General features: G+C 33.9%; 110 protein-coding genes, 1 tRNA gene and 2 riboswitches (1 of these 113 running past the window's edge). Of the genes, 21 read left to right on the forward strand and 90 right to left on the reverse strand.

The genetic code is table 11. The features are described from left to right. Positions 1-535: 535 nt before the first annotated feature. The 11 genes from AB9Q04_RS03145 to AB9Q04_RS03195 all read right to left on the reverse strand — a co-directional run bounded on the left by AB9Q04_RS03145 (position 536) and on the right by AB9Q04_RS03195 (position 11,348). Complete coding sequence (locus AB9Q04_RS03145) at positions 536-763, reverse strand: DUF951 domain-containing protein (RefSeq protein WP_394019055.1); 228 nt, start codon at positions 761-763, stop codon at positions 536-538. Then, the gene (locus tag AB9Q04_RS03150; protein WP_410023927.1) at positions 750-1,601 is read right to left on the reverse strand and encodes a mechanosensitive ion channel family protein; all 852 of its coding nucleotides are present in this window, start codon (positions 1,599-1,601) and stop codon (positions 750-752) included. The genes AB9Q04_RS03145 and AB9Q04_RS03150 overlap by 14 nt, the downstream gene beginning before the upstream one ends. A 90-nt stretch (positions 1,602-1,691) precedes the next feature. After that, positions 1,692-2,174: an SGNH/GDSL hydrolase family protein gene (locus AB9Q04_RS03155; RefSeq protein WP_410023928.1), complete on the reverse strand. Its 483-nt coding sequence runs from the start codon at positions 2,172-2,174 to the stop codon at positions 1,692-1,694. After that, complete coding sequence (locus AB9Q04_RS03160; protein WP_410023929.1) at positions 2,171-4,165, reverse strand: alpha-amylase family glycosyl hydrolase; 1,995 nt, start codon at positions 4,163-4,165, stop codon at positions 2,171-2,173. Before AB9Q04_RS03160 ends, AB9Q04_RS03155 begins: the two co-directional genes overlap by 4 nt. Before the next feature lie 17 nt (positions 4,166-4,182). After that, positions 4,183-6,240 (reverse strand): elongation factor G, encoded by a 2,058-nt coding sequence (fusA, locus tag AB9Q04_RS03165; RefSeq protein WP_410023930.1) that lies wholly within the window; start codon positions 6,238-6,240, stop codon positions 4,183-4,185. Between the two features lie 181 nt (positions 6,241-6,421). After that, entirely contained in the window at positions 6,422-6,778 is a 357-nt protein-coding gene (locus AB9Q04_RS03170; RefSeq protein ID WP_410023931.1) for a DUF956 family protein, read from the reverse strand. After that, a complete protein-coding gene (locus AB9Q04_RS03175) occupies positions 6,778-7,851 on the reverse strand; it encodes a PTS system mannose/fructose/sorbose family transporter subunit IID (protein WP_410023932.1) in 1,074 nt (357 codons plus the stop codon). Before AB9Q04_RS03175 ends, AB9Q04_RS03170 begins: the two co-directional genes overlap by 1 nt. Before the next feature lie 11 nt (positions 7,852-7,862). Further along, positions 7,863-8,678: a PTS mannose/fructose/sorbose transporter subunit IIC gene (locus AB9Q04_RS03180; protein WP_410023933.1), complete on the reverse strand. Its 816-nt coding sequence runs from the start codon at positions 8,676-8,678 to the stop codon at positions 7,863-7,865. An 8-nt stretch (positions 8,679-8,686) separates the two neighbouring features. Further along, the gene (locus tag AB9Q04_RS03185) at positions 8,687-9,703 is read right to left on the reverse strand and encodes a PTS sugar transporter subunit IIB (RefSeq protein ID WP_410023934.1); all 1,017 of its coding nucleotides are present in this window, start codon (positions 9,701-9,703) and stop codon (positions 8,687-8,689) included. Between the two features lie 76 nt (positions 9,704-9,779). Next, a complete protein-coding gene (locus AB9Q04_RS03190; RefSeq protein WP_410023935.1) occupies positions 9,780-10,772 on the reverse strand; it encodes a Gfo/Idh/MocA family protein in 993 nt (330 codons plus the stop codon). A 3-nt stretch (positions 10,773-10,775) separates the two neighbouring features. Further along, positions 10,776-11,348 (reverse strand): hypothetical protein, encoded by a 573-nt coding sequence (locus AB9Q04_RS03195; protein ID WP_410023936.1) that lies wholly within the window; start codon positions 11,346-11,348, stop codon positions 10,776-10,778. An 85-nt stretch (positions 11,349-11,433) separates the two neighbouring features. Here AB9Q04_RS03195 and AB9Q04_RS03200 point away from each other — a divergent pair, with 85 nt between their 5' ends. The 6 genes from AB9Q04_RS03200 (at position 11,434) to AB9Q04_RS03225 (ending at position 18,933) form a co-directional block, all read left to right on the forward strand. Then, positions 11,434-14,283, forward strand: a complete 2,850-nt coding sequence (locus AB9Q04_RS03200) for an insulinase family protein (RefSeq protein WP_410023937.1) — start codon at positions 11,434-11,436, stop codon at positions 14,281-14,283. Between the two features lie 73 nt (positions 14,284-14,356). Further along, positions 14,357-15,448 (forward strand): 5-bromo-4-chloroindolyl phosphate hydrolysis family protein, encoded by a 1,092-nt coding sequence (locus AB9Q04_RS03205; RefSeq protein ID WP_410023938.1) that lies wholly within the window; start codon positions 14,357-14,359, stop codon positions 15,446-15,448. Further along, on the forward strand, positions 15,445-16,563 hold the full coding sequence (locus AB9Q04_RS03210; RefSeq protein ID WP_410023939.1) for a toxic anion resistance protein: 1,119 nt from the start codon (positions 15,445-15,447) through the stop codon (positions 16,561-16,563). Before AB9Q04_RS03205 ends, AB9Q04_RS03210 begins: the two co-directional genes overlap by 4 nt. 8 nt (positions 16,564-16,571) lie before the next feature. After that, positions 16,572-16,832, forward strand: a complete 261-nt coding sequence (locus AB9Q04_RS03215; RefSeq protein ID WP_394011023.1) for a kinase to dihydroxyacetone kinase — start codon at positions 16,572-16,574, stop codon at positions 16,830-16,832. Between the two features lie 98 nt (positions 16,833-16,930). Beyond that, positions 16,931-18,355, forward strand: a complete 1,425-nt coding sequence (locus tag AB9Q04_RS03220) for a hypothetical protein (RefSeq protein ID WP_410023940.1) — start codon at positions 16,931-16,933, stop codon at positions 18,353-18,355. Positions 18,356-18,645: 290 nt separating this feature from the next. After that, a complete protein-coding gene (locus tag AB9Q04_RS03225; RefSeq protein ID WP_410023941.1) occupies positions 18,646-18,933 on the forward strand; it encodes a hypothetical protein in 288 nt (95 codons plus the stop codon). Positions 18,934-19,024: 91 nt separating this feature from the next. Here AB9Q04_RS03225 and AB9Q04_RS03230 read toward each other — a convergent pair whose 3' ends face one another. The 22 genes from AB9Q04_RS03230 to AB9Q04_RS03335 form a co-directional block, all read right to left on the reverse strand. Continuing rightward, on the reverse strand, positions 19,025-20,428 hold the full coding sequence (locus AB9Q04_RS03230) for a S41 family peptidase (RefSeq protein WP_410023942.1): 1,404 nt from the start codon (positions 20,426-20,428) through the stop codon (positions 19,025-19,027). After that, positions 20,412-20,771 (reverse strand): hypothetical protein, encoded by a 360-nt coding sequence (locus AB9Q04_RS03235; RefSeq protein WP_410023943.1) that lies wholly within the window; start codon positions 20,769-20,771, stop codon positions 20,412-20,414. Before AB9Q04_RS03235 ends, AB9Q04_RS03230 begins: the two co-directional genes overlap by 17 nt. A 15-nt stretch (positions 20,772-20,786) precedes the next feature. Then, positions 20,787-21,797 carry a tRNA (adenosine(37)-N6)-threonylcarbamoyltransferase complex transferase subunit TsaD gene (tsaD, locus tag AB9Q04_RS03240; RefSeq protein WP_394019089.1) on the reverse strand — a complete coding sequence of 337 codons (1,011 nt, stop codon included), beginning with the start codon at positions 21,795-21,797 and terminating at the stop codon, positions 20,787-20,789. Continuing rightward, complete coding sequence (gene rimI, locus AB9Q04_RS03245; protein WP_394011016.1) at positions 21,797-22,231, reverse strand: ribosomal protein S18-alanine N-acetyltransferase; 435 nt, start codon at positions 22,229-22,231, stop codon at positions 21,797-21,799. Before rimI ends, tsaD begins: the two co-directional genes overlap by 1 nt. Position 22,232: 1 nt before the next feature. Beyond that, a complete protein-coding gene (gene tsaB, locus AB9Q04_RS03250) occupies positions 22,233-22,904 on the reverse strand; it encodes a tRNA (adenosine(37)-N6)-threonylcarbamoyltransferase complex dimerization subunit type 1 TsaB (RefSeq protein ID WP_410023944.1) in 672 nt (223 codons plus the stop codon). Further along, the gene (gene tsaE, locus AB9Q04_RS03255) at positions 22,885-23,331 is read right to left on the reverse strand and encodes a tRNA (adenosine(37)-N6)-threonylcarbamoyltransferase complex ATPase subunit type 1 TsaE (RefSeq protein WP_410023945.1); all 447 of its coding nucleotides are present in this window, start codon (positions 23,329-23,331) and stop codon (positions 22,885-22,887) included. The genes tsaB and tsaE overlap by 20 nt, the downstream gene beginning before the upstream one ends. Positions 23,332-23,405: 74 nt before the next feature. Continuing rightward, the gene (locus AB9Q04_RS03260; RefSeq protein ID WP_410023946.1) at positions 23,406-24,002 is read right to left on the reverse strand and encodes an ECF transporter S component; all 597 of its coding nucleotides are present in this window, start codon (positions 24,000-24,002) and stop codon (positions 23,406-23,408) included. Positions 24,003-24,065: 63 nt separating this feature from the next. Further along, positions 24,066-24,186, reverse strand: a riboswitch (FMN riboswitch). 288 nt (positions 24,187-24,474) lie between these two features. Continuing rightward, a complete protein-coding gene (locus AB9Q04_RS03265) occupies positions 24,475-25,137 on the reverse strand; it encodes a winged helix-turn-helix domain-containing protein (RefSeq protein WP_410023947.1) in 663 nt (220 codons plus the stop codon). 154 nt (positions 25,138-25,291) lie between these two features. Continuing rightward, positions 25,292-25,981, reverse strand: a complete 690-nt coding sequence (gene gpmA / locus AB9Q04_RS03270; protein ID WP_410023948.1) for a 2,3-diphosphoglycerate-dependent phosphoglycerate mutase — start codon at positions 25,979-25,981, stop codon at positions 25,292-25,294. Beyond that, the gene (gene mreB, locus AB9Q04_RS03275; protein ID WP_410023949.1) at positions 25,981-27,030 is read right to left on the reverse strand and encodes a rod shape-determining protein; all 1,050 of its coding nucleotides are present in this window, start codon (positions 27,028-27,030) and stop codon (positions 25,981-25,983) included. The genes gpmA and mreB overlap by 1 nt, the downstream gene beginning before the upstream one ends. 8 nt (positions 27,031-27,038) lie before the next feature. Further along, the gene (metK, locus tag AB9Q04_RS03280; RefSeq protein ID WP_410023950.1) at positions 27,039-28,208 is read right to left on the reverse strand and encodes a methionine adenosyltransferase; all 1,170 of its coding nucleotides are present in this window, start codon (positions 28,206-28,208) and stop codon (positions 27,039-27,041) included. Beyond that, positions 28,201-28,683, reverse strand: a complete 483-nt coding sequence (ispF, locus tag AB9Q04_RS03285; protein ID WP_410023951.1) for a 2-C-methyl-D-erythritol 2,4-cyclodiphosphate synthase — start codon at positions 28,681-28,683, stop codon at positions 28,201-28,203. The genes metK and ispF overlap by 8 nt, the downstream gene beginning before the upstream one ends. Then, positions 28,680-29,402, reverse strand: a complete 723-nt coding sequence (gene ispD, locus AB9Q04_RS03290; RefSeq protein WP_410023952.1) for a 2-C-methyl-D-erythritol 4-phosphate cytidylyltransferase — start codon at positions 29,400-29,402, stop codon at positions 28,680-28,682. The genes ispF and ispD overlap by 4 nt, the downstream gene beginning before the upstream one ends. After that, positions 29,403-30,503, reverse strand: coding sequence for a PIN/TRAM domain-containing protein (locus AB9Q04_RS03295; protein ID WP_410023953.1), 1,101 nt, complete (start codon positions 30,501-30,503; stop codon positions 29,403-29,405). Positions 30,504-30,519: 16 nt separating this feature from the next. After that, positions 30,520-30,999, reverse strand: coding sequence for a CarD family transcriptional regulator (locus AB9Q04_RS03300; protein ID WP_410023954.1), 480 nt, complete (start codon positions 30,997-30,999; stop codon positions 30,520-30,522). A gap of 79 nt (positions 31,000-31,078) precedes the next feature. Further along, entirely contained in the window at positions 31,079-31,984 is a 906-nt protein-coding gene (locus AB9Q04_RS03305) for a diacylglycerol/lipid kinase family protein (RefSeq protein WP_410023955.1), read from the reverse strand. Positions 31,985-32,077: 93 nt separating this feature from the next. Beyond that, a complete protein-coding gene (locus AB9Q04_RS03310; protein ID WP_410023956.1) occupies positions 32,078-32,866 on the reverse strand; it encodes a hypothetical protein in 789 nt (262 codons plus the stop codon). Further along, positions 32,866-33,549 (reverse strand): ABC transporter ATP-binding protein, encoded by a 684-nt coding sequence (locus tag AB9Q04_RS03315; RefSeq protein WP_410023957.1) that lies wholly within the window; start codon positions 33,547-33,549, stop codon positions 32,866-32,868. Before AB9Q04_RS03315 ends, AB9Q04_RS03310 begins: the two co-directional genes overlap by 1 nt. Next, positions 33,542-33,907, reverse strand: coding sequence for a GntR family transcriptional regulator (locus AB9Q04_RS03320; RefSeq protein ID WP_410023958.1), 366 nt, complete (start codon positions 33,905-33,907; stop codon positions 33,542-33,544). The genes AB9Q04_RS03315 and AB9Q04_RS03320 overlap by 8 nt, the downstream gene beginning before the upstream one ends. Positions 33,908-34,063: 156 nt before the next feature. Next, positions 34,064-34,624, reverse strand: coding sequence for an energy-coupled thiamine transporter ThiT (thiT, locus tag AB9Q04_RS03325; protein ID WP_410023959.1), 561 nt, complete (start codon positions 34,622-34,624; stop codon positions 34,064-34,066). Positions 34,625-34,652: 28 nt separating this feature from the next. Further along, positions 34,653-34,740, reverse strand: a riboswitch (TPP riboswitch). Between the two features lie 359 nt (positions 34,741-35,099). Beyond that, on the reverse strand, positions 35,100-36,119 hold the full coding sequence (locus AB9Q04_RS03330; RefSeq protein WP_410023960.1) for a YveK family protein: 1,020 nt from the start codon (positions 36,117-36,119) through the stop codon (positions 35,100-35,102). Between the two features lie 8 nt (positions 36,120-36,127). Beyond that, positions 36,128-37,246, reverse strand: a complete 1,119-nt coding sequence (locus AB9Q04_RS03335; RefSeq protein WP_410023961.1) for an EpsG family protein — start codon at positions 37,244-37,246, stop codon at positions 36,128-36,130. A 496-nt stretch (positions 37,247-37,742) separates the two neighbouring features. On the opposite strand from AB9Q04_RS03335, the gene AB9Q04_RS03340 reads away from it, so the two are divergent. Beyond that, the gene (locus AB9Q04_RS03340) at positions 37,743-38,159 is read left to right on the forward strand and encodes a DUF1893 domain-containing protein (RefSeq protein ID WP_410023962.1); all 417 of its coding nucleotides are present in this window, start codon (positions 37,743-37,745) and stop codon (positions 38,157-38,159) included. Next, positions 38,156-38,668, forward strand: coding sequence for an ECF transporter S component (locus AB9Q04_RS03345; RefSeq protein WP_410023963.1), 513 nt, complete (start codon positions 38,156-38,158; stop codon positions 38,666-38,668). Before AB9Q04_RS03340 ends, AB9Q04_RS03345 begins: the two co-directional genes overlap by 4 nt. A gap of 51 nt (positions 38,669-38,719) precedes the next feature. On the opposite strand, the gene AB9Q04_RS03350 is transcribed toward AB9Q04_RS03345, so the two are convergent. The 5 genes from AB9Q04_RS03350 to AB9Q04_RS03370 form a co-directional block, all read right to left on the reverse strand. Further along, positions 38,720-39,781, reverse strand: a complete 1,062-nt coding sequence (locus tag AB9Q04_RS03350) for a DUF4097 family beta strand repeat-containing protein (RefSeq protein ID WP_410023964.1) — start codon at positions 39,779-39,781, stop codon at positions 38,720-38,722. Next, on the reverse strand, positions 39,774-40,130 hold the full coding sequence (locus AB9Q04_RS03355; RefSeq protein ID WP_410023965.1) for a DUF2089 domain-containing protein: 357 nt from the start codon (positions 40,128-40,130) through the stop codon (positions 39,774-39,776). Before AB9Q04_RS03355 ends, AB9Q04_RS03350 begins: the two co-directional genes overlap by 8 nt. Positions 40,131-40,286: 156 nt before the next feature. Next, positions 40,287-40,979, reverse strand: coding sequence for a hypothetical protein (locus AB9Q04_RS03360; protein WP_410023966.1), 693 nt, complete (start codon positions 40,977-40,979; stop codon positions 40,287-40,289). Continuing rightward, positions 40,976-41,977 carry an LTA glycolipid anchor biosynthesis glycosyltransferase, IagA/BgsA family gene (locus tag AB9Q04_RS03365; RefSeq protein ID WP_410023967.1) on the reverse strand — a complete coding sequence of 334 codons (1,002 nt, stop codon included), beginning with the start codon at positions 41,975-41,977 and terminating at the stop codon, positions 40,976-40,978. The genes AB9Q04_RS03360 and AB9Q04_RS03365 overlap by 4 nt, the downstream gene beginning before the upstream one ends. After that, positions 41,946-43,106 (reverse strand): glycosyltransferase, encoded by a 1,161-nt coding sequence (locus AB9Q04_RS03370; protein WP_410023968.1) that lies wholly within the window; start codon positions 43,104-43,106, stop codon positions 41,946-41,948. The genes AB9Q04_RS03365 and AB9Q04_RS03370 overlap by 32 nt, the downstream gene beginning before the upstream one ends. A 102-nt stretch (positions 43,107-43,208) precedes the next feature. Here AB9Q04_RS03370 and AB9Q04_RS03375 point away from each other — a divergent pair, with 102 nt between their 5' ends. Next, on the forward strand, positions 43,209-43,559 hold the full coding sequence (locus tag AB9Q04_RS03375) for an SdpI family protein (protein ID WP_410023969.1): 351 nt from the start codon (positions 43,209-43,211) through the stop codon (positions 43,557-43,559). Between the two features lie 26 nt (positions 43,560-43,585). On the opposite strand, the gene AB9Q04_RS03380 is transcribed toward AB9Q04_RS03375, so the two are convergent. The 3 genes from AB9Q04_RS03380 to AB9Q04_RS03390 all read right to left on the reverse strand — a co-directional run bounded on the left by AB9Q04_RS03380 (position 43,586) and on the right by AB9Q04_RS03390 (position 46,655). Next, positions 43,586-45,184, reverse strand: a complete 1,599-nt coding sequence (locus tag AB9Q04_RS03380; RefSeq protein WP_410023970.1) for a hypothetical protein — start codon at positions 45,182-45,184, stop codon at positions 43,586-43,588. Between the two features lies 1 nt (position 45,185). Beyond that, entirely contained in the window at positions 45,186-45,887 is a 702-nt protein-coding gene (locus tag AB9Q04_RS03385) for an ABC transporter ATP-binding protein (protein WP_410023971.1), read from the reverse strand. A gap of 117 nt (positions 45,888-46,004) precedes the next feature. Further along, complete coding sequence (locus tag AB9Q04_RS03390; protein WP_410023972.1) at positions 46,005-46,655, reverse strand: HAD family hydrolase; 651 nt, start codon at positions 46,653-46,655, stop codon at positions 46,005-46,007. A 183-nt stretch (positions 46,656-46,838) separates the two neighbouring features. Here AB9Q04_RS03390 and AB9Q04_RS03395 point away from each other — a divergent pair, with 183 nt between their 5' ends. Continuing rightward, the gene (locus AB9Q04_RS03395; protein ID WP_410023973.1) at positions 46,839-48,284 is read left to right on the forward strand and encodes a nicotinate phosphoribosyltransferase; all 1,446 of its coding nucleotides are present in this window, start codon (positions 46,839-46,841) and stop codon (positions 48,282-48,284) included. Beyond that, entirely contained in the window at positions 48,281-49,021 is a 741-nt protein-coding gene (locus AB9Q04_RS03400) for an SDR family NAD(P)-dependent oxidoreductase (protein WP_410023974.1), read from the forward strand. Before AB9Q04_RS03395 ends, AB9Q04_RS03400 begins: the two co-directional genes overlap by 4 nt. 30 nt (positions 49,022-49,051) lie before the next feature. On the opposite strand, the gene manA is transcribed toward AB9Q04_RS03400, so the two are convergent. From manA to AB9Q04_RS03430, 6 genes are all read right to left on the reverse strand, one after another. Then, the gene (gene manA / locus AB9Q04_RS03405) at positions 49,052-50,002 is read right to left on the reverse strand and encodes a mannose-6-phosphate isomerase, class I (RefSeq protein WP_410023975.1); all 951 of its coding nucleotides are present in this window, start codon (positions 50,000-50,002) and stop codon (positions 49,052-49,054) included. 9 nt (positions 50,003-50,011) lie between these two features. Beyond that, positions 50,012-50,872, reverse strand: a complete 861-nt coding sequence (locus AB9Q04_RS03410; RefSeq protein ID WP_410023976.1) for a D-alanyl-D-alanine carboxypeptidase family protein — start codon at positions 50,870-50,872, stop codon at positions 50,012-50,014. A gap of 96 nt (positions 50,873-50,968) precedes the next feature. Further along, positions 50,969-51,349, reverse strand: coding sequence for an FMN-binding protein (locus tag AB9Q04_RS03415; RefSeq protein ID WP_410023977.1), 381 nt, complete (start codon positions 51,347-51,349; stop codon positions 50,969-50,971). A gap of 119 nt (positions 51,350-51,468) precedes the next feature. After that, positions 51,469-51,942: a hypothetical protein gene (locus AB9Q04_RS03420; protein WP_410023978.1), complete on the reverse strand. Its 474-nt coding sequence runs from the start codon at positions 51,940-51,942 to the stop codon at positions 51,469-51,471. A 17-nt stretch (positions 51,943-51,959) separates the two neighbouring features. Beyond that, a complete protein-coding gene (gene radA, locus AB9Q04_RS03425; protein ID WP_410023979.1) occupies positions 51,960-53,324 on the reverse strand; it encodes a DNA repair protein RadA in 1,365 nt (454 codons plus the stop codon). Continuing rightward, complete coding sequence (locus AB9Q04_RS03430) at positions 53,324-54,613, reverse strand: glutamate-cysteine ligase family protein (RefSeq protein WP_410023980.1); 1,290 nt, start codon at positions 54,611-54,613, stop codon at positions 53,324-53,326. Before AB9Q04_RS03430 ends, radA begins: the two co-directional genes overlap by 1 nt. Positions 54,614-54,725: 112 nt before the next feature. Here AB9Q04_RS03430 and AB9Q04_RS03435 point away from each other — a divergent pair, with 112 nt between their 5' ends. Continuing rightward, positions 54,726-55,181 (forward strand): methylated-DNA--[protein]-cysteine S-methyltransferase, encoded by a 456-nt coding sequence (locus AB9Q04_RS03435; RefSeq protein WP_410023981.1) that lies wholly within the window; start codon positions 54,726-54,728, stop codon positions 55,179-55,181. A 37-nt stretch (positions 55,182-55,218) separates the two neighbouring features. On the opposite strand, the gene AB9Q04_RS03440 is transcribed toward AB9Q04_RS03435, so the two are convergent. From AB9Q04_RS03440 to AB9Q04_RS03495, 12 genes are all read right to left on the reverse strand, one after another. Beyond that, on the reverse strand, positions 55,219-55,836 hold the full coding sequence (locus tag AB9Q04_RS03440; protein WP_410023982.1) for a Type 1 glutamine amidotransferase-like domain-containing protein: 618 nt from the start codon (positions 55,834-55,836) through the stop codon (positions 55,219-55,221). Between the two features lie 525 nt (positions 55,837-56,361). After that, positions 56,362-58,794 (reverse strand): ATP-dependent Clp protease ATP-binding subunit, encoded by a 2,433-nt coding sequence (locus tag AB9Q04_RS03445; RefSeq protein ID WP_410023983.1) that lies wholly within the window; start codon positions 58,792-58,794, stop codon positions 56,362-56,364. After that, a complete protein-coding gene (locus AB9Q04_RS03450) occupies positions 58,776-59,762 on the reverse strand; it encodes an ATP--guanido phosphotransferase (RefSeq protein ID WP_410023984.1) in 987 nt (328 codons plus the stop codon). The genes AB9Q04_RS03445 and AB9Q04_RS03450 overlap by 19 nt, the downstream gene beginning before the upstream one ends. Next, positions 59,759-60,346 (reverse strand): UvrB/UvrC motif-containing protein, encoded by a 588-nt coding sequence (locus AB9Q04_RS03455; protein ID WP_410023985.1) that lies wholly within the window; start codon positions 60,344-60,346, stop codon positions 59,759-59,761. The genes AB9Q04_RS03450 and AB9Q04_RS03455 overlap by 4 nt, the downstream gene beginning before the upstream one ends. Before the next feature lie 2 nt (positions 60,347-60,348). Then, positions 60,349-60,810 (reverse strand): CtsR family transcriptional regulator, encoded by a 462-nt coding sequence (locus AB9Q04_RS03460; RefSeq protein ID WP_394010970.1) that lies wholly within the window; start codon positions 60,808-60,810, stop codon positions 60,349-60,351. Between the two features lie 558 nt (positions 60,811-61,368). Further along, positions 61,369-62,739, reverse strand: a complete 1,371-nt coding sequence (locus AB9Q04_RS03465) for an ABC transporter substrate-binding protein (RefSeq protein WP_410023986.1) — start codon at positions 62,737-62,739, stop codon at positions 61,369-61,371. A gap of 67 nt (positions 62,740-62,806) precedes the next feature. Next, entirely contained in the window at positions 62,807-63,625 is an 819-nt protein-coding gene (locus tag AB9Q04_RS03470; RefSeq protein ID WP_410023987.1) for a carbohydrate ABC transporter permease, read from the reverse strand. Between the two features lie 9 nt (positions 63,626-63,634). After that, positions 63,635-64,519 carry a carbohydrate ABC transporter permease gene (locus tag AB9Q04_RS03475; RefSeq protein WP_410023988.1) on the reverse strand — a complete coding sequence of 295 codons (885 nt, stop codon included), beginning with the start codon at positions 64,517-64,519 and terminating at the stop codon, positions 63,635-63,637. Continuing rightward, a complete protein-coding gene (locus AB9Q04_RS03480; RefSeq protein ID WP_410023989.1) occupies positions 64,519-65,586 on the reverse strand; it encodes an ABC transporter ATP-binding protein in 1,068 nt (355 codons plus the stop codon). Before AB9Q04_RS03480 ends, AB9Q04_RS03475 begins: the two co-directional genes overlap by 1 nt. 153 nt (positions 65,587-65,739) lie before the next feature. Then, positions 65,740-66,435, reverse strand: a complete 696-nt coding sequence (locus AB9Q04_RS03485) for a zinc metallopeptidase (protein ID WP_410023990.1) — start codon at positions 66,433-66,435, stop codon at positions 65,740-65,742. Positions 66,436-66,753: 318 nt separating this feature from the next. Next, the gene (locus tag AB9Q04_RS03490) at positions 66,754-67,401 is read right to left on the reverse strand and encodes a potassium channel family protein (protein WP_410023991.1); all 648 of its coding nucleotides are present in this window, start codon (positions 67,399-67,401) and stop codon (positions 66,754-66,756) included. A 9-nt stretch (positions 67,402-67,410) separates the two neighbouring features. After that, positions 67,411-68,754: a TrkH family potassium uptake protein gene (locus tag AB9Q04_RS03495; protein WP_410023992.1), complete on the reverse strand. Its 1,344-nt coding sequence runs from the start codon at positions 68,752-68,754 to the stop codon at positions 67,411-67,413. Between the two features lie 143 nt (positions 68,755-68,897). Here AB9Q04_RS03495 and AB9Q04_RS03500 point away from each other — a divergent pair, with 143 nt between their 5' ends. Beyond that, positions 68,898-70,610 carry a DUF2207 family protein gene (locus AB9Q04_RS03500; protein ID WP_410023993.1) on the forward strand — a complete coding sequence of 571 codons (1,713 nt, stop codon included), beginning with the start codon at positions 68,898-68,900 and terminating at the stop codon, positions 70,608-70,610. A gap of 58 nt (positions 70,611-70,668) precedes the next feature. Here the strand turns inward: AB9Q04_RS03500 and AB9Q04_RS03505 are convergent, their stop codons facing one another. Continuing rightward, positions 70,669-71,124: a hypothetical protein gene (locus AB9Q04_RS03505; RefSeq protein WP_410023994.1), complete on the reverse strand. Its 456-nt coding sequence runs from the start codon at positions 71,122-71,124 to the stop codon at positions 70,669-70,671. Positions 71,125-71,199: 75 nt separating this feature from the next. Between AB9Q04_RS03505 and AB9Q04_RS03510 the strand changes: the two genes are divergently transcribed. Then, complete coding sequence (locus AB9Q04_RS03510; protein ID WP_410023995.1) at positions 71,200-71,706, forward strand: LURP-one-related/scramblase family protein; 507 nt, start codon at positions 71,200-71,202, stop codon at positions 71,704-71,706. Positions 71,707-71,715: 9 nt separating this feature from the next. Then, positions 71,716-72,738: a M42 family metallopeptidase gene (locus tag AB9Q04_RS03515; protein WP_410023996.1), complete on the forward strand. Its 1,023-nt coding sequence runs from the start codon at positions 71,716-71,718 to the stop codon at positions 72,736-72,738. 781 nt (positions 72,739-73,519) lie between these two features. Here AB9Q04_RS03515 and AB9Q04_RS03520 read toward each other — a convergent pair. The 4 genes from AB9Q04_RS03520 to AB9Q04_RS03535 form a co-directional block, all read right to left on the reverse strand. Next, entirely contained in the window at positions 73,520-74,533 is a 1,014-nt protein-coding gene (locus AB9Q04_RS03520; protein WP_410023997.1) for an NAD-dependent epimerase/dehydratase family protein, read from the reverse strand. Beyond that, positions 74,517-75,140 carry a DJ-1 family glyoxalase III gene (locus tag AB9Q04_RS03525; protein ID WP_410023998.1) on the reverse strand — a complete coding sequence of 208 codons (624 nt, stop codon included), beginning with the start codon at positions 75,138-75,140 and terminating at the stop codon, positions 74,517-74,519. Before AB9Q04_RS03525 ends, AB9Q04_RS03520 begins: the two co-directional genes overlap by 17 nt. Before the next feature lie 1,570 nt (positions 75,141-76,710). Next, on the reverse strand, positions 76,711-78,327 hold the full coding sequence (locus tag AB9Q04_RS03530) for a hypothetical protein (RefSeq protein WP_410023999.1): 1,617 nt from the start codon (positions 78,325-78,327) through the stop codon (positions 76,711-76,713). Positions 78,328-78,713: 386 nt separating this feature from the next. Next, the gene (locus tag AB9Q04_RS03535; protein ID WP_410024000.1) at positions 78,714-79,250 is read right to left on the reverse strand and encodes a hypothetical protein; all 537 of its coding nucleotides are present in this window, start codon (positions 79,248-79,250) and stop codon (positions 78,714-78,716) included. Between the two features lie 1,422 nt (positions 79,251-80,672). On the opposite strand from AB9Q04_RS03535, the gene AB9Q04_RS03540 reads away from it, so the two are divergent. Continuing rightward, complete coding sequence (locus tag AB9Q04_RS03540; RefSeq protein ID WP_410024001.1) at positions 80,673-81,503, forward strand: hypothetical protein; 831 nt, start codon at positions 80,673-80,675, stop codon at positions 81,501-81,503. Positions 81,504-83,028: 1,525 nt separating this feature from the next. On the opposite strand, the gene AB9Q04_RS03545 is transcribed toward AB9Q04_RS03540, so the two are convergent. The 4 genes from AB9Q04_RS03545 to AB9Q04_RS03560 all read right to left on the reverse strand — a co-directional run bounded on the left by AB9Q04_RS03545 (position 83,029) and on the right by AB9Q04_RS03560 (position 86,575). Beyond that, positions 83,029-83,700, reverse strand: coding sequence for a hypothetical protein (locus tag AB9Q04_RS03545; protein WP_410024002.1), 672 nt, complete (start codon positions 83,698-83,700; stop codon positions 83,029-83,031). An 81-nt stretch (positions 83,701-83,781) separates the two neighbouring features. Beyond that, on the reverse strand, positions 83,782-85,602 hold the full coding sequence (locus tag AB9Q04_RS03550; protein WP_410024003.1) for a hypothetical protein: 1,821 nt from the start codon (positions 85,600-85,602) through the stop codon (positions 83,782-83,784). A 151-nt stretch (positions 85,603-85,753) separates the two neighbouring features. Then, complete coding sequence (locus AB9Q04_RS03555; RefSeq protein ID WP_410024004.1) at positions 85,754-86,437, reverse strand: peptidoglycan amidohydrolase family protein; 684 nt, start codon at positions 86,435-86,437, stop codon at positions 85,754-85,756. 9 nt (positions 86,438-86,446) lie between these two features. After that, positions 86,447-86,575 carry a YvrJ family protein gene (locus AB9Q04_RS03560; protein WP_410024005.1) on the reverse strand — a complete coding sequence of 43 codons (129 nt, stop codon included), beginning with the start codon at positions 86,573-86,575 and terminating at the stop codon, positions 86,447-86,449. Between the two features lie 1,213 nt (positions 86,576-87,788). On the opposite strand from AB9Q04_RS03560, the gene AB9Q04_RS03565 reads away from it, so the two are divergent. Continuing rightward, positions 87,789-87,883 (forward strand) — tRNA-Sec (locus AB9Q04_RS03565). Here AB9Q04_RS03565 and selB read toward each other — a convergent pair. The 17 genes from selB to prdC all read right to left on the reverse strand — a co-directional run bounded on the left by selB (position 87,884) and on the right by prdC (position 107,113). Continuing rightward, on the reverse strand, positions 87,884-89,743 hold the full coding sequence (selB, locus tag AB9Q04_RS03570) for a selenocysteine-specific translation elongation factor (RefSeq protein WP_410024006.1): 1,860 nt from the start codon (positions 89,741-89,743) through the stop codon (positions 87,884-87,886). Then, a complete protein-coding gene (gene selA / locus AB9Q04_RS03575) occupies positions 89,733-91,085 on the reverse strand; it encodes an L-seryl-tRNA(Sec) selenium transferase (protein WP_410024007.1) in 1,353 nt (450 codons plus the stop codon). The genes selB and selA overlap by 11 nt, the downstream gene beginning before the upstream one ends. A 1,029-nt stretch (positions 91,086-92,114) precedes the next feature. Beyond that, on the reverse strand, positions 92,115-93,362 hold the full coding sequence (locus AB9Q04_RS03580) for a glycine/sarcosine/betaine reductase component B subunit (RefSeq protein WP_410024008.1): 1,248 nt from the start codon (positions 93,360-93,362) through the stop codon (positions 92,115-92,117). 134 nt (positions 93,363-93,496) lie between these two features. Then, on the reverse strand, positions 93,497-94,639 hold the full coding sequence (locus AB9Q04_RS03585; RefSeq protein ID WP_410024009.1) for an aminotransferase class V-fold PLP-dependent enzyme: 1,143 nt from the start codon (positions 94,637-94,639) through the stop codon (positions 93,497-93,499). Further along, entirely contained in the window at positions 94,629-94,904 is a 276-nt protein-coding gene (locus tag AB9Q04_RS03590) for a putative Se/S carrier protein (protein ID WP_410024010.1), read from the reverse strand. Before AB9Q04_RS03590 ends, AB9Q04_RS03585 begins: the two co-directional genes overlap by 11 nt. Beyond that, positions 94,885-95,493: a sulfurtransferase-like selenium metabolism protein YedF gene (yedF, locus tag AB9Q04_RS03595; RefSeq protein ID WP_410024011.1), complete on the reverse strand. Its 609-nt coding sequence runs from the start codon at positions 95,491-95,493 to the stop codon at positions 94,885-94,887. The genes AB9Q04_RS03590 and yedF overlap by 20 nt, the downstream gene beginning before the upstream one ends. Positions 95,494-95,505: 12 nt before the next feature. Next, positions 95,506-96,519 carry a selenide, water dikinase SelD gene (gene selD, locus AB9Q04_RS03600; RefSeq protein ID WP_410024012.1) on the reverse strand — a complete coding sequence of 338 codons (1,014 nt, stop codon included), beginning with the start codon at positions 96,517-96,519 and terminating at the stop codon, positions 95,506-95,508. Between the two features lie 21 nt (positions 96,520-96,540). Beyond that, positions 96,541-97,692, reverse strand: a complete 1,152-nt coding sequence (locus AB9Q04_RS03605) for a double-cubane-cluster-containing anaerobic reductase (protein WP_410024013.1) — start codon at positions 97,690-97,692, stop codon at positions 96,541-96,543. Next, on the reverse strand, positions 97,689-98,462 hold the full coding sequence (locus tag AB9Q04_RS03610; protein ID WP_410024014.1) for an acyl-CoA dehydratase activase: 774 nt from the start codon (positions 98,460-98,462) through the stop codon (positions 97,689-97,691). The genes AB9Q04_RS03605 and AB9Q04_RS03610 overlap by 4 nt, the downstream gene beginning before the upstream one ends. Positions 98,463-98,690: 228 nt before the next feature. Then, complete coding sequence (locus AB9Q04_RS03615) at positions 98,691-99,626, reverse strand: sulfite exporter TauE/SafE family protein (RefSeq protein ID WP_410024015.1); 936 nt, start codon at positions 99,624-99,626, stop codon at positions 98,691-98,693. A gap of 499 nt (positions 99,627-100,125) precedes the next feature. Then, the gene (locus AB9Q04_RS03620) at positions 100,126-101,076 is read right to left on the reverse strand and encodes a sulfite exporter TauE/SafE family protein (RefSeq protein WP_410024016.1); all 951 of its coding nucleotides are present in this window, start codon (positions 101,074-101,076) and stop codon (positions 100,126-100,128) included. A 12-nt stretch (positions 101,077-101,088) separates the two neighbouring features. Then, complete coding sequence (locus AB9Q04_RS03625) at positions 101,089-102,096, reverse strand: proline racemase (RefSeq protein WP_410024017.1); 1,008 nt, start codon at positions 102,094-102,096, stop codon at positions 101,089-101,091. A gap of 269 nt (positions 102,097-102,365) precedes the next feature. Next, on the reverse strand, positions 102,366-103,082 hold the full coding sequence (gene prdB / locus AB9Q04_RS03630) for a D-proline reductase (dithiol) protein PrdB (protein ID WP_410024018.1): 717 nt from the start codon (positions 103,080-103,082) through the stop codon (positions 102,366-102,368). Then, positions 103,082-103,318, reverse strand: a complete 237-nt coding sequence (locus AB9Q04_RS03635; protein WP_394010930.1) for a CBO2463/CBO2479 domain-containing protein — start codon at positions 103,316-103,318, stop codon at positions 103,082-103,084. The genes prdB and AB9Q04_RS03635 overlap by 1 nt, the downstream gene beginning before the upstream one ends. Further along, the gene (gene prdA / locus AB9Q04_RS03640; protein ID WP_410024019.1) at positions 103,311-105,248 is read right to left on the reverse strand and encodes a D-proline reductase (dithiol) proprotein PrdA; all 1,938 of its coding nucleotides are present in this window, start codon (positions 105,246-105,248) and stop codon (positions 103,311-103,313) included. The genes AB9Q04_RS03635 and prdA overlap by 8 nt, the downstream gene beginning before the upstream one ends. 127 nt (positions 105,249-105,375) lie before the next feature. Continuing rightward, positions 105,376-105,798 carry a hypothetical protein gene (locus AB9Q04_RS03645; RefSeq protein WP_410024020.1) on the reverse strand — a complete coding sequence of 141 codons (423 nt, stop codon included), beginning with the start codon at positions 105,796-105,798 and terminating at the stop codon, positions 105,376-105,378. A 10-nt stretch (positions 105,799-105,808) separates the two neighbouring features. Next, on the reverse strand, positions 105,809-107,113 hold the full coding sequence (prdC, locus tag AB9Q04_RS03650) for a proline reductase-associated electron transfer protein PrdC (protein WP_410024021.1): 1,305 nt from the start codon (positions 107,111-107,113) through the stop codon (positions 105,809-105,811). Between the two features lie 473 nt (positions 107,114-107,586). On the opposite strand from prdC, the gene AB9Q04_RS03655 reads away from it, so the two are divergent. Then, a complete protein-coding gene (locus AB9Q04_RS03655; protein ID WP_410024022.1) occupies positions 107,587-110,256 on the forward strand; it encodes a cation-translocating P-type ATPase in 2,670 nt (889 codons plus the stop codon). Positions 110,257-110,298: 42 nt separating this feature from the next. Here AB9Q04_RS03655 and AB9Q04_RS03660 read toward each other — a convergent pair whose 3' ends face one another. From AB9Q04_RS03660 to AB9Q04_RS03680, 5 genes are all read right to left on the reverse strand, one after another. Then, entirely contained in the window at positions 110,299-110,481 is a 183-nt protein-coding gene (locus AB9Q04_RS03660; protein ID WP_410024023.1) for a hypothetical protein, read from the reverse strand. 10 nt (positions 110,482-110,491) lie between these two features. Continuing rightward, complete coding sequence (locus tag AB9Q04_RS03665) at positions 110,492-111,415, reverse strand: nucleoside hydrolase (protein WP_410024024.1); 924 nt, start codon at positions 111,413-111,415, stop codon at positions 110,492-110,494. Between the two features lie 76 nt (positions 111,416-111,491). Beyond that, the gene (locus tag AB9Q04_RS03670; RefSeq protein WP_410024025.1) at positions 111,492-112,244 is read right to left on the reverse strand and encodes a hypothetical protein; all 753 of its coding nucleotides are present in this window, start codon (positions 112,242-112,244) and stop codon (positions 111,492-111,494) included. Positions 112,245-112,293: 49 nt separating this feature from the next. Beyond that, positions 112,294-112,854, reverse strand: a complete 561-nt coding sequence (locus AB9Q04_RS03675; protein ID WP_410024026.1) for a chromate transporter — start codon at positions 112,852-112,854, stop codon at positions 112,294-112,296. Then, the gene (locus tag AB9Q04_RS03680; RefSeq protein ID WP_410024027.1) at positions 112,847-113,386 is read right to left on the reverse strand and encodes a chromate transporter; all 540 of its coding nucleotides are present in this window, start codon (positions 113,384-113,386) and stop codon (positions 112,847-112,849) included. The genes AB9Q04_RS03675 and AB9Q04_RS03680 overlap by 8 nt, the downstream gene beginning before the upstream one ends. Before the next feature lie 138 nt (positions 113,387-113,524). On the opposite strand from AB9Q04_RS03680, the gene AB9Q04_RS03685 reads away from it, so the two are divergent. The 3 genes in view from AB9Q04_RS03685 to AB9Q04_RS03695 are tightly spaced (at most 10 nt apart) and all read left to right on the forward strand, a layout consistent with a single transcriptional unit that may run on beyond the window. Further along, the gene (locus AB9Q04_RS03685) at positions 113,525-113,977 is read left to right on the forward strand and encodes a hypothetical protein (protein ID WP_410024028.1); all 453 of its coding nucleotides are present in this window, start codon (positions 113,525-113,527) and stop codon (positions 113,975-113,977) included. Next, positions 113,970-114,944 carry a CehA/McbA family metallohydrolase gene (locus tag AB9Q04_RS03690; RefSeq protein WP_410024029.1) on the forward strand — a complete coding sequence of 325 codons (975 nt, stop codon included), beginning with the start codon at positions 113,970-113,972 and terminating at the stop codon, positions 114,942-114,944. Before AB9Q04_RS03685 ends, AB9Q04_RS03690 begins: the two co-directional genes overlap by 8 nt. Positions 114,945-114,954: 10 nt before the next feature. Further along, on the forward strand, positions 114,955-115,343 hold the 5' portion of the coding sequence (locus AB9Q04_RS03695; RefSeq protein ID WP_410024030.1) for an HAD family hydrolase. It continues 271 nt past the right edge of the window; the window shows 389 of its 660 coding nt (coding positions 1-389); it begins with the start codon at positions 114,955-114,957; the stop codon falls past the right edge of the window.

Consider the following 115,343-nt stretch of genomic DNA (forward strand, 5'->3'; position numbering starts at 1 on the left):
TTTTAAGTTTAGTTCATAAAAGCTTTTTTGATTCAAGCTCTTTTTCATTTACACTGATCTTTTAATCAATGCGTGATTTATTTCTCGGCCGTTCCGTCCTGCGACCACTCCGTGGAGGGTCCTCTTCTGGCCGGACTGGCCTATTAATCATCCTTAAAGAAATCAACTTGGTTAAAGTTGTCAATAACTTATTTGTTATTTATTGATAGGTTGATTATGTTTTGTTTTACATAATCATTGATATTAAATTTCATTTTAGATGTTATCTTTAACATCTGGTTCATGTTGTCGTTTGTTTGTAACGACTTTATTAGTCTACCACTTAATTTTTATCTTGTCAACACTTTTTATAAGTTCTTTACAAAAAGTTTACTGAACATTTACAAATTAACTGTATCGACTTTATATAGTCTATCACCTTTTCATTTGCTTGTCAAGAGTTTTTTTAATTATTTTAAATCACTCTTTTAAGCTTTTTGGTGTCGACTTTTTCTATTATACAGAACTTAAAATTTATGTCAATAATTTTTTTAAATTAATTTTCTTCTGGCTCATAGTTTACTATTGAAACCATCTTGCCATTCTTATCTTCTATTTTTCTAATTTTTTTATCAAAGTCTATACGTTTTAGCCAAATAGATTTATCGCATCCTAGACACTTTATCTTCATGTCTGCGCCCATGCGTTCTATTTCCCACTTGTTTTCACCGCATGGGTGGCCCTTTTTTAATGTTATGATATCTCCTTGTTTATATTTTTTCATTGGCGTCCTTTCCATTTGCTATTGCTACTACTTGGATGCTTGGGTTTAAATCTCTATGATAAATTTCATCTATGATTAGTTTTCTTTCTCTTCTTGCAAGTACCCATTGGTAGCCTGGCACTGCTACCGCTGTTGTTTTTGCTACATAGGATGATTCTCGTATTTCCATTATTCCAAATAGGCTTACATCTTCTACAATGTATTCGCTTAAGTCTTCTTCCTCTTTTAGTTTTTTTGAAACTGAATTTACTATGTCTAGGGCTTCTTCATAGGGTACATCGTAGGATAGGTAAATATTGCATTCAAATTTGATTGGTCCACTATTTAGATTTTGGACGTTGGTAATTTGGGAGTTTGGTATGGTGTGGAGGGACCCGTCATAATCTCTTATTTTTGTATGGCGCATACCTAATGTTTCTACAGTCCCTTCTACTCCTCCTGCTATTATCCAGTCTCCTACTCTAAAGGTGTCATCGACTATGATAATTACTCCGGTAACTATATCTTTTACAAGAGTTTGGGCACCAAATGCTATGGCTACCCCACCTATCCCTGCTGTTGCTATAATGGATCTTGTGTTTATTCCTAGCATATCCATTACTATCATTACTATTATAAAACCTACTATAAAGCGGATAACTGTGTATAGGTTTTTGCTTAGGGTTTCTATTCTTACTTTTCTGTAGCCATCTTCATCCACTTTGTTAGAAAAAGCTTTGTTTATAAAATGCGACATGGCTTCTAGTAAAATTTTACTTAAAACCAAAATTATTAATATAATTATAATATCTTTAAATATATTAGCTTTGGTTATTTGGTTTATATTAACGTCTGGCATTATTCCTCCTTATTTACATGTGTACTATATACTTTATAAGGAATTTAAAATTTTTCCATAAAAAAGCACAAGAAATTTTATTCTTGTGCTTTAAATAACTTTTAATATTTGCTCCGCTAGATTTTTATGAAAATCTTCTCTCATATGAAGTCCATCTATATAGGATGGTTTTATTTTTCTAGCATCTACTACTATTACATCTAATGAATCGGCTAATACTCCATAATCGTTTATAGTTTGATTTATTTCCTTATATCTAGGATAGGATTCATCCGCTTCCATTAGTGGAGGGATGATTACTATATTTTTATCTGCCAATGATTTGTCTAAAATCTGTTTTATATTGGAAAAAATTTTATCAGGACTTACCCTATCAAAGGTGTCGTTAGTTCCACCAAAAGTGATTTGAATGTCACAAGCGATAGGCTTAAACCTTTCTAGCATACCACTAGTTCTATCTCCACTTATCCCTAAATTTATAATTTCAAGGCCCTCATCTTTCAGATAATCCGTATAATTTTTATCTACCAGATAACCTTCTGTAAAAGAATCTCCTAGGCAAAGTATTTTCATTCATCAATCCTTTGTAAGGCTAGGGCTGTTCTTGCTGGGATATAAATTTTTATTCCATCATAGTCAGTGCCAGCTAATCTTTCTGTGTGGTAAATATAATCGTGGGATATGCGGCCCTTGCCCCCAAATTTTACTTGGTCGGTATCCATAGAAACTTTAAACTTTCCTGTGTCATGGATTGGTACAGCAAAGGAATCGTAGGAATTTGTTGGATGAAAGTTAAAGATATAAACTATATCTTTATTTCTATAGGCTATTACTTTTCTATCATTGTCTATCCATAGCCTAAAAATTCTATTTCCTAGTTGGTTATTATCTTTACTAAATTCCAGCATTTTTTTATCAAACTTTGCTAGGTGCTGGTATTTTAAATTGTCATTTTCTAATAAAGACCATTGGCGTCTGGCATAGTCAAAGGAATATCCATTGCCCTCTCTTGGAAAATCTATCCATTCTGGGTGGCCAAATTCATTGCCCATAAAATTTAAATAACCATCTGAGCCCATAGAAATAGTAATCCACCTTATCATTTTGTGAAGGGCGATTGCTCTTTCTACTATATAATTGTCATCATCCTTATTCATATGCCAATACATTTCTTGGTCAGCTAGAGTAAAGATTGTAGTTTTTGATCCAACCAAGGCCTGGTCGTGACTTTCTACATAAGCGATGCGTTTTTCTTCTGGACGGTGGGTGGATAATTCGTACCACATATTGGATAAATCCCAATCTTCATCTCTTTTTTCTAAAGTTCTTTCCCAAAAATCTGGCATGCCCATGGCTAGCCTATAATCAAAGCCAATCCCACCTTGAGAAACTGGCAGGCACATACCAGGCATGGCTGACATGTCTTCTGCAATAGTAATTACATCTTCTTTTACTTCACGAGCTAGTTCATTGGCCATTTGCAAATAATTTATTGCTTCTATATCTGTATTCATAGAAAAATATTTGTCATAGTGGTCAAAACTTACCCCACGACCGTGGTTTTTATAGATCATTGATGTAACCCCATCAAATCTAAAACCATCAAAGTGAAATTCTTCTAGCCAATATTTAACATTTGAAAGTAAGAAATGGGCAACTCCTGGTTTGGCATAATCAAATAATTTGCTATCCCAATCTGGGTGCTCTCCCTTGTTTCCTGTATGGAAAAATTGATAGTCAGTTCCATCAAATTCATTAATTCCTTCTATAGTATTTTTTACCGCGTGAGAGTGGACCAAGTCCATAATTACATTTAGTCCCAGCTTATGGGCAGTATTTACAAGAGATTTTAAATCATTAATTTCCCCATACCAAGAACTAGGTGCATAAAAATTACTTACTTGGTAGCCAAAAGACCCATAGTAGGGGTGCTCGGCTATGGCCATTAATTGGACAGTATTATATCCTGCTTTTTTTATCCTTGGCAAAATATTTTTTTCAAACTCTTTGTAGGTAGAAACCTCACCTTCTTCTCCTGCCATGCCTATGTGAGCTTCATATATTAGCAAATCTTCATTTTTTATTTTAAAGTCACTATCACTCCATTTAAATTTGGAGCGAGGATTGTACATAATGGCTGCAAAGTCTCCATTTTCATCTCTTTCTACTCTTTTAGCAAAAAGAGGGATCCTGTCAGAAATCTTGCCATTAGCATCTACCAAAACTTTTAGGCGAGAGTCATGGGGAATGGTTTTTATACCTTTTATAGAAATCTCCCAATCTTCGTCATTTATTTTTTTCATAGGATGAGCATGCCTATCCCAGTCATTAAAGTCACCGATTAGGTAAAGGCCATCTGCATTTGGAGCCCATTCTCTATAAATCCAGCCCGTTTTAGTTTTATGAAATCCATAATAATGGTGGGCATTGGCAAAGTCAGAGAGGGTTTGACCATCTCCTATGAGTCTATTTTTCGCTTTTTCGTATTCGCTCATTCTTAGATTTATATCATCTTCATAATCCTTTATCCAAGGGTCAATATTTAATATCTCCCACTTTGCCATACCTGCCTCCTAATAACTTATTCTTTATGTGCTTCTATAACTTTTTGTGTAATTTCTTTTGGTACTTCTTCGTATCTTTCAAAATCCATAGAAAATGATCCCCTTGCTGAAGTTTGACTTCTTAAGTCAATGGCATAGGTTAAAACTTCAGAAAGTGGTGCTTCGGCGATAATTATTTGGCTACCATCTGCTTGTGGATCCATACCTAAAATTCTACCGCGACGCTTATTCATATCACCCATGATATCACCCATGTGTGTTTCTGGAACTCTTATTTCAAGTTTCATAACTGGTTCTAAAAGTATTGGATCTGCTTCTTCTATACCCTTTTTAAAGGCAATTCTTGCAGCAGATTTGAAGGCTTGTTCGTTACTATCAACTGGGTGATAAGACCCATCATATAAGGTTGCCTTGATGCCTGTTACTTTAAATCCTGCTAGAGGCCCTTCTAATAGGGATTCTTCTAGCCCTTTTTCTACTGCTGGGAAGTAGTTTTTAGGAACTGCACCACCAAATACTTCTTCATCAAATATAAAATCTTCATCAGTAGGCTCAAATCTGATAAATACATCCCCATATTGGCCAGCACCACCAGATTGTTTTTTATGCTTACCTTGGACATCAGAACTACCTTTTATAGTTTCCCTATAAGGAATTTTGTAATCTACAACTTCTGTATTTACTCCGTAGTTGTCGCGAAGCTTATCCATGATTACTTCTAGTTGAACATTTCCAAGTCCAGATAATATTTGTTGGTGAGTTTCTATATTTCTGTCGTCCTTAAAGGTTGGGTCTTCTTCAATTAATCTTTGTAAGGCTTCAGAAATCTTATCTTCATCGTTTTTGCTAACTGCATTTATAGCATAGAATAAAACTGGTTTTGGATATTTGATTTGCTTATATTCTATTTTATTAGCAGCTGTTGCAAGGGTGTCGCCTGTTGATAATTCATCAAGTTTTGTAAAGGCTCCAATGTCTCCTGCTACTACTTTCTCAGCTTTAATTTGTTCTTTGCCTCTTAGGAAAAATAGGTTAGATGCTTTTACTTCTTTATTTTTTGTAACATCTAAAATTTTATCATCTTTAGAAACTGAGCCTGATAAAACTTTAAACATGGAAATTTTTCCTACAAATGGGTCAGCTAGAGTTTTAAATACCACTGCAGAGAATGGTGCATCTTCTTTTGGTTCAAAGGCTTCATAACCATCTTTTACTCTAAAACCAATATTTGCAACCTCATCATCGATTGAAGGCATATATCTCGTAATTACTTCTAAAAGCTGGGTAAGACCTATTTCTTTTTCGCTAGATCCTGCAATTAGTGGAACTACAGTTCCTTCTAGGATAGCTTCTGTAAGACCCTTTCTAAATTCACTTTCGGAAAATTCTTCACCTTCAAAGAATTTTTCCATTAGAGAATCATCTGTTTCTGCTACAGCTTCTATAATTTCTTCATAAACTGCATCTACCTCTGCTAGGCGGATTTCTGGGATTTCTACTTCTTTTTCCTCGCCATTTTCATAAGTGTAGGCTTTTTTATCTAGAACATCGATTATCCCTTCAAACTCATCCCCTTCTCCAAGCATAAGGGTAAGCGGAATTACTTTTTTACCAAACTCAATATGAAGGTCTGATACAACTTTATTAAAGTGAGCATTTTCTTTATCAAGCTTATTTACAAAAATAATTGATGGTAGGTTTATCTCTTGGGTATAATTCCAGTATTTTTCTGTACCAACTTCTATGCCATTTTCCCCATCTATTACAAAAAGTGCTGCCTCACTTGCTCTTAGAGCTTGTAAAACTTCACCCTCAAAATCAAAAAATCCAGGAGAATCTATAAAGTTTATCTTGTAGCCCTCAAACTCTACAGGAATAATTGAAGTTTGAATTGAGATTCCTCTTTTTTTCTCTTGAGCTTCATAGTCTGAAACTGTAGATCCTTCTTCAACTCTTCCTTTTTTGTCAATGGCACCTGTTTTATATAAAAGTGCTTCAGCAAGGCTTGTTTTACCACTTGCTGAGTGACCGACTAAAGCTAAATTTCTTATTTTAGATGTAGTGTAATTTTTCATCGTTATCTCCTTTGTGAAAACATTTATATTTTCCTATAAAAATATGCCTTCTAAATGCTTATATGTTAATTATATAGCAAATTAATTTATTTTTCCATATTTTAGAAAATGTTTTCCAGTTAATCACTTGTTAAAATATATACCCATTTTAAAATAAAAAAAGAGTACCCTTCTTGGTACTCTATTTTTTAAAGGCACGCTTAATGTAATCTATTAAAGATAATGATTTTCTAAGCCTATCGCCTGGTATATATTTATTTATAGCTTGTAAAGTCTTTTTATTATCCATAGTGGTAAAGATGAAATCTCCATTTTGCTTAGTATGGATAGCAAATCTTGGGATTTTTTTCTTAAATATAACTTCTGCTGTGATAAGGTCTACTTCATCCCATGGGATTTGGATATAGTCCCTAGGATTTCTTTCGTTATAATATTCGAAAGCTTGATCACCAATCATCACCTGACCAGAGCTGGTAAAGCCCTGGAGATGTTTTGCTTTAATAGTTAAATCAATATTTTTATTTTGTGAGTTAACCATTACATTATATTAAAGTATCTAGCAATAATACCAATGATAAATAGGGCGATGATGATTGTGATTGGAGAAACATCTTTTTTAAGAAGTTTTGATATACCAAGGGTTAGTAATAATGGAACTAAACCTGGGATTAGCATATCTATATTATCTTGTAAGGTTGTAACTTTTTCTGGACTAAAGGCAGTTGCTCCATATGTTTCATACATTTCCAGCGCATGTTTGATTCCTTCAGATCCTGCTGGTAGGTTTGCCCAATCTATAAATGTTTTACTATCTTGGGCAACTCTAGTAATTTCTACAGGGAAGTCTACACTTACCCATCTTTGTACTAGGGCGCCTATTACAAACATACCAAGGATTGAAGCTGTTAGGGTTACCCTACCTAAAAGTCCACCTGATAAGTCTTTAGTAATTTCATTTCCTGCTTTGTATCCTGCTTCTTGACTTTTCCATAGGAATAAATATCTAATTATATTCCAAGCAACGAAAAATAATATAGGTCCTAGGGGATTTCCACTTAAGGCTAAGGATGCTCCAAGAGCTCCTAGGATTGGTCTAATAGTAAACCAGAAAACCGGATCTCCTACACCTGCTAGAGGGCCCATCATACCAACTTTAACCCCGTTGATTGCTGCATCATCTATAGCTGTACCATTTGCTCTTTCTTCTTCCATGGCAAGGGTAACTCCCATAACTGGTGCAGAAACGTATGGGTGGGTGTTGTAAAACTCTAAGTGACGTTTTAAAGCTGCAGCTTGGCTAGCTTCATCATGGTATAAGGATTTGATAGCTGGAATCATAGAATAAGCCCAGCCACCATTTTGCATTCTTTCAAAGTTCCATGTTCCTTGTAAGAATTGGTGTCTGTTGCAAACTTTCCTTCTTACATTTTCGGATAGCTCGATTCTATCATGGTTATCATCAAGAACTTCTTGGTTTTCATTAGTTTCTGTAACTTCTGTTTGTTTAGATTCTTTTTTAATTACTTCTTTTTGATTAGCAGGGTCTTCATTTATAACTTCTTTGCTAGAGTCTGCTTCAAAAACTTCTTTTTCTTTTTTATTATCAGTCATAAGATCCCTCCTTAATAATCATTTATAATATCGCCAAGTGGGTCGCCAGAATTAGAACCAGATCCTCCACTACTTTGGGCAATACCTTTAAGTTTCATATAGATAAGAGCAAGGGCCATACCTATAACTCCAAGACCTATTAGGGTTATTTCATTAAGGGCAGCTATGACAAAACCAAGGGCAAAAAATGGCCAAGTTTCTTTGGTACTCATCATATTTAAAACCATGGCATAACCTACAGCTGCAACCATTCCCCCACCTACTTGCATACCACCTTTTAACCATTCTGGCATAGCATTTAGGGCATCAGTTACTACTTTTGCAGGTATAAAACATAAAATAAGAGCTGGAATTGCAATTCTAAGTCCCTGCATAGCTACACCTGCCCAGTGGATTCTTTCTATTTTTCTAAAGTTTGCAGTCTCTGCCGCACTATCCATGGCGTGAACCATAGGAATAGCAATAGTTCTTGCAAGCATAGTTAAAAATAAACCAGCTACTGATAGTGGAATTGCAAGAGTGATAGCTGTACTTCTAGCTTCTGCAGCATTAGTAGTTCCACCATTTAGAGCAAGAGCCATAATAATTGCAGATGCAACAGATGCTAAAGCTGCGTCTGGAGCGATTGCTGCTCCAACGTTTGACCAACCTAGGGCCAACATTTGTAGCGCACCACCTAGCATGATACCTTCCTCTAAATGTCCAGTTACTAGACCAATTAGGGTACAAGCAACTAAGGGTTGGTGAAATTGGAATTGGTCTAATACCCCTTCACAACCTGCTAGGAAAGCTACTATAAAGATTAAAATAATATTAATAGCAGTCATTTTTCCTCCTAATTCATATTCAATTCTGTTTTTGCTTTTTTAAGCATGTTTTCAAGATTTTCTTTTTTATCAGAAGGTACTTTTCTTACATCAAAGCTAACACCATTTGCTTTTAATTTTTCTAAGGTTTCTACATCAGATTTACCCATAGAAACTGCTGTTGTAAGGTTTACCTTTCCTTCTGAATAAGCCATTGACCCGATATTTACATGATCAATCGCACCACCTAGTTCGATTAATTCCAGAACATCCTCTGGTTTTTCAAACAAAAGCATAGCACGTGTTGCACCAAATCTTGGGTCATCTAAAATCTCTTTCATCTTCCAAATTGGTACTACGTGAGCCTTTACTCCTGGCGGTTCTGCTTCCATTACCATTGATTTACGTAGTTCATCCTTACTTACTGTATCAGAAACTACTATAATGCGGTCAGGCTTAGTTGCCTTTGTCCAGCTAGTTGCCACTTGACCGTGTAAAAGTCTTGTGTCGATACGAGCTAGGACTATATCAATTTTTCCATCCCCAATTACAGTTCCTTCTGGAATAGAGCCATCGGAAGCTTTCTTTGCATCAACTAGGGCTTGTTTATCATCGCCTTCTGAGCTTAAAGCTTTTTCTGTTACTTCATTTAAGTCCTCAGGCTTTATTTTTACACCCTCTTTAGCAGATCCTACTATGGCTTTGGCAATATCATGGGAAGATTCGCTTGTAAATCTTTCTGATAGAGCTTCTATAACCATAGGAAGGTTCATGCCTGCAACAATAGCCCAGTTTTCTTCATGGCCTTCAAGTAAGTTTGAAGTTTGATTAAAGGGAGTTCCTCCCCAAAGATCAACTAGAAATAAAATCTCTTCGCTATCCACTTTTTCTATACAAGCTTCAAGCTCACTTTTTAAGTCATCTGGCCCCATGCTTGGTAAAAGAATAGCTGTTTCAAATTTTTCTTGTTCACCAAAAATCATTTGGGCAGATTCTTTAATACCTTCTGCAAAGTGGCCGTGACTTGCAAGTATTATCCCTACCATCTTCTCTCCTTTCACTAAAATAAAGTTTATATAAATTCATATGAAAATGATTTTATAAGCTAATTATATCATAGTACTAACGTATTTTATCAGCTGGATAAAAAATATTTGCATCAAATCTAGCCCTAGTTATGACATCCATATAATTTTTGGTTTGCTCTAATAATTCATCAGCTCTTTTTCTATCTCTGTTTCTTAAAATCTCTTCTATAGCAGCAAATTCGTAGTATAACCTAGACCTACCTTCCTCGTTAAATTGAAAGGAAAATTGGCCATCATCACCAACCACTTCCATATTAAATTCTCCAAAGCTATTTAAGGCATCAGGAATTTCTATAGTTGCCTTTGTGCCTTGGATAGTATTTACCATTGGTGCAGCAGAGTCTTTTGAACCTATACATGAAACTTTAAAGTCTTCATAGTCAAGAATGACTATGCCTGATGTATCGATATCTTTCTCGATATTTGCGAAGTATTTTACATCTTTTGGCAGACCAAAAGTATCTACTGCAAAGGCTACATTGTATAAGTTTAAATCTATTAAAGCTCCACCAGAAGCTTCTAGAGAAAATACCGGCTCGATATCTCCCGCTTTAAACTTATCGTATCTAGAAGAATACTGAGAGTAATTAAAGGAAACTATTTTTATCTCGCCTAGATCATTAATCATTTTCTTTGTCTCTATAGCGTTTGGTATAAATCTATGGCTAATAGCTTCCACTATCATAACATCCTTATGCTTAGCTTTTTCTATAATTTGTTTTGTTTCATAAAAATTTGATGTAAATGGCTTTTCACAAATAATATCTTTGCCATAATCTATAGCCTTATCCATAGCATCAAAGTGCAAGTGATTTGGCAAGGCTACATAGACTGTATCAATATCTTGATCTTGTAACAATTCATCTATGCTTAGATAGTATTTTTTAATATCAAATTCTTTAGCTAAATTTTGTAATTTTTCTTCATTACGAGCTGCTATAGCTACTAAATCTATATTTTCAATTTTCTTAAGAACTGGCAAAACTTCTTTTACAATTTTCCCAGAGCCTAGGATACCTAATTTCATTTATTACCTACTTTCATAATTTGCTTTTAAATGCTTATCTTCAAACTTATCTCCTAAAAGAGATCTTTTTTCCATAAGCTTTATAAAATATTTTGATGAAAACATACTAATAAAATAAATCAAAATAGATGCACCAAGAGTTGGTATAAGTGCTGCTTGGGTAAACTTTGAGTCTGGAACAAAATTTAGCACTACATAATATGATGTCCATATTTGAAAAAAGCTGTTTAATGGAACTGTTAAATAAATATCTTTATATGATTTATAATTTCTAATTAGGATAAAGGTTAATATATCAGCTAAAAATGCACTAGCCCATATAGCTAATACACCAAAGATAGAAAATTTTAATATAAAAAATCCAAATATAAATGACATAAGAGATACAATACCAATTCTTTTTGTTCTTAGAATAACTGCAGTAAAAATAAAACTATAGGCAGGTGCCATGGCTAATAATCTGCCTCCTGGAATTGGTAAAGTTCTTCCTACAAAATATAAGATAGTGCCAAGGATAACCATCAGTGCAACTGCTATAGCCACGACTGTAAGTTCCTGGGTTTTTATTTTTTTCATAAATCCTCCTTAATAATTATCTCTATAATTTTTACCCAATATCGATAAAAGTTTCTTGTAGTATAGTTAAGAGAACGGAGGAATTATGACTTACACATTAAAAGAAAAACAAAATTATAAAAAAATGGGTGTGGATGTTTACCTTTATGAACACGATAAAACAAAAGCCCAAGTTGTATATGTAGCAAATGATGATAAAAACAAAACTTTCGGTATAGGGTTTAAAACTCCACCAACTAATTCTAAGGGTATGGCCCACATAATGGAGCACTCAGTTTTAAATGGTTCAAAAAAATATAAAACCCGTGAGCCCTTTATGGATATGGCAAGCTCATCCTTACAAACCTTTTTAAATGCGATGACTTATCCAGATAAAACTGTATATCCAGTATCTAGTGAAAATGACAAAGACTTTTATAATCTAACTGATGTATATCTAGATGCAGTTTTTAATCCAACTGTCCGCCACAAAAGAGAAATCCTAGACCAAGAAGGCTGGCATTATGAAATGGATAATGACAAAATTACTGGCATATCTGGGGTTGTGTATAACGAAATGAAGGGAGCTCTTACAGATCCTGACGAAATAGTTTATGATGATTTTATTTCTTATTTATATAAAAATAGCCCCTACGAATACGAATCTGGTGGAGACCCAGCTGATATTTACAAAATTTCTTATGATGAGTTTGTAGATTTTTATGACAGCCACTACCATCCATCAAATGCCTATATTTATTTTTATGGAGACTTAGATATAGACTTTTATCTAGACCATTTAGATAAAGAATATTTGTCAAATTATGACTATAAAGATTTAGATTTTGATATAAAAGTTCCAGGTAATTATTATAAGGAAGTTATAGAAGCTAGCTACCCTGCCCTAATAGAAGAAGAAGGTACTGATTATTTAGTATATGGTTTTTTAACAAAAGAAAATCAAGATACAAAATACTATTTAACTTTATTAATATTATTAAGTGCCCTCTTTCATATGGACTCATCTAAGATTAAAAACCAGATTAATCAAGAGATTGACCCGGATGACTTTACTGCAAGAGTTGGTTACGGGGTAAGAAATGCAATAATCTTACAAGCTCAAAAAGCAGATGCCAAAAAACTTGATAGGTATGTAGAAATAATCGAAGATGGCTTTAAAGAAGCTAGCCAAGGTATTAATAAAGAAAGTTTAAAGGCTGCTTTTTCCATTTTTGAATACGGGCAAAGAGAACAGCTTATCTCTGTTATGCGCGGATTAACCTACTTTTTAATGTGGCAATTTGACAAGCCAGTTTTTGAGAGCTTTAAAATAATAGACTACCTAGATGAGCTAAGAGATTTAATAGATACGGATTATTATGAAAACTTCATAAAAGAAAACTTTATAGATAATCCAACAAAATTAACCTACTTTGCTAAACCAAGTAGTGCTTATGTAACTAATAAGCAAAAAAACCTAGATAATTATATAGCAAAGTTAAACCAAAATATGACTGATGAGAGCTTGGCTACTATAAAAGAAAACTTAAAAAAACTAGAAGTTCACCAAAATAAAGCAGATACTAAAGAAGAAAAAGCAACTATTCCTGTATTAAATATTAAAGATGTGCCAGTAAATGTAGAAAAAACTCCTAGAGAAGTTATAAAGGATAAATTTACCTATATCTACCATGATATAGATACTGCAGGTCTAATCTACACTTCCCTTTACTTTGACATTGGTCATTTAAATTTAGATGAACTTCGTTATTTAACCTTAATAAATGACTTTATGGGATCTGTTGATACAGAATCTATGCCATATACTGAGATAGATGATGTCCTTTTCCAATATTTAACTAGCCCAAACTTTTCAAATAGTTTTATAAATGTAAATAATGAAAAAATGGCAAGGATTGAAAAAGTTTCCTTTACATCCACTATAGAAACAGCCCAAAAAGGCTTAGATTTAATGGCTGATTTTATGTTTAATTCTAAATTTGATAATCAAAAGAGGATTTTAGAATTGCTAAGGATGAAAAAATCTTACTTTGAATCAGGCATGTATGACCAAGGACATATCCTTGGTATGAACAGAGCAAATAGCCATATAGATAAGGCAACTATGATTAAAGATGAGCTGGGAGGAATTGGTTCCTATTTATTTTTAAAAGATGCTATCAATGAAGTTAAAAGTGATTTTGATAGTTTTGTAGGTAAAATAGAAGCAATTTATAAAAAGATTTTCACCAATAATTTAGAAATCAATATTACTGCTTCCCCTACTGATTTTAAGCAAGTAAAAGAATTCATCAATGGCAAATTTGATAACTTAGCCAGCAATGAAGAAGAAGTTGAGATAGATTTTACTCCTAGATCCTATAAAGAGGCCATCCTCTCAAATGCAAATGTAAACTACATTTCAAAAACAGCAGATATAGAGGAGTTTGGCAAAGAATTTGACGGAAAACTGATAATTGCTACATCTATTCTATCAAATCCATACCTTTATGAGCTAATCCGTGCCAAGGGCGGAGCTTATGGAGCAGGAATTACTGCAAACAGGTCTGGACTTTTATCAACATATTCTTATAGGGACCCAAATATTTTAAAAACTATAGATAGTTTTGATAGTATCGGAGAGCTTACAAAAAATATTGATTTAACTGATAGAGATTTTGAGAACCAACAAATCTCATCTATGGGATCTATCCTTAGACCAAAATCTCCATCAAGTAAGGCTGAAGAAGACTACAGTAGATATAAAAAAGAAAACCCAACCAATCCAGAGGAATTATTGTCTCAAATAAAAGCTGCGAACATTGCTGATATAAAGGCCTATAAGGATTTATTTGAAAAATCTATGCAAAAAGATAATCTAGTAGCATTTGGTAACCGCGATAGCCTAACAGAAGTTAAAGATTACTTTGATAAGATAATTGATTTAGATGAGTAAATTAATATAAATTAAAACGATATTTAATTTTGTTTATGTTTAGGGTATGATAATGTTAAGATAAGGAGTGACTATGACTGATAATAAAAATAATTTTAATTTTACCGATATAGACTTTTATGGGATTGGCGAGTCAATTAAAAATTCTATTAATAATACCCTGAAAAAATTTACTGAAGGCAAGGATAAAGATGAAAACTTACCTCAAACTAGAAATAAAGAAGTGTGCGAGCAAAAACCACCAGAACTTTCCAAGGCCAAAAGTTGGCAGGCCGCATCTATTTTAGCAGGTCTAATCCTAATACCTTCTACAATAGCAACTTTAATTAACTTTTTTACTTTCGGAGGTATGAGAGGTCTTATATTAAGCATCTTTTTAATTTTATTGACCCTATCCTTTCCTTATATTTCTTGGAAAGCTTCAAAAGAATACTTTAGACTTAGCAAAAACTATGTAAGATTTTTAAGGGAGCTTGGCAATAATACAGTAATTTCTATAAGAGATCTAGCAAGTGCAGCTGCTCAAACAGAAGAAAAAACTGTATCAGACCTTACAAAAATGATGAAACGCGGATACTTCCACCAAGCCCGTATAGTAGAGGATGGTTCACTTTTTATCCTAGACATTCCTACCTTTAGACTTTACAAAGAAAAGAAAAAGGAAATCCCAGAAACTAGAGTAAAAACGGAAAGTGAAGATGAAGTTTTAGTAGAAGACTTAAGTTTTGAAAGATCCAAAGAAATTCTAAACGAGGGTAAAAACTCTATTGAGGATATAAAAATTAGCCAAGATAAGATTAAGGATGCTAATTTTAGAGCAAATGTAGAAAAGCTTTTAAAAAATGCAACAGATATCCTAAATATAGTAGAAAAGTATCCAGAAAAATCCTACGCCCTAAATAAATTTTCTGACTACTATTTGCCTACTACAGCAAAGCTTGTAGAAACCTACTATGATTTTGAAATGATGCGTACAGATGATAGTAAAATACTAAACTCTATGAGTCAAATCAACGAATCAATTATTACTATCGGTGAAGCCTTTGATAAAATCAAAGTCGAACTTTTATCAGATAGGGCCATGGATATAAAAACAGATATTGACACTATAAACTTACTTTTAAACCAAGAAGGTTACGCAGAAGATGATTGGAGCAACGAATGAGTGATATAAAACTAACCCTAGATGGCGCTGATGAAAATGACAGCAAATTAGATAATATAACCAATGAAACTCCTGATTTGGTAGAAAATAATGTGAAATTTACACCAGAAGAAGAAAAAATGATAGATGATTTTTCTAAAAAAATTAATCTTGATGATACAAACATCATCCTCCAATACGGATCTGGAGCTCAAAAAAAGATTTCAAACTTTTCAGAAAAAACTTTAGATACTGTTCGTAACAGGGATCTTGGAGAAATCGGCGGCTTGCTTGATTCTGTTGTCATGGATATACGTGATATGGAACGTGAAGAAACTTCTGGTCCCCTAGGATTTTTAAAAAAACAAGTAAATAAGGTTGATGACTTAAAAGTTCGCTACCAATCAGCAGAAAAAAATATAGATGAAGTAGCAAAGACTTTAGAAAATCATCAAATAACTTTGATGAAAGATATCTCTATGCTTGATCAAATGTATGATTTAAACGAAGAATACTACAAAGAAATCACCATGTATATAGAAGCTGGAAATAGAAAGCTACAAGAAACATATGCCACAGAAATACCAGCCTTAGAATCTCAAGCCAAAGAATCAAATTTACCCCTAGATGCTCAAAAAGTAAATGATCTAAAGGCTCAGGCAAATCGTTTTGAGAAAAAGCTCCACGACCTAGACCTAACTCGTATGGTTTCTATCCAAATGGCCCCACAAATTAGGATGGTACAATCATCTAACTCAATCATGGCAGAAAAAATCCAAACTACCATTGTAAATACCATTCCATTATGGAAAAACCAAATGGTTTTAGCCCTAGGGATGAACCATACTAATCAAGCCATTGCCACTCAAAAAAGGGTAACTGACTTAACCAATGAGCTTTTAAGAAAAAATGCAGATACCCTAAAACAAAACACTATAGAAACTGCAAAGGCTACAGAGCGTGGAATTATAGATCTTGATACAATAAAGCACACCAACGATCAATTAATTTCTACAATAGAAGAAGTTAGAAATATCCAAATCGAGGGTAAGAAAAATAGGACCTTGGCCCAAGCAGAAATTGCTAGGCTAGAAGATGAACTTAAGAGAAATTTAACAAGAGGAAATAGTAACTAGGAGGATTTATGGTAGATATAGGAGATTTTAAGTTTGATACTCAAATGTTAATAGCAGGTGAAGATTTAGATGAAGATGAGATATTTGATCACATCACAGAAAACTTTGAAGGGGATAGCCTATTAGCAGTAGGTGATGAAGAACTAATCAAAATACACTTTCATACAAATAAACCTTGGGAAATCTTAGAATATGCAGCAAGTCTTGGAGAAATCCATGATATAGTTGTAGAAAATATGCTAAGACAAGCAGAAGGTCTACAAGGTTAAAGGTAAAGCTAGAACACTTAGTTCTAGCTTTTTTGATTGAAAAATACTTATTTTTTAATATAATAATAGGAAAGAAGTACACAAAGAAAGAGTTTATTATGAAAATTAAAAAATACAGCAAAATACTAGCCCTATCCCTTGCCCTAGGCCTAATAGCCCCAGTAGCTAAGTCCTTTGCAAGTGAAGAGGCTATAAAAATAGAAGAAATAAATACTCTAGAAAATTTCGATAAGGCATCTAAAAGTGAAATATTAGCCTACCAAAATTTATTAGATGAAAAAAATAATAATATAAATGAAAATCCTAACCTAAACCAAGATCTAGAAGATATTGCTAAAAACTTTGGTGAAGAATATAAACTTCGCTATGACCTAAAGGCAAATATCGAACTAATTAAAAAACTTGATAAGCAAAACTTTGCAGAAGTTATCAAAGATAGCGAAAAAATTTTAAACAGTGATGACCTAGAAAAAGTCAAAGCCCAAAGCGATTACTTACAATTATTAATTAGCCAAAAAGAAACAAATAAGCAAGTTAGCTTAACAGATCAAGAAGTTAGAAACATAGAAATAGCTACAACAGATTTTGTTAATAATGGAAAGCTTTTTGCAAACGAATTTGCTGATGATAAGCAAGTAACTGATGATTTTATAAAGGCAATCAAAAACTCAAAAGCTTATTACTTAGCTAAAGACTCTGAAAAAGAAAAATATGATGAGCTTATAAAAAAAGCTAGCACAAATAAAGAAAAGCCAGAAATCATTTTAATCTTAAAAGATTTTATTAATAGTACTAATAAAGAAAACTTTGCAATACCAGAAGATTTAACTAGCGAAGATGAAACAGAAATCGCCAACCAAAAATTTATAGCAGGCAATACTAGCGAATCTTCTGATGACCTAGCGGAAGAAAACCAAACTATAGAAAATCCTAGCCAAACCACAGGCAGTGCAGCCAACCCAAGTGAATCAGCTTTCTTAAAAAATGATAGCACAAGTAGTAAATATAAAGAACTATCAGATGCTCAGAAAAGAGAAGTTGATGCTATAGATACTAATAAAGATGGTAAGATTTCAAGTGATGAGCTAGATCAATCTGCAAACTACACAGCAGATTTAGGATCTGACTCATGGTTATATCCTTTTACCGAAAAAGCTTTAAACGAAACCAGCAGCGATGCTAGTCAAACTGATAATCAAACACAAAATACTAGTAGCGAAACAAGTACAAACTCAGAAAATCCAACTGAAGAAAAAGAAGTACCAAAAACAGTAACTATCGACAATGAAACCAAGTCCCCAGAATTAAATGATAAAGACACAGATACAAACGATGATACTGAGGATGATAAAGAAAAATTTAACGAAACAGAAGCCAACCAAACAGTAGCGCCAAGAGAAAATACCAATGCAGCTAGCATTGTAAAAACAGGTATAAGAGGATTAGGCTATATAGTAGGAATATTAATAATAGCCCTAGGTGCTTATTACTTCTTAAATAAAAATCAAAAAAATAAAAAATAATTTAAAAGCTAGGCATTAGCCTAGCTTTTAAATTGCTAATCTTATTTATAATTAATTAAGTCAACCCTACTCTTATATAATTTTTTCTAATTACTATCTATTTTTTATGTGTGAATTAGCTATCTAATATTTCTTAAATATTCTTATATTTCATGAAATAAATAAATGAATTTTCTGTTTAGTAACTTATATTTGATATGGATTTCTAAGTAAGGTGAAGTAAAATTATCTCAAAGGTGATTAGTTAAAAAAATCATAAAATAAATATAGTACCTTTAAAGGAGAAGTAAATGATGGATGATGACAAAAAAAGCAAGTCAACGCTATTAAAGTTAATGTGGTTAGACTTTATATTTGGGGTAATAGGAATTATTATAGCTCGTAATATAACACCAAGTAATGTTTCAGACCTCATTTTAAGTAGGACTGGAGGAAGTAGTTACACGGTGGATATAAATTATTATACGTATTTCTTAATTAAGCCACCTTTACTTATATACTCTGTTCATAGAATATATACTGGATTTAAAAAACTAGTAATTTATAGTCCAAATTTAGGTAAAAAATCTGACAAATAAATTTAAAATATAAAATTTGTAATAAAAAATATGAGAATGTGATAAATTCTCATATTTTTTTATTTCTCTAGTTATAATATTAAATTTTTTGTTAAAAATTACCAACCTCTATTTCTTCTATTGTCTCTATAGAATTTTTAAATGAAGCTGATTCTATATCTGGTACTGTACGCTTTTCTGCATCTATTGACCCATCCGGTGCATAGCCTAGAGTATTTGTGTAGGTAAATACTAGGCCAGAATTTGGCATTACATCATTTATTACACCAAGAGTGATTCCATCTCCCCCAGTTGTTTCTCCGATCAAGGATGCTGCATCAGAATGTTTCATAAAGCTTGCCATTCCTTCCGCAGCAGAAAATACTGCTTTATCAACCATTAAATAAATATTTCCCTCAAATCCATAGTCTTTTTGACTATCATCTGGATTTACTGTTATCGTATCTCTAATATAGTAGTCAAAATCTTTTAAATCACTGGCATGGCTTAGTTTTACCCCTGATATATCAATGTCTTTTAGATTTTCAATATTTAAGGTATCATCGGCTAGGATTAATTTTGCTCTGGCAGAGTCTTTAAAAAATAAATGGTTGGTTACAGATTTGGGACTAGTTAAAACTTTTGGTAGCAAAAATTTTTGCCAATAGTCCATATTGCCCCCGTAGTTTTCACGGATATCTATTATAAGGGCCTTATAAAGGTGTTTATTTCTTAAAAATTCATTTAAAACTGCTTCATCTTCTGCAAATTTTTCTGGATCTAGCATAGAATTTATCTTTAAAAGGGCTATGCCTTCCGCTGGGCTTTCAAAGCTAAGGTTTGAGTTTTGATCTTTGCTTACAAACGGCAAGGCTCTTTTCTGGTTATTTTGGCCAATATCTGCTGTTTGCTCCCCAGAAAGAGAGTAGCGATTTCTAACTACCTGCTTATTCATTTTTAAAAATTCATAATAAATTGATGGTGTATTCCAATTTTTGGAATAGTACTTTAATGTATTTGCTACATAAGCCTTATCGGCTATGCGGGCGTGATAGTTGTTTAGCTCTCCCATTATCCCAGTCATTTCATCGACAAATTCTTGGTCAGTTTTTGCATTTTCTATGCGTTTTAAATATTTTTTGTAAGAGCCTAGAAAATCTATATTGTAATCTCTTTTTAAAACTTTAAAAAATGGATAATTTGCCTTTAATTCATTAAATACATAATCAAAGTCTTCGACCATTTCTTTATTAGTTAGTTCTTTGGGATTTTCTGGTTTTGGTAATTGTAACTTTGGTGGCTTTTGTAAATCTTTATACCAGCTTAGATAAGTTTCTACATCGTATTTATCAATATTATCTGGATAAAAAATACCATCTGAACCACTAAAACCCCCATCACTTACTATAGTTTGGGTGCGCCTAGCTTCTAATTGATCTAACCTTCTTTGGACACAAGATGTACCTATAAGCATAAAAACGAGGATTAGACAAAAAATTTTACCTTTCTTTTTCATCAAATCCTCCTCTTATTACAAAATCTCTCTTATATAAGTCATAAAGCACAGGGATATTTCCTATGGGATTTACCAATGAAAACACCACAATAGCAAGGATAAGAAAGTTTAATCTACTCATCTCCCTTCGTAGAATTGCATTTAGACTTGTATTACGGATTCTTATCATGGCTATGCCAAAAAGTATAGCAAGAATACCAAAAATAATCTCAAAGATTTCTTTATAATAAACCCCAAATGCTAAAACTCCAATACCTGAAAGAATCCAAATAACAGAGCTTATAGTTTGCATTTTATTATATTTTTTTAATAAGTCTAAGTTTCCACTTCTATTTCTTCTCATAGTTTATATTATATCTTATATTTCTAAATTTGGGTAAACTTTCATATATTTATCACTAACTTCACCAGCTTTGTAGTTTAAGTAACCAGCCATGGCAATCATAGCAGCATTATCTGTACAAAGCTTAATTGGTGGATAGTAAAATTTAATATTTTCTTTTCCACATTCTTCGCGCATTCTTTCTTGCAGTCTGCTATTAGCTGCAACTCCCCCACTTAGGGCAAATTTATCGTAGCCAGTTTCTTTTAAAAGTCTCATAGATTTTTCAACTAAGACATCAACTTCTGCTTCCTGGAAACTTGCAGCAAGATCTGCTTTATTTATTTCATTCCCTTTTTGTTCTTCTTGGTTCATATAATTTAAAACGGCTGTTTTTAAGCCAGAAAAGGAAAAATCATAGGAATCTTTTTCTAATCTTACCCTTGGAAAATCTATAGCATCTTTATTTCCTTCTTTAGCAAGTTTATCTATTTTGGGTCCACCTGGATAACCAAGACCCATTTTTCGAGCTACCTTATCAAAAGATTCACCAGCTGCATCATCACGAGTTTTACCCACCACTTCATAATCTGTATATGAATTTACTTTTACAAGATAAGTATGGCCCCCACTTACAACAAGGGTTATGAAAGGTGGTTCTAAATCTTTATGAGCAATATAATTTGCGCAAATATGACCTTGCATGTGGTTTGCTCCAATCATTGGGGTATTTGTTGCAAGGGAAAGTGCTTTTGCAGCAGAAATTCCTACCAAAAGTGAGCCCATAAGTCCTGGTCCCTTGGTAACTGAAATTAAATCTATATCATCATAACTGAGATTTGCATCATCTAGGGCTTTTTCTATCAAAGGATTTATAGCTTCTAGATGTTTTCTACTGGCAATTTCTGGCACCACTCCCCCAAAAAGAGTGTGGATATCAATTTGAGATGATATTAAATTTACTAAAAGTTCTCTATCATTTTTTAGAATTGCCACACAGCTATCATCACAGCTGGTCTCAATTCCCATAGTATAAAAATCTGTCATTACAATTCCTTTTTCATATTGTAGGCATCTTCTCCAACTTTTTGGTAGTAGTTTTTTCTGATGCCCATTATTTCAAAACCAAATTTTTTGTATAAGTTTATAGCAGCTAGATTTTTTGTAGAAACTTCCAGCCATATTTCTTTCATATTATTTGCTATGCTTGTTGCTACTAGGTGGTTAAGCAGGCTTGTAGCAATGCCCATATTTTTATAATCACAATCTACTGCTATGGTAAATATTTCTACCTCATCTAAAACTTGGCTAGAAATATAAAAGCCTACTATCTTTCCATCTTTTTCTGCTACGTAATGATTTAAAAATGTGTTGGATTCTAAGTCTTTGATAAGATTTTTCTTTGACCAAGGCTCAAAAAAGGCTTGGTTTTCTATATTATAAACCTCATCTGCATCCCTAATTTCCATTTTTCTAATCATCTTATACCTTATTCTTTTTCTCGTATTCTCTTTCCGCTTGGGATTTTCTTAGATAATTTGGACTAATTTCAAAAAGATTTGAATTATCATTTATATGGATAAGTCCTAGTCTTATAAGAGACTTACCTATGCAATTATTAAAATTTATAGGTAGGGTGTGGGCATTTTTAAAATATTCGCAATATTTACCACTTATTTCTCCTATTAGCTCCACTTCTTGATCTAAAGCATCCACAAGCTTAACAAAATCTTCTATTTCATAAAGGTCTTCTTTGATGATTTCTTCCTCATCTTTGTCATAAACTGCAGCATAAACCCTATTGCCCCTGGCATCCATCATCGGTGCTTTTAAATAATTGCTTGATGAGTTGTTAGCCAAGACTTCTAAGGTTGAAATAGGAATTAGTTTTTTATTATTTACTTGAGCTAGGGTTTTAGCAACAGTCATGCCTATTCTAAGACCTGTAAATGATCCTGGTCCCTTAGATATTACAAAAGCATCTATATCTTTGATAGTCATGCCTAAAAGTTCTAGTAAATTTTCTATCATAGGGACTAAGGATTCACTATGAGTTCTCTGCTGGTTTACATTAAAATCACCAATAATTTCGTTATCACTTGCAATAGTTACAGTAGAAATCATGGTTGAGGTGTCAATTGCTAAAATATTCATTTATCTCTTGCCCCCTTTTTGTATCAGCTAGGATATTTATCTCACGAGTATCTGCATCTATTTTTGATATTTCAACATTTATCATATCACTTGGTAAAAATCCAGCTCCATTTTCTGCCCATTCTAAAAATGTGATAGCATTTTGTGGATAAAAATATGTTTCATAATCAAGTTCTAAAAGCTCATCAGGATCTTCTAGCCTATATAAATCTAGGTGGTAGATAGTCTTATCCCCCTCATAGATATTTACAATTGCAAAGGTCGGTGATGAACTATCATTTATACCAAAATACTCAGCAATAAAATTTGTTAGGGTAGTTTTTCCAGCCCCCATGTCTCCTATTAAATTTATAACATCATTGTCTTTTAAAAGGGCTGCCAACATATTTGCAAAATCCCTCATTTCATTTAAATTACTTATAATCATAAATCCTCTTTATCTTATGTATTATACTATTTATAACAAAAAAATCCCTAGACAAGCTAGGGATAAGTTTTTATTTAAAATTTTAATATTGGTGATATACGTTTATATAGTAGCTGAGTTATGATAGCTTCTATTGCTCCTTTTATAAGGTTAAAAGGTGCAATTGAAAATAACATCATAGTTATATAGTTTGAAACCAAATTATTTCCTGGAATCATAGCTGCAAAGGCTTCAAGCTCAATATTCATAACCTTACCATATATAGGGAAAACTACAAAAGCATTTGATAAAGTTGCAACTGCACTCATGGCAACAATACCTAAAACTAAGGCTAAAATTGAATTTTTACGAGTTTTCTTATTTCTATAAATAAAAGATGATACCAAAACAAAGGTAGATCCTACAACAAAGTTTGATAACTCTCCTACCCCACCTGTCATAGTTTTTGATAGGTTAAGGACGTTTTTAATTAATTGAATCAATACTCCATACCAAGGACCCATCGCAAAACCACCGATTAAAGCTGGTACATCAGCTAAGTCTACTTTCATAAAAGGTGGTGCTATTGGAATAGGCATTTGCACAAACATCAATAAATATGAAATACTAGCAAGGATAGCTACTTTTACTAATCTGTCTAAACTAAATGATTTACTTCTTCTTTGAATCATAATAACCTCCTAAAATGGGCAATAAAAAATGCCCTAATGTTGGGGCATGAAAAAAATACAAATATATACTTTCTCCCATCCAGACTGTAACTGTCGGTTTTGGAATTGCACCAAATCAACCAAAAAATTGGCTCGCAGACTATAACTGCCGGTTTAGGAATTTCACCTTACCCCGAAAATAAGCCCGTCCGGCTAATGGAGGACCCTCCACGGAGTGGTCTGAGGACGCAGTCCGAGGAAAGCCCGTCCGGCTAGAGGAGGACCCTCCATGGAATGGCCGCAGGGCGGCACGCCCGAGGAATCCTGTCCGGCGTATAGAGGACCCGTTTTCTATATATAAAAATAATATTTACTAGAAATGTTCCGGACCCATCATCTCCACCGTATGGACTTATAAATTATTTAGTTCTTGACAATATTATATCACAATGAAAATATAATATCAAACATTTTTGAAAACAATTTCACAAAATCACTTTTGAGGTTTACAACTATCTAGCACCCACTTATATCCCTTTCGGTTTATAGTTTCTATTGGGTTTAAATCTGCCTTTTTAAATTCTAGGCGTATTTTTCTAATATGCTCTCTTACAGATCTTTCTGTAGTTTTTAAGCCTTTTTTGCTCATTGCCTTAACTATATCATCCTTACTTAAAATCTGCCCCATATTTGAAATTAAAACTGAACATATACTTATTTCAAATTTTGTAAGGTCTAGGATATTATTGCCTATCCTAAATATCCCATTATCTTCTTCCATAGTACAAAAACCTAGGCGTACGATGTTTGTATCATTAATCTCTTCTACTTTCTCAAAAACAGAATTAATAAACTCCTCACGAGTATTAGAGTGGATTACAAAGTCCTTGTCATCTAACTCTTGTTCGTAAGGATTATCTGCATTTCTTTCTGTAAGATAAATAACTGGGGTAGTTGTTGTTTGTTTTATGTATTGAATTAACTGTAGACACTTATTATAAGTCATATCAACCAAGATTAAATCATATTCACTAAGGTCTAAACCTATAAGGTCTTCCATTTGTTCAAATTTATGTATAACTACTTCATTTTTATCAAACTGGGAATTTAAGAGAGATGAAACGCCGTTTTCATATTCAACTGATGCTATTTTCATTTCTTCTCCTTTTCTTGCTTATATTATAGCCTTTTACCAGGAAAAAGTAAAGATATTTTTATATAAATTTACTTTTTACTTATATAAACCACAAATATTATTGAACTTTGTCAACGAAAAAGAACTTGCCTTATGACAAGTTCCCTAATTTATTTTATAAATAGTATTTTTTAACCATTTTTAAGTCATCATCTAATTCATAAACTAATGGTTGACCTGTAGGAATTTCTAAGTCCATGATATCCTCATCAGAGATATCTTCGATGTGTTTAGCAAGTGCTCTTAGGCTGTTACCATGAGCTGCTACTAAAACTGTCTCATCTTTTAATAATTGCGGTGCAATGTTATCAAAGAAATATGGAAGAGCTCTTTCTAGAGTAATTTTTAAATTTTCTGCTACTGGAATTACATCTTTTGGTAGATTTTTAAACTGTCTCATGTTTAATTGTTTTTCTTGAGCTTCTTCTGATAGGGTTGGAGGAAGAGTATCGTATGATCTTCTCCAAATGTGGACTTGCTCATCACCATATTTTTCTGCAGTTTCTGCTTTATTTAAACCTTGTAAGGCTCCATAGTGACGTTCATTTAGTCTCCATGATTTTTCTACGGGTACAAATAATTGTTCAGAATATTCTAGGACATAGTTACAAGTTTTGATAGCTCTTTTTAAAATTGATGTGTGAGCATGGTCAAAAACTATGCCTGCTTCTTTTATTTTTTTACCAGCTTCTATAGCCTCTTCTATACCTTGGTCTGATAGGTCAACGTCTACCCAGCCTGTGAATTTGTTTGCAAGGTTCCATTCACTTTGGCCGTGTCTAACCATTACTAAAGTTTTTGTCATTATCTTCTCCTTAGTTTTTCACTAGTTTCTAACTCTTTCTGTTTAGCTTTTACAGAGTCATCTGTGTTTTGATCTATTTCATCAAGCCAAGTTAGCGCTCGACCTGTACCTATCACTACACATTGGTCTGCATTTTCTGCAATATTTACATCTATTTGAAATTTTTCTGATAATCTTTGGCGTAGGCCTAGGGTATAGGCACCTCCACCTGTAAGTATCATTTGTTTTTCGTAAATATCTGCAGCAAGCTCTGGAGGAGTTACCTCTAATACTTTTTTTACCCCATCCACAATTAAATCAACATATGGCTTGATTGCAAGCTCTATTTCACCAACTGGTACAAAAACTTTTTGAGGAAGACCTGTTGAGATTTCTCGTCCTATAACTTCAATAGAACCATCAAGCTCTTTATTTCCTGCTGCAATTTTTATCTCTTCTGCCTTATTATCTCCAAGTAGTAGACCATATCTTTTCCTAATATAGTCCTTGATTGCTTTATCAAAGCTAAGGCCTGCTATTGGCACTGATGTGCTTGCTATGATTTGTCCCATAGAAATGACTGCAATATCAGTAGTGCCTCCACCTATATCTATAATTAATTCTCCACCGGCATCTGTTATATCAACTCCAGCACCTATGGCAGCAGCTAATGGTTCTTCGATTAAATATGTTCTGTGGGCACCAGCATTTTCGCTAGCCTGTAAAACTGCTCTTTTTTCTACTTGGGTTGCCCTACTTGGCACACAAATTAGTAAGTCTGGTTTTAATAAGGCTTTATTAATAGATTTATTTAAAAAATATTTTAGCATACGTTCGGTAGAGGGAAAGTCTGCTATGACCCCATCTTTTAGAGGCATTACTGCTTTTACATTCCCAGGAGTCCTACCTACAAGTTTTTTTGCTTCAGATCCTACAGCAAGTATTTCATCTTTTAAGACATCAACGGCAATTACTGATGGCTCACTAAGGACTACTCCCTTGTTATTTACAAAAACTAAGACTTTGGCTGTACCTAGGTCTATAGCTACACTTCTTCTAATCCTTGCCATTTTTTCTCCTAATATTTTTTAAGCTTATCTACCTTATCAAGCGCTTCCCAAGTAAAGTCTGGATTTGTTCTACCAAAGTGACCATAGCTTGATGTGTTTTTATAAATTGGTCTTAGTAAGTCTAGGTTATCGATAATAGCTTGTGGTCTAAAATCAAAGTTTTCTTCAACAATTTCTAGTAGTCTTTCATCATCGTATTTTCCTGTACCAAAACTATCTACATATATTGAAAGTGGGTGAGCCACACCAATTGCATAGGAAATACCAATTTCAAGTCTATCAGCAAGGCCAGCTGCAACCATATTTTTAGCTGCGTATCTTGCCATATAAGCTGCTGACCTATCTACTTTTGTTGGATCTTTACCAGAAAATGCTCCCCCACCTGATTTTGAATAACCACCGTAGGTATCTACAATTATTTTTCTACCAGTTAGCCCACTATCCCCTTTTGGACCACCTATTACAAATTTACCAGTTGGGTTTACATAAATTCTTGTATTTTCATCTATTAAAGATGGGTCTATTACTTTATTTATTACTTCATTTATGATATCTTCTCTGATTTTATCAAGGCTAACTTCTTCTGTGTGTTGGGCAGAAATTACGATATTATCAATACGTACTAATTTATCATCATCATATTCTACAGTCACTTGAGTTTTACCATCTGGTCTTAGGTAGCCTAAGACCTTATTTTTTCTTACTTCTGTAAGTCTTTGGGCAAGTTTGTGGGCGTAGTTGATAGAAACTGGTAAATATTCTTCTGTTTCATTATCAGCATAACCAAAAATAATACCTTGGTCTCCTGCACCTATTTGATCGTATTTATCGTTTGTTGATTTAAACTCTTGGGCGCTATTTACCCCTTGGGCAATGTCTGGTGATTGCTCAATAAGAGATGTAAGGACAGCTACATTTGAATAATCAAAACCAACATTTGGATCTTCATAACCTATTTCTTTGATAGTTTGACGAACTATTTGCTCAACTGGGGCATAGGCAGTTGTAGAAATTTCACCAACAACTAAAACTAAACCTGTTGATGTTACTGTTTCACATGCTACCCTAGAGTTTTTATCTTGTTTTAAACATTCATCTAAAATAGCATCAGAAATCCTATCACATACCTTATCTGGGTGGCCTTCTGTTACTGACTCACTTGTTATAAATTTACGCATTATTTCTCTCCTCTAATATTACAACAGCACGAGCTTCTATTCCTAAACCTTCCCCAGTAAAACCAAGGCCTTCGCTGGTTGATGCCTTGATTGAAACATTTGCTGGATTAGTTTTTAAATGCTCTGCTAATAAATTTTTAATTTCATCTCTTTTTGGATTTATTTTTGGCATTTCACAGATGATAACTGTATCAAGATTGCCTATTTTATAGCCATTTTCTTCCATAAGACCTACCACATGGTCAAGTAGTTTTATGGAAGAAATGCCCTTATACTTTGGATCGGTATCTGGAAATAACTTTCCAATATCAGCTATAGCTAGGGCTCCTAAAATCGCATCCATCACTGCATGGGTTAAAACATCAGCATCAGAATGGCCTAAAAGTCCTTTTTCATAGTCAAATTTAATTCCACCTAGGATTAAATCCCTATTTTCTACTAGTCTATGGACATCATAGCCTATACCTATTTTCATTTATTTTCCTCATTTTCTTCCTTGCTTTTTATATAGGCTCTGGCAAAGAGAATATCCTCATTGGTTGTAATTTTTATATTTGAATAATCTCCTTCAACCACTTTTACAGGGGTTTGCCTATCAAAAAACTCAAATAATTGACTATCATCAGTTATTTTAAATTCACTACTTATATATTTTTCATACATAGTAAAAAGTGTAGCTTTATCAAAGGCCTGAGGAGTTTGGACATTATATACAAAGGCCCTATTTGGTGTAAAGTCTACAACCATATTATCATCTAAAATTTTTACAGTATCCTTTGTTTTTGTAGCAGTTATTACTGCCTTGTAATTTTTAAGTTCTTCTAATGTTTTATAAAAGAGCTTTCTACTTGCAAAAGGTCTTACCCCATCGTGGGTTAAGACCAATTGTGACTTTTTATTTAAGGCTTTTAGGCCTTCAAATGTCGATAGCTCTCTGGTGCTGCTACCAAAAACGTATCTCACTTTTTTAGAAAAATTAGGATTTTTTAAGATAGACCTTATTATATCCTCATCTTCTTTTCTAATTACTAGGATAATTTCATCAAATTCTTCTATACTGGTTACGGTTTCTAAAGTACGCTCGATTATCTTTTTATCATCGATATTTAAAAAAGGTTTGTTAATATCGCTATTCATACGCCTGCCTGAGCCTGCTGATGTGATTATAGCTGATAAAAATTTGCCATCAAACATTTATTCCTCTTCACTTCTTACAAATATCATACGTCCTGCAGAAGTTTGTAAAACACTGGTTACAACAGCATTTATTGTTTGGTCGATAAATTTATCTCCATCTTCCACTACTACCATTGTACCATCGTCAAGATATCCTACACCTTGATTTTTGCCCTTACCCTCTTTTATTACATCTATTCTCATGTGTTCACCCGGAATTACTACAGGTTTTAAGGCATTGACAAGGTCATTTATATTTAAAACTGGGATACCTTGGACATCTGCAACCTTATTTAGGTTATAATCATTTGTAAAAACTTTGCCACCCATATCTAGGGCAAGTTTTAATAACTTGCTATCAACTTCTTTGATATTTGGATAATCTTGATCGGTGATTTTTAGATTTATCTTATCAGATTTTTTAATCTCACTTACTATATCTAGTCCACGACGTCCACGCTCACGTTTTAAATCATCTGGACTATCTGCTATATGTTGGAGCTCTTCTAAGACAAATTCTGAAATAATCAGCTCACCTTCTATAAAATCAGTTTCTATAATATCTACTATCCTGCCATCAATTATTACCGATGTATCTAGGATTTTAGGACTTGCAGGATTTTTGCTCCTATCAAGTCTTAAAGTAGGTTTTAGATCTTTGCCTTCTTTGTTGGGTTTAAACAGATTTACAAAATCATCACTATTTTTAGTTGCCACTCTCCAACCTAAAAAACCTAAACCAAGATATAATAAAATAGATAATAGCACAAAAATTGAATTGCCCACATAAGGTAAATGTAAGCTGGTTAAAGGTCCTGAGATTAAAGTTGCAATTAAAATACCAAGTATTATTCCAACTGTTCCAACAATTAATTTACTAGCCGGTATGGCTGTCATTTGGCCTTCGATTTTTGATATACTGGCCATAAATCTATCTGCAAAGGATGCAAATATCAAATAAAATACTATACCACCAATAAGGCCTGCAATAGCATTAGCAATGATAAATATAATGCCGCTAGTTTCAACAAATGAACTTGCGGCATTGACTACATTTAAAATTACTATGCCAAGCACTACCCCAATTAGTGTTATAAGAATTTCAAAAATTCTTTTCATCAACACTCCTTGATTTTTAAAGTCCTATAGACTCATCTATCATTTCCTCAGCTTCATCTTTATCGAGAGAACCTGCCATAACTAGCTCACTAGCCATGATTCTTCTTGCTCTGTTTAACAATTTCTTTTCTGTGGTTGATAAACCCTTTTCCTTATCCAAAATAGAAAGATTTCTTACCATCTTTGCAATTTCGAATATGTCGCCTGTTTTAATAATTTCTTGATTTTCTCTATATCTCACATTCCAGTTGCTAGACATCTCAGTAGGTTCTTGGTCAAGGATTTTTATTACCTGATTTCCCTCATCTTTACTGATAACATCTCTTATATTCATCTTGTCAATATTTGACATTGGAATAGAAATATCCATAGAACCAATTGGCATTTTTAGGATATAATAATCTTTTTTCTCCCCTAAAAATTCCTTTTTTTCAATAGAATCAATAGTACCCGCCCCATGGTTAGGGTATACGATTTTATCGCCGATTTCAAACATTTATACCTCCTAGGTTCTCACAGTTATTATATCAAATTTGAACATTTTAGTAAATATTATTAAAATTTGGCTTTATTTTTTAAATTTTATCCCTTAAACCTGTTCGCATTTTTATTTTTTCTTTTAAAACTTTGATATCAGCAAGGGTTGTCGAGCCCCCGTACTCACCATCTAGGGACCAGGCTACTTTTTGGTCAGTTTTTACCACAAATTCTCTGCCTTGGCGTAAAATAAGCATATCATTTTCTTTTCTATTTGTTATACCAAATATTATTTTGTTAATATCTGCCAAAGACTGAGGGCGTTTTACCATGGTTAACTCAAATATACCATCAGAAAGACCTACATTTTCTCCAGTAATGCCTACAAAACCTCCCACAGAAACAGAATTGGTTACCATAAAGTGGATAAATTCTCCACCAATAATTTCCCCATCAACCTCAACTTCCATTTTATATGTAGGGATGTTAACTAGGGGTAAAGTTTGCTTTAATCCTTCAAAAATATAGGCAGAACGCCCAAAAATATTTTTAACATCTTGGCCTGTGCTATAAGAAACTTCTGCTATAGTTCCACAGGCTGCAACATAGACAAAATATTTTTCATCAAGCCTACCTATATCTATATGTTTTTGATAGCCACGGTTAGCGACTTTTGTAGCTTTTTCTACATCTTGGGGAATATTTAAAGACCTTGAAAAATCATTGGTGGATCCTGTTGGTATATAACCAATAAGAGGGTCGATATTTGCCTTACAAACTGCAGATATCACTTCATCAAGGGTTCCATCCCCACCACTTACAAATATTTCATCAAAACGGTGGCCCATTTTTTCTACTATGTAACGAGCATCCCCGCGACTTTGAGTAGCATAAACGCTTGTTAAATATTCTCTCTCACTAAGGTAATCTATTATCCACGGCAGGTAGTCATTTATTATCTTTTGCCCACTGTTTGGATTATAGACAAAAAGGGCATCTTTCATAGCATCTCCTTTATCTACTTTGCTTATGAAAAATATACACTTTCTTAAATTTTTGTAAATAAAAAGAGGCTATTTAAAGCCTCTTTACCTTAATTAATCAACTGATAGTTTCTTATCATGGAAGTAGTAAGATAGTCCATAAAAACCTAAAGATATCAGTATATTTGATATAAGGGGAACTAACATAAGTCTAGCTGATGAATTATATTCTACACTAACACTTGTATTTGCAACATCAAAACTATTATATATATAATCACCTAGTGCTGAAGATTGTACCCTAGCTCCTATCATCCCTATACCAAAAAATAAAACTAAGAATATGATAATAGGTGCATATTTTGATTTTTTGCCAAATAAGCTAGATGATCCAGCAGTATTTGCAAGCATTATTGTGCTTACTATAAATACTCCAAACATAAATAGGTTTAGAAGTATCATAGCAAAGTTACCAGCCCCAATCTGATTAATTCCATCACCAATGCTTCTAAATATCTCAGATAAAGTTAGCCCAGGAGCATTAGAAATATTTAAGATAATTAAATTTATAAAGGCTGATAACACTATCAATATACCTTGCAATATATAATTAATTAGTCTAGCACCTGTTATAGCTGATGATGATATTGGTAAAGCTGAGTAAAATCCAGCGCTATTGCCGTAAAATCTCTCCTTATCGTTTTTGGCAGCTATAGCTAGTGAAAGAACCGGTCCTATTATAAGTAGGGTCATTGAAAATCCCATAGCCAGCGATAAAATTGGGCTGCCTTGAAAAACAGATAAAAGCTGCATAAATATTAATGCTGAAGCAAGGGGTACGAATAGCCATAGTATGATAGACTTAAAGTCTTCTTTAAATATTTGTCCAATTAATTTTCCCATTAAATAACCTCCGCAAAATAATCTTCTACACCCATTTTATGGTTAAGTCTTATGTCATCTACTGTTTCATCTACTATAACCTGGCCATTTTTTATAAAAATCGCTCTATCAAGCACTTTCTCAATTTCAGAAATAAGGTGAGTAGAAATCAAAAGTATTCCATTATAATCAAAGTTTTCTATAATTGTATTAATTACCATTTTCCTTGACTTTGGATCAATACCACTAATTGGTTCATCTAAAAGATAAACTTTTGCTTTTCTACTAAGGGTTAGTGAAATTTGAATCTTTTCACGCATACCCTTTGAGCATTCGCCAAGCTTTAGCTGACTTGAAATGTCAAAACCTTTTAGTAAGTCATAAAACTTTTTACTATCAAAATCTTTATAAAATTTTTTATATAAATTCACCACCTCATCAATTTTCATATTTTTATCTAGGGGTAAGTGGTCTGGTTGGTAAGAAACAATATTGTTTGTATGACCACCTGGAATATGTGAATTTATTTTAACATCTCCCATATAATTTCTCTCAAGCCCTGCTAGTATTCTTAGCAAGGTAGTCTTACCAGATCCATTTTCTCCAACGAGTCCTACTATTTGCCCATCACTTATATTTAAATTTACATTATCAAGGGCGGCTTTACCATTATAAACCTTAGTCAAATTTTTTATCTCAATCATTTTTCTCCTCCCAATATATTCTTAATTGGTTAATCGCTTCTTCTTTTTCTAAATTTAAGCTTTCTGCTCCACTTATAAAATCATCTGCGATTTTATAAAAGGAATTATCTTCTAGTTTTGAAATTAAGTTTTTATCATCTGTAACAAATCTACCTGCTGTTCTTCTAGTTTCTGTAAGTCCAACTCTTTCTAGCTCTACTAATGCCTTTTGCACGGTATTTGGATTTACCTCATATAGGCTAGCCAGATTCCTTACCGAATCTATCTTTGCCCCAGGCTCCCACTGGCCAGTTGATATTTTTAGCTTAAATTCTTCTAGAAGTTGCAGATAAATCGGTCTTGATGCATCAAATTCCATCTGCTCCTCCGTAATCTGTATTATTGTATTACTATCTTAGTACAATAATATTATATCACCTACATTTTATTTTGCAAGGATTATTTTAAATTTTTTTAAATACTAATTTTAGGCATAGAAAAACAACCCCTAAGGGTTGCTAAATAGCTTATTCACTTATAATTTTGGCAAATCTCTTGTTAAGAAATTCTTTAATAAGAAAAGTATTACTAGGGCAATGGCGTATTCTACTGCTAGGTATGATGCATTATAAACTAATGAATAAGCTAGCGCCCCTTGTCCTTCTGGAGCGTATGATGAGAAGAATACTACACCTGATAATACGTGGGTTACAAATCTTGCAAGAATTGCAATAAGTGTTCCTTTTAAGATCGGTCCAAATTCGTGAGTTCTTTTAAACTCTTGTGAATAAAGTCCTGATAGACCAATTAGCCCATATGGCATTGGGTAATCTAGGATAGCTTGGATTGGGTGGATTACATATCCTCCAAAGAGCATATCGATGATGCCGTATACTGCACCTATTAAAAATCCTTTACCAGCTCCGTATCTAAGTGAAAATATAATTAGTGGAATCATTTGTCCAGGTGTGATCTCTCCACCTTGTGGCATTTGAAAAAGTCTAAATCTTGCTAGAACAAATGATAGGGCGATCGCTAATGCGCCTTCCACAAGCATCTTGGTTGTCCAAGTTGATCTTGTCTGATTATTTTGCATAAAAAAATACCTCCTGTTGCACATACTTAAAGAGGTTTAGACACTTTCCTCCGCAAGCATTACCTTGACCAGGTTAAGGGTATATTCTCAGCCAAACGGCACCCCTAGTGCATATTTATTATATTACATAAATAAATTTTTGCAAAGAAAAAAGGGCTAGAGGCCCTATACTTCTTTTAAATATGCAGTTTTTATATAAAACGTATCTCCATTATACTCAACCCTTACAAAACCATCTTCACTTTCTCCCATTATTTTTACGGTAGAACCAGTTTCTAAAGTGTCAAAATCACTTTTTTCATCAAGATTAGAATAAATTTTTGCATCAGATTTTAGTTCATAAAGTCCTCCTATTTGAGGACTGAAATCAGTTTTATCTTGCTTTTGGTTTTGGTATATTTCTATATCTTGGGCCTTATATGCTTGCTTATTATTGCAAGAAGTTAAACCTAAAAGGCAAATTATTAGTAAAACTTTATCGATAATAAATCACCCCTAAAACTTTTATTCCTAGCCTTGCTAGTTCATTAATTTCATTTTCTAAGTCTTTTTTAAGAGTATTTTTACCTACCAAAAGGATTTTATAGTCTTCATAGTCGGCAAGTTCTATAGCCAAAGGACTGGTCAAATCTCTTTCATCTACCAATACATATGGGTATTTTTCTTTTAAACCCTTAAGCTCTTTAGCAATATCCATCTCATCTTGGATGTTTAAACTAACTCCTACTAGTAAATTTGCAAGATCCCTAGATATATTTTCTTTTATATTATTAGCTCCTAAATTATTTAATCCGATGATTGCATCTGGGCTATCCATTTTTATTTTTCTCTTAACTTTAGTAAGTTCTGCTTGCTTATCTTCGCTAAGATCTGCTAAGACTTCATAACCTAGCTCACGTACATCATCCGCACCTTGAATCCTATCTGATAAAAGTTCTTTTAGGATAGTAAATAACATTCCTAATAAAGCCCCTACTATTAGGCCAAGGATGGCAAAAATTATCCCGCGCACTTTAGAAGCTTTGCTTACAACTACATTTTGCAAATAATCTATATTCTCCATATGAAGGTAGTTACGAGCATAGGATCTAAATTCTTCTGCAATAAATTTTAAAGTATCCCCAGCACGATCTTCATTAGAATCTTTGTAAGTTAGGCTAATCACCCCACCTTGTGGATTTACCTCATAGGCAAAGTTTTTAGCAACTGTCTTACTATCCCAGTCTGAATCTATTTTCTCACTTACAGTTTCAAATAGGTCTTCAGATTCTAAAAACTCTGAGTAAACATTGGCTAATTTTTCATTTAAAATTAATTTATTGTAGGTAATAGGCTCATCATCGTTGCTGGTTACAATAAGTACAGCTTCGGCTTCATAGTTACCCGGCAAAACATTTTGGGTTAAAAAAGCTAAAAAGCCAAGCAAAAGAGCTGGCAAGATTATTAGCCACCTATTTCTTTTTGCTGCTTGTCTAATTTGTTGTGTTGTTAACATAAAATCTCCTATTTTAATGAATGAATGGCATTTAAATTTGTAAAGAAAAAGTCATAGCTAGGGGCCTTGGCCATCAAAAATATGGCATAGGGCAATAGAAAAACTACAACCGAAAGGCCTATTAAAAAACCACCTAGCTTATCAATATTTTTTATCTTATCTAACACTAACGGTATGTAAATAATTTCTAAAATTGTAAAAAACGTTGAAAATCTAAAGGCTATAGCTGTAGAAGATCTAAAAACTAAAAGCACTACTAGGCTAAACCATATAGCCTTGATACTGGCTTCTTCAATAGAAAATTTATCAAATTCTTTTTTCTTAAAATACATAAGGCTGGTTATAAATAAAGCTAGGGCAAATATTATTCTAGGATCATAAAACTTCATAGCTCCTGCAAATTGGCCAGTAAAGGTATAATTTAAAACCTTAGTTGCCATACGCCCAAGCCCTATAGCTGATAATATTTGGGCAAGGATTCTAAACATCAGGCTTGAAAAAACTGATGCTACTAAGGCAGCTCCCGCAGTTAAAATTTTAAAAATCCTACCCATATCAAAGACCATAAAAACTAAAAATGGCAAAAGTATCACACTTGCCCTATGAAAGGTCATGGCAAAAATAAAAAACAAAAGGCTTTTAAAAAACTTTTTTTCACTAAAGCTATCTATTGCTATAAGACCTAGGCCCACTGCCGTTGCCGTCCTTGCCGTTTGCATATCAAACTGGATAAATATTGGCAAAAATATAAGGGCAGATAAAAAAGGATTTTCACTTTTTTTAATACTAATATAGGTTACGGGTATGATGGATAAGGCATTCATAATAACTATTATCCACTGCCTTGATAGGCCAAAAATATTTATAATATATGAAAATAACCTAAAAGCAAATTCCACCGGATATGAAAAGTTCAAAACTTTTGTAAAATCTGTACCAATATCTTTAGCAAACCACAGATAATTATAATAATCAGCATCCCCTGATCCACGAAAGGCTGCAAAGGCAAACATAATAAAAAACATAAGCCCTGCAGCTAGATTTTTACTTTTATTATCCTTAAATTTTATAAAATTGTTGATTAAAAATAAACTTAGCTGGCTAAGTGTAAATAAAGCAAAACCCATATCTTCCCCTTAATTTTCTAGGTTTATTATAGCAGATTTTTAAAGTTTGTATAATTAATTTTATGAAAATTTTCGGTATATGATTTATAAATAATTAAAATAATTTATAAAAACTCATAAAATTTAACATCAATTTTACAATTCCCTTATAATAACTAAACAATCATGCCTTAATATATAAAGCAAGGAAACAGTTTTAGCTGACAGATTAATTTTCATCGCAATATGCGTACTCTTCCTTAATAATATAAATTTGTGTCAACTGTTTACCTGCTAGTACAAAAGTCCTAACCCTCAAACTTTTGTACTTCTCTCACAAAACTCTTCTTAGCATAAACTTTGCAAACCATCAGTGAGAGCCTTGAACAGTCAACCCACCCAGTTGGCTGTTTATTTATGTATAACTAGTAAGCACCCTAGGGTGCTTTTTTATTTAAAAATTTTTAGTTAAACTCTTTATTAGCTTTTACTTAGTTTTTTATGTTAGAATAAATATATGAATAATTTAGATTTAGCAAAAACTACACTTTTAGAAAATGATTATTCTATAGTGGTAGTTAAGAAAGATAAAGTTGTAAATACATCTAATAAAAATGGTTTGATGCCTATATTAGATTTATATAATGATGACAAAAGCCTCCTAAACGGGGCTAGCGTTGCAGATAAAGTTATAGGCAAGGCTGCCGCTCTTTTACTTATAGATGCTGGTATAAAAGAATTTTATACTGATCTTATATCAGAAAATGCTATTAGCATCCTTGATGATACAAACATCAAGTATATTTATAAGACTAAGGTAAAAGAAATAAGAAATAGGGACAATACTGGTAGGTGTCCTATGGAAGAGCTTGCCCTAACTAGTGCAAATGCTGATGAATTGTTAGCAAAAATTAAGGAGAAATTTAATAAATGAATACAAAAAAATTAGTATATACAGCTGTCTTTTTGGCCCTAGGAATAATATTCCCAGGTATATTTCACCTTTTAGGCCTACCAGGTCAGGTGCTTTTACCAATGCATGTACCAATTTTTCTAGCAGCTTTAACCCTAGGTCCACTTTCTGGTTTGATAGTTGGAGTTTTAACCCCAATCTTATCTAGCCTTTTAACAGGCATGCCACCAATGGTTCCTATGGTACCAATCATGGTATTTGAGCTTGCAGCTTATGGATTTTTTGCTGGATTTTTATACGAAAAATATCCTAAAAATATTTTTATTCCTATACTAGGGGCTATGGTTATTGGTAGAATTGTAGCGGGTATAGCTGCCTATGTAGTATTTAATATGTTTAATATGGAACAAATAAATATCCTAACCTTTATAGGAACTTCTTTTGCAAAAAGTATTCCAGGTATAATAATGATCCTTGTTTTAGTACCATTATTATACAAATGGATGCCAAGAGAGGTTAAAAACAGTTAATTTTTAAAAATAAAAAGCACCCTAGGGTGCTTTTTTTTAATTACTAAATTATTATCTAAGGTTGATTCTACCAAAGTCTGCTGCTGCAAAGATTTCTATATCTTCATTATCTAGGCTAGTAGAAACTTCGTAACCTTTTTCTTTTTGCATTTTATTTTTGTATTTATCACTTAAGTTTAAATTTTGGCTTAAAACTTCTGCCTTGATATTTCCCTTATATGATTCGCTATCTATTACTATATTTCCATAACCTGTGTTAAGATTGATTTTTTCTGCATCTTTGATGTTATAAATCCTGATGTTTCCAGAATGAGTATCTGCATCTAAATTTTTAGAATCTAGGCCATCCACTCTGATATTACCACTTACTACATCAATTTCTGCCCTATCGCCACTGATGTTTGCAAGATATACTGATCCATTTACATTATCTACTACTAAATCACCGTGGGTATTTTTGATATCTACCTTTCCGTTGGTATTTTGGATATCGATATTACCTTGGGAGTTGATTACATTTATTTTAGCATTTACAGAGTCGATTGTATTTTCACTAAAGTCTACATCTTCTATTTCAATGTTTCCATTTACTAGGTTGATATTTAAACTTTCATATATATTTTTGCCTAGGGCAAGATTTATAATTGATGTTGCTTCTATATTTTGGTAGGCTTCATCAACAGAAATATTTAAGCTATCTCCGATTATTTCTACATTGATATAATCATTTAATTCACCTTTTTTAGCCCAAATATCTTGCTTAAGGGTAATAGCAGAATCACTTGCTCTTTCAATCAAAACTTTACCACTTGGTATATCAATATTGACTGCATTTATTTCATCATCAATTCTCATTTCCCTATGGGTGTTGACTTGACCTTTGATATTGTATTGGTTAATATCTATATTATCCAAGTCGATATTAGAAATTGATTCAAAGGCATCTGTTGTTTTTTTGATGACACTTTCAATAGATTGGTTGATTTTTGCCATAAAGTCATTGTCATTGCGGCTTTTTTTATTGCCGATAGCATTTAATAAGTCATTTGCTTCATCAACGGTTATTTTGCCTTCTTTAAGCATTTCTAAAATAAATTGTTTTTCATCATTCATCTTTTAATTCCTCCAATAATTCACGGGCTTGATCAGCTGTAATTTCACCGTTATCAAGCATATTAAGGATATCTAGACGGCTTTCTTTCTTATCAATCTTGCCACCTAGTTTTGCTACTAACTTATCTATTCTATTTCTAACAGTTGGATAGGAAATGCCTATTTCTTCTCCTACATCCTTGATAGACCCTCTTTTTTGTAAAAATAATTCTATAAATTCTTTATCTTCTCTATCTAATCTGGCAAAGTTATCTATTTCAAACTCACCACTTACTTCTGTATAACAGCTATTGCATCTATATGATGTGATAATCATCTCATCACCACAGTTTGGACATTTATTAATCATTGCTAGCCTCCTTTTGATTATAGTATACTACGTTTTTAATTTTTGTAAAGTTGATTTTAATAAATTTAATATTTCTATTTGATTTTATCAATTTATTGATTTTATTTTATGCTATCAATAATTTTCGACAATAAAAAAGACCTGTATAAACAAGTCTTATAAGTAATCCTTAATCCAGTAAGATTTTAAGGTGCGGACTATCCATAGTATGGTATTTACCATTACTACAGCTAGAAAAAGCATACCTAAAAGCAAAAATGCTGCCATACTTGCATCATTTTTTATTAGCCTAGCTGGGAGAAAATTATATAAAAAAGCTGCTATAAAGAAAAAAACCATCCACTTTAAGGCAGTTTTTAAATTTCCATCAAAATCCGGAAAGATTAATTTCTTTTTGCCGTAGCGATTTTCAAAATTATCACGTTTTTCCCTTAAAATTTGTCTATCATTTTTATCTGCTTGGTCAATAAGAGCTGCATAATAATGGTCCATGTCTTCATTTGTAGTGGCATATTTTAATAGGTTTTTTATTTCATCATCACTGTAATCTTGATTTAAAATCTTACTGGTAATGGCAGCCTTTGATTTGTAGGTCCTGCGTTTTTCCCTTAGGAGTTTTAGTTTTTCAATGTCTTTAGTACTAGCTAAAAGATTTTCAGTTTCTGCTTCATATTTTCTTTGGTATTTTAAAAGATTTGTAAAAATAAAGACAAATACCAAAATCACAAACATTTGCGCAATCATAACTCCCATTTCGCTAAAGTTTAATAGGGTAGCAAGTCCCATAAATAAGGCTGGTATTAGGATTGTAATTATTGTTAATCCTAAAAATTTTAAAATAGATCTCATAGTTTCATTACCTTTTCATAACATTTCACTAGGCGCTTGCCAGTATTCATTATCGATTTTTCACTGGCCTTTTTGTAACCATTTTCTTTTAAAGAAGGCAGATCACCTTCTAAAATACCCTTTATTTTGTTTTCAAATTCATCATTAGTCTTGCCCTTATAAATATTTACTCCATCAATATAATCATCTTCAAAAATTTCTATGTCTCGAATTAAAATATCTGCCTTGGTGGCTAGGGCTTCTAAAAGGACAATGCCCTCAGTTTCTTCACGGGTTAAAAAAACATATAAATCTGACCCGCTATAGGCTTCTCTTACATCTTCACTTGAAATGTATCCTGGAAAATGTAAATTTTGAGGGGCCTTATCAATTAATTTTTTGATTTCAGCTGGCATAACTGCAGTATTTAACTTGCCAAACCAAACAAATTCGTATTCGGGCATTTTTTCTGCTAGATAAATAAAATTATCTATACCCTTTCTTTTTATGGGCAATCCTACTGAAATTATTGACTTTTTATTTTTATCTAAGCCGTATTTTTCATAAAAATTTGTCCTATCATGGGGTTTTTCTTGCCAAAAATCTAGGTCAATTCCATTTGAAACTACTTCTATTTCGGGTTTTAGCTTATAAGTTTCTAGAATTTTTTTAGAATACTCTGTCGGTGTAAGGATTAAATCTCCCTTGTTATAGCAATGCTCTAGCCACTTTTTAAAGGCTGGGGCTAGTTGATTTGAAAAGGCAAAGGAGTTTTTAAAGTCTTCTTTGGTGGAGTGGCCGTGGTAGACTACTTTTTTACCAGCTTTTTTTGCCTTATTTGCAAAGGCAACTGATTTTGGAAAAACTGTATTTATATGGACAATATCAAAATCTTCTCTCTCATCTAGGGTAAAATCGCACCCTACAAGAGATAAGGCCTTGATTTGATGATCAATGGCCTTACCTACTCCACTTTCTTTAACTGTTTCATAATCTTTTGAATATAAAAGGACTTTCATACGCATACTCATTTATTGCTTTGGTGTATAAATCTTCGCACTTGCTACCAAAACTTTCTACAGAAAAGTTTTCTAGGGCATAGTCCCTAGCATTTTTCGATAGTTGTTTTTGATAATCTGGATTGTCTAATATCTTATAAATATAGGTTTTAAATTCATCAAAATTATTAAATCTAAAACCATTAAAGCCATTTTTTAAAACCCCATCTAGGGAATCATCATCTCGGCAAATAGCCACCAAGCCATTTGAAAGAGCCTCATAATAAGTAAGGCCTTGGGTTTCTGATGTGGATGATGTGGTAAAAATATCCGCTGCTTGATAATATTTATTCACTTCACTCGGATTGACCATACCGACAAAGTGGGCACTTGCTTTTTCTTTTTCATTATAGGCCACAAGCTTATCATAATGTGGTCCTCCCCCAACTATAAATAATTCTATATTGCTATCAGCTAGCCTATGGTGAAAGTCAATTATCTCTTCGATATTTTTCTCCTCTCCCAAACGGCCTAGATATAATAATATTTTTTTATCCTTAGGTAGGTCTAGTTCACTTCGTAGGTCTTCCTCATATAAGTCCGCTATATGAACTCCTGTTGGTATAACTGCAATTTTTTCTCTTTTAATTTTGTATGACTCCAAGATTTTAGCAGTTTTTTCTGTTGGAGCTATTATATAATCGCACATGTCAGAAAAGTTTTTGCTAAAGGTCGCTACAATTTTTATCCCAGCACTCTTACTTCTTATAAAATAGTGGGTGTAATCTTCATAGACAGTATGATAGGTATGGACTAGGGGGATATTTAATATTTTTGATAAGGTTTTTGCCATCACAAAAGTAGAAAACTCGCACTGGCTGTGGATAATATCTGGCTCCCATTTTCTAATATTTCTAAGGTGGGTTTTTGCTAAAATATTTGTTATACGAGCTTGCGGATAGATTTTCTTTGCAGATAAAGATCCTATGTAGTACACTTCCCTGCTTTGATAACTAGAAATAGTGTTTGAAAGTGTTAGAATTCTTACCTCATGTCCCTGGCTTTCTAAATATTCTTTTAAATTTAGGACTGATCGCACCACCCCATTTACAACAGGGTAATACCAGTCACTTGTTATAAGTATTTTCATAAATTCCTCTGATATTACTATATTAGCTAAAAATCATTTTTACAATTTATCTTTAATAATCTATTTATCTTAGTATAGTTAAATAAGAAAACGAGGTGAAATATGGGACCCCTAATAGCAACTGATATTATGCTTTTTATATTTAGCATTTATATTGGCATATTTTTTAAACATTTTCATAGCAGTTACCCAGAAATGAGGGTAGGCTTTCACTTATGGGAAGTATGCTACAACAAAGACACTTGGGAATACGGCAACAAATTTGCCGGCAATCTTTCAATCATTTTAGGTATTATTTTATTTGCAATTATCTATCCAATCTGCCTATACCTAGAACTAAAAAGATCTTATATGACAGGGCTAATTATTATCCTAGCCATAATTTTCCTTTTACTTTTATTCTTTATAGTAAAGCTTAGGATACGCAAAAAATTTAATCTTAAGGATGAATAATAAGTAAGACGACAATTATTGCCGTCTTATTTTTTTATTTTAAAGGTCTTTTCCCCAATAGCTTTTACTAGGATATGAAATATTATTATTAAAAGAAATAAGACGACACTTAGTATTTCAAGGACAAATAGAGGGTCCTTATCTACCTTTGCCATAATTAGGGGAATTAAAAGTATATTTAAATAACCTAATAATGAAATCCAAAATTGGTATATATGACCAACTAGGGCTGCTTCGTGGTTAAAGGGTTGGAATAAATAATATATAGATAGGTTATAGGCTACATAAAATAAGTAGGCCACTAAAATAAATATCCCACAGATAGCTAGGCTTTTAAGACCAAAACTTTCAAATAAAAAAAATGCTAAGGCTAGATAAGCAAGACCTGCTAGGAGGCAAAAAATATTTATTTTAAGCAAAGACTTATACCTTAGCTTATAAAGTCCATAGACAGCTTCTTTTTCCTTATAAAAGCCATATTGGAGTAAGGGTCTATCACAGTTTAGGAAAAAGGCTCTATTAGTATTTGAACTATTAAATAAGATGCTAGCAAAGATTGGCAAAGTAAAGATTATAATATTAGCCACACCAAAGTTACTATCAAAATCTTTATAAACAAATTTAACGGTTAATAGCCCCACTAGTACCAGAGCAAATAAAATACCAGCTTTTTTGTAAAGGGGCTTTATAAGTAATCTCTTGTGCCTTGCAAAAAATAATTTATTTAAAAGATTATAACCATGGTAATTTTTACCTGCACTAGTATCTACATCACTATCCTTTAAAGCTAAACTATCATTGGCAATTTGCTCAAAATCTAAATTTGTATCTAGATCTTCTGTTCTTGCTACTTCTAATAACTTGCCATAGTCATCAAATCTTAAAAGATATTTGATAGCAAAAATAGATATGCTAAGACTAAGTACAAAAAATATCAATAAAATATTTGTATCAAAGCCCTTAACTCTCATAAGTATTGCAAAAAGTATTATAAATAAAGCTAGATTTACCCACCACTTATCTGCATATAGTTTTTCTTTTTTTTGTGAAAGAGTTAGAGTAATGGCATTTGAAATAATTCTTATAAAGGCAAGGCTAAGACTTATTAAAAAACTATTTTTAGATCCAAAAAATATGGCAAAGGCAACAGTCCTTCCAATCCCTATCCTAAGAGGATTAAATACCGCTTGGATCAAACCACTTTCTTTAGCAAGCATCCTATATTGTCTATTTAACTCGTGGATTTTTGCTTTATTACCAGCTACATCATTTGCTAACATTGAAATACTCAAATAAAAACTTAAAAAGGCTAAATTTGATCTTCCCAATTCAAAAAACTCTGTGAACATATTTTCTGGAAATTTCCAAGTCATTTGCACTAGCCGTAAAAAGGCTCCTGCCCAAACTAAGGCTATAAAAGATGAAAATATGCTTTTAAAAATTTGCCCAATAATACTAAATATAGGTCCTAGGGCAAAAACAAATTTCTTAAATCCATAACCTTTATACTTATCTCCAGTATATTTACCAATTAAAGGTAATTTATGAAAAAAGTGGATGATGTGGTTAACATTACTGGCAAGTCTAGTATTTTCTATAATCCTATATTTCTTATAATAATCCATCCTAGGCCTCCGTTTGTAATAGAGTTATTATCTTATCTTCAAAATCTGGATTATTTTTAATTTCCCTATCTACTTCTTCTATCTGACCCTTATGTAATAAAACTATTTCATCTGATATATCCTTAGCCAGGTCTAGAATATGGGTGGAGAAAATTATAATATGGTCGTTTTTTATAGATTTTATTAAATCTTTCATTTCTTTTTGCACTACTACATCAAGAGAATTTAAAGGTTCATCCATTAAAATTACTTTTGGTTTTAAAATAAGAAACATCATCATCTGAATTTTATTTCTCATACCTGTAGAGTAGCCTTGGATTAGCCTATCCTTATCTTCTTCCTCAAATCTTACAAGGTCAAAATAATAGGACGGATCTTTTAGATCTTTTATCCTATCTTTGTTTACCTCTATAAAAAATTTTATAAATTCCCTTGCTGTCAAAAACCTAGGCAGTTCAGGCTCTGCTAACATAAAAAATACATCCTTACTTGCTAGATTTATTTTCTCACCATTTTCTAGCAGGTAAGCTTTTCCACTATCTTTTTTAAGTTCTTTTGCAAGCAAAGAAAAAAGAGTAGTCTTTCCAGCGCCATTTCTTCCAAGTAGGGCATAGATAATCCCTTGGTCAAAAGTGGCAGATAAATCCTCTAAGACACTCTTTTGATCAAATTTTTTTGATAAATTTTCTATAACTAGCCTCATTTTCTTCTCCAATCCTTAAGCAATATATACTAAGGATATCAAAGGATTAAAATTTTAACTAGCTTGATTAATATTTTTTAATATTATATAAAGTATAATCAATATGTTTTTCTAAGTCTATATTCTTTTTATAGATGTTATCTCACTTGGGTCATCAATAATTGCATCTGGATTTTCTCTCTCTAATACTTCTCTTTTTCTAAATCCCCAAGAGCATCCTACGGTAAAGATACTTGCATTTCTCCCACACTTCATATCTACTTCACTATCCCCAAAGTACATAATTTTTGAAAATGGTACATCAAAGTGATTTGCTATTATCATAATTCCTTCTGGAGATGGCTTTCTCTTATAATCTTCCCTATAACCTAGGATATAGTCAAAATATCTTTCTCCAAAAATAGCCTTTAAAACCCTGTTGCTAGTTTCATCTGGTTTGTTAGAAAAAGCCGCTATGACTTCTCCATTTTCCTTTAATTTATCTAAAGACTCCCTTATACCATCAAAAGGCTTAGTTAGATAAACTGGATCATTATCGTAAGCTTCATTGTACCTATTATAAATTTCTTCTTTTAAAGCCTCATTTCCTGTAAATCCTACATAAGCCATAGTCTTATCTATCAAAACCCTAGGACCATTACCTACAAATTCTAGAACTTTTTCTTTAGGAATGGCTTTTAATTCGTATTTTCTTAAAGTTTCATTAAGGTGAAAACTTATGGCGTCGATAGTATCTAAAAGCGTACCATCTATGTCAAATATATACATTTTCCCTCCCTTTCTCATACTTTTCTCTTACTTAACCTTTACCCTAAAATAAAATTTTAATATAAATTTGCATAAAATACCTATAAACGGGCATAATTATAGGTAAGAATATTTTGCAAACATTTGCATTTTTGTCCCATTGTATATACAATGGAATAAGAAATAAATTGAAGAGAGGATATTATGAATAATACTAGAAATTTATCTATGCTCAGTGATTTTTATGAGTTTACCATGGCAAATGCCTATTTTAATCATGGCATGAAAGATACTATAGCAGTCTTTGACGCATTTTATAGGTCAAATCCAGATGAGGGCGGATATTCTATCTTTGCTGGTCTAAATGACATAATAGACTTTATCGAGAATCTACACTTTTCAGAAGATGATATAAATTATCTAAAAGAAGTTGGAGATTTTTCCGATGGCTTTTTAGAATATTTACGTGATTTTAAATTTACTGGCGATGTGTGGGCTTTTCCTGAAGGATCTGTTATGTTTCCTAATGAGCCAATCATTACAGTAAGAGCACCTATTATTGAATGTTCTATTATGGAGACATACCTACTTTTATCAATGAACTTTAACTCCTTGATAGCTACAAAGACAAGCAGGATTGTAAAAGCAGCTGGTGATAGGCTTGTTATGGAATTTGGTGCCCGCCGTGCCCAAGGAGCAGATGCATCTTTAACAGGTGCAAGAGCAGCCTTTATAGCAGGAGCACCTGTATCAAGTAATACACTTTCTGCCAAAACCTATGGCTTTAAGCCATCTGGTACTATGGCTCACGCTTGGATTCAAGCTTTTGATAGTGAATATGAAGCCTTTAAAGTTTATGCTGAAACTTATCCAGAAAACTGCACACTTTTAATCGATACCTACGATACAATTAATAGCGGCTTACCAAATGCTATGCGTATATTTAAAGAAGTTTTAGAACCAAAAGGCCTTACTGGTGGGGTGAGAATAGACTCTGGGGACCTTGCTTATTTATCTAAAGAAGTAAGAAAAATATTAGATGAAAATGGCTTTAAAGATACAAAAATAGTTGCATCTAATTCCCTAGATGAATTTAAAATAAATTCTCTAACAGCCCAAGGGGCAAAAATCGATGCCTTTGGTATAGGCGAAAGACTTATAACAAGTAAGTCTGACCCAGTATTTGGTGGCGTTTATAAACTAGTAGGCATTTATGAAAATGATGAGCTAAAAGCCCGTATCAAAGTTTCAGAAAATGTAGAAAAAATTACAACACCAGGCTTTAAAAAAGTTTACAGGCTATATGATAAAAATACTGGCAAGGCTGAGGCTGATTATATCGCTCTACGTGAGGAAGAAGTTGATGAGAGCAAACCTCTAGTAATCTTTGACCCATTATTTACATGGAAGATGAAAAAAATGGATAATTACGAAGCTCGCCTTATGCAAGTACCTATTTTTGAAGATGGAAAATTAATTTATAAGCAACCGGATATCCAAGAAATCCATGACTATTGTAAAAAAGAAATTAATAGCCTCTGGGAGGAAGTTAAAAGATTTGACCAACCTCACGACTACTATGTTGACCTTTCCCAAGACTTATGGAATCTGAAACAGAACTTAATTTTAGAAGCTAAAAGAGGTCTATGATTGCAATAATAACTGGGGCAAGCTCAGGCATAGGTAGAGAATTTGCCTATCAAGTTGATAATTTAAATTATGATGAGATTTGGCTAATAGCGCGTAGATACGAGCGCCTAGCAGACGTTAAAAGTAATTTAAAAAGTAAAACTAAAATCCTTGCCCTAGATTTATTAGATGAGGAAAGTTTATTTAAAATAGCAAATAAGCTTGAGTTTACAAGGGATAAAGTCGGACTTTTAGTAAATGCAGCTGGTGTTGGCTTTAATGATTATTTTGAAAACCTAAGTTTAGAAGCGAATAAAAAAACTATTGACTTAAATATCCTAGCTGCCAGCCAGATGATAAAAGTAATTTTGCCCCATATGGCAAAGAATTCTCTAATTATTAATGTGGCATCAGTGGCTGGTTTTATCCCCCAACCTAGGTTTGCAACTTATGCAGCAAGTAAGGCTTACTTGATAAGCCTATCTCGCGCCTTAAATAGGGAATTTGAGGATAAGAAAATCCATGTAGCAACCCTTTGTCCAAATCCTGTTAATACAGAATTTGGTGCAAATAATACCAGCGGCATTAAAAAATATGCGACAGAAGATATAAATAAGCTTGTAGCAAAAAGTTTAAAACAGGCTAAGTATAAAGATATTATCACAGTTCATCCATCTGCAAAATTTATGTTAGTGATTTCCAAAATCATCCCCCATTCTTTTATTATGTGGTTTGAGAGAATTTTAGGTTTGTACTGATATAACATTAAAAAAAGAGCCTTTTGGCTCTTATTTTTTTGCTATATTTGACTCTATTATGGTAAGGTCTCCATCAAATTCGTAGCTGGATACCTCATTTGTTAAGATAAAAAAGTCTCCTTTTTTGATATTGTATTCTTCTCCATCTACTTTTAAAACTCCAACCCCTTCTACAACCGATTCTAGCAAGTAGTCACTAGATCTTATAAGGTCTGTATGTCCATTTATTTCTAGTTTTCTTACTTCAAAAAAGTCATTTTTTGTTAGTATGGTTGTTATTAGATTGCCAGTTTCTTCTATTTCTATTTCTTTTTCATCTCTTACTTCATTTAGTTTTATAGCTTCAAGAGATTTTTCAATGTGAAGCTCACGCAAGTTTCCCTCTTTATCTGGCCTATCGTAATCATAGAGTCTATAGGTTATATCGCTTGCTTGTTGGATTTCTAAAATTAGACAACCTTTTTTTATAGCATGGACTGTGCCCGCTGGTACAAAGAAAAAATCCCCCTTATTTGCTGGAACTTCTTTTAAAACTTCATCCCACTTTTTGTTTTGAATTTTTTCTACAGCTTCATCTTTACTACTAGCATTTAGTCCATAAATTATAGAAGCTGGGTTTTCGTTTAAGATATACCAGCACTCGGTTTTACCCCTAGAATTTTCTAATTTTTGCCCCATTTCATCATCTGGGTGGACTTGGATAGATAAATCATCAGTCGCATCGATTATTTTTACTAAAAGCGGGAAGGATTTTTCTTCTGATCCACCAAATAATTCTTTGTGGTTTTTGTAAATATTTTTTAGACTCTCTCCTGCAAGCTCTCCATTTATAACAACAGAACTTGCATCATCCATGCCGGATATGGCCCAGTATTCTCCAACGTTTGTAGAGTCTATATCATAGTCAAATTCTTCTTTTAATCTAGATCCTCCCCAAACTTTATCTACAAAGTCTCCTTGTAAAATCAAAACTTTTTGCATAATCTCTCCTTAAAGCCTATTTAAAATATCTAGCGTATCCCTTACTTGCCCATCGCCTGGATTGTCAATATCATCGTAGGGTGCGCCTAAAGTTACTATAATATATTCCTTCCCATTTTTAACAGAAAGTGTCGCCCAACATAGGCCGGCCTTATCAGTTGTACCACTTTTACCACCAATTATTTCAAAACCCTCTTGGTCATAATCTTTTAGTTTATCAAAAACGGTACTTGTCATATATAAACCTTCTGGGTGATTGTCATTTGGCTGGCTTAAGTAATCTTTTTTAGTAAATATGGCTCTAAAATTGCCATCATTTAGGGCATATTTTAAAAGCATGGCCATATCTTTGGCGGATGAATAATGACCTATGGCGTCCATACCATCTGCATTTTGAAAATGGGTATTCTTTAATTCTAGCTCTTCGCATTTTTCATTCATAAGACCCACAAAACCTAAGACAGATCCAGAAATATTTATAGCTATAGAATCTGCTGCCTCACCCCCTGATGGAAGCATGGCCCCATAGAATAAATCTCGATAGGTGGTCATCTCTCCACCAAAAAATCCTGCCATGGATGCATTTTCTGCTACCAGCCTCTGGTAACTTTCTGTATCTACCGGTGCTATTTCGCCCAAATCATTTATTTTCTCAAGCCCTACTAAGACTGTCATCATCTTTGTAAGGGAAGCCATAGGCAATTTTTCATCTTCATTCTTACCTGTTACTTTTCTATCATCAGTTAGATTATAAACATAAACTGCCTCTGAATTATAAGTATAGACCTCGCGATTCTTATATCTTAATACTACAAAAAGACCTATTATAAGTATAGGAATTGCTAATAAACTATATGATTTCTTTTTCATAAAACCCTCTATAAATTTTTTTCATAACCACTATACATTATAAAAAGATTTTTAACAAAGAAAAACCACCCCTAGGGGTGGTTAATTTAAAATAAATTATTTTGCGTTTGTGATTGCTTCATCAACTGCTGTTTTGAAAGCTTCAGATGTTACTGTTGCACCTGATACGTTATCAACGCCTTCTGTACCATTTTTTTCTACTACTGCTTTTTCAAGTTCTGGAATAGCAGCTGCTCCGATATCTTCTGTTTCTTCGTGAGTTGTTTCTACTTTTTCGATAACTCCGTCTTCACCAAAGTGAACTTTTACGTTGATATCTCCACCGTAACCTGCAACTGTTGCTTCACCTAATGATGGTGCTGCTTCTTCTGCTGGTACTGTTTCTGCATTATCTGCAGTATTGTTTGCATCATTTCCACAAGCTGAAAATGCAAATGCCATAGCTGCTACTAGAGCAAATTTATTTAAGTTTTTCATAAAACTCTCCTTAATATATGTACGCCATAATAGGCAACTTTATGCAAGATTTCTTGCATTCATATTTTGTATAGCTATTATAACACAAATTTAAATAAAATCAAGTTTAACAATATTTTTTACTTGGCAGTATTAATATCGATATTGCCTTTGCTATCTGTTTTAAAATTAGTCTCTCTGACTTTCCCAGTTCTCGCGTTAAACAAATATTGTTTACCATTTTGATTTATAAAAAAGTAGTACCTTTCCTCACTAAAGGGATTAAGAGAGCTTACCTTCTCACTACTATTAGGCATGATAAGAAAGCCAGATCCATAATTTTCATCTATAACTTTATAAGCGTAATCTGTTGTATACTTGGGTAAGGATACAAAATATAGGGCGAAAATTATAGTTGCTATTAAATACTTAGGGTATTTTGGGGGATGCTTTAAATAATAATCTATACCTAGAACTATGAAAATGGGCACCATGAAAAATAAAACATTTCTATTTTTAGCAAAAAATGTGTTGTTTGTATAAGATAGCAACATCCAAGAGATAAAGAAAAATGCATAATTACCCCTATCATCGTTTTTCAGCCAATCTTTCATAAACTCCTCCTTAGAAACTATCTAAAACAATCATCAATTACTTGCCTAATATTTGCTCTTTGTATAACCTTTATACCAGTAAATTCACTCTCATCAACAGAGTTTCTAGCCACAAAGCACTTTTTATAGCCAAGTCTCTCTAATTCTTTGATGCGTTGCTTGATTTGAGGCACTTTTTTAAGTTCTCCTGTAAGTCCTACTTCAGCAATAAATACTGTTTTATCATCTATTGGTTTTTTTAGCAGAGAAGATGCAATAGACATCATTATAGCAAGGTTTACTGATGGCTCGGATAATTTAAGGCCTCCTGTTGTTTTTATGATTACATTGTAGTCAAAAAGATTAAGTCCTGCACGCTCTTGTAAGATGGATATTAATGTATTTAAATCATCTTTTCTAAGAGAGTCCCCTATTCTTTGTGGATATGGAAGAAATGATTTGCTGACCAAAGATTCTATTTCTACTTCTAATAACCTAGATCCTTCCTTGGTTACAGAAATAGCTGATCCTTCGATTTCATTTTCACGGGCTGTGATAAAATATTCACTTGGATTAGATATTTCAATAAGTCCATCTTCTGTCATAGAAAACAGTCCAATTTCACCAGTACGGCCAAACCTATTTTTTGTTGAAGTTAGAACCCTTAAGTCCTCGTCACTTTCTCCATCCAAAACCAAAACGGTATCTACCAAGTGTTCCAAAGTACGTAGTCCTGCCATCTCATTGGCCTTGGTCATGTGACCAATCATAATAATAGCGCGTTTTTTGTACTCGTCTTTGGCTATTTCCACTGCCTTATTTGCTACTTCTATAGTTTGAGTAGGGCTACCTGCCTTGTTGTCAAATTCCGCCAAGGTAAAAGTTTGGATAGAATCTAGAAAAACTACATCTGGATCTATATTTTTTATTTCATTTACCGCACTATCCATGGAATTTGTAGAAAGAATCCATACATTTTCTGGTAAATTTTTCATAATCCTATCGGCACGGGATTTTATTTGACTTTCTGATTCTTCGCCAGATACATAAAGGACTTTTAAGTCTTCATCTGCATAGGCTTTGGATAGTTGGAGGAGGAGGGTAGATTTACCCGCTCCAGGTCTTGCAGTTAGGATTGTAACACTATCTCGTACCAATCCCCCACCAACCGCACGGTCAAATTCATCAAAAGTGGACTTTATTCTTTCTGATTCGTTTATCTTTATACTATTAAGTTTTTTTGCAGCCTTTTCATCTACAACTACATTGGCTTTATTTTTACTTTCTTTTACTGTTACTTCAACTAAAGAGCCCCATTTGCCACATTCTGGGCACTTACCTGCCCAAAGTGGTTGGGTGTGGCCGCAGTTGGTACATTCAAAGGCTTTCTTTATTTTTGCCACTAGTTTTCCTTTACAAATTTATTTACAGAATATTGGTAAATAGCATCCTTTGGATTTTCTTTGTATAAAGCTTCATAAATATCTCTTGGAGTTTGATCTTTTTTAAGCAGTTCTTCTAAAGGATCGATATACTCACGGTCCTCTTTTATCATTTCTGTAACTAATAGCATCCATTCAGAGATTTTCTTATCTTTATATACGGCATCTACACCTTGCATTACTGCTTTATCTTTTAACTTTTGTGATTTCTCATAGGTCATATCAGCAAATAAGTCATATAAAAAGTCTAAAATTTCTTCATCATAGAACATATTTTTAATAAGGGCTACTGCTGCAAAATTATAAGGGTAAGGAACATTATCAGGCATCCTTACTTCTATATATGTTTTAACTCTAACATCAGGAAATACTATAGAAAGAGCGTGATTAATCATATCTAGAGTCATATCTTCATTATCAAAAATTTCCTCAAAAGGAGTATTAGCTGTATAAATATCCTTACCATCTTTGTGAATAAATATACTATCAGTAGCTAATATTTTTGCTGCATATTTCTCGTAAGATAAATCGCTATCAAAGGCAAAATCGTATATGCCAGAGCGACTCTTATCACAATGATCCCATATAGTTTGGCGAAGATTATGCTTTGGATATACTTCACCTTCAAAAATATAGGCATTATCAAAAGTACTATACAAAAAGGTAGATACAGCGTTGGCAACAAAAAATTTTTTCTTAAAGTCTTCTTCATCCTTATAGTCTATTGCAACTTGTAAAGACCCAGATCCCTTCATCATGTTGTATGGACTAGTTCCACCAAAATCTTTGAAATATTGGGACATATATTTATAACGTTCTTTTGGTATAAAGGGTAGGTTTTCAATTTTTGTCTTTGGTTGGTAGCCAACTTGGGCTAAGAGCTGGTTTTTATTATCAAAAACCGGAATAAGCTCAGCCATGACTTTTTTGTAATTATCAAAAAGCTCATCCATAGTTTTTTGGGCAGCGTAGGCTACTTCAAACTGGGCAGCAGGTTCTATTGATATAGAGAAGTTATCTGCATTAAGGCCCATGATATTATCTTTCTCATAAGAAGCATCATAGCCCATTTTTTCAATCTCTTCTAAAGAATCACGCACTCCGCCTTCTTCTTCATAAGTTAAAGTCTCCATAGTATCAGCATCTATAACAAAATGTTCAACTTCAAAACCAACTTTGAAGTCATCCACACTTTTTTCTCCAGATTCTATGTATCCGGCAATAGCTTCAATTTTTTTATCGTAGTTCATAATTACCTCGATTCTTGAATTTTATTTATGATTATTATACATTAAAATTTAAAAATTTTAATTTTTTTACCTATTATTATGAGATTTTACCCATATATATTAAAATTAAATTATGAAGACTGCATTTTATCAAACAGATGTAGGTATTATTAAAATTACCTACCAAGAAAAAATATCAAAAATTGAGCTAGTCGCTGGCATAGATGATAAAGATGAAAAAAATGAAATCACAGATAAGGTTATAGATGAGCTAAAGGAGTACTTAAAAGGAACTAGAAAAAATTTTACTATCTATGATTTCATACTTTTAGAGGGAACAGATTTTCAAAAAAGAGTTTGGCAAGAACTTTTAAATATCCCCTACGGACAAACTAAAACATATAAAGAAATAGCAAGAGGAATAAATAATGAAAAAGCGACAAGAGCTGTAGCAACCGCTATTGGCAAAAATCCTTTGATGATAATCATCCCCTGCCACAGGGTAATTGGCAGTGATGGGAAGCTGCGTGGTTATGCTTATGGGCTTGATGTAAAGAAAAAATTACTTGCCCTTGAAGATAATAATTAAATTACAACCAAAAAAGCAGGAAATCCTGCTTTTAAAACTAATCACCAAAATCTATTCCATACTCATTTTCCTTAAGATGACTTATGCTACTCTTATTATTTATAACCCATATTGGTAGAGTATCTGCATAGGTCTTGTGAATTTTTTCTGCAGCTTCTTCAAAGGGTTCCTCACCCCAGTGTGGGAGCGGATAAAATTCTACTAAGTTTAGGGCCGTTGTTGATTTTAATTCAGGAGCAGCTTTTGGGTCGTCCATGTATTTTATATATTCTATATTTGGACTAGCAATAATTGATCCTGCTGATTCGCCCACATAGACCATGCCCTTATCTACTCTTTCTTTGATTAATTCCAATAAGTTTTTCTTTTTTAATTCTTGGAGCAAATAAAAAGTATTACCTCCTGATACATATAAAATCTCGGTATCACTTATAATTTCCTTGGCATCACTTTGCTCTAGCTTGTTTACTTTTAGGTCTTTTATTTCAAATCCTTTTTTTATAAAATATTCACGTGCGTCATCTACATACTGGGTGTATGGCGAAACTTCTGCCGCAGTTGCTACAAATGTTATTTCTCTTGCTTGATATTTTTCAATAAATCTCTCAAATCCATTTTTTGCCCCAACTAGGGATGATGATAAAAATATGTTCATTTAATCTCCTTACTTATATATAGAAATTTTCTTGACCATTTCCCGATATTTTCCTTCTTAGCAAAATTACAATAAATAAATCCAAAAATATTTCTATTATTATACACACAAAAATTGTGCGATGTATAGAATATCCTTGTAATATATATATTGACACAAGGTAGGTAAGTCCATTTACTATTTTATATTTAATCCTAAAACTTGTTGCCGAAAATCTGCAGGGTGTATAAATTATCAATAGTATCGTATAAAGTACGATGACATTTATATAAAAGTTTACATTAGCTATGTATGGTTAATAGTCTATTGTGTTAGAAATTGACCTGACATGCACGATTGTAATATGATAATTAATATTGATATGCCAAGGATTACTAGGTTTATTTGTCTTTAATTTTCTATGTTTTTTATTTTTCCATAATCCACCTTTCTTGTATTTATAGTGTATTATTACCCTTAATTTGGAGGTTTTTTATAAAATAAAACCACCCCTCGGGGTGGCTTTGAGTAGCTATTATCTCATGATTATTCTGCTATATCTGTTGCTAAAGCTTCTTTCTTTTTGCCTTTTACATTTTCAAATTGTAGTTCATCATCTTTTACAGATAATTTGATGATGGCATCTCTGTTTAATTTGTTATCTAGGATATCTTCTGCGAGTCTATTGTCTATCATTTTTGTGATATGACGTTCTAGTGGTCTTGCTCCGTATTCTTCGTTAAAGCCTTCTTTTGCTAGAAGTTTTACTACTTCTTCATCGTAAGTAATATCAATGTCGATATTATTTAGTCTTTCTCTAGTTTTTTCTAGCATTAACTTAGTGATTTCTTCTATGTTTTCTTCACTTAGTGGATTAAACATAATCACTTCATCAAGTCTATTTAAAAATTCTGGAGCAAAGGCATTTTTTACTTCACGTTCTATGATTTCACGAGTACGGTCAGCGTTTTTCTCTTCTGGATCTCCAGTTTCAAAACCTATTGCTTGTTTTTCATTTAGGCTTGATACTCCTATATTACTTGTCATTATGATGATAGTGTTTTTAAAGTCTACTGTGCGACCTTGACCATCTGTTAGACGTCCATCATCTAGGATTTGTAATAGTAAATTGAAAATATCTGGATGAGCCTTTTCAATTTCATCAAATAATACAACTGAGTAAGGGTGGTTTCTTACTTGTTCTGTTAGTTGGCCACCTTCTTCATAGCCTACATATCCTGGAGGAGATCCTACTAGACGTGAAACTGCAAATTTTTCCATATATTCACTCATATCCATACGGATTAGGTGCTGTTCTGATCCAAATATATTTTCTGCAAGTGATTTTGCAAGGTATGTTTTACCAACACCTGTTGGTCCTACAAATATAAAAGAACCGATTGGTTTTGATGGATCTTTTAGACCAACTCTTGCACGTTTTATAGCATGAGCTACAGATTTTATTGCATCTTCTTGGCCAATTACTGTGCCTTTTAAGTCTTCATCTAGGTTGGCATATTTTTCTTTTTCATCTTCAGTTAATTTTGTAACTGGAACCTTTGACCAAGATGCAACTATGCTTGCTATATCATCAAAGTCGATAAACAAGTTTGGTTTGTCTTTATTTTTCTTTTCAATTTCTGCTTCAATTTCAAATCTAGCTTGGTTGATGCGATCTCTTAGTTCTGCAGCTTTTTCAAAGTCTTGGTCTTTGACTGCTTGTTCTTTTTCAGAAACTAATTCGTTAATTTTTTCTTCTGGGTTACTTTCAGTTTCTTCTTCCTGATAAGCCTTAATACGCACCTTACTCATAGCCTCATCGATAACATCTATGGCCTTGTCTGGTAAAAATCTATCATTGATATATCTATCAGTTAGTTCTACTGCTGCATTTATAGCTTCATCAGTTATTTCTACTCCGTGGTGAGATTCGTACTTATCTTTTACTCCATAAATAATTTTACGGGTATCGGATAGTGATGGCTCTTCCACTTGGATAGGTTGCATACGACGGGTTAGGGCACTATCTTTTTCTATATATTTTCTATATTCTTCTATAGTTGTAGCCCCTATTATTTGAATATCACCTTTGGCTAAGATTGGTTTTAGGATATTTGCAGCATCCATAGATCCTTCTGCTGCTCCAGCACCTAGCACCATGTGAAACTCATCGATAAATAATATAATGTCATCGCGAGTTGCTAGTTCATCAAATAATTTTTTAAGCCTATCTTCAAAGTCTCCACGGTATTTGGTACCTGCTATCATGCTTGCTAAGTCAAGACTTAAGATAGTTTTATCTTCAATTATTGTTGGCACTTCACCTTCTACAATTCTTTGAGCAAGGCCTTCTGAGATTGCAGTTTTACCAACACCTGGCTCACCGATTAGGATAGGGTTATTTTTTGTTCTACGCATTAAAATTTGAATAACACGTTCTATTTCATCATCACGGCCTATAACTGGATCAATTTTTCCAGTTTCCGCTTCTTCATTTAAGTCTCTAGCATAGTTTGAAACATTTTCTGAAAGGTCTTTGCTAGATCCAGCTTGGGGAGCTTGGTCTTTTAATAAATCCTTTAAGTTTCTTTTTACAACTTCTTTTTCAACTCCTGATAATAAAAACATAATGTTTGTTAGGGAGTCATCATCTTCAAGAATTGCAAATAAGACATCTTCTTCGCCTGCTGAGGCTTGGCCGTATTTATTTGCATTTAGTCTTGCTAGTTCTAATATTTGTCTTACTTTTTTACTATATTCTGTTGCAGGACGCATAGCTTGGCCCTTGCCTATATTATTTATTACAACTTGGCGGAGTAAATCATAATTGGCACCGGCAGCTTCTAGTGCTTTTGTCGCAACAGAACCTGTTTTCATTAAAGCAAGAAGTAAGTGCTCTGTACCGATATAATCGTGGTTTAGAGAGTAGCTTTCACGTCTTGCTTGCTGGGTTAGTTTATTTAATCTGTTAGCTTCCATTGCCTCTCCTTCATATAAGAGTTTAAAAACTCATATCTCTCTGGGTCTTTTTTGCCCTTGTACTTATTTTTTGTCAGATTAAAGATTAAATAATCAAGCTCATTGCTAGTTAAATCAGTATTAAATCCAAGTTTGTTATATTTTTTAAGTTTATAAAGCTCACTTGCAATAGTATTTAAACTTGTTAGCTTTCTAGAGTTTAGATTATTTAAGCTTATAGCTATTTGTTCGATAATATCATCATCTGATACGTTATTTAATACCTGGTAATCTCTTCTAAATCTTCTTTCATTTCTTACTAGTGAGTCAATATTTGCACTAAGTTTTTTAATATATTCATCCATATCATCACGGTAGTTACCAAAGTTTTTTACAAGATATATATCATCTACATATCTATCATAGTAGCTTGGTATATAGCGAGTGCCATACATACCGTGGCTTAATAAACCTTGTTTAAAACCATAATAGGATTCTTCAGCATCTACTAGGGCAAATAAAAACATTTTAAGTCTTACTTCTAGCCCTGCACCATTATTTCGTCCATCACTAGTCAGATACCCAAATTCTGGTGTAAAGGCAAAATCTAATTTTTGGTCTAATTCTTTTTCAATTTCATTGACTCTTTTATAAGCCTTTTTGACATCCATATCAAAATTTCTGTAATTTATAGCTATATGGTCGCGGTCATTTACAGTAATGATATAATCATCACCAAAAATCACTGCAATCTCAGCTAATTTGCTAGTACAATCTTCTGATAAGACCATGTCATTTATAAGCTTATTTAAAGTATTTTCATCAATTTCATTTAATAAGGCTAGTTGATCTGGATATATATCTTTGATTATTTCTATAACTTTTTCACTATCTTCATAGGTCATAGTTGTTGGAAAATCAAAGCCATCTATATTGCGTCTTAAAGAAAGATTTGAATTTAGAATTATATCTTTTGCATAATCTATCAATTTTTCACCTTCATATTTAAATCATCTATTTGCTCTTTTAAATCAGCAGCTTGCTCATAATCTTCAGTTTCTATTGAAAGATCTAGCTTTTCTTGTAGATTTTTTATCTCAAGAGCTACTTCTTTAAATTCACGGTCTTTTTTAGGTAGTCTACCTGTGTATTTATCGTAATTATTGTAAGTTTTTAAAACTTTTTGAGTTAGACTATCGCTAAGTTTATAGCACTCTTTACAACCAAAAATACCATTTCTAATATTTGATTCTAAGTTGCCACAATTTGGACAAGCTCTTTGGCTTAGTCCTTCCATATATGAATATGGATGATTGTTAAGATTGTATTTATATTCATAATATCCATCAATCATATCATCTAAAGATGGTACAAATTTTTGGATTAGACTTTCTAATTTTTTGTTATTTAAATTAAGTTTATGAAATCCACCTTCACTTGGCATAGAGTCTTCATCAGTCATATCTGTGTATGTTTTTAAACAATCATTACATAGATAAAAATCATGCTCTTGTCCATTTATTATAGCTTTGACACTTACTGAAGCATCTTTGCCACATTTTTCACATTTCATAATTAACTCCTTGCTAAAACACTTAAAAGAATATTTTTTATGATGTCAGAACGTACGCCATTACGCTCCTTACAATTAAGAGCTGCTAAAGCTTTGTCGCTGGTGGCGTACTTTGCCATCAAAAACTCATCTTTAGTAAAGTATTTTCTACTATATAAATCCTTAAATAAGCTATCTGCATTTGCCTCTGTCATTTGCTTATTTAGGTTTTTTATCAAATAAGATAAATAATTATCCTCTTCTACTATGGTAATAATTTTTATAAAACCATTACCACCACGTTTACTTTCTATAAGATACCCGTTGTGAGGTGTAAACCTTGTAGAAAGCACGTAATTTATTTGGCTTGGAGCGCAATCAAATTGCATAGCCAAATCATTGCGTCCGATTTCAAGCATCCCATCAGTTGATTCCTCAAGCATAGCCTTTAAAAATCTTTCTATATCTGATGTAAGACCTGCCATATACTCACCCACTTTCTTAAGTGTCTTTTTATTTTACAATTATATATCTAAAGGTCAAGAAAAAAACTGACCTTTTGACTATCTCTGACCTTTTTTATTAAAAAATAAGAATCCCTTTATTGATTCTATTAAAACTGTACTTTTTTTCACTACTTTTTCAAGGTCAATGCCAGTAAGACCAACAATGTAATAATTTAGAATATTTTTTCATAACAATCCAAGTATTGCCACAAATTTTACTCCTCTAACTATTGCAAATTTGCTATAAATTAAAGTGTATTTATCCCTTCATAACTAGGGTTTACATTCCCATATGTCATATCAACAATAGATTTAAATGCCAGCAATATGTATTTTAAAAATATTGGCTACGATTATAAATGGATAGATATACTTGTAAGTATAGAAAAATATTTTGCCCTTAATAGTAGTTATTTTTGTACTGATTAAATTTATAGAATTTATATTTGTATCAGAATGTAAGGATTGAAACAAGTAAAAATAGTATTTATAGGCAAAAAAAATCTTAGGTATATATACCTAAGATTTTTTAGTGTTTTATTGTGCAAAGTCTGCTTTATATTGTGGTGCGAATGCTTCTAGTTCTGCTTTTACATCTGCTTGTGTGTTTGAAAGGATTTGTTCAAGAACTGATCCAATATCGTTATATGCTTGTTGGCTACCTGGTGCAAGTGGTCTTGAGTATAGGTTTTTGGTTGCATCTGCAAGTATTGGAGCAATTGCAGAATCAGATTCTGAGTATGTGCTATCTTCAATTGCACTTGTTCTAGCTGGCATATATCCTGTATCTAAGGCAAATTGGATTTGAGATTCTTTGCTTGTTAAGAATTTTAAAAATTTAAAGGCTGCTTTCTTTTGTGCATCATCTGCATTGTCAAACATATAGATATTTGTACCTTGTTGTACTGCACTTTCTGCAGGATATGGTGCTGCTGCATATTCAAATTTTCCATCTACTCCATCTTTTACATATACTTCACCAGCATTTGATCCAATATATGCTCCTACTTGCTCATTTGCAAATGGTCCTGACATGTATTGGTCTGTTCCTGCTATTCTAAAGTATCCTTCTTTGATACCATCTAAATAATATTGAACAGCTTCTACTGATTCATCGCTTGCTACATCAAGGTTTTCATCCATTTCTACGCCTTTATTGTGTAGATATGTGGCATAGAAGTTTGATAGTGAATCAAAACCAACTCCTGGGATGCCTTTTTCTTCATTGATTTTTTTAGAAACTTCTACTAATTCTTCATAATTTGTTGGTACTTCAAGGCCTAGTTCATCAAAAAGTGTCTTGTTATACCAGAATACTTCTGTAGATTTGTTAAATGGTAGTCCCATGATTTTGCCGTCTTTTTCAATTTCTTGACGTACACCTTCTAGGATATCTTCATAATCTTCAATACCATTTTCGCCATTTACCATATCTGTAAGATCTGTTACTAGATTTGCGTCTTCAAATTGTAGCATCCAGTCTGGGTATGCTTGGGTAATAGTTGGTAGGTCATTTGGTGATTGCATTGTTGCAACTAAGATTTGGTTTAAATCACCATAATTACCTTGGTTTTGTAGGTTTACTTTGATATTTGGATTTTCTTTTTCAAATTCTGCTACAAGTTTTTCTAAGGCTTCACCTTGGCCACCACCCATTGCATGCCAAAATGTGATTTCAGCTGCTTCATCTGTGCTAGAGTCAGCCTCTTTTTCAGTATTTTCTTCCTTTGCTGCATCTTTTTCTTCTGTATTTTCTTTATTTTCTGTAGCTTCTTCTGCATTTTCTGTTTGTGCTGTTTCTGCAGTATTTTCATTTGTACCTGTGTTGGCATCTTGGTTGCCACATCCTACTAAAACAGCTAAAGACAACATAATTGTTGCTAGTAATGAATAAAATTTCTTGCTCATAAAATCTCCTTTATATATATTTGTCATTACATTTGCTATATACCCTATAAACTTAAAAATTGCAATTTTAACCTTTCAATCCGCCGTATGACACCCCCTCTAAAATTTGTCTTCTAAAGATAAAGTATAAAATTAAAATTGGAAGAATTGTAATGGTCGATGCTGCCATTTGCAGGTGGATATATGATCCAGCTTCTGTAGCAAAAGCAGAAAGACCGTTTGAAATCATCCTCATGTTTTTGCTATTTGTTACCAAGATTGGCCATAGGAATGAATTCCATCCAGCAATAAAATTTAAAAGTCCGATGGTAAATAAAGTTGATTTTGAAAGGGGTACCATAACTCTAGTTATAAACTCAAAATCACTAGCCCCATCCACCTTTGCTGCATTGTAATAATCCATAGGAATAGACCTTAAAAATTGTCTAAGGTAGATTATATAAAAAACACTAGCCATAAAAGGCAAAATTAAAGCCCAGTAGCTATCTAATAGGGAAAGCTTGGCAATAGTTCTAAAATTGGTGAAAACTATGATTTCAAAAGGAATCATCAAAAGTGCTAGCAAGATACTTTCTACCAGCTTTTTGTGCTTAAAGTTCAAAAAGTTAAGGGCAAAAGCTGCTAAAGTTGTTGTTATAAGAGTTCCTAAAGTATTAACTAAGGTTACAAAAATAGTATTAAAAAAGTATCTAGCAAAGGGTGCCACCTTCATAGCTTCACTAAAATTTGAAGCTTGAGCAGTTTCTGGCAATAATTTTGGTGGTATGCTTGTTACTTCCTGAAAGGTCATCAGCGACGATGAAATCATATAAAAAAATGGAAAAAGGGTAATGATTGCCATAAAAATTATAAAAATATATCCTAAAATTTTATTTACTTTACTCATATCCCCCTCCTATTTTGTAAGTTTTTCTATAATTTTTCTTTGGACAAAGGTTAAGAGCAAAAGCATCAGGAATAGTAAAACTGCAGCTGCCATTGCTTGTCCATAGCGGTATTCTACATAGAATTTATTGTAAATATAAAACACGGCAGTCACAAGCCTATTTCCCACCCCCGCCTTTCCATTAAATAAGGCAAAAACTTCGTTATAAACCTTAAAAGCTTGGATAAAGCTTGTTAAAAACAAAAATGTTATAATTTTGGAAAGGGCTGGTAGGGTAATCCTAAAAAATTGCTCAGACTTGCTCGCCCCAAAAGTTTCCGCTACCCTATAATAATTTTTATCAATCCCCCTAAGACCTGACAAAATAACTATGATATTAAAGGCTAGGCTGTTCCATATTCCAAAAATGATCAATGCTGGCATATTGTAATTGCGATTGTTCAAAAAATCAAAAGGCCCTATGCCAAATATTTCAAGAACATAATTGATAAATCCATATTGACCATGGAAAAGATATCTAAAAACAATCCCAATGGCGATTACTGATGTAAGATAAGGAATAAAAAATATAGTCTCAAAAAACTCAGATCCTTTGATTTTTTCATGCAAGATTAGCGCTATAATCATTGAAATTATAAGAGACAATGGCACAACCGTAACTGCATAAATGAAGGTATTTTTCATAGCAAGTTTAAATTGTGGGTCCTTAATTACCACAGGAAAGTTTGTAAATCCGATAAAAGTAGGATCTAGTATGCTATTTGACTGGGTTGACATTATAAATGTTCTAAAAAGTGGATAAATTGTAAAAATGCCTATAAAAATGATTGCTGGCAACAAAAATAACCATGCCCTAGGCGAGTTTTCAGCCCTATAAGTCTTTTTTTTATCCATTAGTAAACTCTCTTTCCATCTTCTTCAAAAATGTATATAGAAGAATAATCGATATCTAAGCTGATAGTATCTCCTGAACTTATTTTTAGTTTACTATCTGCAATCACCCTAGAAGCAATACCATTTATAGTAAAATGCAATATCATATACCTGCCAATCATCTCGATATTTTCAACTTTTATTTTCATCCCCTCTTTGGCAATCTTAAAATGCTCTGGACGAATGCCGACTAAGTATTTTTTATCAGCTAGTTTTTCTTTAAAACGTCCTTGGTCAAATTTTGTCAAATCCATGCTAAAATCAGGGCTAGAAAGAATATCTTCATTTTTATCCATCTCATAGACATTGATGATAGGACTTCCGATAAATTTTGCTACAAATAGATTGGCCGGTTCTAAGTACAAATTTTGTGGTATATCGTATTGCTGGATGACACCATCATCCATAAGAGCTATATAATCAGAAATTGACAGGGCTTCTTCTTGGTCATGGGTTACAAAAATAGTTGTAACTCCAACATTTTTTACAATATTTCTAATCTCCTCACGTATTGATAGGCGCAAGCGTGCATCAAGATTTGAAAGTGGCTCATCCATCAAAAGTGTTTTTGGATTTTGAACCAAGGCTCTTGCAATTGCAACCCTTTGTTGCTGGCCACCAGATAATTGGGCAGGCTTTTTGTCCTTATATTCTGAAATATAGGTTAATTCCATATATTTTTGGGCAAGTTCATTTGCCTTATTTTGGCTAACTTTATTATCTCCAACAGTTAAGGGAAATGTTATATTTTCAAGGACTGTCATGTGAGAATAGAGGGCATAATTTTGAAAAACCATACCTATATTCCTATCCTTTGGATGTAGACCTATTATAGACTTATCGTCAAATAAAATATCCCCACTGGTAGGATCAAGAATTCCTGCAATAATATTTAAAATAGTGGACTTCCCACAACCAGAAGGTCCTAATAGAGTAACAAGGGCTCCGTCAGGAATTTTAAGATCAATATCCTTTAAAGCTTCATAGCCATTTTCATAAATTTTCTGTAAATCTCTAATTTCAATCATATATTCCTCAAGCTAGTTTTTTACTAATATATCACTTCTTTGTAATCATAAGGTAAAATTTTTGTAATAAACATATAAAAAACCGACCATGATATTGGTCGGTTTTATAAAAATTTGGTCTACAATTTCTATTAGATTGGAGCTTATTAAAATTTAATCCCTATTTCTATTGCCAAATAGCAAAAACATCCTTAAAAATTGTAGGGCTGTGGCAAGGGTTGCAGCTACATATGTGAAAGCTGCTGCTTTTAGCATACCTGCAGCATGTTGGTTTTCTTCCCCTACTAGCATTCCAGATTCTTCTAGGACTGCAAGCGCACGTCTGCTGGCATTAAACTCTACTGGTAGAGTTACTATTTGAAAAATAAGGGTTAGAGAAAATAGGATAAGTCCTACATCTATAAGATTTTGACGGGCTAAAATCATTCCTAAAAATAAAAGTGGAAAGCTAAGCTTTGATCCAAAATTTACTGCTGGCACTAGCCAAGATTTTACCCTAAGCGGTGTATATCCTTCTTTGTACTGGATAACGTGGCCTAGCTCGTGGGCTGCAACTGCAACTGATGCAATCGATGTATCATTTATAGACTGAGGAGATAAGGCTACTTCCTTGGTAGCTGGGTTAAAATAATCTCCCATGGCATTATTTATCTGCTTTATTTTTATATCATTATAGCCCCTAGTATCTAGGATATAATTGGCGGTTTGCTTGCCTGTTATTTGTTTTTTGGTTGGAATCTTACTGTATTTTGCAAAAGCCCTTTGGACATTTGCTTGGGCAATCATTGTTATTATAAGCCCAATTATGACTAAAATATAGGTTCTATCGAAACCGTAATAGTAAGGCATAAAAATCCTCCTTATCTTTATTAAATATCATACCCTTGATTTATAATATTTTAAAGCATATATAAATTTTATTAAAGGTGTTATTTAAGTTTATATAAAAATAAGCATAGAAAAAGGGCTAGACTCCTAGCCCCTTTTCCTTTTAGAAAAGAATAAGTTAGTCCTAGTTTTCTATAGGGAAAACTTTTAAGGAATTAATAATGAAAAACCTAGCTATGTAATAGCTACTTATATTATAGCATAAAAAAATTTTTATGCAAACATTTTCTTACATATCTTCTAATAATTTTAAATACCGGCAAATTTATGGAGGTTTGCCTACTCTTGAATAGCTTTAGCGTTTTCTTTTTCTCCAATTAGGACAATTGTATCATCTTCTTCTATAAGTAAATTTGGGTCAAAATCTATAATCATATGATTATCTCTTTCAAAGGCTATTACATTCATTTGATATCTTTTTCTAAAATCTAGGTCTACTAGACTTTTACCTATCCAAGATTTACGAGCCTTTATCTTTATAAGGGAAATCTCATCTGAAAAATCTATAATTTCCATTAAGCTAGGACCTGCAAGAGATTTTGCAAGTCTTTGTCCTGTATCAAATTCTGGGAAAACTATACGGTCTGCTCCGATTTTTTTTAGGATTCTGGCATGTTGTTTACTAGATGCCTTTGCAATTACTTCTTTTACTCCACTATCTTTACATATCAATGTAGCTTCTATAGATGCTTCTCGATCTGATCCTGTTGCTATAATTGCTACATCATAATTATTTATCCCTAAAGAATGCATGGCTACTTCTTCTGTGATGTCTGCTTGGATAGCACTTGAGACAGAGTCAGCCATTTTTTCTATCAAATCATAATCATAATCAACTGCAGTCACATAAAATCCTTCTTTAAAAAGTCTGGTAGCTACAGACATACCAAATCTTCCCAAGCCTAAAACTATTATATTTTTATCCATATATTTCTCCTAACCTATACTTATAAATGCTTCTGGATATCTGATTAGCCTGTCATCTGATTTTAGTCCAAATGATAAGGCCATGGTCATAGGACCTATCCTACCTAGGTACATACAAAAAGCAATTATGACTTTGGATATACTAGTAAGCTTATCAGTAATACCCATAGTTGTACCGACAGTTCCCAATGCAGAAACTGTTTCAAAAAGCACTTCTATAAAATCAAAATTATTTAATATTGAAAGAACAAAGACTACTGCTACATGTAAAAACATAGATACCATTACAATAGCCAAGGCTTTTTTTATGGTTTCATTGCTTATACTTCTTTTAAAAACGACAGGTTCTTTTTGACTTTTTACTACCGAAGATAAAGCAAGGAGCAATACTACAAAGGTAGTTGTTTTTAGTCCACCTGCAGTAGACCCTGGAGATCCCCCTATAAACATAAGATTCATTAGCAAAATAGCAGTAGAATCTTTAATCTGACCTAGGTCCAAGGAATAAAATCCTGCAGTCCTAGCAGAAACCGATTGGAAAAATGATATCAAAAGTCCATGCCCAAGGGTCTCATTAGCTATCATGCCATTTTTTATAGTTTCTAAGATAAAAAATCCAAGCCCACCTACTAGTATCAAACAAATATTAGTAATTAAAACTAACTTAGAGTGGGTGGATAGGTGTTTTAATTCTCTTTTATTATAAATTTCACTAGTTACCATAAAACCTAAACCACCAATAGCTATTAGAGCCATCAAGGTTATATTTACCAAATAATCGTGGCGTAGAGGATATATGGAATCTCCCATAATATCAAAGCCAGCATTACAAAAAGCTGATATGGAATGAAAGATAGCATACCATATTCCCTTACCAAAACCATAGCTTGGGACAAATCTAATAGCTAAAAATAAAGCTCCCAGACCTTCAACTGCAAGGGTAAAAAATAAAACATACTTAAAAAGTTTTAGTACCCCAGCCATATTTTCAGTATTTAGCTGCTCTTTTAAAATCAACCTAGACTTTAGCCCTATTTTTTTATTTAAAATAAGGGGTACCAAAGAAGCCAAAGACATGACCCCAAGCCCACCAATTTGTATAAGAAATAGGATTATGACTTGGCCAAAAGTGTTCCAGTGCTCTGCAGTATTTACAGGACTTAGCCCTGTTACACAAGCTGCGCTTGCAGCTACAAAAAAAGCATCAACCATATTTGTACTCTGCCCACTTTTAGTGACAAAGGGAGTTGATAAAATAAGACCACCGATAGTGATCAGTATCAAAAATCCCATAGTCAAAATAAGGGGTGGTTTTTCACTAGCCTTATCAACTATTTTTTTAATAAAATTCATTTATTATGCCTTTCTTAATAATATAGCCCTACTAGGCGTTATAAAAAGATTTTATATTGTAAAAAATAATTTGTCAAAATAAATTTAAAAGCTGAATTTGGGTATAGAAATATCAGTACAGGACTATATAAAAAGGAGGCTTTATGAAAAAAATCCATAGACTAAGCAAAATATTATTACTGTCCCTAGTCCTACTTTTGCCAAAAACTATATTTGCTGATGGCTTTGACCATATAAATATAGATGTCGAAATCGACAAAAATGGTATAGGAAATGTTAGCGAAGAATGGCAAATAGATGAGAGAGACAATGACTTTACAGAAAGATACAAAAATATTGAAAACCTAAAAGGACTTAAAATCGAAGATTTTTCTGTAGCCATGGACGGACAAAAATTTAGTCCCAAAGACCCTTGGGATATAGATGAAGATTTTGAGCAAAAAGCCTACACGTACGGTCGCATAGACCATAGCGATGACGAAGTTGAGCTTTGCTGGGGCATTAGCGAGAGAAGTGAAGCTAATACATATAAACTAAACTATAAAATAAATCCAGTTGTCATAGCTTTAAATGATAGCGACATGTTATTTTTTGAGTTTGTAGGAGCCTACCTAGATCCAAAACCAAATAATTTTACCATTAGGATAAATTCTTATGAACCTATAGATGAAAATACAAAAATGTGGGCCTTTGGCTATGAGGGTGACATTCACAATGAAAATGGTTCTATAGTAGCCACATCAACCGGAGAAATTAGTAAAGGTCGTATCCTACTTAAATTTCCAAAGGGGACTTTTGCTACAAGCTACAGAGAAGACAAAAACTTTGATGACTATAAGGATGTAGCCTTTGAGGGGGCAAGTTTTGAAGATAGCGAAGGAACAGCCCAGCCAACAAAAGAGCCTGTTATGCCAATAATCTTTGCTGGAATCGCAATCCTACTTGGTCTTGGCCTAGGTGGTTTTGCAATAAAAAAAGCAATAGATGAGTCAACTAAATATAGATTTGCCAATATAAAACAAATACCAGATATTAAAAATATCAGAAAATACTACTATGACACTATCCCTTATGATGGTCACATAGAAGACACCTATCTATTGCTAGCCAACGCCTATCCAAACCACCCAAACTTTGATAGTATGATAAATGCCTTTTTCTTAAAATGGATAGACGAGGGGGCCATTAGCTTTATAGAAGATAAAAAAGATCACGGAATATTTAAAAAATCCCTAGACCAAATAGTCATAAATTATAAACCAACTAATATGGGAGATATAGAAGAATCCTTATTTGGCTATCTAATGGGTGCAGCAGACCAAAGAAGCGATGGCAAAATTACCCAAGATTCTTTTGAAAAATACATGAAAAAAAGATATAAGTCTTTACAAAACCTAGCCCAAAGAATAGAAAAATCTAGCCTAGATTCCCTCCTAGCAAAAGGCTATGTAGAAAAAATAAATATAGCAAAAAGATCTGGCAAGGCAAAAGAAGAAATCCACCTTACACCAAAAGGCATGGACCTATATAAAAACTTTGTAGGTTTTAAAAACTACCTAGAAGACTATAACAAAATCGATCCAAGCCAGATAGAAAATATAGATATTCTAAACCAATACATGATTTTTGCAGCTATGTATGGCATAAGCGAGGATGTCTATGATAGGTTTGTGGACGTATATCCGACCTATGCTTCTAGTGGATTTTATAACTATTATATGATCCACCATATCAACTCCTATGCCCACACTACAAGCTCAGGTGGCGCTAGTTCTTCCTATGCAGGTGGAGGCGGATCTGCATCCTTTGGCGGAGGTGCTGGAGGTTTTGGTGGTGGAGGCGGCGGTGGCCGTTAAGATTTAAAAGCAAAATAAAAAAGTCTAAATAACTATTATGCTATTTAGACTTTTCTTGTTATTTATAAATTATTTGAACATTTTGCTTTTTAAATAAGCTAACTAACTCATCCTTTTTATCCATGGGATAACGCTGGATGTCAACTGCATTATTATTTACCACAATGGCAAAGGCAGCAAAGTCACCATCATTTGAAACGTTGACCTGCTTTAAGTCATCGAATTTATATTTGCGAGTCATAATGGGATTGCCCGCTTGAAGGATGACCCCATCATCAGCAATGCCCCTGCCAATCCTAGATGAAACAACATACAGAGTGGCAACCATGACCATCAAAAGAGTATCAGTCCTATCAGCCTTAACAACCATAGCAAAAATGATAAAAATGAGCCAAAGAAGAGCAATAGAAATCCAGTCCATTTTTATGATACCAGGACGGATTTTAAGGTCCTTGGCCCTAGTAAGATTTAAAAGGCTAAAAATTAAGAAAAGTGCAACAAATAAATAAATCAAAACATCCCCCACATTTGTTAATTTATATAAATATTATATAACAGAAAAAAGTTTAAAGAAAGTAAAGGATACATTATGAAAAAATTATATTTTAAAGAAAAATTTTTCAAAATTACCGACCATTATCCTATATTAGATGAAAACGGTCGTGAGGCCTATTACCTAGATCAAGATTTTACCTTTATAGGATATAGGTCAAAAGTAAGCGATAAAAATGGCAATACTATATTTAAAATCGACAGAGAAATCCTAGCATTTTTCCCTAGATACACCATCTCTTTTGCCGATGGCCAAACTATGGTAATCCAACAAAAATTAGAATTTTTCAAACACAGAGTCCATGTTTATATGGACAAGGAAACCCTAAATCTATCAGGAAATATCTTACATTATGATTTTGATATTCAAAATGGAGCTGGTAAAAATATAGGAACAGTAAGAAGAAAAATATTTACCCTAACAGATACCTACGAGCTTACAATTTATGATGAAGCCTATACAGAGGAGCTGATAGCCCTAGTAATTTGTCTAAACAATATGATAGATAGAGAGCAAGCATCATCTGCAGGATCAAATAACTAAGGAGAAAAAATGACAGAACAGATTTTAAAATATATAGAAGAACTTTGTAACACCCCTTCCCCAACAGGCTATACAAAAAGAGCCGAAAAATATTTAATAGAAGAGTTTCAAAAATTGGGCTACGAACCTTACCAAACAGTAAAAGGCAATGTAATTGTCCCAATCAATCCAGGAAATGAAAACGGACTTTTAATGTCAGCCCACGTGGATACCCTAGGACTTATGGTGCGTTCCATAAAAGCAAATGGCAGGCTTAGGGTGACAACCCTAGGGGGATTTCCACTTTCTTATGTAGAACAAGAAAATGTAACTATAATTACAAGAACTGGCAAGGAATATACTGGAGTTATGAGAATAAATAATCCAGCAGTCCACGGATCAGATGACCCAAGAGAAATCAAACGTGATGATATCAATATGGAAGTAGTTATCGATGAAATAACAAACTCAGCAGAAGAGACCGAAAAATTAGGTATCTCAGCAGGAGATTTTATAGCCCTAGACCCAAGATTTAGAGTAGATAATGGTTTTGTAAAATCCCGCCACCTAGATGATAAGGCCTCTGCCGGAGTACTTATGGCACTTGCCAAAGAAATAAAAGAAGAAAACATAAAAATAAACCGTCCGTTATATTTCGCCTTTACAATCTATGAAGAAGTAGGCCATGGAGCAGCCAGCGGCCACCCAATAGAAATAACAGATATGATAGCAGTCGATATGGGAGTAGTTTATGATGACCTAAAAACAGACGAAACAAAGGTATCAATCTGTGCCAAAGACTCATCCGGCCCATATAATTTTGATTTGACAAACGAACTAATAGATATGGCAAAAGCAAATGAAATAGACTATGCCATAGACATCTACCCACAGTACGGATCAGACGCCTCAGCAGCAGTAGCAAGCGCCAATGACTTTAGACACGCCCTAGTAGGAAGCGGGGTTGCAGCAAGTCACGGCTACGAAAGAACCCATGTAAATGGTTTAAATGGACTTTATAAATTGTTGAAAGAATATATAAAGAAAAACTAGGTTTTGTACCTAGTTTTTTTATTTGTACTAATCACCCACATTGTCATTTCTACCGGAAAAACTGGTAGGCTTTGGGGTGGGGAAATCTTTTTTTCAAGTAATGCTTTTTGTTAGTGTTAATTATTTTATTAATATAAGTATTTTATACATTTAAGGATGTCTGACCTTTAAGTAGATCTCTCCATGCGCTGCGCTTAGTCGAGATGACAATGGGGTAAAATGCTTCGTTTTGATATCTTTTCTTAATTAGATAATGCAGAGTGACTATGTAAATAAGATTTGTTTTTTAATAAGCATGGCTTTCCTATACTGTCATTTCGACTGGAGCGAAGCGGAATGGAGAAATCTTTTTTTGCTTTATGTGATTGTAAAACGATAGTTTTTATTTTTATTTGATTATTAATTTTTGTAATTTGGGTAATAGCTACCGGTTGGGGATGTTTGACTCTAAGGTAGATCTCTCGACTACGAAAACTCGCTTCTTTCGAAGCTCTTCCGTGCTATCGCACTATGTTTTCGGCATAAAAGCCCAAAATCAATGGGCTTTTATGTGATCGAGATGACAATTGAGTGGATTGCTACGTATTATAGAAATGGGTCTTATTTACTTTTTGTTTTATACGAAGTGGGGTTGTTTATAAGATTTATTTTTTTAGCAATATAAGCACCCCCCATTGTCATTTCGACCGGAAAAGCCGCTAGGCTTTGGAGGGGAGAAATCTTTCTTTGCTTCTCGTTTCCCCAACAAAAAAAGAGGCATGTGCCTCTTTTTTTCTATCCTCTACTGTCCATCAACATTGCCCAAATCAGCAGCTCTTATAGTTTCATCTATTACTTTATCAGTATCTTCTTCTTTTACTCTCAATTCTTCATAGGCCACATCTGTTGGTAGTCTAAACTCCATACTATTTGCTCTAAGCATATTTACTTGTCTAATGCTATGCTCGATTCCTTCAGCGTCTGTCAATCTTTCATCTTCTCTGTAGGCTTCTTCTAGTTCTTCAAAAGGCATTACTTCTAGTTTGGTAGTTTCTGTTTGTCCTAGTTCGCTTAGGATTTTTTTATAAAAATCTTCATAGCTCATATAGCCAGTTGCCACTGCATAAGTTTTTCTATGTTTACCATTTTCTAGGGCGCTAATTGCTGCTTGTCCGACTTGGTTTGCTGTGATGGTTGCAAATCCTCCAGTAGTCACCGGCATAAATTCTTGGCCTCTTAGCATATCCACATACATACTAGTCATAGGAGTTTTGCCTGACATGGTGCCAAAAATATATGGCAATCTTAAAACTGATACATTCATCGCCCCTTCTCCCGCATACATGGCTGCTTTTTCCTGGAGGAGTCTGGTTTCTACATATGGCTCTGCTTGGTAGCCATTTTCCCTTAAAATTTCATTATTTTCTGCAAATTCTGATGTATATGATCCAAACAATACAAAATTTTTAACTCCTGCTTCTTTGGCAAGCCTTGCTATCCTTGCTGTTGGCAGCACATTTGTATCGTAGAAAAACTTCCTAGCAGGCTTTTGTGGGACTATTCTCTCATCTACACCACCTGCATAGACAAAACTATCGCACCCGCGGATCATTTCTACTATTTCTGCATCGGATAAAGCAAAAAAGTTTTGAACTATAAACTCAACTTTTGTTTTTTTATTAAATTTTAATTCATCAGGCAATTCTACTACATCGACAGTTCTTACAGTATATCCATGGTCTATTGCATTTTTTGTAGTGTAATATCCCAAAAATCCAGCCCCACCTAGGACAAAGATTTTATTTACTTGACTCATTGTCTACTCCATCATTTGATAAATAATCATAGGATATGCCGTAGTAATCTTCCACACATTCTAATTGGGTGCCGTGTTTTAATTCTTCTACAGCTTCAGCTCCTTTTATAATTTCAACTAGGCGCATAGCAAGATAAACTGTAACCGCTGCCCCACGACTGGTTGTGATATTGCCATCAGTAACCACCATTTGATCATCTACGTATTCTAGGACATTGTCTATATCATCCTTTAAATCAGGGAAAGAAGTAGCACGTTTGTCAGCAAGCACTCCTGCCTTGTTTAAAACAATAGGACCTGCACAAATGGCTGCAATTAATTTTTCCTCATCATTAAAGGTTTTAACAATATCAATAACACGGTCATCATCACGAAGGGCCTCAGCACCCTTAGTACCACCTGGGATGTATAGGCCATCAGATTCTTTTGGATCAATATCATTTAGGTTGGTGTCAGCAGTGAGGGTAATGTTTGATTTTGTAATAATGTCGTTAGTGTCATGGATAGAAACGGATGTAACATCAATGTCAGCACGACGAAGGTAGTCGATAACAGTAATGGCCTCCACATCTTCGCATCCATTTGCTAGAAATACTAATATTTTCATATAATCTTCCTTTCTGTTTGTTAAGTTTAATTGTGAGATTTGCATTCTTTTTAAGTATTTATACCCAATTTGGGGTGGATTTTTGGGGATAAGGTGTCTGCTGCGGTTGGGGATGTCTGACTTTTTGGGTAGATCTCTCGACTGCGCTCGAGATGACAATGAGGAGGATTGCTTCGTATTATAGAAGTGGGTCTTATTTGCTTTTTGTTTTATGCGAAGTGGGGTTGTTTGTAAGATTTATCTTTATAGCAATATAAGCACCCCCATTGTCATTTCGACTGGAGCGGGAGTAGAATGGAGAAATCTTTCTGATCTTTATGTGATTGTTTGCCGGGAGTTGTTAGCTTTATAATTTTATTAACTTTTCTATTAACTTGACAGCTACGGTTAAGGATGTCTGACTTTTTGGTAGATCTCTCCGCTTCGCTGCGCTACGAAAACTCGCTTCTTTCGAAGCTCTTCCGTGCTACCGCACTATGTTTTCGGCATAAAAGCCCAAAATCAATGGGCTTTTATGTGGTCGAGATGACAATTGAGTGGATTGCTTCGGATTATAGTGGTGGTTCTTATTTACTTTTTATTTTATGCGAAGTGGGGTTGTTTGTAAGATTTATTTTTTTAGCAATATAAGCACCCCCCCCCATTGTCATTTCGACTGGAGCGGGAGCGGAATGGAGAAATCTTTCTGATCTTTATGTGACTGTTTGCCATAGTTTTTATTTTTATTTGTTTATTAATTTTTATAATTTGTGTAATAGCTACCGGTTGGGGATGTTTGACCCTTTGGTAGATCTCTCGACTGCGCTCGAGATGACAATTGGGAGAGTTGCTTCGTATGTGAATTTGTTTCTTATTTACTGTATTTAAAGCTTGAAGTGTAAATCTTTGTAAAAATCTTTGTAAGATTAACTTATATAGCAATATAAGCACTCCCACATTGTCATTTCGACTGGAGCGGCAGCGGAATGGAGAAATCTTTTTGATCTTTATGTGACTGTTTGCCGTAGTTTTTATTTTTATTTGATTATTAATTTCTGTAATTTGGGTAAGAGCTACCGGTTAAGGATGTTTGACTTTTTGGTAGATCTCTCCGCTTCGCTGCGCTACGAAAACTCGCTTCTTTCGAAGCTTTTCCGCGCTATCGCACTACGTTTTCGGCATAAAAGCCCAAAATCAATGGGCTTTTATGTGCTCGAGATGACAATTGGGAGAATTGCTTTGGATGTTAATATATTTCTAGATTTTAGTAAGCCGGCTTCGTTAGCCAAATCGTAGATTTGGACTGCGCGGCATTTGACCTTCCTGCGATTGCTTCGGATATACTATAACTTGTTTCTCACCTCGTCGGCTTCAGGACGAAATCATAGATTTCTATTTCGCGACATCTGACCTACCATCAATCCGGCTTGCCGGATTGGGTTAGGTCATAAAAAAATACTCCCACCTTTATTTGGTGGGAGCATTTTCAAGTGAGTACCGCGGTTACTATTAGTTTTTAAGTTCGAGTCTTATCGAGTGCACTCTTTATATGACTCTATTTAATTGTTGTAAAAATTACTAATGTTTAAAATTAGTTATTTTTTTTGCTTGCTGCGTAAGCAACTGAAGCTGCTGCTAATACACCTGCAACGCCAGCTACACCAGCGATACCTGTTTTAGCGTTTGATCCAGCTGTTTTGTTTGCTGATTTATTAACAACTTTTGTTGTATCTACTTTTTTGTCGTCTTCTTTATCGTCTTTTTTGTCTTCATCAGCTGGTTTTTCGTCTTTTTTGTCGTCTGCAGCTGGTTTTTCGTCTTCAACTTTTACATCTTTGTCAAGATCTTTAAGTTCTTTTTGGATAGCATCTGTGTTGTCGTCTAATTCTTTGATTAGTGCGTCAACATCTTCAGCTGTTACTTCTTCTTCTGCAGCGTATGCTGTAGCTACTAGAGCAACTTTTTTATCAGCAGCTTTAAGGATAGCTTCTGCTTTAGCGATAGTTGCTTTTTGTTCAGCTACTAGTGCGTTTAATTTAGCTCTATTGTTAGCTGCTGTGTTTGGTGTTAATTTTTCAAGAAGTTCAACTGCTCTTAGAGTTTCATTAGCTCTGTCGATAGCTGCTTGAAGACCTACATAGTCAACGTCTTTTTTAGCTGGAGCTTCGTTTTCACCTTTAACTTCGATACCATTGTTTGTTGCAACGATAACTACGTTGTAAGCGTCAGCTGAAGCTTTTAATTTCACTAGAGCTTCGTTGTAAAGTTTTAGAGCTGGATCAGCTGCATTTTTAGCTGCTCTGTGAGCTGTTACAGCTACATCGTAAGCTCTTTCAGCTGCTAGTAATTCTTGGTAAGCCGCTTCTTTAGCTGATAATCTTTTTGTGATTGTTCTATTCCAAACATTCCATGCATTTACATATCTCTCATAAGCTACTGAGAATTCTCTATCAGTTCTTTCAGATACTTGTGATTCTACTTTTGTTTTAGTTTTAGCTAATGCTTCAACATTTGTGTAATTTTCATTATCAATGTTTACACCTTTAACATTTCTGCCGTTATATTCAACTTCAGTTGTATTGTCTTTAGCAATGTATTTGTAAGATGTTTTCGCAGTTGGATCTTGAGTTCCTGTGTAAGCTGGGTTTTCTTCTAATTCTGTAGTTTGAACTTGTGAATCTTTATTTACACCAAAGAATGATTTTTTTACTGGTTCAGATACTTTTACATCTTCGTAGCTTGTTCCAGTTTGTTGTTGAATTGTGTAGGAACCTGCACCATCTTGAACAACTTTAATTGTTGGATATGTCCATTGTCTTACTTTGCTATCTTCAGCTTTTCTAATATCTTCAGCTGATTTATCTGTTAATAAAGCAAGAGCTCTTCTAGCTTGTTCAACTTCTTCAGCTAGTGCTGAATCACCGTTTTCGTTCCATGTGATTGAGTTGTATTTTGCAGCCGCTTCTTTAACTCTTTCTTCAGCTTTAGCTAGTGCTACTTCAGCTTCGTTTAAAGCTTTTTCTTTAGCTGTTGCATCAGCATAAAGTTTTTGAGCTTTTTCAAGTTCTAATGCGTATTTTTCTTTGAATAAAGTTGTTGCTGCAACTTCTTTTTTTGTTGATACAGCGTCATCAGCGAATGATGGTGCTACTGCACTTAGACCTAGTGCTAGTGCTAATGCACCTGCTGCTAATTTATTTCTTTTCATTATAAGTTATCTCCTTATTATTTCTATCTACTATTTTTCTCTAATAAATAGTACTCACTTTACATATTCTATAGTACATCATTTTCTACATTTTTGCAACACATTTGATGAATTTATCAATATTTCTAAAAAATATAATTATAAATATCTTCACATTTGCTACAAGATTGTGGTAAGTGTGTAGTTATCGGCTTCTGTCCTATAGAGATATGTTTTAATAAGCTTTTGTCTGCGGCCAATATGTCTAAAGTTTTGCTTACTTTACTGGCTACTAGCTATCAAATGCTCATTTTTGTTTATAACTATCGATATTTTTGCACTCATGTTTTGTGGTTATCACCCATAAATATATTGATAGTTATATTTATTTTAGCAGATATTGGGGTTTAGTCAAGTAAATTTTGTTGGATTTCTGTTACTTTTGGTGTGGTCTCTCTCATGACGGTTGCTCTGATTTGATCTAGGGTCTCGGCCCAGTCGTAGGAGGCTATGAGTTGCTGGCGGTAGAGCATGGTTTTGGCGTTGTTTTTGTTGGTGTTGAGGGTGTCAAAGGTGTTGAGGGTGGCGATGGTTTCTCCGGTGGTGAGGATGATCTCGCTGTTTTCTATTTTTTCTACACAGGTGATGTTTACAAAGCCTCTTCTTTCTCTATCGTAGGTGGCGTTTCTATATTTGAAGCCAAAGAATACATGGCTGGTGTCTATGATGTAGGGCATGTTTTTGCTGATTTGGAGGGTGTCTTTGATGATGTGGTCCATTTCTTTTTTGTTTTTGCCTCGTTTTTTGTACATTTTGTTGAGGTAGAGGGTGGGTGTTTCTTCTATGAGGTGGGTGGTGGTTGGTGTATAGACGCGCGATCCTATGCCGAAGGTCTTGATTTCTTCTGGGAGGATGGCGATGATTTGGATTTTGTTTATGGTCATGGCGACTCCTTTCTTTTGGTTTTGGGGGTTGGGGTTTACTTTTAAAGTTGGTGGTGGCTGCAGTTGGATGGGACTTATTTTTTTGTTTGGTTGGTAATGTTTTTATTTAGTGAATGGCTGGTGGTTGGGGGTGTTTGACTCTTTGGTAGATCTCTCGACTACGAAAACTCGCTTCTTTCGAAGCTCTTCCGTGCTACCGCACTACGTTTTCGGCATAAAAGCCCAAAATCAATGGGCTTTTATGTGGTCAGGGTGACACATAATGATTATCTATACTCGATAGTTGGAGATTCTTTATTTTTTTAATTTTAAATATGTATATGGAATTAATAACCACGGTTAGGGATGTCTGACTTTTTGATAGATCTCTCGACTGCGCTCGAGATGACAATTGACAGGGTTGCTTCGGATTAAAGTGGTGGGTCTTATTTACTGTACTTAAGGTTCGATGTGTAGGTCTCTGTAAGATTTATTTTTTATGGCACATAAGACCCCCCTATTGTCATTTCGACTGGAGCGGTAGCGGAATGGAGAAATCTTTCTTTGCTTTATGTGATTATTAGCCGTAGATATTAAATTTATTTTGATATTAATTTTTGTAATTAGAATAATAACTACAGGATGGGGATGTCTGACTCGTAGATAGATCTCTCCGCTTCGCTGCGCTACGGTCGAGATGACAATTGAGGGAATACTCCGTATGTGTATGTTTTTCTTATTTAATAATAACGGAGTGAATTTGTTTTATAAGATTTATCTTACTAAAAAGAAAAGACTCCTATATTGTCATTATTTAAGATTGCAGGGTTAGTGTTTGTAAGATTTATTCTTTATGGCACATAAGCCTCCCTATTGTCATTTCGACTGGAGCGGCAGCGGAATGGAGAAATCTTTCTTGCTTTATGTGATTGTTTGCCGTAGTTTTTAGCTTTATTTTGGTATTAAATCCTCTTAATATTGCAGATAATATTTATCTAGGAGACCCTTCGGCTACGAAAACTCGCTTCTTTCGAAGCTCTTGCCTGCTACCGCACTATGTTTTCGGCATAAAAGCCCAAAATCAATGGGCTTTTATGAGCTCGAGATGACAATTGACGGGATTGCTTCGAATGGTTTGTGTTTCTTATTTACTGTATTTATTTACTTACCTGCCTTAAGTAATAGGACTCTTAAAGTCTTTTATTGTCTTATATGTCACTTAGTGTACTATTATTTTCTTTTTTTGTCTAGTTTTGTTATAAAATATACATCTCTAATAAATGCTATTATATAAAGAAGGTTTATATCCCCTATTTAGTAAAATTTATTAGACTTATTGGGAGTAATTATTGCAATAGTTGTTTAATTTAGCATACACTTTGTCTTTATTGGGTATAAAGTTCATATAATTATATCTAGAGAATGTGTGAGGAGGAATTTTTGATGGCTGATTTGGATAAAAAACAAAATGGGGCTAGCCCTGTTGAGCAGAGCAAGGATGCTGATGATATATTGGATAGCCCATATGATGATATACCTGAAGTGAAGGATAAATCTTTAAAAGAGATTAAGGAAAAGGACCTAGACCGTGGCCAAGAGTTATATACTGGATTTGGCTTTGGTGGCGTAGATGCTAGCGGTGTGGACGTAGAGGACATTGCCGATAGTAATCCTGTGCCTAGGGTGAGTGAGGGTAATAGGGATGAACATGTTTTTGTAGCTGGTAGTGGCAAAAAAGCTCCTACTAATGAAAATGTGCCTATAAAGACTATAACCAAAGAAGAAAATACTGTTTTTGAAACTGCTAGAGATGATGAGCAAAACATTGCCCCAGTTAGGGAAAATGCGAATAACAAGGTAGAAAGTTACCGTGAGGTGCCGGAAGATACTAAGGTCGTGATAAAACCTGATAACGGGGATGTGGTTTATAAGGAAACTACTATTGATAGACCTATAGATAGGGCTAGTGTGGTGACTGATAAAAGAGTTGGAGATACCCAAAATACTGGTCTTACTTATAATAAAGAAAGTGCTATCGATGTGCCTGCTGATTACCAGCTTGCGGGTGTTTATTATGGTAATGATTATAGGGATAGTAGAAATTATCTTATAGGCCCATATCAAACAGATACTTATAGCATCAAAAAACACTACAAAAACCAGGCAAGGGATAGAAAAGGTGGATTGCCAATTAAAAAAATCGCCCTTGGAGTAGCAGCTGTGGCTGGAGTGCTATGGTTGATAAAAGATGATGATGAAGGGTTTTTTGGTTAATAGACTTTAAAATAGAAATAAAAGGATGAGAAAACTAGGCTTTAAGGCCTAGTTTTTTTGGTTGGTTATTAATTTAAGATTTATTTTTACTGCAATATAAGCACCACCCCATTGTTATTTCGACTGGAGCGGTGGCGGAATGGAGAAATCTTTCTGCTCTTTATGTGATTGTTTGCCTTTAGTTATTAATTTTATTTGATTATTAATTTTTGTAATTAAGATAATAACTACGGCTGGGGATGTCTGACTTTTAGATAGATCTCTCGACTGCGCTCGAGATGACAATTGGTAGGGTTGCTTCAGACTATAGTGGTGGGTCTTATTTACTGTATTTAAGGTTCGAAGCGTGAGTGTTTATAAGATTTATTTTTATAGCAATATAAGTACCCCCCCATTGTCATTTCGACTGGAGCGCTAGCGGAATGGAGAAATCTTTTTTTGCTTTATGTGACTGTTAGCCGTAGTTATTGACCTTTTTATTGGTAATGATTTTATGTAGGTAATAGCTAACTGTTGGGGATGTCTGAATTTCAGATAGATCTATCGGCTAAGCTCGAGATGACAATTGACTGGGTTGCTTCGGATGTTATTGTGTTTCTTATTTACTGTGTTTAAGGTTCGAAGCGTGAGTGTTTGTAAGATTTATTTTTATAGCAATATAAGTACCCCCCCCATTGTCATTTCGACTGGAGCGGCAGCGGAATGGAGAAATCTTTCTGCTCTTTATGTGATTGTAAAACGATAGTTTTTTATTTTTTATTTGATTATTAATTTTTGTAATTAGGATAATAGCTACCGGCTGGGGATGTCTGATTCTTAGGTAGATCTCTCGACTAAGCTCGAGATGACAATTTATAGGATTGCTTCGGATTATAATGGTGGGTCTTATTTACTTTTTGTTTTATGCGAAGTGGGGCTATCTGTAAGATTTATTTTTTATGGCACATAAGCCTCCCTATTGTCATTTCGACTGGAGCGGCAGCGGAATGGAGAAATCTTTCTGCTCTTTATGTGACTATACACCGGTAGTTGTTATCTTTATGATTTTATTAACTTTTCTATTAACTTGACAGCTACGGTTAAGGATGTCTGACTCGTATGTAGATCTCTCGACTGCGCTCGAGATGACAATTGGTAGGGTTGCTTCGGATTATAGTGGTGGGTCTTATTTACTGTATTTAAGGTTCAAAGCGTGAGTGTTTGTAAGATTTATTTTCATAGCATATAAGCCCCCCTATTGTCATTTCGACTGGAGCGTTAGCGAAATGGAGAAATCTTTCTGCTCTTTATGTGATTGTTTGCCTTTAGTTATTAATTTTATTTGATTATTAATTTTTGTAATTTGGGCAATAGCTACCGGTTGGGGGTGTCTGACTTTTAGATAGATCTCTCCACTTCGCTTCGCTACGGTCGAGATGACGATTGGTAGGGTTGCTTCGTACGATGTTGTGGTTTTTATTTCACTATAGTTTCTTTTCACCCAACAAAAAAGAGAGGATTTGCTCCTCTCTTTTAAATTATCTACTTATTTATTTTCTTTCTTTGTTATAGCAAATCCTGCTGATGCTAGGGCTGCTGTTGCTGCTAAGCTTGTTGCTGTTGCTATTCCTGTTTTTGGGTTTTCTCCTGCATTCTTATCTTTTTTAACTTCGGCTTTCATTTCTGTTTTTTCTTTACCATCTGCTTTTTTAGCCTTATCATCTTTTTTGGCATTTTGTTTTGCTGGTTTAGCTTGGTTATTTTGTGCTGTTTCTTTACCTGCTTGGTAAACTTTTTTATCACCGATTTTTGCTGTTTCTTTGCCTGCCTGATAAATTTCTTTTTCGCCGATTTCTGCTGGTTGTTTATTGTCTTCTTTATTTTCAGCTGGTGTTTGTCTTTGAGCAGGTTCTTGTTGGTTATTTTCTGTTGTGTTTGCTTTTTCGTTTTCTTTTGGGGTGGTTTCTTCTTGGTTTTCTTTTACTTGTGGTTTTTCTTCCACTTGGTTTGGATCTAGGGTACTGGTTGTTTTTATTTTTTCTTCTGTTTCTTCTTTTTCTACATTACCAGTGTTGGCTACTCCACCTGTTGTTGCGTTTACTGTTTGAGTGTCTTCTGGTGCAGTTGGTATGGTTACTTCATCTGCGTGAGCATTTTGCACTCCAGCTCCAAGGACTAGGGTTGCTGATAGGACGGCTGTTAATAGTTTTTTATTCATTGATTCTCTCCTTATATTTTTTAGATACTCTTTTTATATATTTTATTGATATTTACCCATTTTTCAATTAATTATCTTTGTTTATTTGCTTAATACGTAGTTGTATTCTGCTAGGGCGTAGTTCGCTTCTTTTAGTAGTCTTTCTGATTCTTTTAATAGGGCATTTATTTTTTCTCGGTTTTTTGCTACAGTTTTTGGTGTAAGCTCCTCTAATAGCTCTATGGCCCTGACTGTTGCCTTGTTGTGGGCGATTGATTTTTGAAGTTTGTCGCGTGTGGTTTCTAGGTCAGCTAGCTTGTAGATGCCTTTTTTGATGTATTTGTAGGTATTTTCTACTACTATTGTGTCTTTGGCTACTTGTGGTTTTTCATCTAAATTCTCTATGGTGGTAATGTAATCTTTGCCAGTTGGGCCAACTATCCTAATGGTGCCAAAGTCTGGGTAGGTGCTTTCTAGGATTCTATAAAGGTAGCTAGGGTTTGATTTTGGTGTTTCTGGAGTGGTTTTTGTTAGTACCTTTTCTATAGGGTTGGTTTTTTCTTCTGGTTTTGCTAGCAGCGTATCTTCTTGCTTATCTTTTGGGGTGTCTAGGGGCTTTGTCTCTGGTAGCTTATCTAGGTCATCATCTGTGCTAGGTGTTGGTTGGTCTTCTGGAATATTTTCCTTTGGTTTTTCATCTGGATCTATACTAGGAGTTTCTGGTGTTGGCTTTTCTTTAATTTCTTCTTTAGGGCTTGGATCACTTAATGTTTTGTCCTCGCCTGCTTTTTTTATATCTTGGATGATTTTTTCTAGGCTTTCCTTATCTTGCGTACTATCGATTTTCTCTTTAAAATCTTTTTTCTCTTCATCAGATAAGTTTTCGTTTTTCTCTAGTTCATCTTTGGCTGATTGTTTTGACTCGTTTAGGGCTTTACTTTCTTCATTTTCCTCTGCTTGGGTATCTTCTGATGAGGTTTGTGGGGATTGGTCTTCGTCATCAGATTGCTCATCTGAAGGTTTAGATGCTGCTTTGAAATTTTTTATTTCTTCTACAATCTCATCTACTTGTTCTATGTCGGCAGCTTGTTGTATTTGTTTCTTAAATTCTTCTTTTTCTTCTTCTGAGATTTCTTTATTTTCTTCTAAAATTTTTAAAGCTTCTTCTTTTGCTAGTTCTAGCTGGTTTGGGTTGTTTGAATTTTGATTTTGTTCTTGTGGACTTGTAGGATCTTGATTGTTTGAAGGCTCCTCTTTAAGTTGAGTTTCCCCATTTATTAAATTGCTAATATTAGCTTTTATCTTATTAAGATCGTCATAAGTTTTTGCTACACTTAGTCCTTTAATAAAATTTTCTCTATCTTCTTTAGTTATAATATTTTCTAAAGCATATCCTCTTACCTCATAACTTGTATCAGCTATATCAAATTCCAAAAAGCTCTTAGCTCTATCATAAGCGTTTTTTAAAGAACGTTCTCTTGTAGAATTTTCGTGGAGATAGTTGTATTCCTCTTCTTTTTTTGTATACTCTTCTTCTAATTTTATTAATTCTTCTTCCTTTTTTGTCAATTCTGCTTTTAGATTCTCTATTTCTATGTCAAGTTTAGAGATTTCTTCTTCTGTTAAATCTTCGCTAGCAATTTCTTGCTTTTCTTTTAATTGTGCATTTAATTGTTTTATTTCTTCTCTCTTACCATTACGGGTTTTTTCAGCAACGTTTTTATTTTCTTCAGCAACAGATATTTTCTTACTTATTTCAATAATTTTTATATCTTGCTGATTTTTAATCTTTTGTTTTATACTATTATATTCGCTTTTCTGCTCTTCAGTCATTTCACTAGTTTGGGCAAAGACAGGGTCACTTGCCCCTGCAAATAATAAACCAAATGATAGGGCTGCTGCTAGGATTTTTTTAGATGTCATTTTTCCACTCCTTGTACCTATGTTTTATAACTTTATTTTATTATATCTAATAAATTTTTACTAGACTTAAATAGATATCTTGTTAGGAAAATTGGGTTTTTATCAAGCTTTCTAAAAAATATAGGTATAAAGACACAAAAAAATGGATGGATTAAATATCCATCCATTGCCTGCCTTTGCTATCTTTATAGGCTACATATCTTCGTTGGCCGCTAGTGTTGCCAATATATGAAAGCCAATGGTAGCCATTTGCTATGACGATGCTATCATAATTTATTTTATCTCCCTTATGGTAACTAGCTACTATAGCTGCTTGAGTACTTGGTGCTGATCTGACATAGGTAGAAGCGTGGACTTTTGCTATTCCTGTTTTATGTTTTTGAGGAGATTGATTTTTTATAACAGGCCTAAAATACCTCTCATAATTGCTTCTTTTGCAAGATAAAAAATATCTTAAAAAATTTTCTTCTCCATTTATACTTACCGTGCCATTTACGGCATTACAATGGATAATCTTTCCCTTTTCTAGGAAAATACCTGTGTGGCCGCTGGCTCCAGCTGACCTTCCTTCTATGCCACGGATAAAAATATCTCCTGCTTGGATTTGCTCATAGGAATAGATTTCTTCTAAAACTGTGCCCTTTAATTTATAAAGAGTTTCTGTATTACCAATGACTGTAGCTTGGGGCAAAAATCCCCCAGCTATCAGTGCATAGTAGACAAAAGATGAGCAATCTAGATAAGCTGGCCCTAGTCTTTGTGGGTAGGTCATAGAATAGCCCACTTTTCTGCGTTTGCTTTTTGCATAAGCAAGCATTTTTTCAACTGACTGCATAAGCCTCCTTTAGTTTTGGTTTTTAAGTTCGCGTATTTCTTTGAGTATCTCGTCTAGTTTATAGTCGAGTTTGTAGATTAATATTAGGCTAACCACAATAGGAAAGCCTAAATCGCCGATGAGTTTAGTAATGTCCATAGTTTTTTTGGGCAGTTTTAAAATACGGAAATGAGTGGAGGAAATTTTCCTCTTGGCAATCCATAAGATTTGGAGTGGTTGTGGTAAGGGGGTTGATTTTGGATTTTGTTTTTATTATTGCTAATAGCTGCAGTTTGGGGATGTTTGACTCTGGAGTAGAGAAATCTTTCCTTGCTTTATGTGACGGTTAGCCGTAGTTATTAGCTTTCTTATTGATAATGATTTTATATAGGTAATGGCTGGCGGGTGGGAATGCCTGACTTGTGGGTAGATCTCTCGGCCATGCTCGAGATGACAATAGAGGGTATTCTTCGTATTTAAATGATGGTCTTAGTTACTTAATTTTATGTTATTAAGTACAAAAGATTATTTTTTAAATGAATTTTAGTTTCCCCATTGTCATTTCGACCGGAAAAGCCTTTAGGCTTTGGAGTGGAGAAATCTTTTTGAGCTTTATGTGATTGCAAAGCGGTAATTTTTATTTTTATTTGATTATTAATTTTTGTAATTAGGATAATAACTACCGGCTGAGGATGTTTGAGTTTTTGGTAGATCTCTCGGCTACGAAAACTTGCTTCTTTCGAAGCTCTTCCGTGCTATCGCACTATGTTTTCGGCATAAAAGCCCAAAATCAATGGGCTTTTATGCATTCGAAATGACAATCGACAGGATTGCTTCGAATGGTATTGTGTTTCTTATTTACTGTATTTAAGACTCGAAGTGTAAATATTTGTATGATTTAATTTCTATACAATATAAGCACCCCCATTGTCATTTCGACTGGAGCGGGAGCGGAGTGGAGAAATCTTTTTATGGTTTATGATTTTACTGAACTTTAGCTATTAAATCACTAAACTTACATCCTTTAAAAATCTATTAAATTTCTTACCAACAACTTTATTTGCCTACCTCCTTTCTTATTTATTCACAATCTTTATCATTTTCAGTATCTTTTTCATCATCTTTTTCTTCTTTATAGATTAAGATTTTAGTCATTTTATCACCTCCTACTTATATATAGAAAATATCCTCTTATTTTCCCGAAATTTTCTAACAAAAAAAAGCCCCCTTATTTGCTAGGTCTTTAAAGCTTAGCTTTTGAGGGCTTTTTATTGCATAGATATCTATGTCTATATTATCTTATTGTTTTACTGTAGCTGCTGTATTTTGTTGATTTTTTAGCAACTTATGTTATAATAATAGGTGCACATATGGGAGCGGATGAGTGTCTGGTGTGCTCTGCGGTCTTCAAAACCGTTGTGAGAAGTGTACTTCTCGGGTAGGTTCGATTCCTACACGCTCTCGCCATTAGACTAATATTCTATAATCTTCCACTCTTTTTGTTATATTTTTCTTATCCAGATATTCTAAAAATGCTATAGCTTGGTTTCTGCTAAGTCCTGATAAGTCTCTAAACTCTTTAGCTTCTAACCTTTCATTACCTTTAAAATAATCTCTTACCAAATCAACTAATTTTTGATAATATTCATTAGTAATTACAAATTCATCTATCCTTACTAGGTCTTCTTTTAGTAAAAATGCTAGTAAATCTTTGTCCTTTTTATCAAATATATCACTTTCTTTGGATAATTTTGGCTCATTTGCCTTGATTTGTCCCATTAGTTCATCAATTCTTTTTTGATCATTGGCAAGGCTTATGGCAAAGTTTTTATCTTTTACATAACCCTTTTGAAGCATAATATTTTTTGTTAGAATTTTATTTTTTAGCATAGCTTCAAAGTCTTTGCTATCTAAGTTTAATTCTAGTTTTTGCCTTAGCTCTTCTTTTGAGATACCCTCATCTAAAGGATTTTCTTTGTGGTAGTTTTTGACTATTTGGCTAATCTCTCCTGCAATTTTTTCTAGGCTTTGATTGGCTATATATGATTCTCCTAAGATTTGGATATCATTATTGGCTACCATTTGCCTTAAATCTTCTTCTAAGGCTGATTTTTCGATACCCATATGGGTATAAATTTCTTCTTCATTTTTAAAGGTATCTAAAAAGTCTATTATCTCATCAATTTCTGTAAATTCTTCTTTATTTTTTAGGTAAGATACATATTCTTTTGAATTTACTGTGTGATTTTCATTATTTGTATCGATGATTTCTCCCCCACCTATGGTTTTTAGTGGTGAGTAGGACCTGATTACAAATTTGTCGCCTCTTTTTACAAAGATTTCTTCCTCTAGGCGGAACTCGCAAAGGGCAGTTTGGTTGGGGCTTATCTCTTTTTGATTAAGTGGAACAGCCCTTGCTAGGACTTCTTTTGTTCCATGGAAAAATCTTACTCTAGTCCAGTGCTCGATTTTAAAATCATCAAATTTGGATAAGGAAAGCTTGGTTTGGACATTTTTGACCTTTATAAGCGAATCATTTTGGGCAATGATATCCCCACGCTTAATTTCGTTTGAAGAAATATTTGCTAAATTTAGGGCAATTCTTTGACCCTTGTGGGCTACATCTATTGGCACATCGTGGTTTTGGATAGACCTTACCTTTACTTTTTCATGAGATGGGTAGAGCATGTATTCATGATCTTTGTAGATTTCTCCCTCGGTAAGGGTACCTGTTATAATTGTGCCTATGCCTTGGAGAGTAAAGGACCTATCGATATTCATCCTCATTGATTTGCTATCTTCTATTTTTTGTGTAGAAATTATTTTTTCTTCAATAAGATCTTTTAGCTGGTCAATATTTTCTCCAGATACAGAATCAACTGCTACTATTGGAGCGTCTTCTAGGATAGTATCTGTAAAGGACATCTCAATATCTGCTTTTACCAAGTCAACCATTTCTGGTGTAACTGTGTTTTTTTTGGTGATGACTATTATGGCATTGTCAACTCCCATATAATGAAGAATTTGGGCATGCTCAATAGTTTGTGGCATCACCCCATCATCTGCTGCTATTACTAAAAGGATAATATCGATACCAACAACGCCTGCCATCATATTTTTTATAAAGTTTTCATGGCCTGGCACATCAATGATGCCGGCCCTTTCTCCATTTGATAGGTCAAGGGCGGTAAAACCTAAGTTTATAGATATACCGCGTTCTTTTTCTTCTTTTAAATTATCTGTTTCATTTCCAGTTAGAGCCTTAATCAGGGTTGTCTTCCCATGGTCGATGTGGCCTGCTGTTCCGATTATATAATTATTTTTCATAATAATCCTTTAAAACTTCGTAAATATCATCAATTTGGCTTTCAAAAATTGTTAGAGCATTGAGGTAAAGATTGCCATCGTGGACTGTTGCTATGATATGATGATCTGATAATCTCAGGTGCTCTTCTAGATTTTTGATACTTGGATCACTTATTTTTACCGAATAAGTTTCCTTTATATCTAGTGGATAAGATCCGCCGCCTATCTTTCCTTCACTTTCTACCATTTCTGCTTCTATGCCATTTATATTTTGAACTTTTCTTAAAAGTTTTTGGCATCTTTTTTTGATTACACTAGCTTCTTCTGTAATCATTCTGATAGTAGGGTTGTCTGTTTTCATTTGCTCAAAGTCTAGGTACTCGATTAAGGTGGCCTCCACAGATGCTAGGGTTAGTTTGTCTACCCTAAAGGCTCTTAGAAGTTGATTTTTCTTCATTTTTGCTATGTAGTCTTTTTTACCAACTATAATTCCTGCTTGGGAACCGCCGATTAGCTTATCGCAAGAAAAACTTACTAGGTCGATACCATCATTTAGACAATCGCCTACCGTTTTTTCGTAGGAGTATCCATAAGGAGTAAGGTCTATTAGAGATCCGCTTCCTAGGTCTTCGTAAAGAAGGATATCACGATTACCAATTAATTCCTTTAAATCTTTGGTATCTACAGATTCATTGTAACCTACCATTTGAAAGTTTGATTTATGTACTTTTACAATTGCAGATAAGTTTTCATCATCGATTTCATTTTCATAATCGTATAGGTGAGTCCTATTTGTTGCCCCTACTTCAACTACATTGGCTCCAGATCTTTTCATTATTTCTGAAATACGGAAAGACCCACCGATTTCCACTAATTCTCCACGGGAAATAAGGGCATTTTTGCCTTGGCAAAAGGTATTTAAAACTAGAAAAACTGCTGCAGCATTGTTATTTACAATAAGAGCATCCTCAGCTCCAGTTAGTTTTTTTACTATATCAACTAGGTGGGTATAGCGTGAGCCACGCACTCCCTTTTTTACATCATATTCTAAGTTTGAATAAGAAGCTCCAATTTTTTCAATCCTCTCAAGGGATTTTTCTGATAAAACCGCACGGCCTAGGTTGGTGTGTAGGATAACTCCAGTTGCATTTATTACATTATATAAAGAATAAGGGCTAAAGGAATTTATTTTGCTATCTATATCAGCATAGATATCTGCAGTTTCAAAATCTTCCTTAGCTGCAATTTTATTACGATAAGCATCCAAAACTTCATTTGCAATATCTTTTACAACCACAGGATTTTCATCATATCTATTTAAAATCTCATTCATTTGAGGTAATTTTTTGTATAAATTTTCCATACTGCCTCCATCTATGATTATTATACAATATTTTACTAAATTTGTAACAAAGTGATGGGAGGCTTTTTTAAAAGTTTACAAAATCTTTTATTAACTTTGGCAATTAATTTAATTATTATTTTTACTATAATACTTCGTTTCCGGGGAGCAGGGCCGTAGGGGTTGCGGAGACCCCTCTGGCCCTTCCCCGGACCCCCGACCCATTTCACCCCCTCCGCCACTGCGTGGGGCAATGAGCAGAAGAAGTTCGCTAGCGAATTCTTTTTTAAAAAAATGTATGTTGCTTACGCAACTTTATTAAAGTAATAATTCGTTTAGGAGGTGATGCGCTCTGATTCAAGGTATTGGTCTTATATAATTTTTTGTAAAATCATTATACTTTTAAGATTAATATCTTAATAACACTTAGGATTCCCCATTGTCATTTCGACTGGAGCGCTAGCGGAATGGAGAAATCTTTTTTAAAGGCATGTGTTTAACAAACTTTGATTACCATTTAGTTAATTTTAGTATATAAAATATTTCTTCGTTTAATGGGGGTTGGCTTTAAGGGCGTTTCGATTCGCCCTCCAAAGCACCCCCCATACCCCCATGCAAACTCACCCTAACGACCCCTACGCGGGGTGCGTAATTTTAAGGAAAGAATCGCTTCGCGATATCTATTTGTAAACTTGCAGTATATTGCTTACACAATTTATTAATGTTAAGCTTCGCTTAATACCGAGATTTTAATTGCAATGGTAGTGTATTATAGTTATTCACGGTCTTAAATGAGTTAATATATAAAAAAAGCATTTGCTTAAAGCAAATGCTTCTACTTTTAGAAAAGAATTCGCGGAGCGAACTTCTACTAATCATTGCCCCACGCAGTGGCGGAGAGGGTAAAAAGGGTTTAGGGGGTCCAGGGGGAAAGGGACGTAGGGGTCTCCGCAACCCCTCGTCCCTATCCCCCTAGGCGAAGGATAATAATATATAATAATATTATTTTAAGACTACAAAGTTATCTAATAATAAATATTTCGTTTCACTTTAATAAAGTGAATGTATACCTCCATCACGAGCTTCATTTGGGGTTAAGAATACTGGGCTATTTTTTCCAAGTCTTATATTGTCCCCGCCGATTATTCCTGCTGGCTCATCTGGCTTGGTAAATGTATCGTACATGCATCCTACACCTGAAACTATTTTTACTATCCCTATTTTGTATTTGCCTGGTCTTTTTATATTGTAAAAATCTTTTGTTTCATCGTATTTGCCATCGTAGGATTTTAATACTTTTCTTATCTTACCTATTATTTCATCGGCAATTTTGTGGGCTGTGATTATTCCATCTGCTGTTCTTCCTTCGCCTTCTTTGAAGGTAAAGTCAATATGGAAAATGTAATCATCTACTGATGGAGTCCCCGCTCTATCAAAGCTCACTTTTTCTTCTAAGGTGCCCTCGCATGATCCCATGTTTGCTGGTTGCAGGTCGTAGGCCTCTTCTACCCCTGTAATCATTGCTACTACACCCCTTAGCTCGACTGTTTCTCCTTCGCCAAGTTTACCCGATTTTTTTGCTGCTATTGGCATGATATCTAGGTTGGTATTGGCTTGTCTGTCATAATCACCTGGTTTTATAACTTCTACACACATATCAACAATTCTATCTTGGCCTGCTAGGGCATTTTTAGCTATATTTTCATCGATAATTAATGTGCGCCCGTCTATTTTATTTGCTTCACCAAATTTTACTTCTTTGATATCTATGTAATCTTTTGTTAGTTTTCCTTCCTTTTTCTCTTTTGGATCTTTTGTCTTATCCCATTTTTTGCCACGTTTGGCCATTTTTTTGCTAAGCTCTACCATAGCTCTCATAGCATCTATTTCTGCTAGGGAGTTTTCTCCTAAAATTTGAGTTTCAAAGCCAGATTCTGTTTTATTGTAATCAATAACTAGGTCTACATATTCATTAGTTGCTACAAAGGTTGCTTGTTGGCCTATAAAAGATAAACCTGCTGTGGCAACTCCATTTTTTTCTAGCTCACCTATTACAGTTGTAAAATCAATATGGTGGTTGCCCCAACCATCAAGGGCTACAATTGCGGCATCTAGACCCAATTCTTTGGCCATTTTTCCTGTTTCTACTGATGTTCTTTCCTTATCTGCTTGTTTATCAGAAACTCCCTTTGCAATTACTCCTACAAATTCTAAGCCATCATAGGATGAAACTACATTTACTATTGGGCACCTATAGTGGTGCATGGTTGTCATTTTTGTACTAGGACCAAATCCCATTTTTGCCTCCTATATAAATTAGTGATAATCTTAATCTAAACGTTTACCTATTAATATTATAACACGCTTAGCCTCCTTGACAAGATTTCTACAAGATTGCATTAAAAAAAGACCTAGGATTTCCTAAGTCTCTTTTACTTACTATTATAATCTGCCGCTATCTCTCTTACTGCATCAATGGCAGCATCTACTTCTTCATCAGTATTAAAATAAGAAAAAGAAAATCTCACTATGCCTTGATTTTCTGTTTCAAAGTGCTTATGAATAAGGGGTGCGCAGTGGGCTCCGGGTCTAGTTTGGATATTGTAATCTTCATCCAGTATCAAAGAAAGCTCCGCACTATCCATATCTGATAAATTAAAGGAAACTATACCCGTATACTCCCCTTCTGGTTTTTTGGAATAAAATTTAATACCCTCTACATCCTTTATCCCATTATAAAATCTCTTAGTTATTTTTTTTATTTTTTCGTTTATATTGCCTATACCAATATCTAAAAGAAAATTTAAACTAGCATCCATGGCTATTTGGGATAAGAAATTACTGGTCCCTACTTCAAATATAGCAGGGAAATCTTTTGGATGGCACTTATCAAAAGAGTTTACTCCAGAGCCTCCAGCAAATACATTTGAAAAATCAAAATCTCCTACTTTTATTATTCCACCAGTTCCTGACGGCCCGTATAGAGACTTATGACCGGTAAAGACAAATATACTATTAGGATATTTGGATAAATCTACATCAACGCAACCTGCTGTTTGTGCCATATCAATTATCATAATCAAATTATATTTTTTAGCATAGTAATATATCTTATCTAAGTCATTTAAATTTGCTAGTAAGTTTGAAGCATGATTGGTTACTATAAATTTCGTATTTTCTTTTATAAGCTCTGGAATTTTATCAAAATCTACATCAAAATTTTCATCAAAATCTAAAAATGACAAGTCAGCCCCTGATTGGTAAAGGGGTCTTAGGACAGAATTATGTTCTGTTGTAGTGGTTATTACATGATCATCTTCTTTTACCAGAGATTTGATTACCATATTTAGACCAAAACTAGCATTTTCTGTAAGGGCTATATCATTTGGATCTTTTATATGAAATATTTTCGCTAAGTCCATCTTTGTTCTAAAAATACCCATCATAGAATTTTGAGAAAGGGCATGGCCTGACCTTGATGGGTTGCCGTAGGATTCACTTTCTAAAAGTTCTATATATTTTTCTTTTAATGCAGCTGGTTTATGTAGGGTTGTGGCTGAGTTATCAAAGTACATATTCTTCTATCACTCTCTTTTTTCCCTCATGGTAGAGGGTGTATACTTTATCATAATCTGATTTATTTAGGATATTTAAAGCATTTTCTAATTCATTTTTGTCTATACGCAAGCAAAACCCACATCCAGCACCGATTTCGGTGGGAAGTGGGATAAGTCTTGCCCCTGCCAAATGCTCTGTTTTATCAAGAGCAGCCATGGCTGATGATGTATTTTCAAATGAAAATAAGATATACTCTACTTCCTTAGCAAGGGTAGATGGCATGGTTTGATCTCATTGCTTCTACGATTTTGTACATATTGGTAATTTCACCAACTTTTAGCTCATCTTTTTTGCCATAGTGGTCTAAGCATAGGCCACATGAATATACTCTAACTCCTCGACTTTCAAGATTTTTTAAGTCTTCTATTGTTTTTTCGTTTTCTGTTGTTAAATACACTCCCCTATTAAAGAAAATAATTTCTACTGGTAGGTGGTCTTGTTCTGTTACTGAGTAGATAAAACCTTCTAGAAGTTGTTTAGAAAAGTCTTCGTCTCCATCACCGATTTTATCTGAGTTTACAATTACAACGTAGTTGTTGCTTGTTGCACTATTTACTGAGTAGTCTTCAATTTCTCTGTGATCTCTTGATGCTTCAGTTTTTTCTAGGCTTACCTCGTATTTTCTATCTGCTAGCTTTCCTACCGTGTAGTCAATTTTTAGCTCATGAGCCATTTTCGCTAAGTTTTCTGTAGCTACTTCGTTATCTACTAAGATTTCGAAAGTTTTTTCGTCTGGGTTTTCTCTTAGGGCTTTTTTTGTTTCAATAACTGGGATTGGGCATGCTTTGCCTAGTACGTCTACTTGTATCATAATTTCTCCTTTTTATTTTACAATGATTGGGTAAGATCTTTTTGCTTTTACTTCCCCTATTTCATATATATCCATATTTTGCTTTTTAAACTCTTCTATAATTTGATCTGCAGTTTCTCTGTCTACTGCAACTAATAGTCCACCACTTGTTTGTGGGTCAAATAACACTTCGCTCATAGCAAAGTCATCTTTGTAAAACTCAACTACATTTTTTAGGTAGTTTCTATTATTTTGGCCACCAGTGGTAAATAAAAATTCATTAGCTAAGTCTAGAGCTGGCTCTAGGACTGGTACTTTGCCGCTATCTACTATGATAGAAAAGTCTTCTCCAGCCATTTCTGATAGGTGGCCTAAAAGTCCAAAACCTGTAACATCAGTTGCTGCGTGGATGTCGTAGTTTACAAAAATGTCCCTTGCATATTTATTTAATAATTTCATCTGGTCTGTGCAGACCTTAAAGTCCTCATCACTTACCATGCCTTGGCCATATGAGCCTGTGATAAGGCCTGTACCAAGTTTTTTTGTAAGTAGGATAACATCTTTATCTTGTGGTGTATTATTTTCCCAAATTTTATCGATTTCTACTTTTCCAGTTACTGACAAACCGTATTTGGTTAGATTATCATGGATGGAGTGGCCACCAACTAAAGAAGCTTCTGCTTCACTTACTTTATCATTACCCCCACGAAGAATTTCTCTTAAAATATCAAAATCTTCCTCTAGTGGGAACATTGCAATATTTAGAGCACTTACTACTTCTCCACCCATGGCGTATATATCACTTAGAGAGTTTGCCGCAGCAATTTGCCCAAATAGATATGGGTCTTCTACCATGGCTGGGAAAAAGTCTAGGGTTTGAATTATGGCAGTTTTATTATCTATATTTATAACAGCAGCATCATCTTTGCCATCAAAACCTACAAGAACATCATCTCGTCTATATGGATTGATATCTTTTAATAAAGAATCGAGGTTTCCTGCTGCTATTTTGGCATTGCAACCACCGCAAATTTCTATTTTATTCATTTATCTCCTTTACTTATATATTTATAACATTTCTACAAAGGCAGCCATTCTTGTATTTAACTGGCCTATATCCGCTTTTGAAAAGTCAGTTTCTACAAACATATATGGGATACCTTTTTCTTTAGTAACAAATCTTTTTATTTTTTCACGTTCAACTATATATGGGTGGCAGGCAACTAAGTCCATTTCTATAACTCCATCTGCATCGTATTTATCGATTAATCTACCCAATAAATCATAGCGGTTGGTATCTGGAGTCATAACAGAACAACCAATATCTAGGTATCTACGAGCTATAGCTTCGTTTATATCATCTGTTTCTAGATTAATATTATTATCAAAGTTTTTTTCACCTGAGCAGTTTTCAAAACTTACTACAACTGCTCCATTATCTTCGATAGCTTTGATAACTTTTTCTGTAGCCCCTCCCATAGGACAACCTGTTACTATAATTCTTGGTTTTTTCTCTAGTTTGCTTGGGTCATATTCATCACGGATTTTTTTGGCAATAGCGTTGATTTCATCAGCTACTTTTGTCTTATCCATTTTAAATTGAGACCCATAGGTTACATGGAAGAAGTCTAGGCCACTCATTGGTGCAGGATCTAATTCCATAGTATCTGCCAGATTTTTTTGAGCATCCCTTATATCATTACCCACCTTTGACCATTCTACCAAGGCTTGATCAGTTATTTTTGTATCAAGTTTATCTTCTAAATACGCTCTAAAATCTATAATCTCATCTTTCCAGTAGCGCAAAGCCTTATCATTTTGGGTTTGAGGTAGGTGCATGATATACATTGGCTTTATATCATTCATCAGCTCATACATTTTCTTTTTACCATCACAGGTTGTTTCACCAACTACTACATCAGAAAAATAGAAAAATGGGCACTTATCCGTTTTTGCAAAGCCATAGGATGATTTTATAAGTGGGCATAGGTTGGCCGGCAAATCTTTTTCTGCTTCTGGGATTGTTTCATCGCTGGTAGCACAAAGACCAACGGTACTTGCTCCTGCAGCCCATGCTACTTCTTCTGGAAAATATGTACAATAGGCTCCTACTAAAGGAATGCCCTTATCCTTTAATTCTTTTACTTCTAAAAATGCATTTTTTCTCTGATCTGCAAATTCTTCAAAAACTTCTGGTAAATCTTTTACTATATCTGTCATCTTTTTTTCTTCTCCTTTGCAAGTAAGGCTGCACCGTAGGATCCGGCGAACTTTCCATTTTCTGTAGTATGGACTGGTGTATTTAATTTTTCACTTAAAACTTTTGCAAAATATGGGACATTTGATAGGCCACCTGTAAGTATTACCTCATCTTTTATTTTGGCACGTCCTGCAAGCTGGCTTACCTTTTTTGCAACAGAATCTATTACTCCTGCTGCTATATCTTCTTTCTTTCTGCCTTCCCCTATGTAGTTTATGACTTCTGATTCTGCAAAAACTGTGCACATGGCACTTATTTCTATAGGATCTCCTTTTTTTGCAATATCAAAAAGTTCTGCTAGGGTCAGATTTAGTTTATCTGCCATGATTTCTATAAATCTGCCTGTACCGGCTGAGCATTTATCATTCATTAAAAAATCAGCAACAAAACCATTTTCAAGGCTAATTACCTTGGTATCTTGGCCCCCTACATCTATGATTGTAGTAGTTTTTGCTCCTGAAAGTTCGCGTCCGCCTCTAGCATGGCAGGTTATTTCTGTAATTTCAAAATCAGCATAGGCTACGGATATACGTCCATAACCTGTGGCAACTGTACGGCAACTGTCATTATCTGGGTAAACGTTGTAGTCATCTTCCAGTCTTTGTTTTATTAGACTAGCAGTTTCTTTACTAGACCAGCCAGTTGGCATTACAAAATGTGTGATGTCCTCATCTTTTATAAGAGTTATTTTTGCAGCAGTAGACCCTATGTCTATTCCTACATAATCCACATTCTTCCTCCAATAAAATTTATTCTCACAAAGAAAAATAGTGTACTAGCTTATTGCTTATTTTTCTTAAATTTATTTTTAATTTAGTTTAAAAAAGCTAAGTGTACTCATTGAAAAAACTCAATTTAGCTCTGTATTCATTAAACTTTTTATTAAAATATTGTCAATTTTTTGCTTAGGTGGTTTAGCATAAAAAAAGGCGGATAATATCCGCCTTTTTATTATATACTAGTTTCTATTATATACTTCTTCAGTAATTTCTGGGTCGATTATAAATGAGTCTTCTTCTCTTGGACTTTTGCTTTTTCTAATCATATTGATAGCTGTGTAGTAGATTACAAGTATGATTAAGATTTTAAGAGCATCTATGTTTGCATTTTTTACACCTAGATATGCTCCAAGAACACCTAATAGACCAAATAAGTTTATATATAAAGCTGCTGATCTATCATAAGCTTCTTCTTTGATAAATCTAATACCTGCTGTTGGCATTAGGATTGCACAAGAGCCCATCATAATTGGGAAAGCTGATTTGATATTCATACCTAAAATGGAAACCATAGCCATGCATGGAGCATATAAACCAACACCTGCACACATTAAAACACCTAGGATAAAGTTACCAATTATTGCAACTATTAATTTCCATCCAGAAAGACCTATAGCTGTATTTTCCATTTCAAATAAGCCTAGGTATGGGTGGGTAATAAGCATAACTGTTGCTGCTATAAATAAAGCAACCCCCATTACAAATTGAACTTTTTTCTCATCCATTTTTGCAATTATACCTGCACCAATGTATGAACCTATGGTAGCTGATGCGATCATTGTAACTAAGGTAAGTGGATCAACTGGGATAGCTGATGTAAATAAAATCGCTTCTAAAAGCGTTGGTAAAGAACAAGAAGCATTTAAGGTACCTGGGATAAGTCTGTCATGGATTTTTACTTTCATAGCCCCAAATAAGGCAACGATATTTCCAAAAGATCCTATACCAATGGTATCTCCAAAGTTTGCCAAAAATCCTATAAAAGATTCCTTAGCCTTATCATTTCTTGAAACCCTTTTTAAATCTTCTTTATTTTTTGCAAGGTCTCTACCTAAAAATCCTGTATAAACAGCAAAATAAGCATAATATAAGCCTTTTAATATATTAATTATCATTTGTTTGTCTCCTTAAAATTTATTTTATAATTTCATTATGAAAAGGTTTGTAAATAATTAAAAAATAATATTATAAATATTCTATTTTAAGGTAACTATTACCGGTACTTTTGCAATGCCATTGCCTACGCGTCTTACTCTCTTATTGGCAGCAAAACTATAGTCGGCACTATTTTTTTGATGAAATCTCATAATAACTCCTTATAAATATAAATTTGCAGCCATAATAATGTACTGGATAAAAAAAGATTTACATAAAAAATACACCAATAAATTTAATAAAAAAGTTATAGTTAAAGGTGCTATGTAAACGATATATTATATGTCCACATTATCATTTTAAAACAACTTTGTCAATCTTTTTTAAAAACTTTTTTTATAAGATGATTCTTTACCAAATAATGGTTAAATATTCTCTAAACTTAAGACAGTAGGTAAATTAATATTAATTAGTTTTCACAAAAAAAGACAAGGCCAAAGCCTTGCCTAAAAAAATATTTTATTTTGATTCGTAAACTTCTTTTGTATCTTCTACTCTATCATTAGTTTCAGTTGTAGTTGTTGTTTCAGCTATTCTTGGAGCTTTACTTTTCTTAATCATTGTGAAAGCTGTATAGTAAATAACTGCGATAATAACGAATTTTAAGATATCGATATTTGCATTTTTTACTCCCCAATAAGCAGCAACTACACCAAGTAAACCAAATAAATTTATTAGTACTCCTGCTGTTCTGTCATAAGCACCTTCTTTGATAAACTTAACTGATCCTGTAGGCATTAGTAGAGCACATGAACCCATCATGATTGGGAATGCTAATTTAATATTCATACCTAAAAGTGAAACCATAGCCATACATGGTGCGTAAAGACCAACACCAGCACTCATTAGAGCACCTAGGATAAAGTTACCAATAACAGCTACTATCAGTTTCCATCCTGTAAACCCTATGGCATTATTTTTCATTTCAAATAAACCAAAGTATGGATGTGTAATAAGCATTATAGTAGCTGCTATAAATAAAGCTATCCCCATTACTTTTTGGATTTTTCTCTCATCCATTCTAGAAATGACACCAGCTCCAAGGTAAGAACCTATTACAGCTGCTGCAATCATAAGGGCAAGTGTTAATGGATCCATATCTACTGCAGATGTAAATAAAATAGCTTCAAATAACACTGGCAGAGTACAAGATACATTTAGAGTACCTGGTATAATTCTGTCGTTAATATTTACTTTTAGTGCATTAAATAAAGCTACTATTGGACCAAAAGAACCAATACCTAAAGTATCACCAAAGTTTGTTATAAACCCTATACCTGATAACTTAGCTTTTTCTTTGCCAGAAGTAGTTTTTAAATCTTCTTTATGTCTGGCTACATCCACACCTAAAAGGCCTGCAAATCCTACAAAGGCGATGTAAAATAAACTCTTTAATACTGTTAAAATCATCTACAACTCCAATTATGATAGGATAAATCCGTGGTTTAGTGGGTCTTCTTCATCAAAGATAAAGTTATTGAAACCTGTGATATAAGCTGTACCTGTAATTTGTGGAACTATAGCATCATATTCTCCAACTTTTGCTTCTTCTACTATTTCTCCTTCAAAGATTGTTCCAAGGATTGATTCGTAGTAGAATTTTTCTCCTATTTCTAGTTCGCCTTTAGCGTATAAAGTTGCAAGTTTTGCTGATGTACCTGTACCACATGGAGATCTATCTACTTGACCTTGACCAAATACTACACAGTTTTTAAGTGTTGCATCAGGATTGTCTGTTTCTGACCACCATTCAACTAAATCTACAGTTTTGATATGATCTAGTTCAGGGTGTTGGATTTCTATTTCTTTATTAATGATATCTCTAAGTTCGATACCAAGATCTCTTAGTTTTGCTGCATTTTCCGGAACAATTTCAAGACCTACTTGGTCAACTTTTACAATTGCAAAGAATGATCCACCAAAGGCAATATCAAATTTAATTTTACCATGGCCTGGTAGTTCTACTTCTTGGTCTTGTTTGTAAAGGAATGATGGCACGTTTTTAAATGAAACTTTTTTAGCAACGCCATCTTCTACAATTACATCTCCACGGATAATACCAGCTGGAGCTTCTTGAACTATGTGGGTAACTGGTTCTACTGCTTCAACTATGCCTGTTTCAACAGCTATAGTCATAGCACCAATTGTACCGTGACCGCACATGTTTAGGTAGCCACCACCGTCCATAAAAATAATTCCATAGTCAGCTTCTGGATCTACAGGGTCTACTAATAGTGAACCAAACATGTCATTGTGTCCTCTTGGTTCAAGCATGATACCTGTTCTTACCCAGTCCATGTTATCTTCTAACCATTGTTTTTTCTCAGGTAATGTTTTACCAGGAACTTTAGGAAATCCACTTACTACTGTTCTAACTGCTTCACCCGCAGTGTGTCCATCTACAGCATTGATGTTTTTTTGAAATTTCATAATATCTCCTCATAATTTACTAATAATAGCGAATAAAATATGTAATATAAAAGCTTGTTGAGATTAATAGGAAAAGCTTAAAATGATTTGCCAACAAGCTTTATATATTTGTATATAAGTAAACGATTTTTTCTACGTCTAGATTGACTCTTAGAATATTTTTTATCAATCGAGGGTAAATTTTTTTGTATTGTGCATTATAAAAAGTGAATAGAAAGGGAGACTTTTGCCTCCCTTATTCCCTTATAAGCTAGATTTATTGCTTAAACCTAGATTGATGCCTCATATTCGTAAGGTAGTGGAACAATGTGTCCTGGGCTATCTAGTGTTTCTAGAAGCTCTAAACTTTCTTTTACGATTGCTGTTTGCATTTCTACGTTGTGTGGTTCACCAGCGTTAGCACCCATTGGAACTCTTGGAGCAGATACTCTTGGAGCACCATTTTGTCTAGCTACTGGAGGTAAAGCTGCGATTAATACTGTTGCTATACCAGCTTCTTCAATTGCTCTCTGCAAAATCACGGCAGAGCGGTGGCAAGTACCTCAGCCAGCAGTTAGTATAGCAGCGTCTACATTCTCATCTAAAAGTCTTTGAGCGATTTCTGGTCCTACTTCTTCTGTGAAGACTTGTACGTTTCCACCACCACCCATTGTACCAAAGTTTTCTGGTGCAACAGCTCCAATAAATCCTTCATCTGCTAATTCTCTTAATCTATCTATTGGGAACATACAGTTGATATCACGGTTAACGTCTGAGTTATCGTATCCACCGTGTGATACCATCATATCTTCTGTTTTTCCATCACCAGGAATAATTCTGTAAGATGTATCTCCAGCTAGATTAAATCTTTTATCACTTTTCATATGAACACCAGCACAAGTAACAAGTGCTACTGTCATTTCAGATAAATCTTTTGTAACTTCAGCCCAAACTGGATCTGGAGTAATAGGTACAAAGATTTCTGATTTTAAACCTTTTACAGCCATTAATTATTCTCCTTTTCTTCGTATTCTTCAATTACTTCTGGATAAGTTAACATTACCCCTACAATATCGCCTACTTTTGCAGGTCTATCACTAATTATCATTCTCTTTGGTATGTGTAGTTCCCCGAGCCTACCAAAAAATGATATATGAACTCCCCCATCGGAGACATCCATTATAGTGCCTTGTAGGTAATTTAAATTACCCATTGGGTCATCATAAGTTTGATTCTTAGACATCTGTTGGATCGAAATCGTCTGCTTCGTAGATTTCTTTACGTTTTTTACTCATTTTTAGAGAAGTTTCGTTTGGAACTAGTTCGATTGTTTGACCAGTTTGTTCTTCGATAGCTTTAATATTTGCTTCTTTAACATCTGGTGTCCATTTTCTGTTTGGTTCTTCGATTTCTTCTCCTTCAATCTTAGCTCTTAGCATTTCAAGTGCTCTTATTGCATCTTCTTCTGCTAATGTATTGTTTTCTAAGATTTCGTTTTCGATACCTTGACGAGATTTGTTATTATCAATCATTGCATTCATGTGTTCGTTACCAACTACTAGTTGTCCTTGAACCGCTGAGTATGTCATACCAACTACTGGTACTCCACGTCTACCAATTTGATCAATGTGGCTTGCAAAGTCGATGTGGTTGTTACCAAATCCTTCTGTTGTAACAACTGCACCTTCTAAGTCCATTGTATCAATTGCTGTTCCTAGGAATCTTGACACATATGTTTTATCTGTGTTTGCTTGAGGAGATCCTACTAGCATTACACCACAAACATCATAGTCTGGATCTTCTAGAGCTTTTAGTACAAGTGGTTCTCTAAAGTAGTGTCTTGATGTTTCTTTTGAAGCTGGTCCTATACATGTTAATGCGTGGATAACACCATCTAGTACTTGAAGTGGGTTTACAATTACTGGTACGTTTCCTAAGTCTACGTTAGCTTTTGCTCCTTCAGTACCTACTGGTTCTGTTGGCCAGATGTAGTTATCGTGCATCGCACCTTGTCCCATGATTTCTTTTACTAAAAGAATTTTGTGTTTACCTGGGTGACGAACGTGTTCAAATTCATCTACTCTATCGATTGCTGATTCTTCTAAGTCTTTAAGAGCGTTTCTGATTTCTTGAGTAATAATATCTGTTGCTCTGTGTGCTGACATTGGTCCTGGTCTTTCCATGTTTGTACCAGCTTTGATTGTAACGTCAGTTTTGATTAGGATATCTCCATCATCTGGTGATCCTGGTCTGTTAAACATAATGTTTCTGTCCATTTCACCTTCTGAAGAACCGAATTCACCGATTTGTACACCATTTGCATCTGTACCTGTTACTACGATTACAGCACCTTCAACAAGTCTTGTTGTTCCTTCACCAAGTTCTGCCCCATCTAATTTTGTTGCAATTGGTTGAACGTCCATGATTGTGTTTGAGTATTCACCGTAGTTATCTGGTGTGATGATGTCAAGTTTCACATCTACTACTAATTTTTCTGAATCAATAGCTTTTTGAATTAAACTTTCATCAATTGTAATTACACCATTTTCAACTTTAGTTTCATCACCCAGTTTAACTTCATTAATCTTAACTATTTCTCTCTTTAGTAGATTTTTTTTTATGTCATCTTCGCTAACTGCTGGTGTGCTTGTGCTACCATCTACTTCTGATGGGTTTGCTACTAAAAGATCGCTATCGTTTGAAGCTACTTGTGTTGCACCATTTTGAGCTGCTGATAATGGAATTTCAAGGTTGATGTTTTTACCTTCTCCAATGTGGATTTTAACAACACCATTACCTAGTTTTGGTGCAAATGCATTTCCTGCTTCTACTCCTGCGTTAGCTTGGTTTGCAGATGCAGTTTGTGTTTCTGCTACACTTACTTCTTCAGCTGCTTCTTCATCTTCCTCGCTTGATGCTTCTTTAAAGTCATCTGTATTAGCTGGTGTTAAAGCTGTAAGTGAGTCTGCTGTTTCATTTAGTGTAGCTCCAATAACTTGTCCGATTGTTAGTGTGTCTTCTGGGATTTCAAGAATGCCCATATCAACCATTTCATCAAATAATGATGGATCTTCTAAGTTATCTGCGGAAAGCACTGTTCCTGCTTCTGCTCTACAGCAAAGAACAGCAACATCATCTTTATGCTTTTCAGCCATTTCTTGTGTTAGTGACATACGTCCTCCTTAGAAATATATTTATAAATAGATACTAAAAATACCTATCTATTTACTGTAATTATACTATACCTTAGGTATATAAACAATATTTTAACTATATTTTATAATTATGGAAATAAGTAAATTAGAATTCAAATTCTAATCTTATATCCTTACCTTCTTCTATATAAATAACAAAGCCATTGCTTGTTGATTCGCTAAAGTCAAAGCTTACATCTACATCTTCACTTGTTGTAGCATCAATTGCTTCTTCATTTGATACTTCAGCTTTTGTTTCATCTGCTGCGCTTACAACCTTAGATGTATCTACTATTTCTGGTGTGATAGCTGTAAGTCCTTCTGTAAGTTCTTTTACTGTTGCTCCTAAAACTTCACCTATAGTAAGTGTATTTTCAGGAATTTCAATTAATCCTAAGTCGATTAATTGATCAAACATTGCTGGATCTTCTAAAAGTGCTTCTGTTATTTCTGTTCCTTCTACTGATCTTAGAGCTAAAACAGCTTTTTTATCAAGATTTGCTTGAATTTGTTCATGTGTTAATGCCATATTTGCTCCTTTATTTCATTGCTCTTGTTCTTTCCATGCCCATGGAGTCTTTTGCATGGTCTGTAGCATGGTGCATTTCCACTGGGATATTTGCAACGTTTGCTGCTACTGTGTTAGAACAATCTGTACAGTGACCAATTAGGATATCTTTTGCACCATTTTTATAAAGGTTTAATACTTTACTTGCTTGGCCTGGGCAGATACCTGGGTTTTTACATTTTAATACGCCTGGTTTTACTTCAATAGCGTTTTTGCAAGTTTCATATCCTACTAGGTCTTCTTCTTTAACACCCATCATCTCTGCAATGTGAAGTAGTCTTTCTTTGTTTGGTCCACATGCACAACGGATGATACCAAGTTTTTCTACTTGTTCACATTGATCAGCTACGATGATACCACCAACTGTTTTTGAAAGAATTTCTTCTTCAAGCATAGTGTGACCTGTGTATGGTCCACCAATGATGATTTCACCAGCATTTTCACGAACTCCACCAAACTCTTCGATGATGTCAGAAAGAATTGTACCGATTGGGTATGTTCTTACTTCGTATTCGTTTTCACCTAAATTATTTAGGTTACCTGCTACTGTCATCATTTTATCAATAAGTGGTTTGCCTTCTTCATATGCTTCATAAACGGCAATAACTGTTTCAGAGTTCATAACAACTGCATCAGCAACATTTGGTAGGTCTGTTACGCCTAGTAGTTGGTTTAATACATCTCTGATGATTGCACGTTCTTCCCCAACTGGGTACATATTTCTTAGTGGGAAAACTCTAATGTCATCGATGTTGTTTTCTTTTAGAAGTTTTGTTAATGCTTTAATTTCTTCTGTGTGAATAATCTTCATGGCAATAAATGCCATTTTTGCATTAATACTTTCTTTAGCAAGTTTTACAGCATCAATAAGTTTTTGTGGGTTTTCTTTTATTTGGGCAATGTTATGCTCAAGGATAGGTTCACATTCTGATGCGTTGATTAATAGGTATCCTTCGCCTTTTAGGTCAGAATTTAATTTTACATAAGTAGGAAATCCTGCCCCACCAAGACCGATAATACCAGCTTCTCTTGCTACATCAGCTAGGCTTCCTTTTGCATCCATTTTTATATATTCTTTATTATCATCTGTTTTTTCTATGTAGATAGCTTCATCAGTAACTTTGCTAACCTTACCATTTACAGATGAATAAATAGGTACTGATAATTGTTCAGGGTCAAAGTCAGCAATTTTTTGGCCTCTTTTAACCTCATCACCGTCATTTACGATAGGTGAAGCAGGAGCACCAATACCCATTCTTAGGTTAAATTTTAACATATATACTCCTTTTACTTTAATTCAGTAAACTAAAACACATTCATGATTGTGAATTTTTGATAAAGACGTCTCTCTATCTATAATAATAGTATGGTTTTTTAACGAAAAAGTCAAGCGCTTGCATACGTTTGCTTTATTTAAATATAGGCAAGTATCTTTGCAAATAAAACTTCTTAAAAGTTATCTAGGTAATGTTTTTTAAAGATTTTTATCAATGTTTTTATATATTTATCTACCATGTATAAAAGTATCATTATTTATATAAAAGTGTTATTGTTTTTAAATTTATTGTTGTATTTTTAGAAAATCTAGCTTATAATGAAAGTAGCAAAAGGGAGTAGCCCAATTATTTAATCGTCAAAACGAATTTTTCATTCCGGTTAAATAAACCCTCATACGGTGGCAAGACTTTTGGCAGTTATTGCCAAAAGTCTTTTTTATTACCATTTTGCAAAAATATTTTAGGAGGAAATATGGACTACCAAGGTTCCAAAAAGGAATTATTAAACAGATTAAATTCTGACCCAAAAACTGGTCTTTCCTCTAGTGAAGTAGAAGCTCGTTTGGAAAAATACGGTCCAAATAGAATTGAGTCATCAAATAAAAGATCTTTACTAGAAAAACTAAAAGACCAATTAGTAGACCCTATGGTTATATTGCTTATAGTAGCATCAATCATTTCAGCTTTTACAGGTGATACAGTTGAAGCTATTATTATTATTGCAATAGTAGTTATAAATGCTATTATGAGTATCTACCAAGAAGGTCAGGCAGAAGATAGTGTAGCTGCCCTACAAAAAATGAGCAGCCCTGAAGCAACTGTCTTACGTGATGGAAAAAGAGGAAAGGTAAAAGCTGATGGGCTAGTACCTGGAGATATAGTTATACTTGAAACAGGAGATATTATCCCAGCTGATATTAGACTACTTGATTCAAGAAACTTACAAATTGATGAGTCATCTTTAACTGGTGAGTCAGTAGCTGTAGAAAAAGATGCGGATGCAGTTTATGATACAGAAGTTGGTATAGGAGATCGTAGCAACTCAGCATTTTCTTCATCTATAGTAACATATGGTCACGGTGAAGGAGTAATAACTGCAACAGGTCATGATACAGAAATCGGTCATATTGCAACAAGTCTTGATTCTGTAGAAGATAAGGAAACACCACTTCAAAGACAATTAAAAGACTTATCCAAAAAACTTGCAATTCTTGTAATTGTAGTTTGTGCCTTAGTTTTTATTGTAGGCTACTTTAGAAGTAATATGTCAATACTTGAAAACTTTATGGTTGCAGTTTCTCTTGCAGTTGCTGCTATCCCAGAAGGTCTAACAGCAGTAGTTACAATTGTTTTATCAATTGGTATGAACCGTATGGTTGAGAAAAAAGCTATTGTTAAAAACCTAGTTTCTGTAGAGACATTAGGTTCTACAACAGCCATTTGTTCAGATAAAACTGGTACTCTTACCCAAAATGAGATGACCATTACAAAAGTATTTACAGACTTTAAAGAGTTTGATGTAGAAGGTTCTGGATATGCCCCACAAGGTGACATAAAACTAGATGGGGAAACTATAAAAGACCATAACCAAATCAAACTTCTAATGACTGTAGCATCCTTATCAAATGATGCAAACCTAATAGAAAATAATGGCCAATACGAAATAACAGGAGATCCTACTGAAGGTGCTATGCTTACCCTTGCTGAAAAATGGGGCATTGTTCAAGAAGATTTAAATGAAGCTCATCCAAGAATAGATGAAATCCCATTTGACTCTGATAGAAAAATGATGACAACCTTCCACGAAATGGATGGAACATACTATGCCATGACCAAGGGTGCTCCAGATATTATGATTAATAACTCAAGTAAAATCATGATTGATGGCAAACTAGAAGATTTTACAGAAGATATGAAAAGACAAGTTTTAGAAGAAAATACTAAACTTGCCAAACAAGCCCTACGTGTTATGGCTTACTCCTTTAAACCATATGAAACTCTAGAAGGTGAGGATCTTACAACAGAAAATATCGAACGCGAAATGGTATTTGTAGGTCTAACAGGTATGATTGACCCACCAAGACCAGAAGCAAGAGCTGCAGTTGCTGAATGTCACAACTCAGGTATCGATGTAATCATGATAACTGGGGACTACTTTGAAACTGCCCTTGCCATTGCCAAAGACCTAGGCATTGCAGAGCGCGAAGACCAAGCTATGCAAGGATCTGATTTAAATAACAAATCAGAAGAAGAAATTAGAGAAATTGTAAAGACAAAAAGAATCTTTGCCAGAGTTTCTCCACAAAATAAGGTGCAATTAGTAAATGCCCTTCAAGCCAATGGCAATGTTGTTGCCATGACAGGAGATGGAGTAAACGATGCTCCAGCTATTAAAAATGCTGACATCGGTATATCAATGGGTATTACAGGAACTGATGTTGCCAAAGATACTGCAGATATGATTCTAGTAGATGATAACTTTGCTACAATAGTAAATGCGGTTGAAGAAGGAAGAGTAATCTTCTCAAACATCAAAAAATTTGTTGGATTCCTACTTTCTTGTAATATTGCCGAAGTTTTAATAGTATTTTTATCAATCCTATTTGGACTTCCAAGCCCACTTACACCAATCCAACTACTTTGGTTAAACCTAGTAACAGATGCTTTCCCTGCACTTGCTCTAGGGGTAGAGCCAGCAGAAGCTGATATCATGGAACGTGACCCACGTGATCCAAGCGAATCTATTTTATCTGGAGAAACTGGTAAAAATGTAATATTGCAATCAATTGCTATTACATTTTCAGTGCTTGCAGCCTATATTATAGGGTTAAATTACATCTTCCCTAACAATATAGAAGGTGCCCACACAATGGTATTTGCAACACTTATTACAAGTGAGCTTTTAAGAGCATTTTCTGTAAGAAGTGAAAGATATACATTAAGAGAACTAGGTTGGTTTAGCAACAAAAACCTATTAAAAGCAAACCTATTATCCTTTGCCCTACTACTATTAGTTATGTACGTACCACCAATTAGAAGACTTTTTGAGCTTCAATTTATAAGCTGGGAATGGTTAATAATAATCCCATTATCCTTCCTACCACTTATAATTGGAGAAATCAGAAAAAGAGTTGGAAGATAATAAAAAACAAAACCTAAGCCAAATGGCTTAGGTTTTTTTGCTTTATAAATTATTTTTATCCCTGAATAAGTTTAAGGCCAGTAAAATTTCTGCTATACCTAGGATAATTAAAATTATAGCAGACCATTTTGCTTCTGGATAGGATAGGTTCCTAATTCCTTGGGCTATAAATATAACCCCTAGTAGAAAGTACACTACAAATTTAAGCTTATTACCTGCCTTCATAAATTTCTCCTTATAATAAAACATCCATAAAAATTTCCTTAAATTTATCTATATCAATATCAGAAACAAAGTTTATATTTTTATAAGCAGTAGAATGTGCTCTTAAATCTGCCACTGTCATGCCACGAGTAAAGTCTCCCTTAGTTTCTACATCCATGTGGACCATCTGGCTTTTAAAAATTTCTGGATTTGTATGATACATTACCGCCAGTGTATCGTGCATAAAGGTTGTGTAGTTTTCTTCAGCTCCTGCTTGGTCTATTCTTATATCCATAACAGCTGATAGGATCTCATTTATTTTCTTATCTGAGTTTTTAAATTCATTATGCATATCTATATCATAAGAAGTTTTTGTCGTAACATTTAAACCTAACATATTTATTTTTATGCCACTAGCAAATACTATGGTTGCAGCTTCTGGATCGGCAAAAATATTAAATTCGGCGGTGGGTGTTACATTTCCCATGCCAATTGCTCCACCCATTATTGTAATTTCTCTTATTTTTTCTTTTAGGTCAGGTCGGGCTAGTATTAAGCTTGCAATGTTTGTAAGGGGATCTACTGCGATTATTAGAGTCTTATCATTTGCTTCTAAAACTTCTGCCATAGCCTTTATTGCAGATTTATCTTCTAATTTTTTAAGCTCATTATCAGCAAATTCATAGCCTAAAAGTCCATTTTCTCCGTGAAAGCCCTCTGCTAAAATTTGTTTACCTAAAATTGGTTTCTCAAGGCCCTTATAAATCGGAATCTCCCAATCCATAGCTTTTGCTAAGCCTTGTAAGTTTCTTGTGGTGTGGAAGAGCTTTACATTACCTGCAACTGATGAGAGCATTTTTACATCAAAAATATCGCTTTTGTTTAAAAAACTAAGGGCAAAGGCATCATCTATGCCCGGATCTGTGTCAAATATTGTAGGTATTTTTTCTATCATCTCTAATCTCCTCTTTATAAATTTTATCAAAATAAAAGACGGAAGTCTTCCCGTCTTTTATGAAAGTGCTTACATATTAATAAACAAAAGTTTTCCAAACTACATCTTCGCTTGGACTATAAATAATTGGACCAAAGGCATGGTCTACTATAACTTCCCTACCTTGTGGTGGTGACACCGGATTTATTTGATTTTCTAGGGCTGTACCCTCTCTATCATAAGGGGGTATATGAGCCCCATCTAAATAAACTGTAAACTCATCCCCTACCTTTAGTTGTTTAGTAAAATCAACATAGGCTTTTTGTGGGATTTCACTATCTACACCAGGTTCTGAGGTAATATTAAGCTCTTTTAATTTTAATTTGTAGGTTAGTTGGTTGATTTGCTCAACATATTCAAATTGACCCTCATAGGTGCTGGCGTGTTGTTCTTGAAGCTGTCCCTCTCTAGAAACCTCATCTAGGCCAGCATCATATCCGTCTGCCTCTTTGGTGGCAAAATATTCTCCCGTAAATTTACCATCTTTTCCAAAATCAATGGTTGTGTATATTTGAGGACTATCTTCAAACATACTATGAAGGCTTTCACCATCTAGGGCCTTAAATACAGCAACACCCTCTTCTAGCTGGTCTCTTAAAACTTCTTCTTTTATATCTTTATGTTCTTCTAGCTCTTCTTCTATAGTATCCTTATTTAATTTTGGCTCAGGATTTATAATTTCTTCTCTTTTTAACTGACTTTCTTCTTTATCATCTACCTTATCAGCAGCTTGGTTACCACACGCTGTTAGCACCACAAGAGCTGATAATAATAATAATTTATTTTTCATTTATTCTCCTTAAGACTTATATAAATATATTATGCCCTCAAATTAGTATTTATAAACTAAATATTACTCCAACTAAAGCACTTACGCAAATAATTGCAAGCGGATGGACTTTTTTAAACCTAATTAATACAAAAAGATAAATACCAAAAAATGTAAGAGGCAGCACCCTTATAAGATCAAATAAATTTCCACTTTGTTTAAATAAGGGAATATTAAAAAGAGTTAGGGCTATAACTGAGCTCATGGCTCCAAGGATTAATCCCGCAGTTGCTGGACGGATGGTTTCAAACATATCATGGACTACCTTTGATGATTTAAACTTTGCCATTGCCCTTGCAATTATTAAAGTAATTATAATAGGTCCTGTAATAAGGGCAAGGGTTGCTAAAATTGCTCCACCTACTCCATAAGATTTAAAGCCAGCAAAGGTAGAAAGATTTATACCAATGGCTCCCGGTGTGGATTCTGAAACTGCTATCATATCTAAGAGGTCTTCTTCACTAAACCAGCCAAAGGCCTTGGCCATTTCTTGTAAAAATGGAATAGTGGCCATGCCCCCACCTATGGCAAAGATTCCAGTTTTAAAAAATTCCCAAATTAATCTAAGCATTTTTATCCACCCTTCCTAGTAGAATTCCAAGGACACCCACACTTATGACAATAATAACTGGGGATATTTGTAAAAATCCTATAACAACAAAAGTCAGTAAAAATATCGCAAATTTAAGTGGTGTCTTAGCATTTTTCTTTACCATTTTTAAAACTGAATAAAAAACTAAGGCAGAAACTCCTACTCTAATACCGGCAAAGGCATGCTGAATCCAGGTGATGTGGCTAAAAGCCTGTAAAAAATTAGCAATAATTAAAATAATAATTATAGATGGAGTGATAAAACCTAAAGAGGCAATGATCCCTCCCAAATTTCCCGCTTGAGAATAACCGCAAAAAGTTGCAGTATTTACTGCAATAATACCCGGTGTCGACTGGCCAATTGCATAATAATCCAATATTTCTTCACGACTGGCCCACTTTTTATTATCCACTACCTCTCGCTCCAAAAGTGGCAGCATGGCATAGCCACCACCAAAGGTAAATAGACCAATTTTAGCAAAGGTAAGGTACAAATCAACTAATATATGCAAAATAAACTCCTTAATCATTTTTATATTTAAAGTATAGCACAAAAGCCTTGTTAATTTAGATTTTACATAAAAATTACACTAGCCTAATAGTCTTTTTTTATAATCACTATTGATATGTAAAAATAAAAGGATACTTAAATGCTAATTATAGATGAAAATTTAAATTTAAATAAGGAAGATAGCCTAACCCACAGGCGCTTTCCCTTTGTGCTTGATAAAAAATTTGATAGATTAATCATTAAGCTTTCATATTCGCCAACCCTAGTGCCGGATGACGAAAAGATTGACCCCTTAAAAGAAGCAGTTAATAAATATCTGCAAGATAGTATTTATACTGACACGGATCACGCTAGCACTCTTGATGCAAATGTAGAAAATTTTCTAACAACCAGTCTTTTTTATGAGGGTAAATTTGTAGGTGCTTATCACAATAAGGTAAATGACCAAGAGATCACAGTCAGCAAAGATTATTCTTCCCGCGGCTATAAAAAATTTGATGTAAGCCCTGGATCTTATGAGTTTGTCCTATCCATGCACTCTTGTAATAGCAAGGTTATTGCAAAAATTTCCTTGGAGGCCATAGATGAGTAAATTAGAATATTATCCAGTCTTACTCCACTCCCACTCTCACCATTCTGATGGGCACTTAACCCCAGAAGAGGTAGTAAGAAATGCCAAAGACTTTGGTTACAAGGCTATGTTTTTAACAGACCACAATACGGATGCAGGAGTTGATGAAATTTATGAAAGAGGTTTTGATAAAGACATTCTCCCAGTTTTTCATGGGGTAGAATGGACTACATTTTTTGGTCACATGTTGATTTTAGGAGCCCATGATGCAGGAAATTATACCAAGGCAACTCTTAGCAATATGGAAGCTTGTATAGATGAAATTCGAGAAAAAAATCCAGACACAGTATTTTCCATAAACCACCCCTTTGATATGGGCAATCCAATATGCACCGGCTGCCATTTTGAATTTAATATAAAGGATTACTCAAAATTTTCTTACCTAGAGCTAATAAATGGTGAAAATTCTGAAAATAGCAAATCCACAATACTTGCCTATAGGTTTTGGAAAAAACTTTTAAATGATGGTTATAAATTAGCAGCCCTTGGAGGACGTGACTGGCATGTAAAATCAAAGGATGATGATACAGTGCCTATTAATATGGTGGGTATAGAGGGTGAGATAAACGAAAAAAATACTTTACGTGCTATAAAAAACGCCAATACTTACCTTACTTATGGACCTATATTTACTTATAATTTTAATAAAGCAGATCTTGGAGATATGATAAATGAAGAAGAATTTACTGGAACCATCAGCATTAAAGAAGGTTCTTTTAAAAACACCAAGTATATAGGGGCGATTGCTAGAAAAATCCTTATTTATAACAATAATCAGATAGTTTTTGAAAAAGAAATTAGCTATGGTAAAAACATCGACTTTATTATAAATCCTAAAAAAGGGTATTTAAGATTTGAAGTCCTTGGAAACTTAAATGATAAGGAAAATATTAGACTAGTGACAACTTCCCCGATTTTTGTAAATTAAAGGAGAAAAAATGAAATTATTATTTGATTGTGACGGGACAATCCTTGATTCTATGCATATTTGGGTAGATCCAATTAATGAAGTATTTGAAAAATATGGTTTTAGACTTGATACCCTTAGCAAGGAAGAAAAGGGCAAGATAGAAGCCCTACCCCTAGAAGGCATGTGCGAATTTATAGCAAATGAAATGGCAACAGATATGACCACAGAAGAAGTTAGAGAATATTTTGATGAGATTATCCATGATGGCTACAAAAATTCCTTGCTGCCAAAAGATGGAGCCCTTAAAAAGCTAGAAGAACTTTACGAAAAAGGCTATGAAATGGCTATAGCTTCATCAACAGATTCAATTTATTTAAAACTTGCCTTTGAAAGATTAAATATAGACAAGTACTTTAG

Source organism: Anaerococcus groningensis, assembly GCF_046365465.1.
GTDB lineage: Bacteria > Bacillota > Clostridia > Tissierellales > Peptoniphilaceae > Anaerococcus > Anaerococcus groningensis.

Excerpts from the sequence above, each read along its gene's own strand:
- AB9Q04_RS03670 (WP_410024025.1), bottom strand. The coding sequence starts at position 112,244 with ATGAAAAATAAATTATTATTATTATCAGCTCTTGTGGTGCTAACAGCG.
- yedF (WP_410024011.1), bottom strand. The coding sequence starts at position 95,493 with ATGATACAAGTAGACGTACTAGGCAAAGCATGCCCAATCCCAGTTATT.
- AB9Q04_RS03475 (WP_410023988.1), bottom strand. The coding sequence starts at position 64,519 with ATGGATAAAAAAAAGACTTATAGGGCTGAAAACTCGCCTAGGGCATGG.
- prdC (WP_410024021.1), bottom strand. The coding sequence starts at position 107,113 with ATGTTAAAATTTAACCTAAGAATGGGTATTGGTGCTCCTGCTTCACCT.
- AB9Q04_RS03465 (WP_410023986.1), bottom strand. The coding sequence starts at position 62,739 with ATGAGCAAGAAATTTTATTCATTACTAGCAACAATTATGTTGTCTTTA.
- AB9Q04_RS03190 (WP_410023935.1), bottom strand. The coding sequence starts at position 10,772 with ATGAAATTAGGTATCCTAGGCTCTGGGAAAATTGTAAAAGAAGTTTTG.
- AB9Q04_RS03535 (WP_410024000.1), bottom strand. The coding sequence starts at position 79,250 with ATGACCATAAACAAAATCCAAATCATCGCCATCCTCCCAGAAGAAATC.
- AB9Q04_RS03460 (WP_394010970.1), bottom strand. The coding sequence starts at position 60,810 with ATGGCAGGTCTTACATCAGATATAGAAAGATTTTTAAAGGCTATGCTT.
- AB9Q04_RS03370 (WP_410023968.1), bottom strand. The coding sequence starts at position 43,106 with ATGAAAATACTTATAACAAGTGACTGGTATTACCCTGTTGTAAATGGG.
- AB9Q04_RS03230 (WP_410023942.1), bottom strand. The coding sequence starts at position 20,428 with ATGAAAAAGAAAGGTAAAATTTTTTGTCTAATCCTCGTTTTTATGCTT.
- AB9Q04_RS03470 (WP_410023987.1), bottom strand. The coding sequence starts at position 63,625 with ATGAGTAAAGTAAATAAAATTTTAGGATATATTTTTATAATTTTTATG.
- AB9Q04_RS03315 (WP_410023957.1), bottom strand. The coding sequence starts at position 33,549 with ATGATTGAGATAAAAAATTTGACTAAGGTTTATAATGGTAAAGCCGCC.
- AB9Q04_RS03400 (WP_410023974.1), top strand. The coding sequence starts at position 48,281 with ATGATTGCAATAATAACTGGGGCAAGCTCAGGCATAGGTAGAGAATTT.
- AB9Q04_RS03345 (WP_410023963.1), top strand. The coding sequence starts at position 38,156 with ATGAATACAAAAAAATTAGTATATACAGCTGTCTTTTTGGCCCTAGGA.
- AB9Q04_RS03335 (WP_410023961.1), bottom strand. The coding sequence starts at position 37,246 with ATGGGTTTTGCTTTATTTACACTTAGCCAGCTAAGTTTATTTTTAATC.
- AB9Q04_RS03310 (WP_410023956.1), bottom strand. The coding sequence starts at position 32,866 with ATGGGAAAATTAATTGGACAAATATTTAAAGAAGACTTTAAGTCTATC.
- thiT (WP_410023959.1), bottom strand. The coding sequence starts at position 34,624 with ATGCAAAATAATCAGACAAGATCAACTTGGACAACCAAGATGCTTGTG.
- AB9Q04_RS03305 (WP_410023955.1), bottom strand. The coding sequence starts at position 31,984 with ATGAAAGATGCCCTTTTTGTCTATAATCCAAACAGTGGGCAAAAGATA.
- AB9Q04_RS03515 (WP_410023996.1), top strand. The coding sequence starts at position 71,716 with ATGACAGAACAGATTTTAAAATATATAGAAGAACTTTGTAACACCCCT.
- AB9Q04_RS03690 (WP_410024029.1), top strand. The coding sequence starts at position 113,970 with ATGAGTAAATTAGAATATTATCCAGTCTTACTCCACTCCCACTCTCAC.
- AB9Q04_RS03635 (WP_394010930.1), bottom strand. The coding sequence starts at position 103,318 with ATGTCTAAGAATCAAACTTATGATGACCCAATGGGTAATTTAAATTAC.
- AB9Q04_RS03540 (WP_410024001.1), top strand. The coding sequence starts at position 80,673 with ATGGCTGATTTGGATAAAAAACAAAATGGGGCTAGCCCTGTTGAGCAG.
- AB9Q04_RS03185 (WP_410023934.1), bottom strand. The coding sequence starts at position 9,703 with ATGGTAGGGATAATACTTGCAAGTCACGGCCACTTTGCAGAAGGTATT.
- AB9Q04_RS03205 (WP_410023938.1), top strand. The coding sequence starts at position 14,357 with ATGACTGATAATAAAAATAATTTTAATTTTACCGATATAGACTTTTAT.
- AB9Q04_RS03665 (WP_410024024.1), bottom strand. The coding sequence starts at position 111,415 with ATGATAGAAAAAATACCTACAATATTTGACACAGATCCGGGCATAGAT.
- tsaB (WP_410023944.1), bottom strand. The coding sequence starts at position 22,904 with ATGAATATTTTAGCAATTGACACCTCAACCATGATTTCTACTGTAACT.
- AB9Q04_RS03480 (WP_410023989.1), bottom strand. The coding sequence starts at position 65,586 with ATGATTGAAATTAGAGATTTACAGAAAATTTATGAAAATGGCTATGAA.
- AB9Q04_RS03420 (WP_410023978.1), bottom strand. The coding sequence starts at position 51,942 with ATGAAAGATTGGCTGAAAAACGATGATAGGGGTAATTATGCATTTTTC.
- AB9Q04_RS03295 (WP_410023953.1), bottom strand. The coding sequence starts at position 30,503 with ATGAAAAGAATTTTTGAAATTCTTATAACACTAATTGGGGTAGTGCTT.
- AB9Q04_RS03660 (WP_410024023.1), bottom strand. The coding sequence starts at position 110,481 with ATGAAGGCAGGTAATAAGCTTAAATTTGTAGTGTACTTTCTACTAGGG.
- AB9Q04_RS03170 (WP_410023931.1), bottom strand. The coding sequence starts at position 6,778 with ATGGTTAACTCACAAAATAAAAATATTGATTTAACTATTAAAGCAAAA.
- AB9Q04_RS03495 (WP_410023992.1), bottom strand. The coding sequence starts at position 68,754 with ATGAATTTTATTAAAAAAATAGTTGATAAGGCTAGTGAAAAACCACCC.
- AB9Q04_RS03340 (WP_410023962.1), top strand. The coding sequence starts at position 37,743 with ATGAATAATTTAGATTTAGCAAAAACTACACTTTTAGAAAATGATTAT.
- metK (WP_410023950.1), bottom strand. The coding sequence starts at position 28,208 with ATGCGTAAATTTATAACAAGTGAGTCAGTAACAGAAGGCCACCCAGAT.
- AB9Q04_RS03365 (WP_410023967.1), bottom strand. The coding sequence starts at position 41,977 with ATGAAAGTCCTTTTATATTCAAAAGATTATGAAACAGTTAAAGAAAGT.
- AB9Q04_RS03375 (WP_410023969.1), top strand. The coding sequence starts at position 43,209 with ATGGGACCCCTAATAGCAACTGATATTATGCTTTTTATATTTAGCATT.
- AB9Q04_RS03415 (WP_410023977.1), bottom strand. The coding sequence starts at position 51,349 with ATGAAAAACTTAAATAAATTTGCTCTAGTAGCAGCTATGGCATTTGCA.
- AB9Q04_RS03410 (WP_410023976.1), bottom strand. The coding sequence starts at position 50,872 with ATGAAAAAGAAATCATATAGTTTATTAGCAATTCCTATACTTATAATA.
- AB9Q04_RS03300 (WP_410023954.1), bottom strand. The coding sequence starts at position 30,999 with ATGTTTGAAATCGGCGATAAAATCGTATACCCTAACCATGGGGCGGGT.
- tsaE (WP_410023945.1), bottom strand. The coding sequence starts at position 23,331 with ATGATTATAAGTAATTTAAATGAAATGAGGGATTTTGCAAATATGTTG.
- rimI (WP_394011016.1), bottom strand. The coding sequence starts at position 22,231 with ATGATTAGAAAAATGGAAATTAGGGATGCAGATGAGGTTTATAATATA.
- AB9Q04_RS03555 (WP_410024004.1), bottom strand. The coding sequence starts at position 86,437 with ATGCAGTCAGTTGAAAAAATGCTTGCTTATGCAAAAAGCAAACGCAGA.
- selA (WP_410024007.1), bottom strand. The coding sequence starts at position 91,085 with ATGGAAAATTTATACAAAAAATTACCTCAAATGAATGAGATTTTAAAT.
- AB9Q04_RS03220 (WP_410023940.1), top strand. The coding sequence starts at position 16,931 with ATGAAAATTAAAAAATACAGCAAAATACTAGCCCTATCCCTTGCCCTA.
- AB9Q04_RS03215 (WP_394011023.1), top strand. The coding sequence starts at position 16,572 with ATGGTAGATATAGGAGATTTTAAGTTTGATACTCAAATGTTAATAGCA.
- AB9Q04_RS03380 (WP_410023970.1), bottom strand. The coding sequence starts at position 45,184 with ATGGATTATTATAAGAAATATAGGATTATAGAAAATACTAGACTTGCC.
- ispF (WP_410023951.1), bottom strand. The coding sequence starts at position 28,683 with ATGAAAATAGGTATAGGCTATGATGTCCATAGACTAGTAGAAAATAGG.
- AB9Q04_RS03320 (WP_410023958.1), bottom strand. The coding sequence starts at position 33,907 with ATGGAATTTGATGCATCAAGACCGATTTATCTGCAACTTCTAGAAGAA.
- AB9Q04_RS03260 (WP_410023946.1), bottom strand. The coding sequence starts at position 24,002 with ATGATTCAAAGAAGAAGTAAATCATTTAGTTTAGACAGATTAGTAAAA.
- selD (WP_410024012.1), bottom strand. The coding sequence starts at position 96,519 with ATGAATAAAATAGAAATTTGCGGTGGTTGCAATGCCAAAATAGCAGCA.
- AB9Q04_RS03485 (WP_410023990.1), bottom strand. The coding sequence starts at position 66,435 with ATGCCTTACTATTACGGTTTCGATAGAACCTATATTTTAGTCATAATT.
- AB9Q04_RS03435 (WP_410023981.1), top strand. The coding sequence starts at position 54,726 with ATGAAGACTGCATTTTATCAAACAGATGTAGGTATTATTAAAATTACC.
- AB9Q04_RS03160 (WP_410023929.1), bottom strand. The coding sequence starts at position 4,165 with ATGGCAAAGTGGGAGATATTAAATATTGACCCTTGGATAAAGGATTAT.
- AB9Q04_RS03180 (WP_410023933.1), bottom strand. The coding sequence starts at position 8,678 with ATGACTGCTATTAATATTATTTTAATCTTTATAGTAGCTTTCCTAGCA.
- AB9Q04_RS03560 (WP_410024005.1), bottom strand. The coding sequence starts at position 86,575 with ATGGACATTACTAAACTCATCGGCGATTTAGGCTTTCCTATTGTGGTT.
- AB9Q04_RS03645 (WP_410024020.1), bottom strand. The coding sequence starts at position 105,798 with ATGGCATTAACACATGAACAAATTCAAGCAAATCTTGATAAAAAAGCT.
- AB9Q04_RS03545 (WP_410024002.1), bottom strand. The coding sequence starts at position 83,700 with ATGAATAAAAAACTATTAACAGCCGTCCTATCAGCAACCCTAGTCCTT.
- AB9Q04_RS03155 (WP_410023928.1), bottom strand. The coding sequence starts at position 2,174 with ATGAAAATACTTTGCCTAGGAGATTCTTTTACAGAAGGTTATCTGGTA.
- AB9Q04_RS03655 (WP_410024022.1), top strand. The coding sequence starts at position 107,587 with ATGGACTACCAAGGTTCCAAAAAGGAATTATTAAACAGATTAAATTCT.
- AB9Q04_RS03625 (WP_410024017.1), bottom strand. The coding sequence starts at position 102,096 with ATGAAATTTCAAAAAAACATCAATGCTGTAGATGGACACACTGCGGGT.
- AB9Q04_RS03200 (WP_410023937.1), top strand. The coding sequence starts at position 11,434 with ATGACTTACACATTAAAAGAAAAACAAAATTATAAAAAAATGGGTGTG.
- AB9Q04_RS03355 (WP_410023965.1), bottom strand. The coding sequence starts at position 40,130 with ATGATTAATAAATGTCCAAACTGTGGTGATGAGATGATTATCACATCA.
- AB9Q04_RS03145 (WP_394019055.1), bottom strand. The coding sequence starts at position 763 with ATGAAAAAATATAAACAAGGAGATATCATAACATTAAAAAAGGGCCAC.
- AB9Q04_RS03430 (WP_410023980.1), bottom strand. The coding sequence starts at position 54,613 with ATGAACTACGATAAAAAAATTGAAGCTATTGCCGGATACATAGAATCT.
- AB9Q04_RS03330 (WP_410023960.1), bottom strand. The coding sequence starts at position 36,119 with ATGTTAACAACACAACAAATTAGACAAGCAGCAAAAAGAAATAGGTGG.
- AB9Q04_RS03385 (WP_410023971.1), bottom strand. The coding sequence starts at position 45,887 with ATGAGGCTAGTTATAGAAAATTTATCAAAAAAATTTGATCAAAAGAGT.
- AB9Q04_RS03440 (WP_410023982.1), bottom strand. The coding sequence starts at position 55,836 with ATGAACATATTTTTATCATCATCCCTAGTTGGGGCAAAAAATGGATTT.
- AB9Q04_RS03585 (WP_410024009.1), bottom strand. The coding sequence starts at position 94,639 with ATGTACTTTGATAACTCAGCCACAACCCTACATAAACCAGCTGCATTA.
- AB9Q04_RS03225 (WP_410023941.1), top strand. The coding sequence starts at position 18,646 with ATGATGGATGATGACAAAAAAAGCAAGTCAACGCTATTAAAGTTAATG.
- AB9Q04_RS03390 (WP_410023972.1), bottom strand. The coding sequence starts at position 46,655 with ATGTATATATTTGACATAGATGGTACGCTTTTAGATACTATCGACGCC.
- AB9Q04_RS03605 (WP_410024013.1), bottom strand. The coding sequence starts at position 97,692 with ATGACAGATATAGTAAAAGATTTACCAGAAGTTTTTGAAGAATTTGCA.
- AB9Q04_RS03500 (WP_410023993.1), top strand. The coding sequence starts at position 68,898 with ATGAAAAAAATCCATAGACTAAGCAAAATATTATTACTGTCCCTAGTC.
- selB (WP_410024006.1), bottom strand. The coding sequence starts at position 89,743 with ATGAAAAATAATTATATAATCGGAACAGCAGGCCACATCGACCATGGG.
- AB9Q04_RS03210 (WP_410023939.1), top strand. The coding sequence starts at position 15,445 with ATGAGTGATATAAAACTAACCCTAGATGGCGCTGATGAAAATGACAGC.
- AB9Q04_RS03235 (WP_410023943.1), bottom strand. The coding sequence starts at position 20,771 with ATGAGAAGAAATAGAAGTGGAAACTTAGACTTATTAAAAAAATATAAT.
- AB9Q04_RS03615 (WP_410024015.1), bottom strand. The coding sequence starts at position 99,626 with ATGATAATTAATATATTAAAAGGCTTATATTATGCTTATTTTGCTGTT.
- AB9Q04_RS03620 (WP_410024016.1), bottom strand. The coding sequence starts at position 101,076 with ATGATTTTAACAGTATTAAAGAGTTTATTTTACATCGCCTTTGTAGGA.
- tsaD (WP_394019089.1), bottom strand. The coding sequence starts at position 21,797 with ATGACAGATTTTTATACTATGGGAATTGAGACCAGCTGTGATGATAGC.
- AB9Q04_RS03395 (WP_410023973.1), top strand. The coding sequence starts at position 46,839 with ATGAATAATACTAGAAATTTATCTATGCTCAGTGATTTTTATGAGTTT.
- AB9Q04_RS03360 (WP_410023966.1), bottom strand. The coding sequence starts at position 40,979 with ATGAGATCTATTTTAAAATTTTTAGGATTAACAATAATTACAATCCTA.
- mreB (WP_410023949.1), bottom strand. The coding sequence starts at position 27,030 with ATGGCAAGGATTAGAAGAAGTGTAGCTATAGACCTAGGTACAGCCAAA.
- AB9Q04_RS03550 (WP_410024003.1), bottom strand. The coding sequence starts at position 85,602 with ATGACATCTAAAAAAATCCTAGCAGCAGCCCTATCATTTGGTTTATTA.
- AB9Q04_RS03520 (WP_410023997.1), bottom strand. The coding sequence starts at position 74,533 with ATGAGTCAAGTAAATAAAATCTTTGTCCTAGGTGGGGCTGGATTTTTG.
- AB9Q04_RS03590 (WP_410024010.1), bottom strand. The coding sequence starts at position 94,904 with ATGCCATCTACCCTTGCTAAGGAAGTAGAGTATATCTTATTTTCATTT.
- AB9Q04_RS03530 (WP_410023999.1), bottom strand. The coding sequence starts at position 78,327 with ATGAAAAGAAATAAATTAGCAGCAGGTGCATTAGCACTAGCACTAGGT.
- AB9Q04_RS03525 (WP_410023998.1), bottom strand. The coding sequence starts at position 75,140 with ATGAAAATATTAGTATTTCTAGCAAATGGATGCGAAGATGTGGAGGCC.
- AB9Q04_RS03455 (WP_410023985.1), bottom strand. The coding sequence starts at position 60,346 with ATGAAATGTGAAAAATGTGGCAAAGATGCTTCAGTAAGTGTCAAAGCT.
- AB9Q04_RS03675 (WP_410024026.1), bottom strand. The coding sequence starts at position 112,854 with ATGCTTAGATTAATTTGGGAATTTTTTAAAACTGGAATCTTTGCCATA.
- AB9Q04_RS03195 (WP_410023936.1), bottom strand. The coding sequence starts at position 11,348 with ATGAAAAAAATAAAAACCCAGGAACTTACAGTCGTGGCTATAGCAGTT.
- AB9Q04_RS03580 (WP_410024008.1), bottom strand. The coding sequence starts at position 93,362 with ATGGGATTTGGTCCTAGTACAAAAATGACAACCATGCACCACTATAGG.
- AB9Q04_RS03490 (WP_410023991.1), bottom strand. The coding sequence starts at position 67,401 with ATGGATAAAAATATAATAGTTTTAGGCTTGGGAAGATTTGGTATGTCT.
- AB9Q04_RS03350 (WP_410023964.1), bottom strand. The coding sequence starts at position 39,781 with ATGAATGATGAAAAACAATTTATTTTAGAAATGCTTAAAGAAGGCAAA.
- AB9Q04_RS03445 (WP_410023983.1), bottom strand. The coding sequence starts at position 58,794 with ATGGAAGCTAACAGATTAAATAAACTAACCCAGCAAGCAAGACGTGAA.
- AB9Q04_RS03265 (WP_410023947.1), bottom strand. The coding sequence starts at position 25,137 with ATGAAAATAGCATCAGTTGAATATGAAAACGGCGTTTCATCTCTCTTA.
- prdA (WP_410024019.1), bottom strand. The coding sequence starts at position 105,248 with ATGTCACTAACACAAGAAATGGCTGAAAAGCATAAAGATGATGTTGCT.
- gpmA (WP_410023948.1), bottom strand. The coding sequence starts at position 25,981 with ATGACAAAAACTTTAGTAATGGTTAGACACGGCCAAAGTGAATGGAAC.
- AB9Q04_RS03510 (WP_410023995.1), top strand. The coding sequence starts at position 71,200 with ATGAAAAAATTATATTTTAAAGAAAAATTTTTCAAAATTACCGACCAT.
- manA (WP_410023975.1), bottom strand. The coding sequence starts at position 50,002 with ATGCAAAAAGTTTTGATTTTACAAGGAGACTTTGTAGATAAAGTTTGG.
- AB9Q04_RS03175 (WP_410023932.1), bottom strand. The coding sequence starts at position 7,851 with ATGACTGATAATAAAAAAGAAAAAGAAGTTTTTGAAGCAGACTCTAGC.
- fusA (WP_410023930.1), bottom strand. The coding sequence starts at position 6,240 with ATGAAAAATTACACTACATCTAAAATAAGAAATTTAGCTTTAGTCGGT.
- ispD (WP_410023952.1), bottom strand. The coding sequence starts at position 29,402 with ATGTTTGATGGCAAATTTTTATCAGCTATAATCACATCAGCAGGCTCA.
- AB9Q04_RS03150 (WP_410023927.1), bottom strand. The coding sequence starts at position 1,601 with ATGCCAGACGTTAATATAAACCAAATAACCAAAGCTAATATATTTAAA.
- AB9Q04_RS03685 (WP_410024028.1), top strand. The coding sequence starts at position 113,525 with ATGCTAATTATAGATGAAAATTTAAATTTAAATAAGGAAGATAGCCTA.